Genomic DNA, 115087 nt, shown 5'->3' with positions numbered 1-115087 from the left:
ATCGCGGTCCGGGCGGCGTTCAAGGCGGTGCAGGACGGCAAGCAGGTCGCCATCCTGGTGCCGACGACGCTGCTCGCACAGCAGCACTTCAACACGTTCGCCGAGCGGATGAGTCAGTTCCCGGTGACGATCAAGCAGCTCTCCCGGTTCCAGACGCCGAAGGAGGCCGCGCAGACGCTCGAGGAGGCGGCCAGCGGGGCCGCCGACATCGTCATCGGCACACACCGGCTACTGGCCGCGGCGACCCGCTTCAAGAACCTCGGCATGGTCATCGTCGACGAGGAGCAGCGCTTCGGCGTCGAGCACAAGGAGCAGCTCAAGACCCTGCGGGCGTCCGTCGACGTGCTGACCATGTCGGCCACGCCGATCCCGCGCACGCTGGAGATGGCGATCACCGGCATCCGGGAGATGTCGACAATCGCCACCCCGCCCGAGGAACGGCACCCGGTGCTGACGTTCGTCGGCGCGTACGACGACAAGCAGGTGGCCGCGGCCATCCACCGCGAGCTGCTCCGCGACGGCCAGGTCTTCTTCCTGCACAACCGGGTCGAGTCGATCGACAAGGCGGCCCGGCGGCTGCGCGAGCTGGTGCCCGAGGCGCGGGTCGCGGTCGCGCACGGGCAGATGGGCGAGGAGGCGCTCGAGAAGGTGATGGTCGGCTTCTGGGAGAAGGAGTTCGACGTCCTGGTCTGCACGACCATCGTGGAGTCCGGCATCGACATCCCGAACGCCAACACCCTCATCGTCGAGCGCGCCGACCTGCTCGGCCTCTCCCAGCTGCACCAGATCCGCGGTCGGGTCGGCCGCGGCCGCGAGCGCGCGTACGCGTACTTCCTGTACCCGCGCGAAAAGCCGCTCACCGAGACGGCGCACGAGCGGCTCGCCACCATCGCACAGCACACCGAGCTCGGCGCGGGCATGTACGTGGCCATGAAGGACCTCGAGATCCGCGGCGCCGGCAACCTGCTCGGCGGCGAGCAGTCCGGACACATCGAGGGCGTCGGCTTCGACCTGTACGTGCGGATGGTCGGCGAGGCGGTCAGCGCCTTCAAGGGCGAGCGGCCCGAGGAGGAGCCGGAGGTCAAGGTCGACCTCCCGATCGACGCGCACCTGCCGACCGACTACATCGCGGTGGAGCGGCTGCGCCTGGAGATGTACCGCAAGCTGGCCGAGGCCCGCGACGACGCCCGCCTCGACGAGGTGGTGGCCGAGATGACGGACCGCTACGGCGCGCCGCCGGAGCAGGTCGCCAACCTGATCGCGGTGGCACGCTTCCGCCTGGTGGCCCGCGCGTACGGCCTCACCGACGTCTCCGTGCAGGGCCGGCACCTGCGCTTCTCGCCGCTGCCGCTGCCGGACTCGAAGCAGCTGCGGCTCAAGCGCTACCACCCGGACTCGGTCTACAAGCAGGCCAACGACCAGGTCAGCGTGCCGCGCCCGAACACCCGCCGGGTGGGCGGCGAGCCCCTGCGCGACCAGGCGTTGTTGCAGTGGTGCGCCCAGCTGCTCTCCGATGTGCTCGGCGCCGTCCCGGCCCCGGTGCGGACGTGATTCAATTTCCGGGGCCGGGCGGTACCGGGCATACGGGGCGTGAGAGAGTCATGACCATGCAGCGTGCCCGCCGACTCGCATCCACCGCCGTCGTCGCCGCCCTCGCCCTCGGCGGTCTGTCCGCCTGCCGGGCCGAGCCTGACGTGGCCGCCTATATCGGCAGCCTCGGCACGATCACCGCGGCCGAGGTCACGCAGGTCTTCGACCAGGCCGAGAACGAGCTGACCGTGTCGCGCGACCTGGTGCAGCAGAACCAGGCCGGTGCGTCCGCCGAGCCGGTGCCGCCGGTGCAGGTGCCCTTCAAGCAGCAGGACGTCCTCAACAGCATGCTCACCGTGGACATCCTCGGGCAGGTCGCCGCGGCGCACAACGTGAAGCCCGCCGCCGAGCCGACGGTCGACCAGGTCGCGAAGGCCACCAGCTACTCGCCGACCTGGGAGTACACCGACCTCTACACGCGCGCCTACCAGCTGCGCTCCGCGCTGCTGCCGGCGGTCGCCCCGGCCGAGCTCACCGACGCCGACCTGCGGGTCGTCTACGACCGGCTGAGCGCCGCCGCGCCGGACCAGGTGACGTCGTTCGAGCAGTTCAAGACCGAGCTCTCCGAGGAGAACAAGAAGGCGTTGCAGCAGAGCCTCGGCCTGCGCGACGAGGTCGAGAAGGTCGTCGCGGCCGAGAACGTCACGACGAACCCGCGCTACGGCCCCCAGGAGCTGGTCCTGCTGTCGGCGCAGACGGGCGACGCCCCGCTCCCGCTGGTCTCGGTGTCGCTCGGCGGCACCGACGCCTCTGAGGCACCGTTCGTCGCACCCGCAGCCTGATGTCCGCGGCCGGACGCATCGTCCTGCTGGTCACGTCGCCCCGGCTGCCGGCCGGTCTGCTCACGGCCACGGCCTGGGACCTGGTCCGCGCGCATCCCGTCTTCACGGCCGCCGACGGCGACCAGGTGCGGGCGCTGCGGTCCTCGGGCGTGACCGTCAGCGTGATCGAGCCCGACCCGGAGGCGCTGGTCGCGGCGCTGGCGTCACACGAAACGGTGATCTGGCTGGGCGGCGCGGCCGGCGACGAGGACTTCGCCCGGCGGCTCGGTCTGCGGCTCGCCCGGGAACCGTCGCTTGCCGAGCTCGAGCTCTGCTACGGCTCGTGGGACCCGCCCGGCGCCCGGCTGCTCGACGCGGTGGCCGTGATGGACCGGCTCGTGTCGCCCGGCGGCGACCCGTGGAAGCGGCAGCAGACGCATGCGACCCTGGCGCAGTACCTGCTGGAGGAGAGCTACGAGGCGTATGACGCGATCGTCTCCGGCGACCTCCCCGCGCTGCGCGAGGAGCTCGGCGACGTGCTCCTGCAGGTGGTGCTGCACGCCCGGCTCGCCGAGGACCTGGACCCCGACGAGCGCTGGAGCGTCGACGACGTCGCCGGGGGACTGGTCGACAAGATGGTGCGGCGCAACCCGCACGTCTTCGCCGGCGAGAGCGTCGGCAGCGTCGAGGACATCATCGACAACTGGGAACGCATCAAGAAGGCCGAGAAGTCGCGGGACTCGGTCCTCGAGGGGATCGCGCTGAGCCAGCCGGCGCTGGCCCTGGCGGCGAAGATCCTGCAGCGTGCGTCCCGGGCCGGGCTGGACGTGCCGCTGCCGCCGGGCTCCGACCTCGGTGCGACGCTGCTGCGCCTCGTCGCCGGCGCCCGGGCCGAGGGTCAGGATCCGGAGGCCGAGCTGCGGCAGACGGCGCTGGAGTTCGCCGAGGAGATCCGCAGAGCCGAGGGCTGAGGCTCGCGGCGGGGCGGAAGTGTCGCACCCGCCGAGTAGATTTCGCTCCATGCCGGAGTTCGTGCCGCTCGCCGAGCGCATCGTCGACGCCATGCTGGAAACCGACCCCGCGCTGGCGTCCAGCGCCGGTGATCACCGTTTCGACGATCGGTTGCCCGATCTGTCGCCCGGCGCGGTCGCCGACCGGGTGGCCATGCTGCGCGACGCCGCCGACGCGCTGTCGGGCATCGACCCCGACGCCTTCGGCGAGCAGGACAAGATCGACCACGCCATTCTGTCCGCAGTGGTCGAGCGCGGCATGTTCGAGCTCGGCGACATCCGCGAGCACGAGTGGAATCCGCTCGTGCACAATCCCGGCCCGCTCCTGCACACGCTGCTGGCCCGGCCGTTCGCACCGACCGAGGAGCGGCTGAGCAGCCTCGGCGGCCGGCTGGCCGCCATACCCGACGCGCTCGCCACCGCGCGGGCGGTCCTGCGCGACGTGCCGCGGCTGCACACCGAGACCGCCGTCGGCCAGTTCGCCGGTGCGGCGGCCCTGATCCGGGGCGAGCTGCCCGGCCTGCTCGCCGGGGCGCCGTCCCTGCGCGGCGCGATCGAGCCGGCGGCGGCCGCCGCGCTCGACGCGCTGGGCGAGTTCGACCGCTGGCTCAAGGCCGGCCTGGAGAGCGGCGATCCCGGCCGCGATCCGCGGCTCGGCCGGCCACTGTGGGAGGCCCGGCTCTGGCACACGCTCGACACCGAGCTGCCGGCCGCCGAGGTCCTGTCCCGGGCCGAGCGCAACCTCGACGAGGTCGGCGAGCGGCTCCGTGAGGCCGCCGCCGAGCTGGTCGGCGGCCCGCCGACCGACGAGACGGTGCGCCGGGCGCTGGACACCCTTGCCGAGCAGCATCCGGACGACGACACGATCGTCGACCTGGCCAAGGCGACGATGGCCGAGGCGACGGACTTCGTGCGCGGCAACGACCTGATGACGCTGATCGACGACCCCTGCGTCATCGAGGAGATGCCGGAGTTCGCCCGCGGTGTCGCGGTGGCCTACTGCGACCCGCCGGGCCCGCTGGAGACCGCGGACGTGCCCACGTTCTACTGCATCGCGCCGGCACCGGCCGACTGGCCGAAGGAGCGCGTGGAGTCGTTCTACCGCGAATACAACGACCACATGATGCGCAACCTGACGGTCCACGAGGCGATGCCGGGCCACTTCCTGCAGCTGGCGCACTCCCGCCGGTTCCGTGCCGGCACCCGGGTGCGTGCGCTGGGCTTCTCCGGCCCGTTCGTGGAGGGATGGGCGGTCTACGCCGAGGAGCTGATGGTCGGCCTGGGCTTCGGCGGCCTGCCGGTGCGCCTGCAGCAGCTCAAGATGCAGCTACGGATGTGCCTCAACGCGGTGATCGACCAGCTGGTGCACTGCGAGGGCCTCAGCGAGCGGGAGGCCATGGCGATGATGACGGGCCGGGGCTTCCAGGAGGTCGGCGAGGCGGCCGGCAAGTGGAGGCGGGCGCTGCTCACCTCGACCCAGCTCTCCACCTACTTCGTCGGCTACACGGAGATGTCGGCGATCGCGGCGGCCCGCCCCTTCGGCGCCACGCCGAAGGCCTGGCACGACGCCATGCTGGCGCACGGCTCCCCGCCGCCGCGCCACCTGCGCACGCTGCTCGGCGTCTAGCTCGCGGGCCGCTGGGCGGCCGGGCGGCCGCGGCGGTCCACCAGCTTCGCCGCCTTCGGCACCTCGAACATCTCGTCCGCGACCTTCTCCGCGTAGTGGGTCATCGCCACGTCCACCCGGATCGAGTTCAGGAAGCCGTTGAAGCTGCCGAGCGCGCCCTCGTTGGTGATGCAGGTGGTGAAGTCGCGGGTCGCCGCGTCGTCCACCCCGCTGAGCCGCACGCACGTGGCGTGCCTTCCCGCGATGGTCGTGTCGTGCTGCACCACTTCGACGTCGTTGTCCAGAACGGCCGCGTTGAGCAGCGCCAGCACGGTCGACGGCAGCACCATGCCGGCGCCGTCGGCGCCCTCGAACACCTTGGCCGGGGGCGGGCTCGTGGGCGTCGCCGGCGCCGTCATCGTGCATGTGGTCGCGTTCGTGGCGGTGCGGCACTGCGTCGTGGCGTCCGCCGTCACGGTGACCTTGCCGCCCGGATACACGTACGCCGAACGGGTGGGCCGCTGCGCCTGTGCGACCGTCGCCGTCCCGCCGCCGGACAGCTGGTAGCTCGCCTCGTAGGTCAGCCCGGCCGCGCCGGACATCTGCGCGGCCAGCTCCGACACCAGGTCGTTGCGGGCCAGGCCCTGGCCAGGCTCGTCCAGATCCGAGCAGCCCGCCGTGGCGGCGCACAGCACTAACACGGCCGCGAGGGCACGCCGGGGGGAGAGAAGCACCTGCCCACCTTTGCCGATGGCCGCAACCGCGCGCAAACCGGTATTCAGGGCGGAACCTACGCGCGGGTGCGGGACAGCAGCTGCTGCCGCATCACGTAGCGGCGGATTATCCGGGCCTGGGACTCGTCCAGGTCGAAGACGGCCACCATCTCCACCGACATCGGGCCCGGCGGCACCCGCTGCGGCAGCGCGGCGACCTTGGTCGCGACGGCGGCCAGTTCGACCACCTCGTTGCCGAGCTGGATCCGGAGCCGCAGGTCGTCGCCGCCGTTGACGACGGCGCCCGCGAAGTGGCCACGCATGCTGTGCTCGCTGATGTCGCGGATCCAGCCGTTCGCCTCCGGGTAGCCGGGGCGGCGCAGGAGGACCTGCTCGCCGCCGCCACCGCGGACGAAGTGCCGCTGCTGCTCGACGACGGGCTGTTGGTGCGCCTCGACCTCGACGAGGTTCGCGTCGACCTCGACCACGGTGCACGCCAGGACGTACCGGCCCCGGGGCGCGGCCGACCAGCGCAGGGAGACGGTCGCACCCACCGGGGGAACGGCGGCGAGCGGTGCCGACAGGATGACGCGCGCGCCCTCGGTGTCGACGACACGGACACGGGCGGCCTGCTCGTCGGAGGCGGTCATCTCGACGTACGAGCCGGCATCGGGGAGGAGCGGGAGTGTGGTCATGGCGATTCCCGAGATCGGCAGTTTCGCGACCCGCTTGAGGCATGTGGCGGCTGAAGTTCACCGGCCGCCGCCACGGCCGCCACCCCGAGTCGATACGCTCTAGCCCGTGGTGGGCCGCAGGGTCGCGGTCTGGAATCTATCCATACGAGCATGAGGAGCGACACGACACATGGCCACCATTGAAGCGATCGTCGCCCGGGAGATTCTCGACTCACGGGGCAACCCGACCGTCGAGGTCGAGGTGGGCCTGGACGACGGCACCATCGGGCGTGCCGCGGTGCCGTCCGGCGCCTCCACCGGCGCCTTCGAGGCGATCGAGCTGCGCGACGGCGACAAGGGCCGTTACCTGGGCAAGGGCGTCGAGAAGGCGGTCAGCAACGTCGAGGACAAGATCGCTGACGAGCTGGTCGGCTACGAGGCCAGCGAACAGCGCCTGATCGACGAGAAGATGCTCGCCATCGACGGCACCGCCGACAAGTCGGAGCTGGGCGCCAACGCCATCCTCGGCGTGTCCCTCGCGGTCGCAAAGGCCGCCGCGCTCTCCGCCGAGCTGCCGCTGTTCCGCTACGTCGGCGGACCCAACGCGCATGTGCTCCCGGTGCCGATGATGAACATCCTCAACGGTGGCGCACACGCCGACTCGAACGTCGACGTCCAGGAGTTCATGATCGCCCCGATCGGCGCGCCGTCCTTCCGCGAGGCGCTGCGCACCGGCGCGGAGGTCTACCACGCGCTCAAGTCCGTGCTGAAGAAGAAGGGCCTCTCGACCGGCCTGGGCGACGAGGGCGGCTTCGCGCCGAGCCTGCCGACCAACGCCGCCGCGCTGGACCTGATCGCCGAGGCCGTGCAGGCCGCCGGCTTCACCCTCGGCACCGACATCGTGCTGGCCATGGACGTCGCGGCCACCGAGTTCCACAAGGACGGCGCCTACGTCTTCGAGGGCTCGCCGAAGTCGACCGAAGAGATGATCAACTACTACGCCAAGCTGGCCGAGACCTACCCGATCGTCTCCATCGAGGACCCCCTCGACGAGGAGGACTGGGCCGGCTGGACCGCGCTGACCGCGCAGATCGGCGGCAAGGTGCAGATCGTCGGCGACGACCTGTTCGTGACCAACCCGACCCGCATCGGCCGGGGCATCGCCGAGGGCGCCGCGAACGCCGTCCTCGTCAAGGTCAACCAGATCGGCTCGCTGACCGAGACCCTGGACGCCGTCGACATGGCGCACCGGGCCGGCTTCAAGACGATGATGAGCCACCGCTCGGGTGAGACCGAGGACACCACGATCGCGGACCTGGCCGTCGCGGTCGGCAGCGGGCAGATCAAGACCGGCGCGCCGGCCCGTTCGGACCGGGTCGCCAAGTACAACCAGCTCCTGCGCATCGAGGAGGAGCTCGGCGATGCCGCGCGGTACGCCGGGGCGGGCGCGTTCCCCCGTTACCGCACCGTGTGACCCTGCGTCGATAGATCATGGAGTTGTGGCTCCGCGTTTCGTGGGCATAGTGTCCAGAGGCAGGTGCCGCAACTCCATGGTCGTGGCGAGCTCCCGGGGAGGGGCAGGGGATGACGCAGCGCCGCATGCCCAACTCCCATGGGCTGAGCGGGCAGGGGCCGTCGCGACGGCCCACCGGACACGCGGGACGTCCGGGTAGCCGGGCGACCGCCCGCCCCAGCCGTACCCGTGACACCGCGGCCACCCGGATGGAGCCGCGCCGGACCCCCGCCACCCGCACCACCAGCGGCATCCGGTCCGGCAGCCGGCCGGCCGCCGCGCGGCGCGCGGCCGCGACGGGAGCCACCAAGCGCACGGTCGCGACCCGGCCCCGGGCCTTCACCGGCCGGGCCACCGTCCTGATCGTCGTGCTGGTCGCCCTGGCCCTGGCCTACACGTACCCGGTCCGCGTCTACCTCGCGCAGGAGTCGCAGATCGCGCAGATGCAGGCCGATCAGGCCGCGCAGCAGGCCAAGATCAAGGGGCTGAGCGACGAGGTCGAGAAGTGGAAGGACAACGAGTACGTCCGCATCCAGGCCCGGGACCGGCTCTTCTACGTGCGCCCGGGTGAGGTCCCGCTCCTCGTCCTGCACGACCCCGAAGGCGCCGCCCGTGCCGCGGGCAGAACCTCGGCGTCGGACGCCCCCGACCGCTGGTACGACACGCTCTGGGGCAGCGTCGCCGCCGCCAACGCAGAATCCCGAAAGTAGATGACGACTCCTTCCGAGACCGATCTCGAGATCGTCGCCCAGCAGCTGGGCCGCAGCCCCCGTGGCACCCGCGCCGTCGCACACCGCTGCCCCTGCGGCAACCCGGACGTGGTGGAGACCTCGCCGCGGCTCGACGACGGCACACCCTTCCCCACGCTGTTCTACCTGACCTGTCCGCGCGCCACGGCTGCCTGCAGCCGGCTGGAGTCGGCCGGCGTCATGCGCGACATGCAGGACCGGCTCGCCACGGATCCGGTGCTCGCGAAGCAGTACGCCGAGGCGCACGAGGACTACCTGCGGCGCCGGGAGGCGGTGGAGCACGTCGAGGAGATCGGGAAGGTCTCCGCCGGCGGCATGCCCGACCGGGTGAAGTGCCTGCACGTGCACCTCGGTCACGCCCTGGCGGCGGGGCCGGGCGTGAACCCGTTCGGCGACGAGGTCCGCCGGGCGGTCGAGCCGTGGTGGACAGGCGGTCCGTGCGTGCGCCCTCAGGCTGAATAAACTCTTCTCTCATGCAGGTCGAGATCCGCCGGGCGCGGACGTCCGACGTCCGGGCGATTCGTGCGCTGGTGGACACCTACACGTCGGATCGCCGGCTGCTCAGCAAGGCCACCGTCACGCTCTACGAGTCGGTGCAGGAGTTCTGGGTCGCCGTGGACACCGAGGGCGACCGGGTGGTCGGCTGCGGCGCGCTGCACGTGATGTGGGAGGACCTGGCCGAGATCCGCACGGTCGCGGTCGACCCGGTCTGCCGCGGTCTCAAGATCGGCCACCGCCTGGTTTCGGAGCTGCTCGGGGTGGCCCGCGAACTGGGCGTGGCCCGGGTCTTCTGCCTGACGTTCGAGACCCGTTTCTTCGGCTCGTTCGGCTTCACCGAGATCGACGGCGCGCCCGTGCCGCACGGCGTCTACGAGCAGCTGCTGCGCTCCTACGACGAGGGCGTCGCCGAGTTCCTCGATCTTGAGCGGGTGAAGCCGAATACCCTCGGCAACACGAGAATGCTCCTCCATCTAGGGGAATCAACGTGAGAGTCGCCGCGATCGATTGTGGAACCAACTCGATACGCCTGCTCATAGCCGATGTCAGCGACGGGAGGCTCACCGACGTCGCGCGCCGGATGGAGATCGTCCGGTTGGGCGAGGGCGTGGACCGCACCGGCGAGCTCTCCGCCGAGGCGATCGAGCGCACCCGCCAGGCCCTGCTCGGCTACGCGGCGGAGATCGCCGAACTGGGCGTCGACCGGGTTCGCATGTGCGCGACGTCGGCCTCCCGGGACGCGGCGAACGCGGCGGACTTCACGGCGATGGTCCGCAACACCCTGGGCGTCGACCCGGAGGTGATCACCGGCGACGAGGAGGCCCGGCTCTCCTTCGCGGGCGCGGTGCACGGCCTGACGGCGGAGGCGCCGTACCTGGTCGTGGACATCGGCGGGGGCTCGACCGAGTTCGTGGTCGGCGGCGCCGAGGTCGAGCACGCGATCTCGGTGGACATCGGCTGCGTCCGGATGACCGAGCGGCACCTGCACAGCGACCCGCCGACGCCGGCAGAGATCGCGGCGGCGGAGGCGGACATCACCGGGGCGGTCGAGACCGCGCTGCGAGCCGTTCCGGGCCACGGGCCGGCGACGTTGGTCGGCCTCGCCGGTTCGGTCACGACGGTGGCGGCCCTGGCGATGCACCTGCCCGGGTACGACGCGGGGCGCATCCACCACTCCCGGATCAGCTACGACGACGTGGCGAACGTGACGTTCGACCTCCTCGGATCGACGGTCGCGGACCGCCTCGAACTGCCGGTGATGCACCGGGGCCGGGCCGATGTGATCGGCGGTGGCGCCCTGATCCTGCGCATCATCATGGAACGCGCGGGCATGAAGTCGGTGGTGGCGAGCGAGCACGACATCCTCGACGGCATCGCCTTCTCCCTGGCGGAGCCGCCGCCTCCGACGCTTCCGGGTAATCGCCGGTGGTGAATGCAGTCAGCTACTAGGGCTGGCCGGGGTATCGATCGTCATCCTCGGGGTCCCGGCCTTTGACACTACTTCGCACCGCGAAGTAGTGTGCACCGCGTGGATACCACACAGCTCCTCAAGGGAGTGCTGGATCTCGCCTGCCTCGCCGCCCTTCGCGAGGACGACGGCTACGGCTACGACATCCTGCGCCGCCTGCGGATCGCCGGCCTGACCGACGTCGGCGACGCCTCCGTCTACGGGACCCTGCGCCGGCTCTTCAACGCCGGCCTCCTCACCACGTACGTGGTGCCCAGCGACGAGGGCCCGCATCGCAAGTACTACGCGCTCAACGCCGCCGGCCGCGCCGAGTTGCAGCGGTCCGGCAAGATCTGGCTGGGCTTCGCATCCACGATGAACGATCTGCTTCGCGAGCGGGAGACGGCGTGACCACCACAGCTCAGGACGAGATCAATCTGTACGTGTTCGCCGTCCGCGCGGCGCTCGGCGACCTGCCGGAGTCCCTGCGGGACGAGCTGCTCGAGGACCTGCCCGAGCACCTGGCCGAGGTGCTCGCCGACGGCGGCGGCACGCTGACCGAGCGGCTCGGCAGCCCGGAGGCCTACGCCGCCGACCTGCGCGGCACCGCCGGTTTCGTCGGCGGCTTCCCCGATCCGCCGGGCCGCACCCACCAGCTCCTCGAGCTGCGTGACCAGGCGCTGGTCCGGCTGAACTCCGTCGACGCGCGGCTCGGGCCGCTGCTCGGCTACTCAAGGGTCAGCGAGTTCCTGGTCCTGCTCCGTCCGGCCTGGTGGGTCCTGCGGGGCTACCTCGCGGCGATGGTGCTGGCCTGGATGCTCGACGACAGCGGCCAGCCGATCGGCCTGCTGCCGCGCATCGGCGGCAGCGAGGTCGTCGCCCTGCTGCTGCTCGGCATCGGCGTCCTCGGCTCGATCTGGCTCGGCCGGCGCTCGCTGCGGCTCTCCAGGTGGCCGCGCATGTCGCTCTACGCCGCGTCGGTGATTCTCGTGCTCGTCGCGCTCGGCGGATTCACCTCCGCCGACAGCAGCACCCGCGACGCGAACTACACCGACGTCAACTACGACAACCCGTACAGCAACATCGAAGACCTCTTCGTGTACGACGAGCAGGGGCGCCTGATCACCAACGCGCGGATCTTCGACCAGAACGGCGAGCCGCTGCGCCTCGGCAACCCGTACTGCTACGACGACGCGGGCAACTACAACGAGGTGCAGACGCTCACCTATCCGTACTGTCCGAGCCGGGCGCCGTACCGGCTGCCGTCGCAGGCCGATCCCAGCAGGAGCGCCGCTCCCGCCGAGAGTGCCGATCCCGCCGACGAGGCGCCGGGTCGCACCGGGCCGGGGCCGGTTCCGGCGCCGCCCGGCAGCTCCCGGATCAGCCCTTCGGCCACCCCCGCACCGGGCCCTTCGGCCGGCGTCGCGGCTACTTCGGCCGCGCCCAGATGAACCTGGGGTGACGGGGTCGCGGGGCGGCCGGGCAATCGCTAGGTTGTGCTCCGACCGGCCGACCCCCTCGGCCGGACCCGAAAGGAACCATAGTGAGCAACCCGGTTGCGTCTCCGCCCCCAGCCGGCGACGGCTTCCCGCCGCCCGTCAACGAGGTCGGCAGCGCTCCCGCACCGAGCCAGCCGTACGGCGCCCCGCCGGCCGGGGGCCAGCCCCTCGGCGACCCGGCGCAGCAGGGCTTCGGCTCCGTGCCGCAGCAGGGTTTCGGCACCCCGGCCACCTTCCCGGTCGAGCCGGCGAAGAAGAAGAGCGCCGCCGCCAACCTCGCACTGCGCATCGTGGGCGGCATCGTCGTCTTCGTGATCATCGTGGTCGGCAAGTACTACGTCTTCGGCGACAAGGCGAAGGACGCGGCCGCCGGCGACTGCGTCGCGTCCTCGGAGAAGGTCAAGGTCGACGAGGAGACCGAGGCCCGTGCCGAGGTCGTCGACTGCGCCTCGAAGGACGCCGCGTACGTCGTGGTCGGCCGGGTCAACGGCGAGTCCGACACCAAGAGCAAGTCGTGCGAGAAGTACTTCAAGGAGAACGAGGAGTACTACGTCTACAGCAGCACCGCCGACGGCGGCTACCTGCTCTGCCTGCGGCCCAAGGCCTGAGTTTCATCCGTACGGCGGGAGCATCCACCCCGGGTGCTCCCGCCGTTGCGTGCGGTGCTGTGCTGGACCCCGTGCCCAGCCGAACCCCGCAGGAGGTCGCCGCCCACGCGGCCGCGGCGGCCGATCTACCCGCCGTCGACGCGGGCGTCGCCGACTGTTTCGCGTGCCCGCGCCTCGTCGCCTGGCGTGAGGAGGTCGCGCTCGTCAAGCGGGCCTCGTTCCGCGACCAGGACTACTGGGGCCGCCCGGTGCCGGGCTTCGGGCCGGCCGACGCCACCATCGCGATCCTCGGCCTCGCGCCGGCCGCGCACGGCGGCAACCGCACCGGCCGCATCTTCACCGGCGACCGCTCCGGCGACGTGCTCTTCGCTGCGCTGCACCGGGCCGGCCTGGCCAACCAGCCGACCAGCGTCGCGGCCGACGACGGCCTGACCCTGCACCACACCCGGATCTTCGCGGCGGTCCGCTGCGCACCACCGGACAACAAGCCGCTGCCCGTCGAGCGGGACACCTGTGCGCCCTGGCTGCACCGTGAGCTTGATCTCATCCGGCCGACGCTGCGGGTCGTGGTGGCGCTCGGCGCCTTCGCGTGGGCGGCCTGGTGGCCGGCGATGACCGCGGTCTACGGCGGCAGGCCGCCCGTACCGCGGCCGGCCTTCGGGCACGGCGCGCAGGTCAGCGTCGCCGGCGCGCCTGACCTGCTGGGCTGCTACCACGTCTCGCAGCAGAACACCTTCACCGGCCGGCTCACTCCGGCGATGCTCGACGATGTCTTCGCCGATGCGAAACGCCGGGCGGGCCTGGCATGATGCGTGGTCTGCCGAAATTTTCGGAGCATCGACACCTAGGGCCTCGAATTGGACCTCGCCGCACTCCGTCGCTGGTGGCCGCTGGCCGCCGTCCTCGGGCTGCTTTTTCTCGCCTCGCTGGCGGCCACCCACTCGGCGCCGCAGCTCGAGCGCTTCAACCCGGACGCCGCGCCGGTCACCGAGGCGCCGCCGCTGCTGCCGCCCTCGCCCGAGGCGGTCAGCCGGCCGTCCGCGGAGCCGGTGGCCGGCAGCGAGCTGCCCGACTGGATCGGCCGGGTCGCCCTCATCGTGCTCGGGGTTCTCGCCCTGCTGGTCCTCGCGCTGGTCGTCTGGGCGGTGCTGCGCCAGCAGCTGGGCCGCCGCGGCGCCCGTAAGGGCCGGCGCGATCCCCGCCGCCCGGAGCCGCGCACCGCGGAGGACCTGGTCGCCGCCCTGGACGCGGGCCTGCAGGAGCTCTCCGACACCGACCGGGACCCGCGCCGGGCCGTGATCGCCTGCTGGGTCCGGCTCGAGGACGCCGCGGCCGCGGCCGGCACACCGCGGCACGCGGGTGACAGCCCCACCGACCTGGTCGCCCGCCTGCTCGCCGAGCAGCGGGTCGACGCGGGGGTGCTCACCCCGTTCGCGGCCGTCTACCGGCAGGCCCGGTACGCGACGCACACCGTCGACGACCAGATGCGCCGCCAGGCCCGCTCGGCCCTGGAACGCCTGCGCTCCGACCTCGGCGCGGGAGCAAGGGCATGAGCGAGCTTGCGAGCGAATCATCGGCTCAGTGTCTTGCTCATGTCGTCGCCGGAGCGCCAGCGGAGGGGATGGCATGAGCGAGCTTGCGAGCGAATCATCAACTCAGTACCAGACTCATGTCGTCGCCGGAGCGCCAGCGGAGGGGATGGCATGAGTGAGCTTGCGAGCGAATCATCGGCTCAGTGTCTGACTCATGTCGTCGCCGGAGCGCCAGCGGAGGGGATGGCATGAGCGACGGGGGGCTTGAGGAGCTTTTTGGGAGTCGTGCCGACGAGGTTGTCGCCGAGGAGCCCGGGGAGATCGTCGAGAAGCCGCGCTCGCGGGCCGGCTGGATCTTCCGCAACGCGGCGCTGATCGCGGTGGCCACCGTCGTCACGGTCGCCGGGCTGCGCTCCCGGGGTATCAGCGTCTCGGTCCTGTTGATCGTGGCCGCGTTCGTGTCGTTGCGCCTGCTGATGCTCGCGGTGTCCGAAGTGGCCCCGCCGGCGCTGCCGCGCCGCGTGGCGGCGCGCGCCGAGCGGAACGCCGGCAACGGCTGGGCCGGCACCGATACGCTGCGCGTCGCGGTACGCCGCTGGGAGCAGCTCCTGGACTGGTCGCAGAACGACGCGGAGAAGTTCTCGCGTAACGTCCTGCCCGTGCTCGCCGAGCTCGTGGACGAGCGGCTGCGGCTCAAGCACGGCATCACCCGGTCGTCGGATCCGCGGCGCGCCCGGGAGCTGCTGGGCGAGCAGCTGTGCGGGTTCCTGGACGAGCCGAACCGGCGCCGGCCGAAGGCCCGCGAGCTCGCCGCCTACGTCGATGCACTAGAGAGAATCTGAGAGGGTGGTTCGGTGACGGACACGAGCGTGGAGGCCCTGCCGCCGTACGAGGTGGGCAGGCTGGCCGGCGCTGTCCTGGACTCCGTCGGCAGCGTCGTCGTCGGCAAGCGGGACTCCCTCGAACTGGTGCTTGCCGGAATCCTGGCCGGCGGTCATGTGCTGCTCGAGGACCTGCCCGGCCTCGGCAAGACGCTGACCGCCCGGTGCTTCGCCCAGGCGCTCGGGCTCGACTTCCGGCGGCTGCAGTTCACCCCCGACCTGCTGCCGGCCGACGTCACCGGCTCCTTCCTCTACGACCAGCGCAAGGGCGACTTCGCCTTCCGCGCCGGGCCGGTCTTCACGAACATGCTGCTCGCCGACGAGATCAACCGGACGCCGCCGAAGACACAGGCCGCCCTGCTCGAGGCCATGCAGGAGAAGCAGGTCTCGGTCGAGGGTGTCACCTACCGCCTCGACCCGCCGTTCCACGTCCTGGCCACCGCCAACCCGATCGAGTACGAGGGCACCTACCCGCTGCCGGAGGCACAGCTGGACCGCTTCATGCTGCGCGTCTCGTTCGGCTACCCGACCCGGGACGAGGAGTGGGAGGTGCTGCGCCGCCGGATGTCCCGGCGTCAGGAGGATGCGCAGCTCGCGCCCGTCGTCGACGCCCGGCGGCTGATGGCCATGCAGGCCGCGCTCGAGCACGTCGCCGTCGAGGACTCGATCGGCCGCTACATCGTGGCGCTGACCTCCGCGACCCGCGAGCACGCGTCGGCGCTTGTCGGTTCCTCGCCGCGTGGCTCGCTGGCGCTGCTGCTGCTCGCCCGGGCCCGGGCGGTCATGGCCGGCCGCGACTACGTGGTGCCCGAGGACGTCAAGGACGTGGCCGTGCCCGCGCTCGCGCACCGGATCACGCTGCGGCCGGAGATGTGGCTGCGCCGCGTCGATCCGTCGTTCGTGGTCCAGGAGGTGCTGCAGGCGGTGCCGGCGCCGGCCAGCGGTGCCCTGCCCACGTATGCGGGCGGGTACGCCGAACAGTGACCGTCATGGAGCCGCCGCCGCTGCGTGCCGCCGTACCCACCGGGGTTGCGGCGGAGGAGGCGTGGGCGGCGCCGGCCTGGGTGCCCACCCGGGCGCTGGGCCGCACGGTCCTGCTGACCGGCCTGCTGCTGGTGCTCGGGGTGGCGCTGGGCCGGGTCGACCTGGTGCTGCTCGCGGCGCCGTTCGCCGTCGGTGCGGCCATCGGCCTGCGCCGGATGCCGCGCTCCGCGCCCGAGCTGACCATCGAGGCGGCCGAGGAGCACATCGTCGAGGGCGGCCGGGTCGAGGCCGGGCTTACCGTCGCGAACCCGGACGTGATCACCTACGACCTGGTCGTGGTCCGTGCGCGCACGTCGCCGTGGCTGGAGCTGGAGAACGCCGACCGGCCGTTCGCGATCACCGTCGCGCCCGACGGCTGGACCGGCGTCGAGCTGCCCGGCCCGGCGCTGCGCTGGGGCCGGCACGACGTCGGTCCCGCCGCCGCCCGGGTCGCGGCCTGCGGCGGGCTGCTCGCCTGCCGGCCGGTCGTCACTCCCGCGCGGGCCGTGCGCATCTTCCCCGAGACCGAGCCGTTCGCGGCCACCGAGGCGATGCCCGCGGCGGCCGGCCTGGTCGGCAACCACCGGTCGCGGCGCCCCGGCGAGGGCGGGGAGCTCGCGGGGGTACGCCCGTTCGCGCCCGGCGACCGGCTGCGCCGCATCGACTGGCGGGTGTCCCTGCGCACGCGGGACCTGCACGTGGCCTCGACGCTCTCGGACCGCGACGCCGAGGTGCTGCTCCTGCTCGACGTGCTTGGCGAGGCCGGCGCGTCCGAGGGGGTCAGGGGCCGGGCGTCGGTGCTCGACACGACCGTGCGCGCGGCCGCCGCGATCGCGGAGCATTATCTGCAGCGCGGCGACCGGGTGTCGCTGCTGGAGTACGGCTCCTCCGCCCGCCGGCTGCGACCGGCGACCGGCCGCCGGCAATATCTGACGGTGCTCGAGTGGCTGCTCGACGTGCGGGCCGACACCAACGGCGGGCAGGGCCCGCACGAGCACGTCTTCGGCGCGCACCACGTGTCGCCGGACGCCCTCGTCGTGGTGCTGACGCCTCTTGTCGACCCGCGCTCGGCCGACATGCTGGCCGGGCTGACCCAGTCGGGGCGGTACACGGTGGCCGTCGACACGCTCCCGGCCGGTGCCGCGCCGCCCAGCCGCGGACCGTGGACGCCGCTGGCCACGCGGCTGTGGCGGATGGAGCGGGAGAACGTCCTCGGCCGGCTGCGCGAGCACGGCGTGCCCGTGGTGACCTGGGCCGGGACGGGAAGCCTCGACCTGGTGCTGCGCGACGTGTCCCGGCTCGCCTCCGCACCCCGGGGGCGCTGACATGCTGGACGGCGTCAACCGGCGGATCGAGCGGGCGCGCAGGGCGGTGGTCCGCGCCACGCTGCTGCCCCTGTTGGTCCGGTGCGGCATCGGCCTGGTCTTCTTCGCGGCGATGACCGTCGCCTGGCCCGCCGGCCTGGTGGTGAGCCGTTACCTGGTGCTGCTCGGCGTCGTCGCCGTCTATCCGGCCGTCGCGCCGCGCGGCCGCGGGGTCACCTTCGCGGTCCTGGTGGTGGTGTGCGGCTGGATCCTCGACACCACGTGGGGCGACGCCCGGGTCGCGCTCTGGCGGGTGCTGAGCATCGCGACCCTGCTGTATGTCGGGCACACCCTGGCCGCGCTCGCGGCCGTGCTGCCGTACGACGCGATCGTCAACCTCGACGTGGTCGCCACCTGGCTGGGGCGCGCCCTGCTGGTGGTCCTGATCTCCGCGGTGCTGACCGTGGTCGCGCTCGGCCTGACCGCCGAGCTGGCCGGGGGTGCGTTCGTGATCGCCACCCTGGTCGGGCTCGGCGCGGCCGTCGGCATGACCCTGCTGCTGGCCCGGATGCTGCGCCGAGCGTAGTCGTTAGGCCACCCTAAGTTCCCAGCGAAATGAAACCGAAACTTGCTTGTTACGGTGCTTGACCAACGGGTTTGTCATTGGTCACAGGGCGAGGCATCGGAGCGCCGTTCGCGGGAGAATAGATCCGTGAAACCGCAGCGGATCGTCGTCGTCGGGGCAGGTCACGTGGGGCTCTACGCCGCACTGCGCCTGTCGAGGAAGCTGAACGCGCGCCAGGCCGAAGTGATCGTCATCGACCCCCAGCCGCACATGACCTACCAGCCCTTCCTGCCGGAGGCCGCCGCGGGAAACATCTCCCCGCGCCACTCCGTGGTGCCGCTGCGCCGCGAGCTCAAGCGCTGCCGGATCGTGTCCGGCGAGGTCACCAAGATCGAGCACGCCCGCAAGACGGTCACCGTCCAGCCGATCGAGGGGCCGGTCAAGGAGATCGCCTACGACCACGTCGTCGTCGCGCCGGGCTCCGTGTCGCGCACCCTGCCGATCCCCGGCCTGCGCGAGAACGGCATCGGCTTCAAGACCATCGGCGAGGCCATCTACCTGCGCAACCACATCCTCGACCGGCTCGACATCGCCGCGGTCACCCCGGACCCCGAGGTGCGCAAGGCGTCGCTGACCTTCGTCTTCGTCGGCGGCGGCTACGCGGGCATCGAGGCGCTGGCCGAGATGGAGGACGTCGTCCGCGACGCCCTGAAGTACTACCCCGAGCTGCGCAAGGACGAGGTCCGATTCGTCCTGGTCGAGGCGACCAACCGGATCCTGCCCGAGGTCGGACCCGACATGGGCGCCTACGCGGCCCGGCAGCTCGACAAGCGCGGCATCGACCTGCGCCTCGAGACCCGGCTGGAGTCGTGCACCGACGGTGTGATCAAGCTTTCCGACGGCGAGACCTTCCGCGCCGAGACCCTGGTCTGGACGGCCGGCGTCAAGCCGTCGCCGATGCTCGACCACACCGACCTGCCGCGCGGCCCCCGCGGGCACCTGACCTGCATCCCCACCCTGCAGATCGTCGACGGCGACACGGTCCTCGAGGGCGCGTGGAGTGCGGGCGACTGCGCGCAGGTCCCCGACCTGGCCAACCCGGGCGCCTGGTGCTCGCCGAGCGCTCAGCACGCGGTCCGCCAGGCGTCGCAGCTGGCCGACAACATCCGCGCCGTGATCATCGGCGCCACCCCGAAGAACTACCGCCACAAGTACGCGGGCAGCGTCGCCAGCCTCGGCCTATACAAGGGCGTGGCGAAGATCTACGGCGTCAAGCTCAAGGGCTTCCCCGCCTGGCTCATGCACCGCACCTACCACATGAGCCGCATCCCGTCGTTCAACCGCAAGGTGCGCGTGCTGGCCGACTGGACGCTGGCGTTCGTGCTCAAGCGCGAGGTCATCTCGCTGGGCCAGCTGCACGCGCCCCGCGAGGAGTTCACCCACGTGACGCCGCCGCTGGGCGACGACCGCGCGGCCGAGCCGGTGGGGGCCGGCTCGCGCTGAGCGTGTCGGCATCGTCCGGCGTTCTGCCGGGCGGACCGCACCGGCTACGGTGAGCAGCAGAGCATCCCGCCCGGGTGGTGGAACGGCAGACACGGCCGCCTTAAAAGCGGCTGCCCAAAAGGCGTGCGGGTTCGAGACCCGCCCCGGGCACGCTCGTTGTTCGCGGTCAATTCACGTTTTCAGGCTGCTCACAGCGATCGCGGGCGCCATCGGGCCGCCAATGCGCTTACCCTGGAACTGCACGCCCCTACGTGCCTCAACCTCAAAGGGAGGCTGGACACAGTGAAGACTTCAAACCCGGTGCTCTCGCGCCTCGGTCAAGCGGCCGAGCGGGAGCGGTCGGCTGGGTACAGCCCGGCCGGGCCGTACGGACCGGCCGCCGGTCAGCCGGGTTACGGTCAGCCGTACCCGACGGCCGAGGGATATCCGGCGGCGCCGCCGGCGGTACAGCCGATGACGATCGACGACGTCGTCGTGAAGACGGTGGCCCTGCTGGGCATCACCGGCCTCTCGGCCGTCGCCGCCTGGAACCTGGTACCGGACTCGCTGCTCGGCGTCGCCTGGATCGGCGCGGCCGTGGTCGGCCTGGTCCTGGGCTTCATCATCTCGTTCTCCAGGATGGCGAACCCGGCGCTGGTCGTCGCGTACGCCGTGGTGGAGGGCGCCTTCGTCGGCCTGGTTAGCAAGACCTACCAGGAGATCATGGGCTTCGAGGGCATCGTCCTGCAGGCGGTGATCGCCACCTTCGGCGTCTTCTTCGTGATGGCCATGCTCTACCGCGTCAAGGCCATCCGGGCCACCCCGAAGTTCCGGCGCGGCATGATCGCGGTGATGGGCGGCCTCTTCGCCGTCATGCTGATCAACTTCGTCCTCGCCCTCTTCGGCGTGACCACGGGCCTGCGCAGCAACGGCACGGTCGGCATCATCTTCAGCCTGGTCTGCATCGTGGTGGCGTCGCTCAGCTTCATCCTCAGCTTCAACGAGGTCGAAGAGGGCGTCCGCCTGGGCCTGCCGCAGCGCTACTCCTGGACGGCGGCGTTCGGCATCCTCGTCAGCCTGATCTGGCTCTACATCGAGATGCTGCGTCTGCTGAGCTTCCTGCAAGGCGACGATTGACCGTCGCGCACAGCGTCTGACCCGGCAGCGCCCGGCCGCCTCCCCGCGGCCCGGGCGCTGCCCCTTTTCGCGCCCCGGTAGGGTCCCGTGCGTGGATGACTTCCAGGCGGCCGTGCAGCGGCTGCTGGCCCAGGTGAGCCACTGGGAGGCCGGCCGGTGGAGCGGGGCCGCCGGCTCCGCCGAGGGCACCCGCGGAGACCTGGTTCACGGCCTGGTGCAGCGCCTCGCCGACCTCGGCGCGGACGCGGAGAACCGGCACCGGCGGCCCGTGCCTCGGCTGGCGGACACGATCCTCGCGGACCAGGTCCGGGTCACGGCCGACGATCTTATGGCGGCCCACCCGACGGACGAGACGTTGGCCGCCGCCGCCGAGGCGATCTCCGCGACCCGCGCGGGCCTCTGAGCGGGGCGGCCGGCCGTAACAGCCGGAAATGAGATCCGCCGGATCCGACGCCGTCTACGGCAGTCGAACCCGGCGGAGGAATGAGAGAGCGTCAGCTCAGGCGCTCGAGCACCATCGCCATGCCCTGGCCGCCGCCGACGCACATCGTCTCGAGGCCGATGCTCTTGTCGTGCCACTCGAGCGAGTTCAGCAGCGTTCCGGTGATCCGGGCGCCGGTCATGCCGAACGGGTGGCCGACCGCGATCGCGCCGCCGTTCACGTTCAGCTTGTCCAGCGGGATGCCCAGCTCCCGGTAGGAGGGGATGACCTGGGCCGCGAAGGCCTCGTTGATCTCGACCAGGTCGATGTCGTCGATGGTCATGCCCGCGCGCTTGAGGGCCTGCTTCGACGCCTCCACCGGGCCGAGGCCCATGATCTCCGGCGACAGGGCGGTCACGCCCGTGGAGACGACGCGGGCCAGCGGCGTGATGCCCAGCTCGCGGGCCTTCGTGTCGCTCATGATGACCACGGCGGCCGCGCCGTCGTTCAGGGGGCAGCAGTTGCCGGCGGTGATGCGGCCGTCCGGGCGGAAGACCGGCTTCAGGCCCGTCACCGCGTCCATGGTCACGCCCGGGCGGGGCCCGTCGTCGGCCGAGACGACGCGGCCGTCCGGGGTGGTCACGGGGGTGATCTCGCGCTCCCAGAAGCCGTCCGCGATCGCCTTCTCCGCCAGGTTCTGGCTGCGGACGCCGAACTCGTCCATGTCCTCGCGGCTCACGTCGTAGGCCTGGGCGAGGTTCTCCGCCGTGTAGCCCATGCCCAGGTAGATGTCCGGGAGCAGGCCGTCCTCGCGGGGGTCGTGCCACACGCCGCCGTTCTTCGCCGCCTCCGTGTTGCGGATGCGGGCCTCGGCGAACTTCGGGTTCTCCCAGCCGCCGCCGACCAGGGCCTGCGCCTCCGGCGGGAGGCTGTCGGAGTTGCCCCGGGCGAAGCGGGAGACCGTCTCGACGCCGGCCGAGATGAAGACGTCGCCCTCACCGGCCTTGATCGCGTGGAAGGCCATCCGGGTGGTCTGCAGCGACGAGGAGCAGTAGCGCGTCACGGTCGCGCCCGGCAGGCCGTCGAGGCCCAGCAGGGTGGCGACCACGCGGGCCATGTTGAAGCCCTGCTCGCCGCCCGGCAGGCCGCAGCCCAGGTAGAGGTCCTCGACCAGGGTGCGGTCCAGCTGGGGCACCTTGCTCAGCGCGGCGTCGACGATCGTGGCGGCGAGGTCGTCGGGGCGCAGGTCCTTCAGTGAGCCCTTGAAGGCGCGACCGATGGGGGAGCGGGCAGTGGCGACGATGACAGCTTCCGGCATGTGACCAACGTTAACGCGCCGGTAACTTAACGGGGAAGCGCCACTTCGTCACACCGAAATGTCCGACTTATTCGAGTGAGGTGCGGCGGCCTGCGGCCTCGGCCGCGTCCAGCACCGCCGGGAAGAGGGCGTGTGCCCACACCCGGTAGCCGTCCGCGGAGGGGTGGAAGCCGTCGTAGCAGAGGGTCCCCGCGTCCGCCCGGAACACCGCGCCGGTCTCGCCGGCGAGATCGACCACGACGCCGCCCGCGGCGGTCACCGCGGCACCCTGCGCTCGGGCCACGCGGCGGCCCACCCAGCCCGTGATCTGACGCAGCGGCGGCGCGATCGAGCGGACGGCGCCCAGGTCGGGGCAGGTGCCGACGACGACCTGGACGCCCGCGTCGCGCAGGCGGCGCACGGCGTCGCCGAGGTGCGAACCGGACTCTTCGGGGCTGTGCAGGCCGGTCGCGTCGTTCGCGCCGATCAACACCACGGCCACGTCGGGCCGCTCGCCCAGCAGGGCCCGGGCCACCTGGGTCGCCAGGTCGGCCGACCGGGAGCCGGCCACGCCGACGCTGGAGAGCAGCACGTGCCGCTGGCCGGCCTCGGGGGTGCCCTCGGCGAGCAGCCGGGCGAGCTGACCGCCGACCGTCTCGGACAGCCACTCCACGCCGACACCGATCGCGGCGGAGTCGCCGAGCAGGACGAGCCGCAGCGGGGGTGCCGAGGACGGGCCCATCGACGTGCGCAGGGCCAGGCCCATGGTCGGCTTGGCGTACCGCCGGGTGCGGGCCGCGATCGCCTCGCCCGCCAGCAGCGCGACACCCCCGACGGCCCCGGCGAACAGTGTGGCCGCCGTCGCTCTGCCGATCCGTCCCGCCAGGCCCGTCATGTCGCCTCCCTGCCGCAGTAGAACCCGTCAGTCGACGGCTGCTTGATGATCCTCAGGTGTCCACCCTACGGCGCTCGCGGCCGACCGGCCGGACGCGCTCGCAACACGCCCCTTCTCCGGGGCCGGCCGGGCCGCGCGGTGGCCGAACCGCAGGCGGGGCTCGCCGAACCAGGGGTGCCGGCGCAGCTGCGCCCAGCGACCGGCGGGACCTCGTTCGTGGCCGTCGACCTTGACCGGGCTGACCTCGGTGCCCGCCGCGCGGACCGCCTCGTGTGCCGCCTGGGGCAGGCTGCGCACGCCGTCGGGGCCCGTCGCCGGTGCGCGGTCGTCCTCGCCGAGGGTCGCCATCAGGGTCGGCATCATGACCGCGGCGGCCCGGGCGTACCCCTCGACCGAGGGGTGGAAGCGGTCGGAGCCGAACATCCGGACCGGGTCGGCCTCGAATGCCGGGCCGAGCAGGTCGCCGATGGACACCGTCCGGCCGCCGGCCTCGACCACCGCGACGGTCTGCGCGGCCGCCAGCTGCCGGCTCCATCTGCGGGCCAGCCAGCGCAGCGGCGGCTTGATCGGCTGGATCGCGCCGATGTCGGGGCAGGTGCCGACGACCACCCGGCAGCCGACGGCGCGCAGCCGGCGGACGGTGTCGCTGAGGTGGCGGACGGCCGCGGTGCGCGCCGAGAAGTGGGTGACGTCGTTGCCGCCGACCAGGATGACGGCGAGCTCCGGCTCGTACTCCAGGGCGGCGTCCACCTGGTAGGGCAGGCCCGCGGAGACCGAGCCGACCACGGCGAGCCGGTGCAGCCGGACCGGCCGGCGCAGCCGCCGGGAGACGCCGGTGGCCAGCAGCGCGCCGGGAGTCTCCCGCGGGCGGTGCACGCCGTAGCCGGCCGCGGAGGAGTCGCCGAGGATGACCATGCTCAGCGGGCGGCCGGGGAACTTGGGGCCGTAGAGCCCGTCGCCGCGCGGCGGGGGAGCCTCGGCCATCGGAATGACCTTGCGAACGCCCGCCGCCTGCCGCAGCAGCACCCCGGCCGAAAGGACCGTCAGACCCGCGGCGGCGCCGGTGACGGCGCCCGCGATCCGGCCGGCCTGCCGGAGTCGCCGGCGGTCCGCCTCCGTCCAACTGCGCACCTGAGCCACGCTCTCCCTCGCTCTCGCTCGGTGGGAACTGCCCGTCAGCCGTGGGTGGAGGCCCGGCCGCCGGCGATGGTGGGGTCTTCGAGGCTAACGCGCACATGCGACAACCGTCTTAACCCCGCGCCGAGCGGGTATGTCTGGCGCGTAGTCGTCATGCTGGTGGTAGCGAAAGGGGACGACATGCCCAGGACACTGCACCGCACCGCCGCCTTCACGGCGCTGGCGAAGGCCCTGATGTCGGGGGCCCGCGGCGGCCCCTCGATCGGCAAGCGGCTCGCCGCGCTGCCCCGGATGTTGATGGCCACCGCCAAGGGCCAGTACGACGGCGGCATGCGGGTGGCGATGATGGCCGCCGCCACCGCGTACGTGGTGTCGCCGGTCGACCTGCTGCCCGAGATGGCGCTTTTCGTCTTCGGGCTGGCCGACGACGCCGTGATGATCACGTGGCTGGCGGGCGCGGTGCTCGCCGAGACCGCGCGCTTCATCGAGTGGGAGAAACAGCGTGATGCGGTCCTGCCCGGATCCGTGGTCGGCTGAGCCGTAGGCTGACGCGGTACAGGTCAGCACCCAGAAGGGCACAGCGACGTGCGGTACTACGACAATGTAGTCGAGATCATCGGGGACACCCCCCTCGTCCGGCTGCGCAACGTCACCGAGGGCATAGCGGCGACAGTGCTTGCCAAGGTCGAATACCTGAACCCGGGCGGCTCCGTGAAGGACCGCATCGCGCTGCGCATGATCGAGGACGCCGAGAAGGCGGGTCTGCTCCGAGAGGGCGGCACGATCGTCGAGCCGACCAGTGGCAACACCGGTGTCGGGCTGGCGCTGGTCGCGCAGCTGCGCGGGTACAGGTGCGTCTTCGTCTGCCCCGACAAGGTCAGCGAGGACAAGCAGAACGTGCTGCGGGCGTACGGCGCCGAGGTCGTGGTCTGTCCGACCGCGGTGGCGCCCGAGGACCCGCGCTCGTACTACAACGTCTCGGACCGGCTGGCCCGGGACATTCCCGGCGCCTGGAAGCCCGACCAGTACAGCAACCCGGCGAACCCGCGCTCGCACTACGAGGAGACTGGACCCGAGCTCTGGAAGCAGACCGAGGGACGGATCACCCACTTCGTCGCCGGTGTCGGCACCGGCGGCACGATCACCGGCGTCGGCAGGTACCTCAAGGAGCAGGGCGACGTGCGTGTCGTCGGCGCCGACCCCGAGGGCTCCGTCTACTCCGGCGGGACCGGCCGGCCGTACCTGGTCGAGGGCGTCGGTGAGGACTTCTGGCCCACGACCTACGACCGGAGCATCTGCGACGAGGTCATCGAGGTGTCCGACTCGGACTCCTTCGACATGACCCGCAGGCTGGCCCGCGAGGAGGGCCTGCTGGTCGGCGGCAGCTGCGGCATGGCCGTGGTCGCGGCCCTGGAGGTGGCCCGCAAGGCCGGCCCGGACGACGTGATCGTCGTGCTGCTGCCCGACGGCGGCCGCGGCTACCTGTCGAAGATCTTCAACGACACCTGGATGGCCCGCTACGGCTTCCTGACCACCGGCGACGGCGAGGCCACGGTGGCGGACGCGCTCGGCGCCAAGAGCGGCGCGATGCCGCCGCTGATCCACGTGCACCCGACCGAGACGGTCCGCGACGCGATCGACTACATGCGCGAGTACGGCGTCAGCCAGCTGCCCGTGCTCAAGGCCGAGCCGCCCGTCGTCACGGGCGAGGTGGCCGGCTCGATCGCGGAGAAGGCGCTGCTGGACGCGCTGTTCACCGGCGCGGCCCACCTGCACGACACGATCGAGCGCCACATGGGCGACCCGCTGCCGATGATCGGCGGCGGCCAGCCGGTGAGCGCCGCCGTCGCGCTGCTGGAGAACGCGGACGCGGCGATGGTGCTCGTCGACGGCAAGCCGGCCGGCGTCCTCACCCGGCAGGACCTCCTGGCGCACCTGTCCTGAAAATCAAGGCGGACCGGCCCGCTCGCGACGCGAGCGGGCCGGCGCTATGACAGCTCGGCGGGGACCGTCACCACGTCGACGAAGGCGTTCTTCCGCAGCACGGTGATGGGCAGGTCGGTGCCGATCGCCGGGCCCAGCATCAGCCGTTGCAGGGCCTGCACGGACTGCACCGGTTCGCCGCCCGCGGTGACCAGGATGTCGCCCAGGTAGATGCCCGCAATGCCGGCCGGGCTGCCCGGTACCACCTCGACGACCCGCAAGCCCAGCCTCTGGCCCAGCCGCCCGGCGATCGGCGGCGGCAGCGGCACGGGCACTCCCGCGACGCCCAGCCACGCCCGGCGGACCCGGCCCGAGGTCACAAGCTCGCCGATGATGTGCCGGGTGGTCCTGTTGACCGGCACGGCCAGGCCGAGGCCGTAGCCCGCGACCGCGGTGTTGATGCCGACAACGGTGCCGGTCGAGTCGGCCAGCGCACCGCCCGAGTTGCCCGGGTTGAGCGCCGCGTCCGTCTGGATGACGTTGTCGATGATGCGGATCCGGCGGCCGTCCCGGGCCGGGAGGGAGCGGCCGAGCCCCGAGACGACGCCGGCGGTGACGGACCCGGCCAGGCCCATCGGATTGCCCACCGCCACGACGAGCTGGCCGATGCGCAGGCCGTCGGCGTCGCCGAGCGGCGCGGAGGGCGCGCCCGGGTTGTGCACGCGGACGACGGCGAGGTCGGAGAGCGGATCGACGCCGACAACGTCGAACCTGGTCTCGGTGCCGTCGGCGAAGTCGGCGGTGCCGCCGCTCGCGCCGGCGACGACATGGGCGTTGGTGAGCAGGAACCCGTCGTCGGTGAAGGTGACCGCCGAGCCGGCTCCCTCACCGCGCGGGGTGCGGACCGCCAGCGCCGCGACGGACGGCAGCAGGTTGGCGGCGACGCCGGTCACGACACGGCTGTAGGCATCGAGTGCCCTGGCTTCGACATCCGTGTGTTCGGTATCCATGACCTCCAGAACGCCGGGCCGCCGCCATCGATGCCCGTGCTGCGTCCGCCCACGGCGAACAGTGACCGTCACGGATAGTTGCGAAGGTCGCACAGATAGTCCGACCGCTGGTGGGCGGCCAGGGGTTGTATGTGTAACGACAGAGTCAACCAGCCGGACGGGAGGGTGGGGTGAATGGTCATCGCCGACCAGGCCACACCGGCCGACATCGTGGACCGCTTGCTCTGGGACGACGCGCAGCGGATGCTCGGCCGGCACGCCGAGGCCGGCCACGACGGCAACTGTGTCTGGTGTGGATGGCGGTGGCCCTGTGCGCCCCGGCGCCTCGCCGAGCGCGCCGACCTCGCCGCCCGCCGGCCGTGGCGGGAAGCCTGGACGCTGCGCCACGACCTGAACAGCCTCCGCGGGATGCCGGGCGTCCGCCTCGGACTTGACGACAACCGGATCCGGCGGGCGACCCCGAAGACCGACGAACTGAACCGAGGCTATTTCGACTGAGCCAACAAGACCACGGACGTCGGCCGGTAGCTTGACCGTCCCCCGGCAAGAACCGAACCATCGGATCGGCCGACGTCTGACTGCGGTGATGTCGCTGTGCCCCGCCAGCACACCGGCGTCCCGCGCCCGGACCCGCCCAAGAACCGTTTCGACCGGCACGCCTCCGCCGGTCGGCGCCTCCGGCCAGGCGCTAATCCGGTTCGGGCGGGCGCGGTTGGCGGGAGTGCGTGACCACAGGTTCCCCCGCATTCACTCGGTCATGCACTCCCGCCCACCACCCCGGCGACCCGCCGTCCGTAGCGAAGCTGCAGGACCGGCTCGCCGCTGAACACCTCGGTACGCGTGACGCCGTCGGCGACCCAGCCGCCGCGCTCGTAGAAGCGCCGGGCGCGGGCGTTGGCGGCGAGCACCCAGAGCACCGCCCGGTCACCGATCAGGGCGAGCGCGGGCAGCGCGTCACGCATCAGCAGCCGCCCGACGCCGGTGCCGACGTAGGCCGGGTCGGCGTGGATCGCCGACAGCTCGGCGACGCCGTCCTGCTCGCTCGGGCCCAGGTAGGTGAAGCCCGCCAGGATCTCCCCGTCGACCGCGACCGTCAGCCGGTGCGTCTCCCGCTCCCACTTCCACCGCTCCGCCCACCATTCGCCCATCGCCTCGGGCGAGCCGTAGGCCAGCGCCGCGGGGGAGAGGATGCCGGCGTACGCGGTCGCGCGCGAGTGGAAGTGCAGGGCACCGACGGCGTACAGGTCGCCGTCAGCGGCGGGACGAAGACGCACGGTCATCCGACGAACCTAGCCTGGGTGGCACCGGCACCCGCAGCAGGTCCTCGGCCAGCACGATGTCCCCGTCGAACTCCGCCCGGGCCTCGTCGAGGAAGCGCGTGCTGTCCGCGTACCGCTGGGAGAAGTGGGTGAGCAGCAGCGTGCGTACGCCCGATTGCCGGGCCACCGACGCGGCCTGGCCGGCGGTCAGGTGGCCGACCTGCGCGGCCATCGCGGTGTCTTCCGCCAGGAAGGTCGACTCGATGACCAGCAGGTCCGCGCCCTCGGCCAGCCGGAACACGTTGTCGCACATGCCGGTGTCCATGACGAAGGCGAACCGCTGGCCCGGCCGCGGCGCGCTGACCTGGTCGAGGGTGACCCGGCCGACGACGCCGGTGCGCTGCAGCTCGCTGATCATCGGGCCGGTGATGCCGTGCGCGGCGAGCAGGGACGGGACCATGCGGCGGCCGTCCGGCTCGGCCAGGCGGTAGCCGTAGGTCTCGATCGAGTGGCGCAGCGGCAGGGCCGTGAGCCGGCCCGCGGAGGTCTCCGCCAGGAAGCCGTCGGACACCGGGGCCGGCTGGATGTCGGCGACGTCGTAGAAGCTGGTGGCGTGCCGCAGCCGGTCGAAGTACTCCCGTCCGCCGGCCGGGAAGTGCATGAAGACCGGGTGCCAGACCTTGTCGAGCGAGATCCGCTGGATGATCCCGGGCAGGCCGAGCGAGTGGTCGCCGTGGAAGTGGGTGATGCACACCCGGCGCAGCGGGGTGACGGCCAGCCCGGCCAGCAGCATCTGGCGCTGGGTGCCCTCGCCCGGGTCGAAGAGGATGACCTCGTCGTCCCAGCGCAGCAGGTAGCCGTTGTGGTTCCGGTGCCGGGTCGGCACCTGGCTCGCGGTGCCGAGGACGGTGAGCTCTCGCATGATCACCTTTGAACGTGAAGCGACCCCCGGGGAATTCCGCGCACAGCGCGGTCCGGTCGGACTGGGCCGGATCCCCGGGGGTCGGGTGGCTACCTGAATTTCGCCGCACCGCTGCCACACGGTCTCGACGCTCTTACGAAGCTGTCAAGGACAGCGGCTAGCGGACAGCCACCTCACGAGTCCCGTTGCTATACAACTTCGGACCACCTCCCTTCACGTGTACGGCCACGTTAACCACTCGGGAGGCGGCGCGACAACGATTTAATGGTCACTAGAGGCGGGGGAATACCCGCGGGGACATCTCGGTACCCTCCACCGCCAGCGAGGCGGGCCCCACGACCTGCGGGTCCGGGGTGCCGACGTTCTCCGTGTCCTTGTCGTCGTAGTCGAAGCGGTTGAGCACGAACCGGATCGCCTCCAGCCGGGCACGCTTCTTGTCGTTGCTCTTCACCACGGTCCACGGGGCGTCGGCGGTGTCCGTGTAGAAGAACATCGCCTCCTTGGCCTCCGTGTAGTCGCCCCACTTGTCCAGCGACTCGAGATCCATCTTCGAGAGCTTCCACTGCCGGACCGGGTCGACCTGGCGGATCGCGAAACGGGTGCGCTGCTCGCCCTGCGACACCGAGAACCAGAACTTGATCAGGTTGATGCCCGAGCGCACCAGCATCCGCTCGAGGTCCGGAGCCTGGCGCATGAACTCCAGGTACTCGACCCGGGTGCAGAAGCCCATGACCCGCTCGACGCCGGCCCGGTTGTACCAGGAGCGGTCGAAGAGCACGATCTCGCCGGCCGCCGGCAGGTGCTTGATGTAGCGCTGGAAGTACCACTGGCTGCTCTCGCGCTCGCTGGGCTTCTCCAGCGCCACGACGGACGCGCCGCGCGGGTTCAGGTGCTCCATGAACCGCTTGATCGTGCCGCCCTTGCCGGCGGCGTCGCGGCCCTCGAAGAGGAACACCATCCGCTCGCCGGTGCGCTTGCACCACTTCTGCAGCTTGAGCAGCTCGATCTGCAGCAGGCGCTTGTGACGGTCGTACTCTCCGCGGGGCATCCGGAAGTCGTACGGATAGTCCTCGCGCCACGTGTCGATCGGGCTGCCGTCGGCGTTGAGCAGCACCGGGTCGTCGTCATCGTCGTCCGCGACCCGGTAACCGGCCAGCTCGGCGATCGGGCCGTGGTAGGGGCGCGTGATCTGCTCCGCGTCCCACTGGTGCCCGTTCTGGTCGTGCTCCTGGTCGGCCTGCATGAGCCCCTGCTTACCCACTCACAGCGCGGTTGTACCGAGTGGCGCAACGTCAGCCTAGCCAGGCCCGTAGCTTCTTGCGGCGCGAAGCCTTGATCGCGGCCGGCAGCTCACGCAGGGTCGCCTCGCCGACCTGCTCCTGCCGGCCGTAGAGGACGCCGTAGCCGAAGGCGTCCGGCGCGGTCCGGGCCACGTCGCGCAGAACCTCCCGGGCGACCACCGAGTCCTGATGCCCGCCCAGCACGTCCTGCAGCCCGGTCAATGCCTTGACCAGGCGTTTGCCGGGCTTGCCGACGCCCGGTGCGAAGACCTCGACGCCATATCGGGCCTGTTTGTAGGCCTTGCGGGCCTCGTGCAGCTCGGCGTCCACCCCGTCGGCGGTGGCCTCGTCGAGCAGCCGGTCGGCCTTGCGCAGCGCCTTGCGGGCCCGGCGTGGCGCGTCCGCGTCGTCCGGCTCCGCGTCGTCGACCAGTTCGTCCATCGCGTCGAGCAGGGCCAGGTAGCGCTCGCTGTCCAGGGCCGCGACCAGTTCTTCCTTGCCGCGTGCGACGTCCGCGTCGAGTCGCTCGCGGATGCCGGCGGCCACCTCCGGGAACTCGCCCGCGACGGTCAGCAGCTTGTGGCCGAGCACCTGGCCGTCGCGGACGGCGCCGAGGCGGTCCGCCAGCCACTTCAGCTCGACCTTGAGCGCCGTCGCGCGATCGGGGTCGAACGAGCCCTTGAACGTCTTGAGGGTGCTGCGCAGGCGGCGGGTCGCCACCCGCATCTTGTGCACGGCCTCGGCGGCGCCCGCGCGTACCCCCGGGTCCTCGGCCTCGACGGCCTCGCGCTGCTCCCGGGCGTACCGGAGCACGGGGTTGATCTTCTTGCCGCTGCGCTCCGGCGGCGCGAGGCGGTCGCCGAGCGCGCGGGCCAGCTTCGACGGACCGGCCGCCGGGGTGGCGCCGGCGGCGCGGAGCAGACCCTCGACGGCGTCGAGCACCTCCGGGCCGCCGTCGACGAGCTCGACCTCGATCTCCTGCCAGCGCTGCTCCTCGCCGCCGGTCTCCGCGCAGACCTGGTCCTGCGCGACGAGCGCGAGGGTGCGGTCGTCGGCGTCGCGCAGCGGCGTCTCCACCCGGTGCGTCCGCAGCCGCGCGACGGGCAGCAGCCGCCGGGTCCGCACGATCGTGCGGACCTCCGCGACCAGTTCGGCCGGTACGTCGTCGCCGTCGGTCAGCGGCATCCGGTGCTCGGTGCGGCTCGAGCCGTCGCCCGGGGTCTTGAGATGCCAGCCGGCGTCCTCGCCGCCGGTGCGTCGTCGCAGGGTGCGCCGGTTGCGGGCCAGCCGCAGGTCCTCGGTGTCGAAGTAGGTCGCGTCGAGATCGTGGGTATCGGCCTCGCCGTGCCGGCTGACCCCGGCGGCGCCGGCGAGCGGCGGCAACGAGAAACCGGCGGGGACGTCGTACTTGCGTTCGGTTTCGGTCGCCGTCTGCATACCCTTCAATATGCCCGGTGGGGTGGTGACTCAGCCATCTCTCAGCGAAACGGGAAAGCGCGGTCCTTCCGCCCCCAGCCCGGGATTCCCAGCTCATTCGGTGCTTTGGTTCAGCGATTTCCCAGAAAGCGAACGCACACTAAACCGAGGCCCCTGCGGGATCCGGCGCTCGTCCCCCGTGCGGGCGCCGGGTCCCCCAGGCCTGACGAGAGCGCCGCTCCGACCGCCGCCCCGGTCGGGGTGGCGCTCTTTCCTTACCGGCACCCGGGGGATTCCCGCAGGCCGGAGCGTCAGGCCGCCGCCTCGTCGCAGTTGCGGAGATACTGCGCCCGCGAGTAGTGCGCGGCGGCGGCGCCGTAGTACATCGTCGCGAGCGTGACGTGGAAGCTGTTGTCGGTCAGGGCGTTCTTCGCGTTGGCGGTCTCCGACCAGCGGATCTCCGCGTCCGAGGCGCTGATCCCCCGCCGGGCGCAGCGCTGGCGGTAGAGCTCCTTGCCGAGCCGCCAGGTCTCGAGCGCGCTCTCGGCCTGCTTCATCATCGCCCGGGCGGTCTCGATGAGGGCCTCGGCAAGGGCCCAGGCGGCCCGCTCCTCCTCGTTGTTGAAGTCGGGCATGGTGTACCTCCCCTGCCGGCCCTCCTGATTTGTCCTCTTGTTCAGTGTGTGATCAACGTCGGCGCCTGTCGATCTTTTACACCCGCAAGAAGGACGGGCGCCTCACCCGAGAGCGGCGGCGATCCGGCCGGCGTACGACCGGGCCTCGTCGTCGGAGGCGTAGGTGTGCCGGGGCCAGAAGAAGCCGCGCAGGCCGTCGCCCTTGGTCCGGGGCACGACGTGCGCGTGCAGGTGCGGCACCGACTGCGACACGACGTTGTTCATCGCCACGAAGGTGCCCTGCGAACCGAGCGCCGCGGGCACCGCCGCCGCCACCCGCTGCACCAGAGCGAAGAACCCCGGCAGCAGCTCGGCGGGCAGGTCGGTCAGTTGCGCGACGTGCGGGCGCGGAACCACCAGCACGTGGCCCTTGAAGACCGGGCGGATGTCGAGGAAGCCGATGCCGTCCGGGGAGTCGACGACCTTGAACGCGGGAACCGTGTCCGCCACGATCGGGCAGAAGAGGCAGCCGGGCATCAGGGCAGACTAGCCTTGCGATTCATGACGGGTAACACGTACGGCTTCGACACCCTTGCCATCCACGCCGGGCAGGATCCCGACCCACGGACCGGGGCTGTCGTGCCCCCGATCTACCAGACCAGCACCTACGCGCAGGACGCCGTCGGCTCGCCCCGGCTCGGCTACGAGTACAGCCGCTCGGGCAACCCGACCCGCGACGCCCTGCAGGAGTGCCTCGCCGCGATCGAGGGCGGCCGTCGCGGCCTGGCCTTCGCCAGCGGCCTCGCGGCCGAGGACACGCTGCTGCGTACCGTGTGCCGGCCCGGGGACCACGTGGTGATCCCGGACGACGCGTACGGCGGCACCTACCGGCTCTTCGCGAAGGTCGCCGAGAACTGGGGTCTGGACTGGACCGCGGTGCCGCTGGGCGACCTGGACAAGGTCCGGGCCGCGTTCCGCCCCGGGCACACCCGGCTGATCTGGGCCGAGACCCCCACCAACCCGCTGCTGAACATCGCCGACGTACCCGCCCTCGCCGGGCTCGCACACGAGTACGACGCGCTGCTGGCCGTCGACAACACGTTCGCCTCGCCGTACCTGCAGCAGCCGATCGGCCTCGGCGCCGACGTCGTCATCCACTCGACGACCAAGTACCTCGGCGGGCACTCTGACGTGGTCGGCGGCGCGCTGATCGCGGCCGACGACGGCCTCGGCGATGAACTGGCCTTCCACCAGAACGCGATGGGCGCGGTCAACGGCCCGTTCGACGCCTGGCTGACGCTGCGCGGCATCAAGACCCTCGGCGTACGCATGGACCGGCACTGCGACAACGCCGAGCGCATCGTCGCGTACCTGCAGGACCACCGGGCGGTCGGCCAGGTGCTCTACCCGGGGCTCGAGTCGCATCCCGGACATGAGACCGCCGCGAAGCAGATGTCGCGCTTCGGCGGCATGATCTCGTTCCGCGCGGCCGGCGGCCCTGAGCAGGCGATCAACATCTGCAACCGGACAAAGCTCTTCGTGCTCGCCGAGTCGCTGGGCGGTGTCGAGTCGCTCATCGAGCACCCGGGACAGATGACACACCTGTCCACGGCGGGTTCACCGCTTGAAGTCCCCGCCGATCTCGTGCGACTGTCTGTCGGCATCGAAACCGTTGACGATCTGCTCGCGGATCTGGAGCAGGCGCTCGGCTAGGTCCTACAGACGGAGCGGGCCATGGACAACCTGGCGACCACTTGGGTGGGTGCCACGGCGAAGCAGATCTCGCGCGCGGTCCGGCGCGGTGACACGACCGCGACTCAGGTCGTCGCCGATCACCTCGAGCAGATCGCGATCTCCGACCCCGCGCTCGCGGCGTTCCGGGTGGTGCGCGGCGGCGAGGCGATCGCCGAGGCCGAGAAGGTGGACGACCAGGAGGACCTGGCCAATCTGCCCCTCGCCGGCGTGCCGGTCGCGGTGAAGGAGAACACGCCGGTCGCGGGCCTGCCGACCTGGCACGGCTCGGCGGCGGCCCGCTCGGCCGTCGCCGAGGACGACCACGAGGTGGTGCGCCGGCTGCGCGGCGCCGGAGCGGTGGTCGTCGGGGTCACCCGGATGCCCGAGATGGGCCTCTGGGCGACCACCGACGGCGCGGACGGGCCCACCCGCAACCCCTGGTCGCTCGACCGGACGCCCGGCGGCTCGTCGGGCGGCTCGGCCGCGGCGGTCGCCGCCGGCCTGGTGCCCATCGCGCACGGCAACGACGGCCTCGGGTCGGTGCGCATCCCGGCGGCGTGCTGCGGCCTGGTCGGGCTCAAGCCCGGCCGCGGGGTGGTCCCGTGCGACCTCGGCGTCGACGGCTGGCTCGGCCTGGTGGAGAACGGCATCCTGGCCACCACGGTGGCCGATGCCACGCTCGGCTTCAGCGTGATGGCCGGGCGGGCCCCGGCGAAGCTCGTGCAGCCGCAACGGCTGCGGGTCGGCGTCTCGTTGCGCTCACCGGTGGCCGGCGTACGCCCGGACGAGCCCAACCGCGAGGCCGTCGCCACCGCGGCGAAGCTGCTCGTCGGCGCCGGGCACGACACGGTGACCGCCGATCCCGCCTACTCGACCGGCACCGGGCTGGCCGGGCTGGCCACGTGGTTCGCCTGCGCCTTCCTCGAGGCGCAGTCGGCGGGGCTGGACGTGCGGACGCTGCAGCCGCGCACCCGGCGGCACGTCCGGCTGGGCCGGCTCATGTGGAAGCGGGGCTGGGCGAGGCAGGCGGCGCGCGACGACTGGCGCGAGAAGAGCATCCGGTTCTTCGCCGACCACAACATCGACGTGCTGCTCACCCCCGCGCTTGCGGCCACGCCGCCGCCCGCCGAGGGGCACTCAACCGGAAGCTGGCAGCGCAACATGCGGGTCAACATGCGGTACGCCCCGTACGCCGCGCCCTGGAACATCGCCGGCCTGCCCGCGATCGTGGTCCCGGTCGGCCTGCGCCCGGACGGGCTGCCGGTCGGCGTGCAACTGGTCGGCCCGCCCGACTCCGAGTTGCTGCTGCTCGCGATCGCCGGGCAGTTCGAGGTGGCGAACCCGTGGCCTCGCCACGCCTTCGTCTGACGGGGGTGGCACGATCAGAGGCATGAGCGACCGCACCGCAGCGAAGCAAGGGCCGGGTGGGTCGGCATGAACGAGTTGTTGGAGCTTGCCGACATCGAGGCCGCCAGGGAACTGCTCACCGGGATCGTGAAGACCACCCCGCTGGAGTACTCCCTGCCGCTCACCCGGACCCTGGGCGTGCCGATCTGGCTCAAGTGCGAGAACCAGCAGCGCGCCGGTTCCTACAAGGTGCGCGGCGCATACACGCGGATCTCCCGGCTCACCGACGCCGAGCGCGCCCGCGGCGTCGTCGCCGCGAGCGCGGGCAACCACGCGCAGGGCGTGGCCCTGGCGGCGGGCATCCTGGGCGCGAAGTCCACGGTCTTCATGCCGGAGGGCGCGCCGCTGCCGAAGGTCTCGGCCACCAAGGGCTACGGCGCCTCGATCGAGTACGCGGGCAACACCGTCGACGACGCGCTCACCGCGGCCCGGGAGTTCGCCGCGGCGACCGGCGCGATCCTGATCCACCCGTTCGACCACCCGGACGTCATCGCCGGGCAGGGCACCGTCGGGCTGGAGATCCTCGAGCAGTGCCCCGAGGTGGGCACGATCGTGACCGCCGTCGGCGGCGGCGGGCTGATCTCCGGGGTCGCGGTCGCGGCCCGGGCGCTCCGGCCGGACATCCGCATCATCGGCGTGCAGGCCGTCGGCGCCGCCGCCTATCCGCCCTCGCTGGCGGCGGGGGAGCCGCGGACGCTCGAACGGTCCGCGACGATCGCCGACGGCATCGCCGTCATGCGCCCGGGTGTGCTGAACTTCGCCCACGTCAGCAAGCTCGTCGACGACGTGGTCACGGTCACCGACGAGGACCTGTCGGCGGCCCTGCTGGTGCTGCTGGAGCGGCACAAGATGGTGGTCGAGCCGGCCGGCGGCGCGGCGGTTGCCGCCCTGCTCACCGGCAAGGTCGACCTGAAGCCGCCGGTCGTGGCGATCCTCTCCGGTGGCAACATCGACCCGATGCTGCTGCTGCGGGTGATCGAGCACGGCCTGGTCTCGGCGGGCCGCTTCCTGCGGCTCTCGGTACGCACCGGCGACCAGCCCGGCGAGCTGGCCCGGCTGCTCGCGGAGATCGCGGAGCAGCGGGCCAACATCGTCGACGTGGCGCACTCGCGGCAGAACCCGCGGCTGAGCTTCGGCGAGGTCGAGGTGCAGCTGTCGGTGGAGACCCGGGGGCCGGACCACTCGGCGGCGCTGATCGGCGCCCTGCACGGCTCGGGTTACACGGTCACGCTGCTGTCCGGCACGCTCTGACCCACAAGCGCGATCCCCGGACCGCGACGCGGCCCGGGGATCGGATTTGCGCTGGTCAGGCTCCGAACGGGGCGAATTCGACCACGGTGACCTTGATGTCCGCACCGCTGGGCGCGGTGTAGGTGACGGTCTGGCCGGGGCCGGCACCGAGGATCGCCTTGCCGAGCGCCGACTCGGGGCTGTACACCGTGTAGTCGGTGGTGGCGGCGATCTCGCGGGAGCCGAGCAGGAACGTCTCGGTGTCGGACTTGTCGTCGTCGAAGTAGATCGTGACGACGGTCCCCGGAGCGACGGCGTCGGCGCTGGGCGCGTCGCCGACCTCGGCCTTGCGCAGGAACTCCTTCAAGTAGAGGATCCGGCCCTCCTGCTTGCCCTGCTCCTCGCGGGCGGCGTGGTATCCGCCGTTCTCACGGAGGTCGCCCTCCTCACGGCGGGCGTTGATCTCGGCGGCGACGGCCGGCCGGGCTGCGATCAACTCGTCGAGCTCGGCCTGCAGCCGGTCGTAAGCGTCCTGGGAGAGCCAGGTCTTCGACGCCTCTGAACTGCTCACAGACTCTTCTCCTTGGGGCGAACAGGCGTACGGAGCGAATCACTTAGCTTACCAGCGGTGCGCACGGCGCCTGGAGAGGCGAATATCGCCCATGTTCGGGTGGGTTGCTCAGCGGGCGGCCGCGCAGCGCAGTACCTCGCCGACGGCGGCTCTGGCGGTGGTCGGCACGGTCTCCCGCGCCTCGATGTTCCGTGCCGAGCCCTCGGCGGTGACCGTCACAGTGGCGCGGCCCACCTCGGCGCCGTCGAAATTGCGCGCCCGCAGGCCGCACGTCGCCGAGCCGCCGGGCGGGACCCGGACGGTGAACTCGACTGTGATCCGCGACTCGGTCACGTCGGACCAGCCGACGATCTGGGCGTTGTAGTCCGGGTCGCCGTACCGCCCGTACAGGCGGACGGCGAGGAATCCGACCGCCACCGCGACGACCACGGCGAGGGCGATGGGCGCGAACAACCGGCGGCGCCCGTCGCGGCGCCACCCGTAGCGGCCCGGCGGGAATACCGGGTGTGTGGCGCGCGCCTCGCTCACCAGGGGCCCCTCTCCTGCGAAAGTTGTCGGTGCGATCGGCCAGAATGGCGTGGTCCATCTTCGCAGCCGGCACCGGGGCCCACCACGAGGCCCGGTCGAGGGAGACAGCAGTGGCTGAGCAGTTGCGTCTCATGGCGGTGCACGCGCACCCCGATGACGAGTCCAGCAAGGGCGCGGCCACCATGGCCCGCTATGTCGCCGAGGGCGTCGAGGTGCTGGTCGCGACGTGTACGGGTGGGGAGCGCGGCAGCGTGCTCAACCCGAAGATGGACCGGCCCGAGGTGCTCGCCGACATCACCAACATCCGCCGCGCCGAGATGGAACGGGCGCGGGAGATCCTCGGTGTCGAGCAGGCCTGGCTGGGCTTCGTCGACTCGGGCCTGCCCGAGGGCGACCCGTTGCCGCCGCTGCCGGAGGGCTGCTTCGGCCTGGTCGACCCGGCCGAGGGCGCGATCCCGCTGATCAAGCTCATCCGCGAGTTCAGGCCGCACGTCATGACGACCTACGACGAGAACGGCGGCTATCCGCACCCCGACCACATCATGTGCCACAACATCTCCGTGGTGGCCTTCGACGCGGCCGGTGACCCCGAGCGGCACCCCGAGCTGGGCGAGCCGTGGCAGCCGTTGAAGCTCTACTACAACTCGGGCTGGACCCGGGCGCGGATGTTGGCGCTGCACGAGGCCATGCTCGCGGCCGGTCTCGAGTCGCCCTACACGGAGTGGCTGGACAAGTGGGAGGACCGCCAGGACCGCGGCGACAAGATCACTACCAGGGTCGAGTGCGGTGAGTATTTCGAGGTGCGCGACGACGCGCTGCGCGCACACGCCACCCAGGTCGACCCCGACGGCTTCTGGTTCCACGTGCCGATGGATCTCCAGCAGAAGGTGTGGCCGACGGAGGACTTCGAGCTGGCCCGCTCGCTGGTCGACAGCCCGATCCCGGAGTCCGACCTGTTCGCGGGCATCCGGGAGCCGGCCGAGACGAGGTAGGGCGTACCGTGAGTGATGTGAACTTCGTGGTGGCGGTCAACAACTTCGGTGACACCCGATCGGGCGGCCTGGCCGGCCCGATGGGGCTGTTCATCATCCTGCTGATGGCCATCGGCACAGTTCTGTTGATCCGCAACATGAACAAACGCCTGCGTCGGCTTCCCGACAGTTTTCCGGATCCGGAGGCCGACCGGCGTGCGGCCGAGATCGCCCGGCTCGACGCCGATCTTGAAGGCCCCGACGCCGCTCCGCGCGACGCCGCTCCGGATCGGGATGCCTCCGATGTGGAGAATGACCCGACGGATGCCGAGGTCAAGGGCGCGGAATCGGGCGATTCACCGAGTGTGAACGGCGGCCGCGGCGAGCGCGCCTGATCGCATCGGGCTGGATTCCACTTTGTCAAGAGCCGGGTCCGGCCGGGGTGGCCGGGCCGTCCCGGATGGAGCATTGACTGTGCTCATCCGTCAACCCCTGTTGCGTTCTGCCGGATTGGCTTAGCCTTCCGCCGGGGGGGCTTTCACGTCCCTCCACCCTGCGCGGAAAGGGGGCTGACGGTGACCATTCTCCGCCCCCAACTTCCTCCACTGCAGATGCACGTGCATTCGCCTGTGCCGCTGGTCAGCGGGGGGCCGGCATGACAAACCAGCCCGCCCCCGGCGTCGAACAGCGGCGCGAGCGACCCCCCGCCAAGCCCGGCCCGGTGTCTCGACCCAAGGCCGGTCGGGTCCTTACCCAGATCATCGTCGCCGCGGCCGTCGTCGCCGCGGTGCTAGGGATGATCATCCCCCTGCCGCGACCCGCGATCGTGTCGCTCTCGCCCGCCGGCGGGGTCGGCGTCGCCGTCCTGCTGGTCGCCGCCGCCCAACTCGCGCGGCTCCGCGTCCGGATCGGCCGGGGCACCGTCAGCATCTCCTGGGGCGAGACCGCGTTCATCATCGGTTTCGCCCTCGCGCCACCCGGCTGGCTGCCGGCCGCGACCCTGCTCGGGGCGGCCGGTGCCTGGTTGCTCATCACCTGGCTCAACGACCAGCGGGTCGTCGCCGACCTCGCGCACCTGGCGGCGTCCGTGAGCCTCGGCGCCGCCGGGGCCACCGCGGTCACCTATGCGATCGCCGGGCCCACGGCACCGGTCGAGAGCGCCCGGACGCAGGTCGGGCTCATCGCCGGCGCGGCCGTCTACCTCGTGATCACGCTCGGCCTGGCCGTGCTGAGCCTCTCGCTGCACCGCGACGCCCCACCCACGCAGATCGCCGTCCGTGCCCTGCACGCGAAGCTGCCCATGTTCGTCGGCAACGTGCTGGTCGGCCTCCTGACGCTTTTCGCACTGGTCAACGCGCCGATCTGGCTGCTCGCCCTGCCGCCCGCGCTGTGGCTGCTCCAGCGCACCTACCGCTACCACCTGCGCGCCGAGGAGGAGCGCCGGATCTGGGAGGCGTTCGCCCGCGCCACCTCGACCCTCGGCGGCTCCTCCGAGCGCGCGGTCGCCGCGGCGGGCCTGCGGGGCGCCCTCGACGTCTTCGGCGCCCACCGCGTCGAGATCGAGGTGCTCCAGCCGCGCGGCGCGAGCCCCCGCCGGTACGCGGCCGACGGCGCGCCGCAGGAACAGGCGCCGGGCGCGCTGCCGGGAGCCGTGATCACCCGCACGATGACCGTCGGTGGCGCCCCGGTGGGCGAGCTGACCGTGTGGCTCGCCGAGCCGACCCTGCCCGCGGCCCGCGACGAGCTCGCCGTTTCCGCGTACGGTGACGCGCTCGCCGGGGCGCTGCACGACGCCGCCGCGCACGAGCGGCTGGCCCGGCTGGAGGCCAAGGTGGCGCACGACGGCGTGCACGACCCGCTGACCGGCCTCGCGAACAGGTCCGCGCTGATCGCGGACGGCGATGCGATGCTGCAGTCGTTCCACCGCGAGAGGCAGGTGGCGCTGCTGCTGCTGGACCTCAACGAGTTCCGCGAGGTCAACGGCACCCTCGGCCACCAGGCCGGCGACGCCATGCTGTGCACCGTCGCCGAACGTCTCGTGGACCTGGCCCGCGAGCACGAGGTGGTGGCGCGCCTGGGCGACGACGAGTTCGCGATCCTGCTGCCCACCGTCGCCACGCTCGCCGACTCGGCGACGCCGCTGCACGAGGTGCCCAACCCGCTGCCCCGCGCCGTACGCCGGGCGAGCGAGGTGGTCGACCGGCTCGGCCTGCCGATGGAGGTCGGCGGCGTCCGGCTGGTCACCGAGGTCGCGGTCGGCGTCGCCGTGTCCCAGGCGGGCTCCACGGACCTGGCCGAGCTGATCCGGCGCGCCGGCATCGCCCTCGACCAGGCCAAGGAGCTGCAGGTCGGCGTGGCCGCCTACGACAGCGCCCGCGACGCCAGCAGCACCGACCACCTGGCGCTGACCGCCGAGCTGCACGACGCCCTGACCGCGGACGACCAGCTCGTGCTCGTACTCCAGCCCGAGGTCGACCTGGCGACCGGCGCGCCGACCGGCGTCGAGGCGCTGATCCGCTGGCGGCATCCGCGGCGGGGTGCGCTGAGCCCGAACGACTTCATCGACACGGCCGAGCACGGCGAGCTGCTCGGCCCGTTCACCCGCTACGTGCTCGACCGCGCGCTGGCCGCGGCCGCCGACTGGACCGGACAGGGCCTGGACCTCCCGGTCTCGGTCAACATCTCGGCGCGCAGCCTGCTCGACGCGACGTTCCCGGCCCAGGTCGCGGACGCGCTGCGCCGGCACCGGCTGGGCGCGGGCCAGCTGGTTCTGGAGATCACCGAGTCGGTGGCGGTCAGCGACCAGGAGGTCGTCGACGAGGTGATCGCCGCGCTACGCGACCTGGGCGTACAGATCTCGGTCGACGACTTCGGCACCGGCTTCTCGTCGCTGTCCTTCGTGACCCGGGTGACCGTCGACGAGCTGAAGGTCGACCGCTCCTTCGTGACCTCCATGATCGACTCGGCGGCGGCCGCCGCCGTGGTCCGCGGCGCGGTCGAGCTGGGCGCCCGGCTGGGCGCGCGGGTCGTGGCCGAGGGCGTGGAGACGACGGACCAGCGTGCGGCGCTCCTGGCGCTCGGTTGCACCTCGGCGCAGGGCTACCACTTCAGCCGGCCACTCCCGGCGGACAAGATCGTCGCCGCGCTGCACCAGCTGGCGCAGGCCGCCCCGCCGAAGATCGTCCCGCTGCGCGCCGACGGAGCTTCCTGACCTGCCCCGGGGTTAGGTTGGGTCATGGCCAACCGTCTTGCCGGCGCGACCTCGCCCTACCTGCTCCAGCACAAGGACAACCCCGTCGACTGGTGGCCCTGGTCCGACGAGGCCTTCGCCGAGGCGCGCAAGCGCGACGTGCCCGTGCTGATCTCGGTCGGCTACGCCGCCTGCCACTGGTGCCACGTGATGGCGCACGAGTCCTTCGAGGATGAGGCCGTCGCCCGGCTGGTCAACGACGGCTTCGTCGCCGTCAAGGTCGACCGCGAGGAACGGCCCGACGTCGACGCCGTCTACATGACCGCCACCCAGGCCATGACCGGCCAGGGCGGCTGGCCGATGACCGTCTTCGCCACCCCCGAGGGCGAACCGTTCTTCTGCGGCACCTACTTCCCGAAGGCCGGCTTCACGGCGCTGCTCGGGTCCGTCACGACCGCGTGGCGTGACCAGCGGGAAGCGGTGATCACCCAGGGCTCCGCGGTGGTACAGGCGATCGGCGGCGCCCAACTCGTCGACGGCCCGACCGCCCCGATCTCGGCGCAGCTGCTCGACGCCGCGGCGGCCCGGCTCGCCGAGGAGCACGACCCGGCGTACGGCGGCTTCGGCGGCGCCCCCAAATTCCCACCCCACATGGACCTGCTGTTCCTCCTGCGCCACCACCAGCGCACCGGCGCGGAGAACGACCTGGAGATCGTCCGGCACACCGCGGAGCAGATGGCCCGCGGCGGCATCTACGACCAGCTGGCCGGCGGCTTCGCGCGCTACGCGGTCGACAACACCTGGACCGTGCCGCACTTCGAGAAGATGCTCTACGACAACGCCCTGCTGCTGCGCGTCTACACCCAGCTGTGGCGGCTCACCGGCGACGAACTCGCCCGCCGCATCGCCGACGAGACGGCGGCGTTCCTGCTCCGCGACCTGGCAACCCCGGCGGGCGGCCTCGCGTCGGCCCTGGACGCCGACACCGAGGGCGCCGAAGGCCTGACCTACGCGTGGACGCCGGCACAGCTGAACGAGGCGCTGGGCGATCCGGACGGCACCTGGGCGGCCGACCTGTTCCGGGTGACCACCAAGGGCACGTTCGAGCACGGCAGCAGCGTCCTGGTGCTGGCCCGCGACATCGACGCCGCCGATCCGGAGCTGGTCGCCCGCTGGCGGGACGTCCGGGCCCGGCTGCTGGCGGCCCGGGCCGCCCGGCCCCAGCCGGCCCGCGACGACAAGGTCGTAGCCTCCTGGAACGGCATGGCGGTCACCGCGCTGGCGGAGTACGCCCAGCTCACCGGCGGCTCAGGCGCCGAGGCCGTCGAGCTGGCAACGGTGCTGGCCGAACGGCACATCGTGGACGGCCGCCTGCGCCGGGTCTCCCGCGACGGCCTGGTCGGCGCGCCGGTGGGGGTGCTGGAGGACTACGGCTGCGTGGCCGAGGCGTTCTGCGCGGTGCACCAGCTGACCGGCGACGGGCGGTGGCTGACCCGGGCGGGTGAGCTGCTCGACGTGGCACTCACGCACTTCGCGACGGGGTCGGGCGGCTTCTACGACACGGCCGACGATGCGGAACGGCTCGTGGCCCGGCCCGCCGACCCGACCGACAACGCGACACCCTCCGGGGTAGCCGCGCTGTGCGCCGGGCTGGTCGGCTACGCCGCGCTCAGCGGTGAGACCCGGTACCGGGAGGCCGCGGACGCGGCGCTCGAGACCGCGGGGCCGCTGATCGCGGGCCATCCGCGGTTCGCGGGCTACTCGGCGACGGTGGCGGAGGCGATGCTCGCGGGCCCGTACGAGATCGCCGTCGCCACGCCGGACCCGGCGGGGGACCCGCTGGTCGCGGCCGCGCACCGGCACGCGCCACCGGGGACGGTCGTGGTGGCGGGGGAGCCCGGCCGCCCCGGCGTCCCCCTGCTGGCGGACCGGCCACTGATCGACGGCGCCGCGGCGGCCTACGTCTGCCGGGGTTTCGTGTGCGACCGCCCGGTGACCTCGGTGGCGGAGCTGGTGGCCCGCCTGTCCGCCTGATCACCCGGCCGGCGTCGGTCCGCCGGTCGCGGCCGCCTTCCCGCCTGCCGGCTGACCCGCTTGTCGACCTGCCGCCTGTTGCCTGCTGGCCTGCCCGCCTGTCTGCCTATCTGCCGCCCCTGCCCGCCCGCCTGCCCGCCCGCCTGCCCGCCCGCCTGCCCGCCCGCTGGTCGGCCCGCCGGCCCGCCTGCCTGCCGGCCCGCCTGTCTGCCGGCCTGCCGGCCCGCCTGTCTGCCGGCCCGCCTGCTTGTCTGTCCGCTTGCCTGACGCCGGCCCTCTGCCCGCCGGCCTGTCGGCTGTGCGCTTGCCGGCCGACCGGTCCGCTGAGCGGCGGGGGCAGCTCAGGCCGCTTCGTTCGGTGGTCCGGGGGCTCGTTAGGCTGGCGGCGAGATGGATACCCGAACCGGTCTGCCCGTAGTCGGCATGGTGGGCGGTGGCCAACTGGCCCGGATGACCCACCAGGCCGCGATCGCCCTTGGCCAGTCACTGCGCGTGCTCTCCGAGTCGCCCGACGACAGCGCCTCGCTCGTGGCCGCCGATGTGCGCATCGGCACCCACACCGACCTGGCCGCGCTGCGCGAGTTCGCCAAGGGGTGTGACGCGGTCACGTTCGACCATGAGCACGTGCCCACCGGGCACATCGCAGCGCTCGCCGCCGAGGGCGTCAAGATCTACCCCGGCGCCACCGCGATCCTTTACGCACAGGACAAGCGCCAGATGCGCGAACGCCTGAGCGGGCTCGGCGCCCCGGTGCCGCGCTGGCGGCCGGTGACCTCGGCACAGGACATCGCGGACTTCGCCGCCGACCTCGCCGGCGCCGACGGCACCGCGGACGCCCCGGCCGGAACGGCCGGCTGGCCGGTCGTCGCCAAGGCGGTGCGCGGCGGATACGACGGTCGTGGCGTGTGGGTGCTCGATGATCTCGCCGCCGCGGAGGCGCTCGTCGCCACCGGCACCGACCTGATCGTCGAGGAGCGGGTGCCGCTGCGGCGTGAGCTGGCCGTGCTGGTCGCCCGGTCGCCGTTCGGGCAGGTTGCCGCCTATCCCGTCGTCGAGACCGTGCAGCGCGACGGCATCTGCGTCGAGGTGCTGGCGCCGGCGCCGGACCTGCCTGAGGCCCTGGCCGTCGGGGCGCAGCAGCTCGCCATCGACCTGGCCAACGCGCTCGGCGTCGTCGGGCTGCTGGCCGTCGAACTCTTCGACACCGGCACCGGTGTCCTCGTCAACGAGCTGGCCATGCGCCCGCACAACTCCGGGCACTGGACGATCGAGGGCGCCCGCACGTCGCAGTTCGAGCAGCATCTGCGCGCCGTGCTCGACTATCCGATGGGCGAGACGTCGCTGACCGCGCCTGCCGTGGTGATGGCCAACGTGCTCGGCGGGGAGCCCGGCGGCATGTCGGTCGACGAGCGGCTGCATCACCTCTTCGCCGCGGACCCGGGCGCCCGCGTGCATCTCTACGGCAAGCAGGTCCGGCCCGGCCGCAAGATCGGGCACGTCACCGTGCTCGGTGACGATATGGCGCAGGTGCGCGCACGGGCCGTGCGCGCCGCCCGCTGGCTGCAGGAAGGCAGGCAATGACACCGGTAGTCGGCGTGATCATGGGCAGCGATTCGGACTGGTCCACGATGGAGGCGGCGGCGGTCGCCCTCGCCGAGTTCGACGTGCCGTTCGAGGTCGGCGTGGTCTCGGCCCATCGCACGGTCAAGAAGATGGTCGACTACGCGACGTCCGCGGCCGACCGCGGACTCAAGGTCATCATCACCGGCGCGGGCGGCGCGGCCCACCTGCCGGGCATGGTCGCCTCGATGACGCCGCTGCCGGTCATCGGCGTGCCGGTTCCGTTGAAGTACCTGGACGGCATGGACTCGCTGCTGTCCATCGTGCAGATGCCCGCCGGCGTGCCGGTGGCGACGGTCTCGATCGGTGGCGCGCGCAACGCGGGCCTGCTGGCAGTCCGAATTCTGGCCGCCTCGGATCCGGTCCTGCTCAAGCGGATGCAGGCCTTCCAGTCCAGTCTCGAGCAGGTGGTCGCGGAAAAGGACGAAGCCCTGCGGGCCCGCCTCCTCCCGGACACGCAATAGACATCCTTCGTAGTCAAGATCTGTGTCTGAGTCCGCTCAACGCCTGGGGTGACCGCCGCCGGCGGATGCCGGCATCTTTCCTCAGCTGGTTTGGCCCAGTGCAGGTTTGCCGGGGTCGGCCGTTGAGTTCGTGGGCGACGGGGTCCAGGCGGGGTTGGTCGATGGTGGTGAAGTCCAACCTGCCCTTCGGGAAGTACTGCTCGAACCGGGCGTCCTCCTGGCTGACCGTGGACGGTGCCCGGCCCAGACACCAGGCGATCTGCCCGATCTAGTGACCCTGCGCCCGACCAACCCGATCCGTTCGTTGCAACCACCGGTCGAGCCAAGGTCTCCGCACCCTTGACCTTCAATGTCCAGGCGATGGTGGTTGTTGTGGGGACGGCGGCGGAGTGGGGGGAGCGGCAACGGATCCGGCTACGCGACGCCGGCTACCTGGCCGGAATTTGGTCCTCCTACTTGCCCCGATCAGACCCTGACCTGTTTGGAGACCGCCGCCGCCACGTAGCCGGTGGCCTCGGCCCGGAACGTGGCCAGCGCGAACGGGTCATGTCGGTGGATCTCGGGGAGGGCTGCGGCTAGCGCATTCTGACCAGGGCGCCGCGGAGGCGTTCCTGGGTACGGCGGCGGTTCTCGTTGGTCGCGCCCAGGAAGAGCAGGATCACGCCCACCGGCACCAGGACCAGCCACGGACCGACAAGGGTCGCCGCGAAGTGGATCGTCGCGATCGCCGTGGCCACCGCGCCGACCACCACCGGCGCCTGCTGCCGCTGCCGGGAGCCCACGATCAGGGTGGCCACCGCGCCGAGGAGCAGCAGCAGCTCGCGCAGGTCGCCGGCGTCGGTGGCGATCACGATTCCGATCGTCGGGACGAACGCCGCCAGCAGGGCGGGCCCGTACGCCGCCCAGCTGCTCAGGTCCGGCCGCTGGCGGGACTCCAGGATGCCGACCAGCAGGGCAAGGGCCGCGAAGGGCAGCGTGTACGCCTCCGGCAGCGCCACCTCGGCGATCGCGATGAACAGCCAGATGCCGATGATCTCGAAGCCGACGGAGAGCCAGAACAGGTTGCGTCGCTGGTTCGGTGCGCGGCCCGGGCGGATGGCCGCCAGGCCGAGCACCGCGCCCCACGCGGCCAGCAGCGCCGCGAGGTGGGCCGGGGAGTTGTAGGCGAGGGCGCCGGCGAGCAGGGCCGACGCGTAGCCGCTCCACTCGACGGTGGTGGCCTCGCGGCGGTATTCGGGCAGGCCCAGCGCCGGCAGCGCGGCCTCCAGCGCCAGCAGCACCGCGCCGACGGCGAGCACCCCGAACGCGGCCCATTCCGGGGCCAGACCGGCCACCAGCGCGACCGTCAGCACGAAGAACTGGCCCATTATCGCGGCGAAGAGCCAGCCGAGGATGCGGGCGTGCCGGCTGCGGCCGACCAGGGCACCCACCAGGCCGACGCCGATCGCCGCGCCCAGCGTGAACAGGGTGAGCTGCTCGGTGGCGAGGCTGCCGGCCAGCCCGGCGCCGCCGGCGAGCAGGCCGATCACGAAGACGATGTTGCGGGTCGTGCGCAGCAGCGTGGCGCGGGTGGCGACCGGTGGCGGGGTCAGCGCCAGCCCCAGCATGGAGATGGTGAAGACCACCAGCGCCGTGGACGTCGAGGCCGGCCACTGCGCGTTCATGGCGATCGGCGCGATCAGCAGGGTGATCGCGAGGCCGGGCAGGATCACCGGTACGGCCTCGGCCGGCTTGGCGCCGAAGCCCAGGGCGGCGAGCGCCGCGGCGATGGTCAGCAGCACCGCGGCGAGCACGCTGGTGCCGTCGACGCTGCCGGACGAGGGGTTGGCCAGCGCGTCGACCGGACCCTCCCAGATCGCGCCGAGCTGCGCCATCGGGTCGAGGAGGGCCGCGCGGAGCGCCGGCGCGATGGAGAGCAGCGCCAGGACGGTCGGCAGCGCGGCGACTAGCACCGCGCCGGTGGCCGGGTCGACCAGCCAGCGGCCGCGGAGCCCGCTCGGCCGCATCTCGGTCCAGCGGGGGCGCACGTAGCCGCTCTCGCTCCGGTAGCGGTTCGGCGCGACGGTGAGCCCGGGCGCCGGTACGGCGCCGCGGAGCAGCTCCGCCACGACGCCGAGCAGGGCTGCCGTTGCGGCGTACAGGGCCGTGGGGTAGTCGCTCGGCACCGAGGCCAGCGCCGTGATGGTGGCGCCGCCGACGAGCCCGATCGTCGCCCAGGGCAGGTACTGCGGCACCCAGCGGGCCACGAGGGCCAGCAGGGCCAGCGCGAGGCTGGATCCGGCGAGCGCCGCGGTGAGGACCACCTGCGCCGAGTTGCCCTGGTCGGCCGCGACGGCCGCGAGCAGGCCGGGAGCCGCGAGCAGGGCGCCCGCGGTGGCGGCGCCGCCGATCTGGGCCCGGTGCCGGGGCATGCCGGTGTCGTCGAGGGCGAGGTCGGCCACCTCGGCCCTGGTCGCGGTCTCGGCCCAGGCGCTGTTCGCCCCGGGCGTCAGGTCGGCCCGCGACATCCAGGCCACCAGGATCCCGGCGAACGTGATCAGGCCGAGCGCGATCGCCGTCGACCAGGGGCGGACCAGGCCCGCGCCGACGGCGTGCAGCGACACGACCGCGGCGACCCCGGCCCGGGTGAGCGCGGCGCGGGGGGCGGTCGCGGCGACGGCGGCGATTCCGTACCCGAGGGTGACGGCGCCGCCGATCAGCAGCGGCGACCACCAGGGCAGGCCGAAGGCGGCGGGCGCGCCGATCGCGGCCAGGGCGGCGCAGACCGCCTCGACGTCGTACCGGGTCGGGCGCGGCAGCGCCACGGCGGCGGCCAGCGCGATGATCACCAGCGCGACCGGCGCCTGCCAGGCGCCGGCTGGCGGGGTCGTGGAGTACGCGTTGACGTCGGAGGCCCAGATCGGGCCCGGCGCCGCGATGATGCGCAGGCCGCCGGCGATCGCCTGCCAGCCGGCGATGACCACGACGACGAGGCCCGCGGCGCCCAGGCCGCGCACCGGCCCGCGGCTCCACTCCTCGGGCAGCGCGCGGACGCCGAAGGCCACGATCAGCACCACGATCGCGGCGACCGCGAGCGGCGCGTCGGGGAAGGCCAGCGCGGCGACCCGGGCGAGCGCACCGCAGACGGCCACGGTGGCCGCGGCGGCGGCGATGTCGGGGCCGTCGACCATCCGGTCGGCGCGCCGGCCGGAGTCGAGCGACTTGGCGAAGAACAGCAGGCCCGCGGCGGCCAGCAGCAGCGCGCCGACCCAGATGTCGGGTGCGGTGGCGCCGGGTGCGAACAGCGCGGCGAGCGCCATCGCGACGGCACCCGCCCCGGCGCCGCAGGTCATCGGCAGGCTGACCACGCGGCGGGCCACCTGGAACACCGCGGCGTAGGTGAGCGTGCCGGCAACGGCGAGGAAGCCGAGCGCCAGCGCGGGCACGGTGACGGCCTCGGTGGGCGGCGGGCCGCCGCCGGGGTCCTTGGTCGCCAGCACGGCGGTCACCACGGCACCCGGTATCGCCATCGCGGCGGCGCCGGAGGCCCAGTCACCGACCAGCCAGGCGTACAGGCGTACCGGAATCTGACCGGCCGCGACCGCGACCATCACGCCCGCGCCGGCCAGCGCGGTCAGCACCGCGGCGGTGAGCCACGACGCGCTCAGCGCGGCGCCCGCGCCGAAGAGGCCGACCACCCCGGCGGCCGCGATGTGGGCGATGGCGGTCCGCCGGGTCGGCGCGAGCAGGCCCGTGCCGCCGAGGCCGATCGCGGCGAGCACCAGCGGCCAGGGCGCCTCCGACCACGGCAGGCCCAGCGAGGCCGGCACGGCGAGGGCGGTCATCGCGACGCCGGCGACGGCGCCCTCGTGCCGGTACTCGGCGGGCAGGGCGAGCGCGGCGGCGACGGTCAGCAGCAGGGCGCTGAGGGCGAGCAGCCAGCCGGACTGGCCCGCGGCCTCCGCGATGCGCCCGGCGTAGGCGGCCGTGTCGGCGTTCCAGACCGGCCGGGCGGCCTCGACGGGGGCGATCGCGGCGCGCAGGGCATCCACGGCGACGAATAGGCCGATCAGCGTGAGCGCGCCCGCCGAGGCGTACTGCGGGCCGCGGCGGACCTCGTCGGGCACCGTCCGGACGACGGCGCCGGTGACCGCGACCGCGGCGGCGGCCGCGGCCAGGGTCCAGGCCGGCGACGCGACGGTGGCGATCCGGGCGACGGCGGCGATGACGGCCAGGGCCAGCACGCCGCCGGCGATGTTGCGGGCCATGGTCCGCTGCACCAGGCGGGCGGCCGCCGAGATGGTCAGCGCGGCCAGCACCAGGATCAGGCCGGAGCGCACCGCGTCCGGCACGGCGTCCGCGGTGAGCAGGGCGGCACCCGCGTAGACGAGGGCGCCGGCGGCGGCGATGCAGAGCAGGGCGAACGTCAGGCCGCGCAGCAGGCCCGCCGACGGCGGCGTGGCGGGCGGGGCGAGCGGCACGGTGCCGGCGGCCGGGGCGCCGGTGGGGCGCGGGCCGGGGAAGATCCTGGTCGGCAGCCACCGCCAGCGGCGGCGGCCGGTCAGCCCGTCGATGATCAGGTCGGGCTCTTCCGGCAGGGACTCGGGCCGGGCCGGCGCGTCCTCGTAGGCGGCCGGATCGGCCGGGTCGGCGCCCCGGGCGGCGTAGTCGGCCGCGCCGAACCGCCAAGCGTCGGCCGCGGTGAGGGTCTCGCGGTCGGCCGCGACGGGCCGGCCGAACGGCCAGCGCGGCACCAGCCGGCCGTGGCGGATGACCGTGGTGAGCAGCAGCAGGTCGATAAGCGCGACCACGGTCAGGGCCAGCGCCCAGCCGGCCGCGCTCTCGATCGCCGGGTACGCCAGCAGCGGCGGCACGGGCTGCACGGCGACGACGGTGGCGTAGCGGGGTGCGGCGAGCCGGGTGACGCCCGCGTAGAGGAACGACACGACCGCGGTGATCAGCAGCGTCGCGCCGAGGAAGACGGTCGCCGGTACCGCGGCGCCGCCGAACAGGCTGCTGCCGTGCAGCGCGAACATGGTCAGCGGCAGCAGCACGAGGCCGACACCCGCCAGGGTCTCCGCGGTCGAGGTCAGCCCGCGGCGCGAGATCGCGGGCGCGACTCCGAGCGCGATGCCGGTCGCGATGGCGAGGATGAACACGCGGCCGAACGCGTTGCTCGTGGCGCCGGCGAAGACGATGGCGGCGACGCCCAGCACGAGGGCGCTGAGGCCGAGCAGGATGTTCTGCACCGACTGCGAGGAGGTCTCGGGCCCGTGCGCCAGATGGACCTCCGGCTCGGGCGGCGGGGCGACCCGGGGGCGGCGGGGCGGAGGCGGCGGCGGTGCCGGCCGCTCGGTCGGCGGCGGATCGTCGACCAGGGTGGTGACGCCGTCGGTGGCCTCACCGGGCGGGCCGGTGTGCGGGGTGCCCGGCTCGGACCAGGCCGGCGCTCCGGCGGCGTCGCCGGGCCGCCGCCGCGCCTTGCGGGCGGTCTTGGCGGCCCGCTTCTTCTGCTGGTTGGCGTGCGCCAGGATGTCGCGCTGGAACTGCGCCGCCTGGATCTTGCCGGCGATCTGGGTGCGCTCTTTGGCCGCGGCCATGTCGCGGATCTTCAGGTCCGCGATCGACGCGTCGATGCGGGCGAGCTCCTCGTCGTAGCCGTCCTGCGCCACGGCACCTCCTCGACCCGTCACCACCGAAGCAACCGACACCTCATTAGAACAGTCTCAGGCGGGGCGAGATCAATGGAAACGGCCGCGAACCCGGCAGGTTCGCGGCCGCGGCCGTTGTCAATACGCCGTCAGAGTGTCGGTGCCGGCCGGCCCATGCCCCGGTACTGCCAGCCCGCGCGCGCCCAGAGCACGGCGTCGAGGCAGTTCCGGCCGTCGATGACGCGGCGGTCGGCGACGAGTTCGCCGAGCACCTGCGGGTCGGCGTTGCGGAACTCGGCCCACTCGGTGAGCACGCAGACCAGCTCGGCGCCGGTGACGGCGTCGGCCATCGAGCTCTCGTAGTGCAGGCCCGGCTGGGCCGCGCGGGCGTTCTCCATGCCCTGCGGGTCGTACACCCGGACGTCCGCACCGGCCTTGGCGAGCCCGGCCGCGACGGCCAGCGAGGGCGCGTCGCGTACGTCGTCGGAGTTGGGTTTGAAGGCCGCGCCGAGCACGGCGATCCGGGTGCCGGAGAGGTCCGGGCCGGCCGGGCCCGAGCGGCGGCCGAGCAGCTCCGCGGCGAGCTGCAGGACCTTGCTGCGGCGGCGCAGGTTGATCAGGTCGACCTCGTGCAGGAACCGGAGCGCCTCGCCGGCGCCGAGCTCCTGCGCGCGGGCCTGGAACGCGCGGATGTCCTTGGGCAGGCAGCCGCCGCCGAAGCCGACGCCCGCCTGCAGGAAGCGGTTGCCGATGCGCGGGTCGTAGCCGATCGCCCTGGCCAGCTGGGTGACGTCGCCGCCGGCCACCTCGCACACCTCGGCCATGGCGTTGATGAAGCTGATCTTGGTGGCGAGGAACGCGTTCGCGGCGACCTTGACGAGCTCCGCCGTGGCGAAGTCGGTGACCACCAGCGGCACCTCGCGGTCCTCGGTCGCGGCCAGGTCGAAGACGCCCTTGTGCGCGGCGTACAGCATGCCGTTGGCCCAGTCGGACTTCACGCCGACCACGATCCGGTTGGGCCGCAGCACGTCCTCGACGGCGAAGCCCTCCTGCAGGAACTCCGGCGACCAGGCCACCTCGATGCCCAGCTCGGGGTCGGTGTGCTTGGCGACGAGCTGCTCGATCCACTCGGCGGTGCCGACGGGAACGGTCGACTTGCCGACGATCAGGGCGCGGCGGGTGAGGTGCCGGGCGAGCCGGGTGACGGATGTCTCAACGTACGAGAGATCGGCGCCCAGCCCGTCCGCGCGCTGTGGCGTGCCGACGCAGATGAAGTGCACGTCGGCGAACTCGGCGACCTCCTCGTACGAGGTGGTGAAGCGCAGCCGGCCCGCGGCGAGGTTGGACCGCAGCAGATCGTCGAGCCCGGCCTCGTGGAACGGCACCTGCCCGGCGGACAGCTTGGCGATCTTGGCCTCGTCGACGTCGAACCCGAGCACCTCGTAGCCGAGCTCGGCGAAGCAGATGGCGTACGTGGCGCCCAGGTAGCCCGTGCCGAGGAAGGCCAGGCGCGGCCGGGCGGCCCCGGACGGCGGCTCGACCTCGGGGAAGGCCGGCACGCTCTGATGGGTCGGGTACGGGATGGTCACGAGGAGAAACTCCACTCACATGGGGCGCCGGAGGGGGGCCTGCGCCGAAACGTGGCATTCACCTTCTCATGGCGGTGCACGCTCGATCCGCGCACCATCCGCGGCGAAGGATAGTGCGCGTACCCTACGCGTCGGTAACATAGGGCGGGAGCCGTAGAGGAAGGGCCACAGCCATGTCTGATTTCGACGTTTACCAGCTGCCGGAGGACCACGAAACCATCCGCGCGGCCGTACGCGAGGTCTGCGACGCGCGCGTGGCGCCGAACGCGGCCGAGGCGGACGAGAGCGCCGAGTTCCCCAAGGCGTCCTACGACGCCCTGCGCTCCTCCGACTTCCACGCACCGCACATCCCCGCCGAGTACGGCGGCGCCGGTGCGGACGCGCTGGCCACCGCCATCGTGATCGAGGAGGTCGCCCGCGCCTGCGCCAGCTCGTCGCTGATCCCGGCGGTCAACAAGCTCGGCACGCTGCCCCTGATCCTGGCGGGCTCGCCGGAGCTCAAGGAGCGCTACCTCACGCCGGTCGCGGCGGGCGACGCGATGTTCTCGTACTGCCTGTCGGAGCCGGAGGCCGGCAGCGACGCGGCCTCGATGACCACCCGCGCGGTCCGCGAGGGCGACTACTGGGTGCTCAACGGCGTCAAGCGCTGGATCACCAACGCCGGCGTCTCGGAGTACTACACGGTCTTCGCGACCACCGACCCGAGCTCCCGTTCACGGGGCATCTCGGCGTTCGTGGTGGAGAAGTCCGACGGCGGCGTCAGCTTCGGCGCGCCGGAGAAGAAGCTGGGCATCAAGGGCAGCCCGACCTGCGAGGTCTACTTCGACAACGTCCGGATCCCGCTGGACCGGATGATCGGCGCCGAGGGCACCGGCTTCGCCACCGCGATGAAGACCCTGGACCACACCCGGGTAACGATCGCGGCGCAGGCGGTCGGCATCGCGCAGGGCGCGCTCGACTTCGCCAAGGGCTACGTCAAGGAGCGCAAGCAGTTCGGCAAGCCGATCGCGGACTTCCAGGGCGTGCAGTTCATGCTCGCCGACATGGGCATGAAGCTCGAGGCCGCCCGGCAGCTGACCTACGTGGCGGCGGGCAAGAGCGAGCGCGGCGACGCGGACCTGACCTACTTCGGCGCGGCCGCGAAGTGCTTCGCGTCGGACGCCGCGATGGAGATCACCACTGACGCGGTCCAGCTGCTCGGCGGCTACGGCTACACCCGCGACTACCCGGTCGAGCGGATGATGCGCGACGCCAAGATCACCCAGATCTACGAGGGCACCAACCAGGTCCAGCGCATCGTCATGGCCCGCAACCTGCTCAAGGACTGACGGTTCATGGCCGACACCGGGGTTGACTCAATGTGGTCGACCCCGGTTCGGTTCTGTCCGGAGGTCGGCTTTCCGGATGTGCGGCTGAGGCTCGGTCGGTAGCTAGGATGGCGGCCGATCACCATCTCGGCGTCGTCCGCTAGCGGCAGTCCTGGCCGGCGTCGCTCACGAAGCCTGCCGAGGCGGCGCGGTGGTGTCGTCGGGTGTGGGTCGGTCCGGGGTGTCCAGGACCGTCGGGAGGGTGTCGTCGGCGGCCTCGTCGGCGGGACGTTCGAGGTTGGTCACGGTCATCGCACGCCGGTCCTGGCTGGGGCCGGTCGCGGCCGCTGCCGGCACGCCCAGCGGGGTCGTCGGATCCGCGCCGGGATCGGGACGCTCCGAGCCGGCGATCGACATCGCCCGGGTGGTCTCCTCCGTCTTCTCCCCGGCCGGGTTCGCGACGGTGGCCTCACCGGGTGCCGGTAGCGTCAGCACCTCTGTGCGGTCCGCGGGCGGCTCGACGGTGCCGACCCGGATGACCTGCGTCTTCTCGCCGGAGTCGGCGGCGTCGAGGGCCGGCGTCGGCAAGCCGTCCGCCGTGGGCACGCGCAGTACCTGTGTCTGCTCGCCCGAGTCGGTGGCGTCGGTCGGCGGCGCCGGCTCGGCGGGCAGGCGCAGCACCTGCGTCTTCTCGCCGGAATCGCTGCCGTCCGGATCCGGCGGCACCAGCCGGGTGGTCGCCTCGCCATCCGACCCGGCGGAGTCGCTGGTGGTCTCTTCCGCCGGGTGCGCCTCGCCGGCCGTCGGCACCTCGACCTCCGACACGACCTCGGTCGGATCGTCGGCCCCGGTGAGGTCCCCAGTGACGGCTTCGGTCGGTTCCTCGGTCCCGGTGACGGCTTCGGTCGGTTCCTCGGCCTCAGCGACGGTCTCGGTCGGTTCCTCGGTCCCGGTGACGGCTTCGGTCGGCCCCTCGGCCTCCGCGACGTCCTCGGTCGGCCCGTCCCCGGCTCCGAGGATCGTGGTCGCCTCCTCGGCCGGCGCGGGTGCGGCACCCGTCGTGATGACGGTGGTCGGCAGCTCCGGCGGGGCGCCGAGGCGCATGACCGTCGTCTTCTCGTCGCCGTCGTCGTCCACCGGCAGCACCGTCGTCTGTGGGCCGCCACCCGCAGGGATCGTCACCGTCGGCTCCGCGTGCACCACGATCTGGGTGGTGTCCGCCACCGGCGCCAACGGCGGCTGGGGAAGCGGCGGCTGGGCGAGCGGCGGCTGGGCGAGCGGCGGCTGGGCGAGCGGCGGGCGGGCGAGCGGCGGCTGGGCGAGCGGCGGCTGGGGATACGGCGGCTGGGGCAGCGGTGGCGGCATGCGCGGCGCCTGGCGCTGCTGGGGGATCACCGACGTCGGTTCCGCGGCCATCGGCGTGCCCGCCACCCGGGCCGCGCCGCGCGCCCCGCCGATCGTGCCGATCAGCAGGATCTGCGGCGGCTCGAACGCCCGCCAGCGCCGTGCGCTCAGCGCCGTGCACAGCAGCGGCACGGCCAGCAGGACCGCGAGCCCGTAACCGGGGGTGCTGACGTCGAAGCCCTCCTTGGCGATGTTCGCCGGCCAGACTCCCGCGTAGGACTCCGGCGCTATCCGGGCCCAGGCGCCGACGACCGCGAAGACCAGGCCCGCCAGCGCCGGGCCGGCCGGGGAGATCGGGGCGAAGAGCAGGATCGCGTACGCCGCACCCGCGAGCAGGAGCAGCAGCACGCCGGAGAGCGACTCGATGCCGCCGTTGTCGCGCGCCCGGCCCGTGAGGTCCTGGTCGAAGCCGACACCGCACAAGATCCAGACCGCCGGGGCAAGCACGAGGGCGTACATGATCGACCGTAGATGGCGCACGCCCGGCACCGTACCCGCCTGCGGCAATGCTCAGAAAGGGCCGCCGTAACGTAGCGGCCATGAGTGACCATCTCGTGGGACGGCAGACCTCGCATTCGCGGGTCACGCTCAGCCGGATCATGACCGCGACCGACGTCAACCTCTACGGCACGGTGCACGGCGGAGTCCTGATGAAGTTCGTCGACGACGTCGCCGGTGCCGCCGCGGCGCGGCACAGCGGCGGCACCGCGGTCACCGCCGCGATCGACGAGATCCTGTTCATGGAGCCGGTGCGGGTCGGCGACCTCGTGCACGCGTACGCGCAGGTGAACTGGACCGGGAGCACCTCGATGGAGGCCGGCGTGAAGCTGACCGCCGAGCGCTGGGACACCGCCGGCGGCGAACCGCTCAAGGTGGCCACGGCGTACCTGGTCTTCGTCGGGGTGGACGTCTCCGGGCACCCGCGGCCGATCCCGCCCGTGCTGCCCGAGTCGCCGGACGACGAGCGCCGCTTCCGCGAGGCGATCATCCGCCGGGAGCACCGGCTGGCCCGCCGCAAGGCGATCCAGGAGGCGAGGGCAACCCCGTCTGAATAGACGTTAGGGTGTCGGCATGACGACGGGCACGGTGCTGTGGACCCCGCCGGCGGACGTTCTCGAGACGTCCCGGATGGGGCGGTTCCTGACCTGGTTACGGGCCGAGCGCGGCGTGGACGCGGCGGACTACGCCGAGCTGTGGCAGTGGTCCGTGACCGACCTCGAGGGCTTCTGGCGGGCGGTCTGGGACTACTTCGACGTCATCGCGCACGCCGAGCCGACGGCGACGCTGCCCGACGCCACGATGCCGGGCGCCCGGTGGTTCCCCGGTGCCACGCTCAACTACGCCGAGCACGTGCTGCGGATGCCGGGGCTGGGCGACGACGATCCGGTCGTCATCGCGTACTCGCAGACCCGCGAGCAGGTCACGCTCACCGCGCGGCAGCTTCGTGAGCAGGTCCGGCGGGTCGCCGCCGGCCTGCGCCGGCTCGGCGTCGGGCCGGGCGACCGGGTCGCGGCCTACGCGCCCAACATCCCCGAGACGTACGTGCTCATGCTGGCGACGGCGAGCCTCGGCGCGGTGTTCTCGTCGTGTGCGCCGGAGTTCGGCTCGCGCAGTGTCATCGACCGCTGGACCCAGATCGAGCCCAAGGTCCTGGTCGCGGTCGATGGCTACCGCTACGGCGACAAGGCGGTCGACCGCCGCGAGGAGGTCGCCGCGATCCGGGCGGCCCTGCCCAGCGTCGAGCACCTGATCACGATCGGCTACCTGAACGGCGGCGGTGACTGGGACGGCCTCGACGGCGACGAGCCGCTGTCCTTCGCGCCGGTCCCGTTCGACCACCCGCTCTACGTGCTCTACTCGTCCGGCACGACCGGGCTGCCGAAGCCGATCGTGCACGGGCACGGCGGCATCCTGCTCGAGCACCTGAAGATGCTGGCGCTGCACCACGACCTCGGCCCGGGCGACCGGTTCTTCTGGTTCACCACCACCGGGTGGATGATGTGGAACTTCCTGGCCTCCGGCCCGGCGGTCGGCGCGGCGATCGTGCTCTTCGACGGCCACCCCGGTCACCCAGGCCTGGACGCGACGTGGCGGCTCGCCGCGGACGCGGGGGTCACCTACTTCGGCACGTCGGCGCCGTTCCTGATGGCCTGCCGCAAGGCCGGGGTGGTCCCGCCGGCGTCGGCGATCCGCGCGGTCGGCTCGACCGGCGCGCCGCTGCCGCCCGAGGGCTTCCGCTGGGTCTACGAGGTTCTCGGCGACACCCCGCAGCTGCAGTCGCTGTCCGGCGGCACCGATGTCTGCACCGGCTTCGTCGGCGGTACCCCGCTGCTGCCGGTGGTCGAGGGCGTCATCTCGTGCCGGGCGCTGGGCTCGCGGGTCGAGGCGTACGACCCCGAGGGCAAGCCCGTCATCGGCGAGCTCGGCGAGCTGGTCATCACCGCGCCGATGCCGAGCATGCCGGTCGGCTTCTGGAACGACCCGGACGGCCGGCGCTACTTCGAGGCCTACTTCGACGTGTACCCGGGCGTGTGGCGGCACGGCGACTGGATCACCATCGGCGAGGACGGCAGTTGCGTCATCACCGGCCGCTCCGACGCCACCCTGAACCGGGGTGGCGTGCGGCTGGGCACCGCCGAGTTCTACTCGGTGGTCGAGGGCGTCGCCGGTGTCGCCGACTCCGTCGTGGTGCACCTCGACGCAGACGGCCAGGACGAGCTGCTGCTCTTCGTGGTCCTGGCCGAGGGCGTCGAGCTCGACGACGAGCTGCGCGGCCGGATCCGCGGAGAGCTGCGTGCCGCGCTCTCCCCGCGGCACGTCCCCGACGAGATCCACCAGGTACGCGCGGTGCCGCGCACCCTCTCGGCCAAGAAGCTGGAGGTACCGGTGAAGCGGATCCTCACCGGCACCCCCGCGGACCGGGCCGCCGCCCGGGGCGCCCTGGCCAATCCGGAGTCGCTGACCGCGTTCGAGGAGCTCGCGGCGTCACGTCAGGCGGAGCGTGACCCGCTCTGATTCGGTGCGACCCTCCACCTTGGCCGGATCGAGGTTGCCGCAGAGCACGATGCTCGCGCCGGCGACCAGCGGCGCCAGCAGCCAGTCCGCCGGGTCCGGGTAGGCGCGTGCGTCCACGAGCACCCGGTCGCCGGGCTTGATGCCCAGCTCGGTGGCGCGCTCGGCCGCGGTCCGGCACACCGAGAGGTGGCTCTCCTCGACCGGGCCGGCCAGCGCCCGGTCGTTGGGGTCGACGGGACCGGAGGAGACGAACCGGTCGCCGAAGCCGCGCACCTCGACCGTGTAGTCGAGGAAGCCGGGCGGCACCTCGCGCAGCGGCGCGGCGAGCGGCAGCAGCCCGGTCGCGTACCGGTCGCCGGTGGTCCAGGCGGCCGCCGTCCCGGCCAGTTCCGGGCTGGTGAAGAGCACCTCGACCGGCTGCGGGTCCGGGCCGAGGTCCGCGGCGAGGCCGGCCGCCCAGGCGCCGAGCAGCACGGCCGCGGTCTGCCAGTGCGGCGGCAGCAGGACCGCCACCGAATCGCCGGAGCCAAGGCCGACTCCGTCGACGAGCAGGTTGGCGGTCTTGGCGACCCAGTTGTCCATGGTCGCGCCGGACAGCTCGGTGCGGTCGCCGCTCGCATCGTCGTACCAGGTCAGCAGGGGGGTGGTCGGGTCGCGGCGCACGGCTGCCGCGAGGGCCACCGGAATCGTCTCAATCATCGCTGCCGACGATAGTCCGTTGACTGTCCGTAACGAGATGATCTCGGGTCGGCGTGGCCGCGCGAAGAGCTGGTAACGGCGCGATGTCTTGCGGTGTCGCGGTTCACACGGGTCCCATCGAGCGGCGTACCCTTGCCAGTGGTCTGGCCCACTGCCCCCGAGGAGTTGCTACGTGACCGCCGGTCGTCCGCCCCGAGTCCTCGTCGACGCCACTAGCGTCCCCGCCGACCGGGGTGGTGTCGGCAGATACGTCGACGGGCTCCTCGGCGCCCTCGGCGCCATCGGGCCCGACCGCCTGGACCTCGCGGTGGTGACCCAGCGTTCGGATGCGGAGCGTTACTCCCGGATGCTGACCGACGCCGAGGTGATCGCCGGCCCGTCGGCCGTCGCGCACCGGCCGGCGCGGCTGGCCTGGGAGCAGACCGGCCTGCCGCTGCTGGCCCAGCAGGTCGGCGCCAAGGTGCTGCATTCGCCGTTCTACACGTGCCCGCTGCGGGCGGGATGCCCGGTCACGGTGACGGTGCACGATGCGACCTTCTTCACCGAGCCGGAGCATTACGACAACACGAAGCGCACCTTCTTCCGCAGCGCGATCAAGACCTCGCTGCGCCGGGCCGCCCGGGTCATCGTGCCGAGCAAGGCGACCCGCGACGAGCTGATCCGGCTGCTCGACGCCGACCCCACGCACATCGACGTGGCCTACCACGGCGTCGACCACACGGCGTTCCACGCGCCGACCGAGGAGGAGAAGGCGAGGGTGCGGGCCCGGCTCGGCCTCACCGACGCCGGCTACGTCGCCTTCCTCGGCGCGAAGGAACCCCGCAAGAACGTCCCCAACCTGATCCGCGGCTGGGCCCGCGCGGTGGCCGACTGGCCGCACCCGCCGGCGCTCGTCATCGCCGGCGGCCAGGGCCACGACGACGACATCGACCGGGCGGTGGCCGAGGTGCCGTCGCACCTGCGCCTGCTGCGGCCCGGCTACCTGCGCTACGCGGACCTGCCCGGCTTCCTCGGCGGCGCGCTGGTGGCCTGCTATCCGTCCTTCGGCGAGGGCTTCGGCCTGCCCATCCTCGAGGCGATGGCGTGCGCCACGCCGGTGCTGACCACGCCGCGGCTGTCGCTGCCGGAGGTGGGTGGCGACGCGGTGGCGTACACCACCGAGGACCCGGACCGCATCGCCGAGGACCTCGCCGACCTGCTGCACGACGAGCCCCGCCGGCTCACGCTGGCGAAGGCGGGCTTCGACCGCGCCAAGGAATTCAGCTGGTCCACCAGCGCCGAGATGCACGTCGCGACCTGGAACAGGGTGGCACCGTGAGGGGTTCGGCTTCCGAACCCGTAATTGATCGTTACACTGCGTGCGCATGAGTGAGAACCCGGGAGCCCTGTACGCCGTCATTCCCGCAGGTGGCAGTGGTACCCGTCTATGGCCGCTGTCCCGGGCCGGTCACCCGAAGTTCCTGCATCCGCTGACCGGCACCGACGCGTCGCTGCTGCAGGCGACCGTGGCCCGGCTCGCCCCGCTGACCGAGCCGAGCCGCGTCCTGATCGTCACCGGGGTCGCGCACGCGGCCGCGGTGGCCCGTCAGCTGACCGAGCTCCCCGAGGAGAACATCCTCGTCGAGCCGTCGCCGCGCGACTCCTGCGCGGCGATCGCCCTTGCCGCCGCGGTGATCGCCCGACGCGAGCCCGAGGCGGTCATGGGCGCGTTCGCGGCCGACCACCTCATCGCCGACGGCAACCGCTTCCTCGGCGTGATCCAGCAGGCCATGGCCGGAGCCCGGCAGGGCCTGCTGATGACGCTGGGCATCACCCCGACCCGCCCGGAGACCGGCTACGGCTACCTGCAGTGCGGCGGCCCGGTCGTCGACGCGGACGGGGTGATCGCGGTCGAGGAGTTCAAGGAGAAGCCGTCGTACGACGTGGCGGAAAGCTACGTGAAGTCCGGCAACTACCTGTGGAACGCGGGGATGTTCGTCTGGCGGGTCGACGTCTTCCTGGCGGAGCTGGCCCGTCAGCAGCCGCAGCTGCACGCGGGCATCGCCCGGATCGCACAGGCCTGGGACTCCCCGTCCTGCGAGGAGGTGCTCGGCGAGGTCTGGCAGACCCTGCCCCGCATCTCGGTGGACTACGCGGTGATGGAGGGCGCGGCCGCGGTCGGCCGGGTCGGCACGGTTCCGGGCGACTTCGGCTGGAACGACGTCGGCGACTTCCACACCCTCGGCGAGGTGCTGGCCGCGGACCACGCGGGCAACGTGGTGGTCGGCCACGACGTGTCGGCCAGCCCGGACGTGCTGCTCCGCGAGACGGAGAACCTGGTCGTGGTCCCGAACTCCGGCCGCCTGGTGGCGGCGCTGGGCGTCCGCGACCTGATCATCGTGGACACCCCGGACGCGGTCCTGGTCTGCCCGCGCGACCGTGCCCAGGAGGTCAAGTCCCTGGTGGACGAGCTCAAGGACAAGGGCGACCTGCACTACATTTGACGGGGCCCGGTCACAGCCGGGCGAAGGCGGGCGCCAGCTGCTGCACCACGCCGCCGGCCAGCGGCGTGGGCAGCGCGTCCGCCGTGAACCACGCCAGGTCCGCCGATTCGTCGCTGATCTGCTCGACCGCGCCGGCCGGGCAGACGGCGAGGAAACGCACGTCGAAGTGGTGCGACGGCCCGGCCGGCGCGCCCTGCGCCGGTGCGCAGCGCACGGCGTGGATGTCGACGTCGATCGGATCCGGATCGAGCCGCAGGCCGGCGATGCCGGACTCCTCGGTGGCCTCGCGCAGCGCGGCGCGCGCGAGGGTGCCGTCGGCGGGCTCGCAGTGCCCGCCCACCTGCATCCACATCCCGAGCCGCCCGTGCAGGCACAGCAGCACCCGGCGCCGCTCGTCGACGATGAGGGCGCTGGCGGTGACGTGCCCGGCCCGATGCGCGCGGGTCAGTGCGACCGGCCCGGCACCCAGCAGTTCGAGGGTCCGCTTCCGCGCCAGGTCGGCCGCCTCCGAAGTGGCCTGCCACCGGCCCAGCGTCTCCACGGCGTCCCGGAGCAGGATCACCTCGGCGTCCCCGGCGCCGGGCCCTCGGCGACGGTGACGGTGGCACCGGCGTCCGAATAGGCGACGGCCGACGACAGGCCCTCGGCGGCCATGGCCGCGCGCAGCCGGTGCAGGTCGGCGCCGAAGCGCATGAGCGCCGCCGCCGTCACCTCCGGGGGAGCGCACCTCAGCACGCCCGGCGTGCCGGCGTCGATCAGGGTCCCCTCGGCGATCACGTCCGCCACCAGGGCACGCGCCCGGGCCACCGCGGCCGGGAGGCCGCCGGTCGCGCCGGCGCCCGGTGCGGCGGGCAGCGTCGCCGCCGCGCGCAGCCCGTCGGCCCGCGCTTCGGCGGTGCCCAGGGAGAACATGTCACTGGCCGCGTCCCGCAGCAGGGCGACGGCGCCGGGGGTCTCGGCCGTCCCCGCGCCCGGGTAGCCGCGGACCACCGCAACCGGCACCTGGTCGCACTTGCCCTTGACCAGCTCGCCCGCCGCCGCCAGTTCGTCGATCACGGCCATCTGGGTGAGCTCGAGCTCGTTGCCGTACGGGTCGATCTCGCCGCGGTGGTCGCGGAACGGCTCGATGCCCGCCGCGCCCAGCGCGACGTCCGTCAGGCCGTTGCGCCACGCCCGGCCCATCGTGTCCGACACGATCACGCCGACCCGCAGGCCCCGGGCCGCGAGGGCCGCGTGCAGCGCCCGGGCCGAGGCGTCCGGGTCGGCCGGGAGCAGCACCAGGTGGGTCTTGTCGACGTTCGACGCGTCGATTCCCGCCGCCGCCATCACGAAGCCCTGGTGGGTCTGTACGATCGCCGTCGGCCCGCGGCGGGCCACCACGCGCCGGGTCTGCGATGCCAGGGCCGCCTCGCGGGCCGCCTCGCGTTCCGGGCCGTCCGCGGGGACCTCGACGAGCCGGCCCTCGGCCTTCGACACGATCTTGCTGGTGACGACCAGTACGTCGCCGTCGCGCAGCCAGGGCGCGTTCGTGGTGATCAGAGCGGCCAGGTCGTCGCCAGCGGTCACGTCGCCGATGCCGCGCACCGGCAGGATCTCGAGGCCGTCGATCAACGCGCCACCTCCGCGAGGTCCAGCGCGCGGGCGACCATCTCCGCCGTCGTGTCCTCGTCGGTCATCCAGAGCGGCACGGCCCTGGTCGTCACCCCGGGCACGTCGGTCGCACCGTCCGCGGTGTCGACCAGCCAGCCGTCCAGCAGGCCGCCGTCGCCGCGGGCCCCGTAAAGCTCGGCCACCCCTGCCGCGCTCACCTCGGCGCCGAGCGTCGCCAGGCAGCGGTCGGCCATCCCGCGCACCGCGGCGCCACCGATGATCGGCGAGACCCCGACGACCGGCGCCGGGCCGCTCACGACGGCCTCCTTGAGCTGCTGTACGGCCAGGATCGGCGCGATGCTCACCACGGGGTTGCTCGGGGCCACCAGCACCACATCGGCGGCGGCGATCGCCTCGAGGACGCCCGCGGCCGGCTTGGCGGTCTCGGCGCCCACGAAGACGAACCGGTGCGTGGGCACCTCGCCGCGGTAGCGCACCCACCACTCCTGGAAGTGGATCGCCTTGCGCTCGCCCTCGACGTCCGCCACCACGTGGGTCTCCAGGCGGTCGTCGGTGGCCGGGAGCATGGTGATGCCCGGCTGCCACCGGTCGCACAGCGCGGCGGTGACCGCCGAGAGCGGGTAGCCCGCGTTCAGCATCGTCGTGCGTACGAGATGGGTGGCCGTGTCCTTGTCGCCCAGGCCGAACCAGGACGGTTCGGCACCGTATTTCGCCAGCTCCTCCTTGACCACCCAGGTCTCGCCGACGCGGCCCCAGCCGCGTTCCGGGTCGGCCGCGCCGCCCAGCGTGTACATGACGCTGTCGAGGTCGGGGCAGATCCGCAGGCCGTGCATCCGCACGTCGTCGCCGACATTCACCACCGCCGTCACCTCGGCGCCGATGCGCCGCGCATGTGCGCGCACGCCCACCAGGAACCGGGCGCCGCCGATCCCCCCGGTCAGGACCACGATCCGCATTCGGCCATCCTTGCGCACCGCGCCCCGATTCGTGGCCTGCGGGTGCCGGGTGTGACGTGGGTATCGGGTCTAGGCTGAGCCGACCCGCCCCACATCCGATCTGTCAGGAGTTCAGCTGTGACCAGCACACCGTCGCCGCAGCCGCCGGGGCGACCGGTCCTCGAGGCGATCCGGCCGCTGCGTGACCTCGCCGCGTTCGCCCTGGTGGGCGCCCCCGCCGTCTGGCTCTTCGTGGCGGTGATCCGCCTCATCCCGTCCGGGGTCGGCCAGGACTTCCTCACCCGGACGCAGGACAGCTTCTACCGCTTCGTCAACGTCGAACAGATCGTGCTGCCGCTCGTGGCGGTGCTGCTGGCGACAATGGTTCTGCCGGCGCACAAGCACGCCAGGCTGATCACGATCGTCGCGCTTGTCGAGTACGCGGTGGCCGGCTTCTTCGGGATCCTCTTCGGCTTCCTGATCGCCCTGGTGCGGCTCGTGGACTGGAGCGTCCGGGTGGCGTTCGAGGAGTTCCTGGTCCGCGCGGCCTGGCTGGCGGTCTTCGCCGCGGCGGCGTACGCGGTGTTCCTGATCTGGCGCAGCCTCTACTACACGCCCAAGCCCAAGGCGCCGCCCGGCGTCTACGGCCAGCCACCGCAGAACTGGCAGCCGCAGCACCAGCCGTACGGCCAGCCCGGCTACCCCCAGCCCGGTCAGCACCAGGGCGGTCAGCACCAGGCCGCACCGACCCAGCCCGTGCAGACCCAGCCGGTGCAGCCCGGCTACGGTCAGCCGCACCCGGGTCAGCCGCAGCCCGGTCAGTGGGGTCACGCGCAGACCCAGCCGGCGCAGCCGCCCGGCCAGCCCTACGGCCAGCCGGCCTGGGGAGCCCCGAACGCCGTACCCACGCCGTCCTCGGCCCCGCCGACCCAGCCCGTCTCGGGGCAGCCGGCCTCCGGCGGTGCCCCGCCCGGACCGTTCGCCCCGCAGCCGGGCCACCCGCAGGCGCCCGGCGCCTACGGCCCGCCGTCCTACCCGCCGGCCGGCCCCGCCGACCCGACGCAGGCGATGCCGCACCGCGACCCGGACGACGACCGCACCCAGATCGTGGGCGAGGAGTACCCGCCCCGCCAGTGACCGACCGGCGGCGGCGCTCCCGATCAGGGCGCGCCGCCGGCCCGGGTTCCCGCCGACCGTGTCTCACGCCACTGCGGCTACGAGGTCGCCTCGAGCGCGGCCGAACTCATTCCGGCCTAGGCTGCACGGGTGGCAGACGTGACTGAGGCCAGCATCCGACGCGCGCTCAAGCGCGCCTCCGACGGCAAGGCGGTCGATGCCGACGAGGCGACCGCCCTGCTGGCGGCCGAGGGGCCGCTCCTCGACGACCTGCTCGCGATCGCCGGCGGGGTGCGGGACGCGGGCCTGCGGGAGGCCGGCCGGCCCGGCGTCGTCACGTACTCGAAGAAGGTCTTCATCCCGCTGACCCGGCTCTGCCGGGACCGTTGCCACTACTGCACGTTCGCGACCGTGCCGCACCGCCTGCCGGCGGCCTTCCTGGAGCGCGACGAGGTGCTGGCGATCGCCCGGGAGGGCGCCGCACAGGGCTGCAAGGAGGCCCTGTTCACGCTCGGGGACCGGCCCGAGGAGCGCTGGCCGGCCGCCCGGCAGTGGCTGGACGAGCGCGGCTACGACTCGACCCTGGACTACGTGCGGGCCTGCGCGATCGCCGTCCTCGAGGAGACGGGCCTGCTGCCGCACCTGAACCCGGGAGTGCTCAGCTGGGCCGAGCTGCAGCGGCTCAAGCCGGTGGCGCCGAGCATGGGCATGATGCTCGAGACGACGGCGACCCGGCTCTGGTCGGAGCCCGGCGGACCGCACTACGGCTCGCCCGACAAGGAGCCCGCGGTCCGGCTGCGGGTGCTGGACGACGCCGGCCGCGTCGGCGTCCCGTTCACCACCGGCATCCTGATCGGCATCGGCGAGACGCCCGCCGAGCGGGTCGAGGCGATCTTCGCGATGCGCCACACGGCCCGCGAGTTCGGCCACATCCAGGAAGTCATCATCCAGAACTTCCGCGCCAAGCCGGACACGGCGATGCGCGGCATGCCGGACGCCGAGCTCCGCGAGCTCGCCGCCACGGTCGCGGTCGCCCGGGTCATCCTGGGACCGCGGGCCCGGATCCAGGCCCCGCCGAACCTGATCGCGGGGGAATACTCCCTGCTGCTGCGCGCGGGCATCGACGACTGGGGTGGCGTCTCTCCGGTGACGCCCGACCACGTCAACCCCGAGCGCCCGTGGCCGCTGATCGAGGCGCTGCGGCAGCACTCGCGGGAGGCCGGATTCGAGCTCCGCGAGCGCCTGACCATCTACCCCGAGTACGTCCGCCGCGGCGAGAACTGGCTCGACCCGCGGCTGGCCGCGCACGTGGCCGCCCTCGCCGACCCGGCGACCGGCCTCGCCCGCGAGGAGGCCATGCCCGCGGGGCAGCCGTGGCAGGAGCCGGACGACGCGTACGCGGCCGGCGGCCGGACCGACCTGTTCGCCTCCATCGACACCGAGGGCCGCACCGGTGACCGCCGCGGCGACTTCGACAGCGTCTACGGCGACTGGGACGAGGTGGCGTCGCACGTCTCCGCGGAGGCGGTCGCCGCCGGGGCCGGCAAGGTGGTGCCGCGCATCGAGTCCGACGTGCTGGCGGGCCTGAAGCTGGCCGCCGAGGATCCGGGCGCGCTGCTCGATCCGGCGCACGAGGACAAGGCCATGGCCCTGTTCAACGCCGACGGCTCCGCGCTGGACGAGCTCGCCCGCCTCGCCGACGACCTGCGCCGGGAGGTCAACGGCGACGACGTCACCTACGTGGTGAACCGCAACATCAACTTCTCGAACGTCTGCTACGTGGGCTGCCGGTTCTGCGCGTTCGCCCAGCGCGAGAAGGACGCCGACGCGTACCGGCTGTCGGTCGAGCAGGTGGCCGACCGGGCCGAGGAGGCGTGGCGGGACGGCGCCACCGAGGTCTGCATGCAGGGCGGCATCGACCCGAAGCTGCCGGTCACCGCCTACGCGGACCTGGTACGCGCCGTGAAGCGCCGGGTGCCCGGCATGCACGTGCACGCCTTCTCGCCGATGGAGATCGTCACCGGCTCGGCCAAGGCGGGCGTCTCCGTGCGCGACTGGCTCACCGAGCTGCGCGAGGCCGGCCTCGACACGATCCCCGGCACCGCCGCCGAGATCCTCGACGACGACGTGCGCTGGGTGCTCACCAAGGGCAAGCTGCCCGCGTCGGCGTGGATCGACGTGGTGACCACGGCGCATCAGGTGGGCATCCGTTCCAGCTCGACGATGATGTACGGCCACGTGGACCACCCGCGCCAGTGGCTGGGCCACTTCCGGGTGCTGGCCGGGATCCAGGACGTGACCGGCGGCTTCACCGAGTTCGTCGCGCTGCCGTTCATCCACACCAACGCGCCGATCTATCTGGCCGGGATCGCCCGGCCGGGTCCGACCTGGCGGGAGAACCGGGTCGTGCACGCGATGGCGCGGATCCTGTTGCACGGCCGGATCGGCAACATCCAGTGCTCCTGGGTGAAGCTCGGCGACGCGGGCACGACCGCGATGCTCAACGGCGGCTGCAACGACCTCGGCGGCACGCTGATGGAGGAGACGATCTCGCGGATGGCCGGGTCCGAGCACGGCTCCGCCCGTACGGTCGCGCAGTTGAAGGAGTTGGCCGCCGCCGCGGGCCGTCCCGCCGCCGAGCGCACGACCGTGTATGGCCGCCGGTAGTCACAAGGTCACAAAATGGGGTAATTTGGACTCGACGCGCCGACCTCGCGTTACCTTCCGGTGGCCCTGAGAGATAGGGCTGGAACGGGACCACGAGGCGGCGACGGAGCCTCGGGGAAACGGGCCTATTTATCAGGTTCGGCTTGACGACGCACGTCTTACACGCGTGTAATTTCGGTGGGGTTGTGGGAAAGACGGGTCGCGAACCGTCATTTCCGCAAGAAACACGCCGCGTGCGTGGGGGGTCAGCGCAGGCATCGCTGCCGGCGCGGAAAAGGAGGCACGCCGATGGAAGCGCAGGTTGAAGGGGTAGACCTGCTCGGGGATGCGCCCGAGTGGCAGGAACGGGCACTGTGCTCGCAGACCGATCCAGAGGCTTTCTTCCCGGAGAAGGGCGGTTCGACGCGCGAGGCGAAGCGGATCTGTGGCCGCTGCGACGTCAAGGCCGAGTGTCTGGAATACGCGCTGGGGCACGACGAGCGCTTCGGTATCTGGGGCGGGCTCAGCGAACGCGAGCGACGCAAGCTAAAGCGGCGGGTCGCCTGATCGGAGACTTCCTGTCGACGCCGGGGGGCCGTCTCAGGAAAGCTCGTCAGGATCCACGCCGAGCAGGTTGGCTACCTGCTCGATGATCACATCGTGAACGAGGTCGGCGAGGTCCTCGCGGTCCATCGCCCGGAACTCCAGCGGCCGCCGGTAGAGCACGATCCGCGGCGGCAGCTCCTGGCGACCCGGGCGACCCGGCAGCAGCCGGGCCAGGGGCACCTCGCCGTCCTCGAGCACATCCGAGTCGTAGACGTTCAGGTCCGGCGGCACGTCCTCCACGGCGAACTCGACGCCCGCCAGCTCCTTGGCGTAGCGCCGCTCGAGGCTCTCGACGGTGTCCAGGACCAGGTCGTCGAAGATCTCGGCCTTGGTGCGTGCGAGGGGGACGGTCGCCGGCACGAGCCGGCCGCGGAGCCCACGTCCGTGCCGGTCCCGGCGAGCGGGCCGCCCGGGTCCGGCGGCGCGGGCGGATCGGCCGGGATCCGAGCCGGACCGGCGGCGGTCGGGGCTGGTAGTCACGACCGTCAGCCTAGCCCGCGCGGGGCGTCGTAGGTGGTCAGGCCGTGCCGGGCGCGTTTCCTCCAGGGAATTCGTCCCATTGGGACGGCGTGTCGGTGCGCCATGTCAAAATCGTGATGCATGGTGGATCGGCGTGTCGTGGCTGCGCGCCCCCGCGGAGAGATAACGTGCCGCCGTGAGGTCACCACGGCGTTGCTCCCGGAACGGCTGTCCACGACAGGCGGTCGCCACGCTGACCTACGTCTACAGCGATTCGACCGCCGTGGTCGGCCCGCTGGCCGCCTTCGCGGAGCCGCACACGTACGACCTCTGCGAGCCGCACGCCCGCAGCCTGACCGCGCCCCGCGGCTGGGAGCTGGTGCGCCACGACGGCGACTTCGCGCCGCCCCCGCCCACCACGGACGACCTGGTCGCCCTGGCCGACGCGGTCCGCGAGGCGGCCCGCCCGGCGCCGCCGCCGCGCCCGGAGGGGCACGACAACCTGCCGGGCCACCAGACCGGCCGCCGCGGACACCTGCGCGTCATCCCGCCCTCACACTGAGCCTCAGGGCAGGGCGACGAGGGTGTAGCGGTCCTTGAGCCAGGGGAGCAGCTGCTCGTAGGCGGCGATCGTCTCCGGCTGCCCGTAGTCGTGTGAGAGCACGATCGCGCCCTCGTGCACGTGCTTCTTCACCGCGCGGACGACCTTCGCCCGGTGCGCCGCGCCCGACTCGCCGCCCGAGTGCTCCCAGTCCCGCGGATCGACCTGCCAGTAGATCGACTTCATGCCGAGGCTCGCGCCGGCCGCCACGAAGGCGCCGGTGAAGTTCCCGCCGGGCGCCCGCACGTACCTGATCTCCGCGCCGGGCACGGCCGCGCGGATGGCGTCGTTGGTGCGCCGCAGGTCCGCCTCGATCGCGGCCGGCTTGCGCTTACCGAGCGTCAGGCTGTGCCGCCACGTGTGGTTGCAGAGGGTGTGTCCCTCGGCGGCGATCCGCCGGACCAGGTCGGGGTGCGCCGCGGCGTTCCGCCCCACCAGGCAGAAGGTCGCCTTGACCTGCTGGCGGCGCAGCAGGTCGAGCATCCGGGGCGTCTGCACGGGGTCGGGGCCGTCGTCGAAGGTCAGCGCGACCCCGGCGTCGCCGGTGCGCATCAGGCTGTCGGCCGGCCCGCGGACGGCGCTCGCGGGCCTGGGCTTCCCGGTCGGCTTGTCCTGCGCCGCATCGGCCCGCCGGGGATCAACGGTGGGCTGGTGCCGGCGGGGGGTCGCGGCGGGGGAGTCCGAGGGCGAGGCGGAGGGCGAGGCGGAGGGCGAGGCGGTGGTCGAGGCGGTGGTCGAGGCGGACGCCGTCGGCGAGGCGGACGCGGCCGGCGAATCGGAAGCCGTCGGCGAGGCGGACGCCGTGGGTGAGGTGGCCGTCGCGGAGCCGACCCAGCTCGGGGCGCTCTGGTCGGCCACGGCCCCGCCGCAACCGGCCAGGGCGGCCAGCGCGAGCCCGATCATCAACACCTTGGGGGTACGCATATCAGACGAACTCCGTCCGAGGGGCACAAACGAGGACGGGAGAAATATGGTCCCGCGGACCCCCGGAAAGATCGATCACCCGTAGGCATGGCACTGATCGGGGAGATGAAAAGCGGCGGTCCCCCGGTCGGGAACCGCCGCGCCTGTCTCGCTTCTATAGATCCACGCTGGTCAGCACCATGACGCGAGGCTCCGTGTAGTCGTCCATCGCGCTCGCCAGGCCCTCGCGGCCGACGCCGCTGCCCTTCACCCCGCCGTACGGCATCTGATCCGCCCGGTACGACGGCACGTCGCCCACGATCACGCCGCCGACCTTCAGCTCCCGGTGCGCCGAGAACGCCGTCTGGATGTTGTGGGTGAAGACCCCGGCCTGCAGCCCGTACGCGGAATCGTTGATCGCCGCGAAGCCCGCCGCGTCGTCGGCGACCTCCGAGACCACGAGCACCGGGCCGAAGACCTCCTCGGCGACCACCTTGGAGCCGGTCGGCACGTCCGTGAGGACCGTCGGCGGGTAGGTCGCGCCCTCGCGCTTGCCGCCGACGACCACGGTGGCGCCGGCCGCCACGGCCTCCTGCACCCAATCCTCGACCCGCCGGGCCGCGTCCTCGCTGATCATCGGGCCGACCTCGACCTCGGGGTCGGTCGGGTCGCCGGTGTGCAGCGCCGAGACCGCGTCGATCAGGCGGGGCAGGAAGCCGGTCAGCCCGGCGTGCACGTAGACCCGTTGGACCGCGATGCAACTCTGCCCGGCCTGGTACGTGCCGAAGCTCGCCACCCGCTGCGCCGCCCAGTCCAGGTCGGCGTCGCCGCCGTAGTCCGCGCAGAGCAGCACCGCCGCGTTGCCGCCGAGTTCGAGCGTCACGTGCTTCTCCGGCGCCGCCCGGCGGATCTGCGCGCCGACCGGCCCGGATCCGGTGAACGACACGATCGGCAGCCGCGGGTCCGCGACCAGGGCCGCCGCCCGATCGTTCGGGACCGGCAGTACCGAGAACATGCCGGCCGGCAGGTCGGTCTCGGCCAGGAGCTCGCCGAGCAGCAGGGCGGTCAGCGGGGTCGCGGGCGCGGGCTTGAGCACGATCGGCGCGCCGACCGCGATCGCCGGGGCGATCTTGTGCGCGACCAGGTTCAGCGGGAAGTTGAACGGCGAGATGCCCAGCACCGGGCCGCGCGGCACGCGCTTGATGACCGCGATCCGCCCGGTGCCGCCCGGGTCGGTGTCGAGCCGCTGCAGGGCGCCGGCGAACCGGCGGGCCTCCTCGGCCGCCCAGCGGAACACCGACCGGGCCCGGTCGGCCTCGATCCGCGCCCACTTCAGCGGCTTGCCGTTCTCGGCGGTGATCAGCGCGGCGATCTCCTCGCGGCGCTCGGCGAGGCGGGCCGACACGTGGTCGAGTGCCGCCGCGCGGACGTGCGCGGGCAGGGCCGCGGCCCGGTCCGCGACCTCGGCCGCCGCGGCGACGGCGGCCTCGACCTGCTCCTCGCCGGCCCACGTGGTACGCCCGACCACGCGGCCGTCGTACGGGTGCGTGACCGTCACCTCTTCGTCGCCGCGCGCCGCGACGCCGGCGACATAGAACGCTGTCGTGTCCTCCACCACCGCAGCCTATGCCGCCGGCGGGCCGATGTGGTCCGGCGCCACCGGCGAACGGACGGTTGTCGCCGGGCGTGATGCGGGACACGATGGACGGGACTGGAGGTGCGCATGTCGAACCCGTGGCTCGCACTCGCCCTCGGCGCCGACCCCACCGAACACATCAGCCAGGTGGGCCGGGCCCACGAACGTTTCGTGACGGGTGAGCAGACCGTGACGCAGGTGCGGCCCGTGGTGGCCGACTCCTGGCGGCGCTCCGCGGGCGCGCTGGTCAGCCCGGACGGCACCGCACCCATCGAGCTCAGCGACGGCGAGCTCGAGGCGTACCGCGCGGCGCATCCGCTGGCCCGGGTGCTGCCGATCTTCCGGGACCTGCTCGGCGGGCTCGCCGACGACGGCGGGCACCTGATGGCGGTCTGCGACGCGCACGGCCGGCTGCTCTGGGTCGAGGGCACCGCCTCGGTCCTGCGCGGCGCCGAGTCGATGAACTTCGTGCCGGGCGCCCGCTGGGACGAGGCGCACGCCGGCACCAACGCACCCGGCACGGCGCTGGCCGTCGACCACCCGTTGCAGATCTTCGCCACCGAGCACTTCACCCGCGGCGTGCAGCGCTGGACCTGCGCGGCCGCGCCGATCCACGATCCCGCGACCGGCCGGCTGCTCGGCGCCATCGACGTCACCGGCGGCGACCACCTGGCCAACCCGCACAGCCTCGCGCTGGTCCGGGCCACCGCGCTCGCGGCCGAGGCCTACCTGAGCGCACACCTGCACCAGCCGGCGGCGGACACCGCCACGGTGTCGGTGTCCGGGCGCGAGGACGCCGTGCTGTCCGTCGGCGGGAGACGGATCCGGCTCGGGCGCCGCCACTCGGAGCTCCTGGTCCTGCTTCTGGTGCACCCCGAGGGCCGGACCGGCGACCAGCTCGGCTTCGACCTGTACGCCGACGACCTCAATCCGGTGACCGTCCGCGCGGAGCTCTCCCGGCTGCGCCGGATCCTCGGGCCCGACCTGCTGGACTCGCGGCCCTACCGGCTGCGCGCCGACATCGAGGCGGACTTCCTGACCGTGACGCGGCTGCTCGAGCGCGGCCGGGTCGCCGAGGCGCTCGCCGCGTACGCGGGTCCGCTGCTGCCCTCCTCGGACGCGCCGGGCATCGTCCGGCTGCGCCGGCTGATCGATTCCCGGCTGCGGGCCGCGGTGCTGGCCGGCGGCGACCCGCGGCTGATCCTGACCTTCCTCGGCGCGCCCTGGGGCGCCGACGACCTGGAGATGTGGGAGGCGTACGCGGCCGCGCTTCCGCCCGGCTCGCCGGCGCGCCCGCCGGCGATGAAGAGGGTCGCCGACCTGGCCGCCGAGTACGGACTGTCCCCGGCTCGGGGACTGCTGCCCGGCCTGCCGCGGCAGCGCCGCCGGTAGCCTCCTGCAACGTCTGTGCAACGTCCGCGTATCTACCGTCGCCCATATCCGCGTCGCCCAACGTCGGGCGGCGACCCAGGTATGGAGGACCCCCCATGACCATCTACTCCCCGCCCGGATCAGACGGCGCGATCGTCAGCTACGAATCCCGGTACGACCACTGGATCGGCGGCGAGTACGTGCCACCCGCCGAGGGCGGGTACTTCGAGAACCCCTCGCCGGTCAACGGCCGGAACTTCTGCGAGATCGCCCGCGGCACCGCCGCCGACGTCGAGCGCGCCCTGGACGCGGCGCACGCCGCCGCCGGCGCCTGGGGCCGCACCTCGGTGGCCGAGCGCGCCAACATCCTCAACCGGATCGCCGACCGGATGGAGGCGAACCTCGAGAAGCTCGCCGTGGCCGAGACCTGGGAGAACGGCAAGCCGGTCCGCGAGACGATGGCCGCCGACCTCCCGCTGGCGATCGATCACTTCCGATACTTCGCCGGCGCGCTGCGTGCGCAGGAGGGCACCCTCGGCGAGATCGACGACGACACCATCGCGTACCACTTCCACGAGCCGCTCGGCGTCGTCGCCCAGATCATCCCGTGGAACTTCCCGATCCTGATGGCGGTCTGGAAGCTCGCGCCCGCGCTCGCCGCCGGCAACGCCGTCGTGCTCAAGCCGGCCGAGCAGACCCCGGCGTCGATCCACTACTGGCTGTCGCTGGTCGCCGATCTCCTGCCGCCGGGCGTCCTCAACATCGTGAACGGCTTCGGCGTCGAGGCCGGCAAGCCGCTCGCGTCGTCGAAGCGGGTGGCCAAGGTGGCGTTCACCGGCGAGACCACCACCGGCCGGCTGATCATGCAGTACGCCTCCGAGAACATCATCCCGGTGACGCTGGAGCTCGGCGGCAAGAGCCCGAACATCTTCTTCGACGACGTCAGCGCCGCCGACGACGACTTCATGGACAAGGCGCTCGAGGGCTTCGCGATGTTCGCCCTCAACCAGGGCGAGGTCTGCACCTGCCCGTCCCGGGCGCTGATCCAGCGGGGCCACTACTCCGACTTCCTGGCCGCGGGCGTCAAGCGCGTGGAGAACATGAAGCAGGGCAACCCGCTGGACACCGACACCCAGGTCGGTGCGCAGGCCTCCAACGACCAGCTCGAGAAGATCCTGTCGTACTTCGACATCGGCCGGCAGGAGGGCGCCAAGGTCCTCATCGGTGGATCCCGGGCCGACCTCGGCGGCGACCTGTCCGGCGGCTACTACGTGCAGCCGACCGTCTTCGAGGGATCCAACTCGATGCGGATCTTCCAGGAGGAGATCTTCGGCCCGGTGGTCTCGGTGACGCCCTTCTCCGACTACGACGACGCGATCAAGACCGCCAACGACACCCTGTACGGCCTCGGCGCCGGCCTGTGGACGCGCGACATGAACACGGCGTACCGGGCGGGCCGGGCGATCAAGGCCGGCCGGGTCTGGACGAACTGCTACCACCTGTACCCGGCACACGCCGCGTTCGGCGGTTACAAGCAGTCCGGCATCGGCCGGGAGAACCACAAGATGATGCTGGACCACTACCAGCAGACGAAGAACCTGCTGGTCAGCTACGCGCCCAAGGCCATGGGCTTCTTCTAGGCCATGGGCGCCCGAGTAGACGTGACCCCCGCCGCGGCCGACCTGATGCGGTCGCTGCGGGGCAGACACGGCCCGCTGATGTTCCACCAGTCCGGCGGCTGCTGCGACGGCAGCTCCCCGATGTGCTACCTCGAGGGGGAGTTCCGCACCGGGGCGAGCGACGTGCTGCTCGAGGAGCTGCGTATCGACGGCGTGGACGAGCCGATCTCCTTCTGGATGAGCACCTCGCAGTTCGAGGCCTGGAAGCACACCCACCTCACGGTGGACGTGGTGCCGGGCCGGGGCGGCGGCTTCAGCCTGGAGGCGCCCGAGGGGGTGCGCTTCCTGATCCGCAGCCGCGTGCTCACACCCGAGGAGCTGGCCGCGCTCGCGTCGTGAGCCCGGACCGGCCGCGTGGCGGATAACCGCACCGCGGCCGGTCCGCCGCTGCGCTAGCGTCTGCGCCCGTGACCGGTTCCCCGCGTACGGAAGAAGAGGCCCTGGCCGTGCAGGACGCCCTGCGTCCACAGGTGATCGGCGGGCCCGGCCCGGCCGATCCGGCGACCGTCGCGGGGCTTGACGTGGCCTACCACCCCGACGGCGAGCGGCTCGCCGCCGCGATCGTCGTGCTCGACGCGCGGACCCACGCGGTCCGCGACAGCGCGGTGGTCCGCGGCCGGCCGGCGTTCCCGTACGTGCCGGGCCTGTTCGCTTCGTCTCGGTGGGGCACCGGATGGACCTCGACACCGCGTGTGAGCTGACGCTCGGGCTGACGCCGCGGTTCCGGCTGCCGGAGACGACCCGGGCGGCGGATCGGGCCTGCCGGGACGGGCTGGTCGGCGGGCACGGGATGTAACAGTCCCGAGACGGTGACGCCACGTCGTTGGGACCTTTTGGTTACCACTGCTCCGTTACTCTCGGCGAGTCTGAATTGCCGTGCCGAGGAGTGAGCGTTGACTGATCTGTCCCAGCTGGTCAAGGCGTACGACGTCCGTGGCGTCGTGCCGGACCAGCTCAACGAGACGGTGGCCCGCGCGCTGGGCACGGCGTTCGTGGAGATGCTTCGGGAGTCCGGCGACGAGGCGGAACGGATGGTGATCGCCCACGACATGCGCGAGACCGGCCCCGCGCTGGCCGCCGCGTTCGCCGCGGGCGCCAACTCGGCCGGCTCGGTCGTCGTGCACATCGGCCTCGGCTCCACCGACCAGCTCTACTACGCCTCGGGCGTGCTGGGGCTGCCCGGCGCGATGTTCACCGCCAGTCACAACCCGGCGCAGTACAACGGCATCAAGCTGTGCCGCGCGGGCGCCCGGCCGGTCGGCCAGGACAGCGGCCTGGTCATCGTCCGCCAGCGCGCCGAGGAGCTGCTGAACGACCTCGACGCGGTCGGCGAGGTGCCGACGGCCATCGAGCGCCGCGACCTGCTGGCCGACTACGCCGGGCACCTGCGCTCGCTTGTCGACCTCTCGGGCATCCGCCCGCTCAAGGTCGTCGTCGACGCCGGCAACGGCATGGGCGGCTTCACCGTGCCGGCCGTGCTCGGCGACCAGGTGCTGCCGGCGCTGCCGCTGGAGATCGTGCCGCTCTACTTCGAGCTCGACGGCTCGTTCCCGAACCACGAGGCCAACCCGCTCGACCCGGCCAACCTGGTCGACCTGCAGGCCGCGGTCCGCGAGCACGGTGCCGACCTGGGCCTCGCGTTCGACGGCGACGCCGACCGCTGCTTCGTCGTGGACGAGAACGGTGACCCGGTCTCGCCGTCGGCGGTCACCGCGCTGGTGGCCAAGCGGGAGCTGGCCAAGTTCCCCGGCAGCACGATCATCCACAACCTGATCACCTCCGCCGCCGTGCCCGAGATCATCAAGGAGAACGGCGGCGTGCCCGTGCGCAGCCGGGTCGGCCACTCCTTCATCAAGGCCGAGATGGCCCGGACGAACGCGGTCTTCGGCGGCGAGCACTCGGCGCACTACTACTTCCGCGACTTCTGGTTCGCCGACACCGGCATGCTCGCCGCGCTGCACGTGCTGGCGGCGCTCGGCGGGCAGGAGCGGCCGCTGTCGGCGTTCGCGGCCGAGTTCGAGCGCTACTGCGCGTCGGGTGAGATCAACTCCACGGTCGCCGACGCGGCCGCGAAGGTGGCCGAGGTGCGGGCCGCGTTCCCGGACGCCACATTCGACGACCTGGACGGCATGACCGCGCACCTCGCCGACGGTTCCTGGTTCAACCTGCGCGCGTCGAACACCGAGCCCCTGCTGCGCCTGAACGTCGAGGCGGGCAAGCCGGACCGCATGGCGGCCCTCCGTGACGAGGTGCTCTCCATCGTTCGCGGCTAGGATCATCTGGATCCACGACACTGCCCGCGTACGCTTTAAGGAGCCGTTCGGTGGCCCTCGACCCGCAGTTGCTGGAGATTCTGGCCTGCCCGGACACACACCACGCGCCACTCGACTACGACGCCGGGGCGCAGACCCTGACGTGCACGCAGTGCGGCCGCGTCTTCGAGGTGCGTGACGACATCCCGGTGCTGCTGCTGGACGAGGCGACCACACCCGGAAAGGCCTCTTGATGGCGGGCGCATTCGAGGGAGCGGCCGGTCTCACCGGCCGCAGGGTGGCCGACGAGGCGCTGCTCGAGGACGAGAAGTCGATGGCCGAGAACGACCCGGGCGGCATGCTGCGGGCCACGGCGTCCGCGGGCGCACAGGTCCGCGAGTCGGCGGCGCTGGCCGCCGAGGCCAACCTGAGCGTGCTGGCCGACGAGGGCCGCCCGCGCGCGGTCGTCGTCGCCGGCATCGGCACCGCCGGACTGACCGGCAGCATCCTCGCCACCGTCGCGGGTCCGCGCTGTCCGGTGCCGGTCATCGGGCACCGCAGCGCGGGCGTGCCCGGCTGGGTCGGCGCGGCCGACGTGGTCATCGCCGTCTCCGCCAGCGGTCGCAGCCCCGAGGCGCTGGCCGCCGCGGACGCCGCCGCCCGCCGCGGCGCGCGGCTCGTGGCGATCGGCAATCCCGACTCCGAGCTGCAGGCGATGGCCGAGCGGGCCCGGGCGCCGTTCATCCCGGTGCCGCGCCGCGCCCCGGCCCGGGCCAGCCTCTGGGGCCTGGCCGTGCCGGTCCTGCTGGCGGCCCGCAGCCTGGGCCTGGTCAAGGTCAACGAGGCCGACCTCGCGGAGACCGCGGCGCGCCTCGACGCGGACGCCGAGCGCTGCCGCGCGGGCGCCGAGTCCTTCGTGAACCCGGCGAAGGCCCTGGCCCTCGGCCTGGCCGGCTCGATCCCGATCGTCTGGGGCTCGTCCCCGCTCGCGACGGTCGCCGCCCGCCGCTTCGCCGACACGCTTGCCGCGAACGCCCGCTACCCGGTGATGGCCGGCGCGCTTGGCGAGGCCGGCCGCGGCCGCGTCGGCCTGCTCGACGGTCCGTTCGGCGGCCTGGCCGAGACGGCGCACGACATCTTCGCCGACCCGGACGCCGACGCCGAGGTGGCCACCCGGCTGCGGCTGGTGGTGCTGCGCGACGGCGGCCTCAACCCGGAGGAGGAGGCCGACGAGCCGGTGGCCGTCGAGGAGCGCCGCGCGGACGCGGTGCAGACCCTCGCGGAACGCCGGGGCGTGCGCTGCGACGTGGTCACCGCCGAGGGTGGCTCCGCGCTGGAGCGGCTGGCGTCGCTCGTGGCGGTACCCGACTTCGCCTCGATCTACCTGGCACTCGCACACGGCCTTGACCCGATGGCGGTCCCGGCGATAAACGAGATGAAGGAACTGAGCAACCCGATGCCAGAGGGGCTTCAGTGAGCGCAGGCGGTGGCACCAAGGCGATCGTCGCGGCGCTGGGCGCCAACCTGGGCATCGCGGTCACCAAGTTCATCGCGTGGGCGCTGACCGGCTCCTCCTCGATGCTGGCCGAGGCCATCCACTCGGTCGCCGACTCCGGCAACCAGGCGCTGCTGCTGCTCGGCGGCAAGCGGTCGACCCGCGAGGCCACCCCGCAGCACCCCTTCGGGTACGGCCGTGAGCGCTACGTCTACGCGTTCATCGTCTCGATCGTGCTGTTCAGCGTCGGTGGCCTCTTCGCGCTCTACGAGGCGTGGCACAAGCTCGACCACCGCGGGGGCATCGACTCGTTTCAGTGGGTGCCGGTGACGGTGCTGGTCATCGCCATCGGCCTGGAGACCTTCTCGTTCCGGACGGCGATCCACGAGTCGAACCTGGTCCGCGGCAAGGCCACGTGGGTCTCCTTCGTCCGCCGGGCAAAGGCCCCCGAGCTGCCCGTCGTGCTGCTCGAGGACGCCGGCGCGCTGCTCGGCCTGGTCTTCGCCCTCTTCGGTGTCGTGCTGACCCTGATCACCGGCGACGGCCTCTGGGACGCCATCGGGACCGCGGCCATCGGCTTCCTGCTGGTGACCATCGCGATCGTGCTCGCGATCGAGACCAAGAGCCTGCTGCTGGGCGAGGGCGCGAACCCCGAGGACGTCACGAAGATCGAGCAGGCGGTGCTGGCCGGCGCCGGCATCGAGCGCATCATCCACATGAAGACGCTCTACCTGGGCCCCGACGAGCTGCTGGTGGCCGCGAAGATCGCGGTGCCGCCGACGGAGAGCGCGGCCGAGGTGGCCCAGCACATCAACGAGTGCGAGGCCCGGATCCGGGCGGCCCTGGAGGTCGCCCAGGTGATCTACCTGGAGCCGGACATCTACCAACCCGGTGCGGCGGCCTCGTCGTCGGAGACCGCCGCGGAACCCGCGACGGCGTAACTGCTCAGGAACGGGGCCGTTGTGGCTGCTGTCTTCCCCCTGCGGGGCGTCATCCGGCCGTACGCCTGGGGCTCGCGCACGTCGATCGCCGAACTCCAGGGCCGGCCGTCGCCGAGCGAGACCCCCGAGGCCGAGCTGTGGCTGGGCGCCCACCCGGGCGACCCGTCGACGGTCACCGGCCCGGTCGGCCCGGTCAGCCTGGCCACGCTGATCGAGGACGACCCGAAGGGCCAGCTCGGCGCGGAGGTCGTGGACGAGTTCGGCGCGCGCCTGCCGTACCTGATGAAGGTCCTGGCCGCGGCGGCGCCGCTGTCGCTGCAGGCCCACCCGGACGCGGAGTACGCGAAGCGGGCGTACGCGGCCCAGGAGGCGGATCCGGGCGCGCCGCGTAACTACACGGACGCGCACCACAAGCCGGAGATGCTGGTGGCGCTGACGCCGTTCGACGCGCTCTGCGGTTTCCGCGCACCGGACGTCTCGGCGGCGGTGATCGAGGGCCTGAACATCCCGCGCCTGGCGCCGGTGGTCGCGGCGCTGCGGGCGGGCCCGGCCGGCCTGCGTGACGCGGTCCGTGAGCTGCTGACGTGGCCGGCGGGCGACCGCCCGGCGCTGATCGACGACGTGGTCACGGCGGCCCGGGTCGCCACCTCGTTCGAGCGGGGCTACGAGCTGGCGATCGATCTGGCCGGCCACTACCCCGGCGACCCGGGCGTGCTGGTGGCGCTTCTGCTCAACCACGTTCGCCTGGCGCCCGGCGAGGCGATCTGGATGCCGGCGGGGAACCTGCACGCGTACCTGGGCGGTACGGGCGTCGAGATCATGGCGGCCAGCGACAACGTCCTGCGCGGGGGCCTGACCCCGAAGCGCGTCGACGTGGAGGAGTTGCTGCGGGTGCTGCGCTTCGAGGTTCTCGCCGACCCGATCCTGCCGGCGACGGAGGTGGCTCCGGGCGTGCAGACCTGGACGGTTCCGGTGCGCGAGTTCGCCCTGTACCGGATGGCCCTGACGTCGACCACGCCGCCGCTGCGGCTGCCCGGCGCGGGTCCCCGCATCGTCCTGGGCGCCAGCGGCGACGTGTATGTGGCGGAGGCGGTCGACGGGACGCCGGTGGAGGTCACGCCGGGTACCGCGGCCTACGTCCCGGCGGAGACCGGGCCAGCCACGGTGGCCGGGGTCGGCGAGGTCTTCGTGGCCTCGGTGGCCGCTCCGGGCTGCTGATCCGGCCCGCGGCGACGGGCGTCGTTTCTAGGCCGTAACCCGCACCCTGGCGACCCCGAAGGGTACAAAACAGGAAATTTCCGGATTTGCTTGACAGCGCCATGTGCGGAGTGTGAATCTATAAACACGCAGCGTCATTGGTGATCGGGGGGTCCCACGGACGCGCGCGGTACCAAACCGGGGGGATGAACGGGGCGACGGGTCTTTGACCCGCCGCCCCGTTCGCTGTCTGGACGATCTTCGCCGGCGGCCGGTCCCCCGTGGCGCGACGCCACGCCCACCGGCCCGGTGTGCCGGTCGGCCCCGGTTTCGCGGCTGTCGGCCGCGTGCCCGTACCAAAGGTGGCGGTCCGATGTCCGACAAGCCGCCGCCGTCCGACGGCCTGCGTTTCTCCGAGGTGGACGCTCGCGGCGCGTATCGTTAACGGCTGTTTTGACCCCCGTATCTCAGGAGCATGGATGACCAGCACACTCCCCGCAGGAGCCGGCCCGGAGCGGCCGAGGACGGTTGCCGAGGGCGACTTCAGGGTCGCCGACCTCTCGCTCGCCGGGTTCGGCCGCAAGGAGATCGAGCTGGCCGAGCACGAGATGCCCGGCCTGATGTCGCTGCGCAAGGAGTACGGCCCGAGCCAGCCGCTGCGTGGCGCGCGGGTGACCGGTTCGCTGCACATGACCATTCAGACCGCGGTCCTGATCGAGACGCTGACCGCGCTCGGCGCGGAGGTCCGCTGGGCCTCCTGCAACATCTTCTCCACTCAGGACCACGCCGCCGCCGCGATCGTCGTCGGCCGGGACGGCACCCCCGACGCGCCCGCCGGCGTGCCCGTCTACGCCTGGAAGGGCGAGACGCTCGAGGAGTACTGGTGGTGCACCGAGCAGGTGCTGCTCTGGCCCGACGGCGAGGGCCCCAACATGATTCTGGACGACGGCGGCGACGCCACCCTGCTCGTCCACAAGGGTGCCGAGTTCGAGAAGATCGGCGCCGTCCCGGCCGTGGACACCGCCGACTCCGAGGAGTACGCGGTGATCCTCGGCGTGCTGCACCGCAGCCTCGCCGAGGACGACCGCCGCTGGACCCGGGTGGCCGCCGGCATCAAGGGCGTCACCGAGGAGACCACCACCGGTGTGCACCGCCTCTACGAGATGCAGCAGGAGGGCACGCTGCTCTTCCCGGCGATCAACGTCAACGACTCGGTCACCAAGAGCAAGTTCGACAACAAGTACGGCTGCCGGCACTCGCTGATCGACGGCATCAACCGCGCGACCGACGTCCTCATCGGCGGCAAGGTGGCCGTGGTCTTCGGCTACGGCGACGTCGGCAAGGGCTGCGCCGAGTCGCTGCGTGGCCAGGGCGCCCGGGTCATCATCACCGAGGTCGACCCGATCTGCGCGCTGCAGGCCGCGATGGACGGCTACCAGGTCGCCACGATGGACGACGTGGTCGAGACCGCGGACATCTTCATCACCGCGACCGGCTGCTACGACGTCATCACCAACGAGCACATGGCCCGGATGAAGCACCAGGCCATCGTCGGGAACATCGGCCACTTCGACAACGAGATCGACATGGCCGGCCTGGCGAAGCGCCCGGACGTCAAGCGGATCACCATCAAGCCGCAGGTCGACGAGTGGAAGTTCGACGACGGCCACGCCGTGATCGTGCTCTCCGAGGGCCGCCTGCTGAACCTGGGCAACGCGACCGGGCACCCGTCGTTCGTGATGAGCAACAGCTTCTCGAACCAGACGATCGCCCAGATCGAGCTCTTCACCAAGACCGACGAGTACCCGGTCGGCGTCCACGTGCTGCCCAAGCACCTGGACGAGAAGGTCGCCCGGCTGCACCTCGGCGCGCTCGGCGTCAGGCTCACCGAGCTGACCAAGGAACAGGCGTCCTACCTCGGCGTCGCGGTCGAGGGTCCGTACAAACCAGACCATTACCGCTACTGATCTCCGTGGCCGAACGGCCCCCGCCCGTGTGACGGGAGGGGGCCGTCACATCGGCCGGGCTTGACTGAATGGCCACTGCGGTGACTAAGGTGTGCCAAGCCTTACTTAGGGATGCCTTAGCAACGGAGTACCATGCTCGCCACCTACCTCATCGGCCTGCGTGAGGGGTTGGAAGCCACCCTGGTGGTGAGCATTCTGATCGCCTTCCTGGTGAAGTCCGACCGCAAGGACCGGCTCGTACAGGTCTGGGCCGGCGTCGCGCTCGCCGTCGCGCTCTCCGTCTTCTTCGGCTGGCTGCTCAGCTACACCTCGACCACGCTGCTGCAGAAGTACGAGCACCGCGAGCTCTTCGAGGCGATCACCTCGATCCTCGCCGTGGCGTTCGTGACCTGGATGATCTTCTGGATGCGCCGGGCGGCCCGCGGCATCGCGGGTGAGCTGCGCGGCAAGCTCCAGGAGGCGCTGGCGGTCGGCTCGGTCGCGGTCGCCGTGATGGCCTTCCTCGCGGTCGTCCGCGAGGGCCTCGAGACCTCGCTGATCTTCTACTCCGCCGTGCAGGGCGCCGCCGACAACAGCCGCCCGCTCTACGCGCTGCTGGCCGGCATCGCGTCCGCGGTCGCCATCGGATACCTGATGTACGCCACCGCGGTGCGGATCAACCTCTCGGTCTTCTTCACCTTCACCGGTGCGCTGCTCATCCTGGTCGCCGCCGGCATCGGGAAGTACGGCGTGCACGACTTCCAGGAGGCCGGCTTCCTGCCGGGGCTCAACAACCTGGCGTACGACATCAGCGGCGTGCTCGACCCGTCGGCCTGGTACACCGCGCTGCTGACCGGGATGTTCAACGTCACCCCGACCGCCTCCGTGCTCGAGACCGTCGCCTGGCTGGCGTACGGCATCCCGGTGCTCGTCATCTTCCTCTGGCCGGCCCGCCGGCTGGCCGCCGTCACCCCCGAAAAGACCACCCCGGCGCCCGCGCCGCAGCAGTAGGAGAAGCCTGCCCATGCGTACCACCAGAATCCTCGCCCTCGCCACGATCGGCGTCCTCGGCGGCGCCCTGGCCAGGTGCGACGGCGACGGCGCCGACGAGAGCTCCGCCGGCGCCACGGGCGGGCCGATCACGGTCAAGGCCTCCGACACGGCCTGCGAGGTCGCCAGGAACACGATCGACGCCGGCACCAGCGTCTTCTCGATCACCAACGGCGGCAGCAAGGTCACCGAGTTCTACGTCTACGCGCCGGGCGACCGGGTGATGGGTGAGGTCGAGAACATCGCGCCGGGCCTCTCCCGGGAGCTGCACGTCGAGCTGCCGGCCGGCTCGTACGAGACCGCCTGCAAGCCCGGCATGATCGGTAAGGGCATCCGGGCCGCGCTGACCGTCTCCGGCTCGGCCGCGCCGCTGACCGACGACGCCAAGCTCGCCGACGCCACGGCCAGCTACTCGCGGTACGTGAAGAGCCAGACCGCCGCGCTGCTGCCCAAGACCGAGGAGTTCGTGGCCGCGGTCAAGGCCGGCGACGTCCAGAAGGCCAGGGCGCTGTTCCCGATCGCCCGGACCTACTGGGAGCGCATCGAGCCCGTCGCGGAGATCTTCGGCGACCTCGACCCCAAGATCGACGGCCGCGAGGAGGTCATCGAGGAGGGCATGGAGTTCACCGGCTTCCACCGCCTCGAGAAGGACCTCTGGGCCGCGAAGCCGGACGTGTCCAAGGACGGCCCGATCGCCGACAAGCTGCTGACCGACGTCAAGGAGATCGTGGCGCTGGCCAACGCCGAGAAGCTCTCCCCGCTGCAGCTCGCCAACGGCGCCAAGGAACTGCTCGACGAGGTCGCCACCGGCAAGATCACCGGCGAGGAGGACCGCTACTCGCACACCGACCTGTGGGACTTCAACGCCAACCTCGAGGGCTCCAAGGCCGCGATCGCCGCGCTGCGCCCGGTGCTCGAGGAGCGCGACCCCGAGCTGGTCAAGACCCTCGACGCCGAGTTCGCGAACGTCGACACCGCGCTGGCCAAGTACCGCGACGGTGACGGCTGGAAGCTGCACAACACCCTGACCGAGGCCGACCTGAAGGGCCTCTCGGACGCGATCAACGCGCTCGCCGAGCCGGTCAGCAAAATCGCCGCGGTCATCTCGAAGCAGTAGGGAAGTACACATGTCCGACAGTACGATGTCGCGCCGGCGGGCCATCGCGCTCGCCGGCGCCGGCGTGGCCGGGGTCGCCGGCGCGGCCGCCGCCGGCGGTGCCCTCGTCAACGGCGCGTCCACCGACGACACGCCGGATCCGGCCGAGGGCGCCGTCGCGTTCGCCGGCGAGCACCAGGCGGGCATCGCCACGCCCGCTCAGGACCGGCTGCACTTCGTGGCGTTCGACGTCATCACCAAGGACCGCGACCGGCTGATCGGCATGCTGAAGGACTGGACCGCCGCGGCCGCGCGGATGACCGCCGGGCGCGACGCCGGCGAGGTCGGCGCGGTCGGCGGCGTGCCGGAGGCGCCGCCGGACGACACCGGCGAGGCGCTGGGGCTGCCGCCGTCGGGGCTGACCGTCACGGTCGGCTTCGGCCCGACGCTGTTCCGCGACGCGACCGGCAAGGACCGCTTCGGCCTCGCCGCCCGGCGCCCGGAGGCGCTCGCCGACCTGCCGCACTTCGCGGGCGACGTGCTCGACGACGCCATCTCGGGCGGCGACATCTGCCTGCAGGCCTGCGCCAACGACCCGCAGGTCGCGGTGCACGCGATCCGCAACCTGGCCCGGATCGGCATGGGCGTGGTCAGCGTGCGCTGGTCGCAGCTGGGCTTCGGGCGTACCTCGTCGACGTCGAACACGCAGGCGACGCCGCGCAACCTGTTCGGCTTCAAGGACGGCACCGCCAACCTCAAGCTCGAGGAGACGGACCTGCTGCGCGACCACCTCTGGGTGCGCCAGGGCGACGGGCCGGACTGGATGACGGGCGGGGCGTACCTCGTGACCCGCAAGATCCGGATGCTCGTGGAGACGTGGGACCGCACGTCACTGGCCGAGCAGGAGATGATCGTCGGCCGGAGCAAGGGCTCGGGCGCGCCGCTCGGGAGGTCCGGCGAGTTCGAGGAGCCGGACCTGAACGCCAAGGGCGCCGACGGCGAGCCGCTGATCGCGCTCACCTCACACGTCCGGCTGGTGCACCCCACGACCAACGGCGGCGCCCGGCTGCTGCGCCGAGGCTACAACTACGTCGACGGCTCCGACGGTCTCGGAAGGCTGAACGCGGGACTTTTCTTCATGGCGTACCAGCGCGACCCCCGCAAGCAGTTCGTGCCGGTCCAGCGCAGTATGGCGCGCCAGGACGACATGAACGAGTACCTCAAGCCGGTCTCCATCGGCCTGTTCGCCTGCCCGCCGGGGGTAACCGGTCCGGACGACTTCTGGGGCCGTGCGCTCTTCTCCTAGCCTGGCTTTTTACCGCCCGCCGGTCCATGATCAGCAACGGCGCCGCCAGATGATCGCCGGGCGGTCACACGGGCCGAAAGGGGACAGTGCAATATTGGATCGCATGAGAGCCCGGGTACTCGTCGTCGATGACGACCCAGCGCTGGCCGAGATGCTCGGCATCGTCCTGCGCAGCGAAGGTTTCCTGCCGTCCTTCGTCGCCGATGGCGAGCGCGCCCTCGCCGCGTTCCGGGAGAGCCGGCCCGACATCGTCCTGCTGGACCTGATGCTGCCCGGCATGAGCGGCATCGACGTGGCCCGGGCCATCCGGACCGAGTCGGGCATCCCGATCGTCATGCTGACGGCCAAGAGCGACACGGTCGACGTGGTGCTCGGGCTGGAGTCCGGCGCCGACGACTACGTGGTCAAGCCCTTCAAGCCGAAGGAGCTGGTCGCGCGGATGCGCGCCCGGCTGCGCCGGGGCGAGGACGCCGCGCCCGAGCTGCTCACCATCGGGCCGCCCGGCAACCAGATCACCATCGACGTGCCCGCGCACACCGTCGCCCGCGACGGCGAGGAGGTGAAGCTGACGCCGCTCGAGTTCGACCTGCTGGTCGCGCTCGCCCGCAAGCCGCGCCAGGTCTTCACCCGCGAGGTGCTGCTCGAGCAGGTCTGGGGCTACCGGCACGCCGCGGACACCCGGCTGGTGAACGTGCACGTCCAGCGGCTGCGCGCGAAGATCGAGCCGGACCCCGAGCGGCCCGAGATCATCCTCACGGTGCGCGGGGTCGGCTACAAGGCGGGGACCGGATAGCGGCGCCGACGGGCTAACCTTGCCCCCGACATGCATGCTCCCCCATGGCTTCCGATGCCCGTCCGCCGCACCCTCCGAGTGGTGCGGCGGCAGTGGCGCATCGGCGTGCGCCGGGGCCGGCAGGTGGCCGCGCCGGCGCGCCGGGCCTGGCGCCGCTCGCTGCACCTGCGGGTCGTCACCCTGACGCTGGTGGCGTCCAGCCTGCTGGTCGGCGGCTTCGGGTGGTTCATCGCGGACCGCAGCACGCAGATCTTGCTCGACCGCGCCGAGGACGAGGTGCATGCCCAGATGCTGGGCAAGGTGGAGTACGCCTACCAGCAGCTCACGGTGCACCGGCAGGTGTTCGACCGGACGCTGCCGGCGACGATCATCGACACGGTCAACCGGCTCGCCGACGGCGACTCGGCGGAGAGCGGCGGCGCGATCGTCTCGCTGCGTGCCGACAACTTCCCCGAGCTCAAGCCGGTCACCTCGGTGAAGGTCGACACCACCTCGCTGATCACCCCGGAGATGGTGCACGCGGTCGCCGACTCCGGCCAGGTCGCACAGCAGATCCGGACCGCGACCATCGGCGGCGTCCAGACCAAGTACCTCGTGTACGGGTCACCGGTGCCGACCAGCTTCGGCCACGTCGAGCTCTACTACCTCGCCCCGCTGACCACCGAGGACCGGGCGGCCAACCAGATCCGGACCACCGTGCTGGTCACCGGGATGGCCCTGGTCATCCTGCTCGGGGTCGTCGCCGGCCTGGTCACCCGCATGGTGGTGACGCCGGTGCGCGTCGCCGCGCGCACGGCACAGCGGCTCTCGGCCGGCCTGCTCGACCAGCGCATGAAGGTCGACGGCGAGGACGACCTGGCCCTGCTGGCGGCCTCGTTCAACCAGATGGCGGCCAACCTGCAGCGGCAGATCGTGCGCCTGGAGGAGATGTCCCGGCTGCAGCGGCGCTTCACCTCCGACGTGTCGCACGAGCTGCGCACCCCGCTGACCACCGTACGGATGGCGGCCGACCTGCTCTTCTCCGAGCGCGAGGACTTCGACCCGGCCGTGGCGCGCAGCGCCGAGCTGCTCCAGGCCGAGCTGGACCGCTTCGAGAGCCTGCTGACCGACCTGCTGGAGATCAGCCGCTTCGACGCGGGCTTCGCCGCGCTGGACGCCGAGTACACCGACCTGGTGCCGATCGTCGAGCGCGTCGCGGAGCGCCTGGCCGGGCTGGGCGAGCGGGTCGGCGTCACCATCGAGCTGCGGCTGCCGGACGCGCCGGTCATCGCGGAGGTCGATCCCCGCCGCATCGAGCGGGTGCTGCGCAACCTGGTCGGCAACGCCGTCGAGCACGGCGAGGGCCGGCCGGTCGAGGTCACCCTGGCCACCGACGAGGCCGCCGTCGCGGTCACCGTCCGGGATCACGGCGTCGGGCTCAAGCCGGGCGAGGAACGGCTGGTGTTCAACCGGTTCTGGCGTGCCGACCCGTCCCGGGCCCGGCAGACCGGCGGCACCGGGCTGGGCCTGTCGATCTCGGTCGAGGACGCCCGGCTGCACGGCGGCTGGCTGGAGGCGTGGGGCGAGCCCGGCGGCGGCGCGCAGTTCCGGCTGACCGTTCCGGTGCGTTCGGGCGACCGGCTGGTCGCGGCGCCGCTGCCGCTGATACCCCGCGACCGCGCCATCGACGTGCGGCCCCTGGCCGTCGAGGCGGCGCCCGTCGCGGACGACGACGTCGCCGGCGAGCCCGCCGAGGTGTCCCGGTGAGCCCGCGGCTGCGGGCCGTGCTGGCCGCGTCGCTGCTGGCCGCGCTCCTGCTCGGCGGCTGCGGCATCCCGGACGGCACGGACGTGCGGCGCGTCGGCCCGGGCCCGTCGACCGGAACGGCCGCCGGCGAGGACATCGCGCCGACCCGGCACGGCCGGGAGAACACCCTGGATCCGAAGACCTTCGTCCAGTACTACCTCGAGGCCGCCGCCGGGGATCCGAACGGCGCGATGGAGCGGGTCAAGGAGTTCCTCTCGCCCTCGGCCGCCGCCAAGTTCCGGGCGCCGTTGCCCCCGGACATCCGGGTGGTGCACCTGGTCGAGGACGCGCTGGTCAACCCGGGCAGCGACGCGGTGACCCTGCGCGCACAGACGATCGGCGTGCTGGGCCACAACGGCATCCTGGACCCGGTCTCGGACGTCTCCAAGATCGAATACAAGCTCAGCGTCGGATACATCAGCGGCAAGAACGGGCTGTTCGTGACGAACGCGCCGCCGGTGCTGCTGGTCAGCGACAGCGCGCTCAACGCCTTCTACGAGCGCCGCAACCTCTACTTCTGGAACCTCGAGCACACCGGCCTGGTGCCCGACGTGCGGTACCTGTCCAAGGACGTGCCGTCGGAGCAGGCGCCCAACGAGATCATCAAGTGGCTGATCGACGGCCCGTCGCAGTGGCTGGAGGACACCGTCGAGCCGCTGCCGGAGGGCACCGCGCTGGACGGCAACGTGCCCGCGGTGAGCGACGGCACGCTGCAGATCAACCTCAGCGGCCAGTCGGTGCAGCCCCCCGACGATCCGGACGCGCTGGACCGGCTCCGGCGCCAGCTCATGTGGTCGCTGCGGCCCAACCTGCCCCGCACGCTCAAGCTGCGGGTCGGCAGCCAGGACCAGCACAGCTACGACGGCAACGAGTACCTCACCAGCAACCTGGCGTACGGGCTCATGACGACGCCGGAGCGCTTCCTGATCTACAACGGCCAGGTACGCCGGATGTCGCGCTTCGCGAACCCCACCGACGCCGTGCCGGTGCTGCGCCCGGAGGCCAACCGCAACGTCCGGGCCGCGGCGCTGGCCGCCGCGGGCGACCGCCGGTTCGCCGCCCTCGTGGTCGACGCGGGCGGGCGGCAGGAGCTGCGCGTCGCCGCGTCGCCGGCGGGGGAGCAGGCCGAGCCGGCCCGGGTGAGGCTGCCCGGCGGCACGACCGGCCAGCCGGTCTGGGCGATCACCTCGGAGGACCCGCACATCCCCGCGATCGGACTGATCACGGTCGGCGGGCGGCTCTACAGCTTCGCCTCGGACGGCTCGCCGGTCGCGGCGGTGGCCGTGCCGGGCGCGTCCTCGGGCATCACCGCCGTGGCGGTCGCGCCGGACGGCCGGCGTATCGCGCTCGCGGCGGGCGGAAGGGCGTTCATCGCCTCGCTGGCGACCAACGGGGACGGGGTGCAGGTGCGCCAGTCGCGGCACATCCTGACGTCTCCGCTGCGCCAGGTGACCGCGCTCGACTGGAGCAGCGAGACCTGGCTCACCGTCGCCGGCGCCCGCGCGGACCGCAACCGCGTGGCGATCTTCGAGGTGACGATCGACGGCACGCAGGTGTCGGCCCGGCTCGACGACATCGGCACGGCGAACGTCAGCTACCTGACGGCGTACCCGGTGGGTCCCACCGCGGGCAAGGACAGCTCGGACAACGTGGCGTACGTGGCCAACGGCGCCGCCTTCGACGTGCTCTACGGACCGGTCCGGATCGCCGTCGGTGATCTCGCCGAGCCGGTGGCGAACCCGCCGTCCGGTGTGGCACCCACCGCGCCGTTCTTCCTGCGCTGAGCGTGGCGCGTGGTCTCGTCGCGGTTGTCCGTTCTGGGCGCCGACCTCGCCGACCTGATCCTGCCGGCCGCCTGCGCCGGCTGCGGCGCCGAACGGGTGCCGCTGCGCTTCGGGACGTGTGCCGCCTGCGCGGCCGCGCTGGAGGCCCTGACGCCCTTTCCGACGGCCCCGGTGCCCCCGCCGCCCGGCATGCCCGCCTGCACGGCCGTCGGGGCGTACGAGGGCGCGCTGCGGGGCGTGCTGCTGGCGTACAAGGAACGGGGCCGGCACCGGCTCGCCGGGCCGCTGGGCGCGCTGCTCGCCGTGGCGGTCGCCCGGATCGCGCCCCGGGGTGTGCCCGTGTGGCTGCTGCCGGTGCCGTCGACGGCGAGCGCGGTCCGCGAGCGGCACGGCGACCACATGGCGCGGCTCGCCACACACGCCGTGCGACGGCTGCGCGCGGCGGGCTGGAACGCTGGTGTCGGCTGGCCGCTGCGGGCGCTGCCGCGACCTGACTCCACGTCACTGGATGTAGCGGCCCGCGCCACCGCGGCTGAGAATTCGCTGCGAATCAGGGGTACTCGGATCCGCGTTTTGCGACGCCGACCGACGATGAGAGGCACCCTGATAGTGGTTGACGACATCGTCACGACCGGGGCCACACTGGCAGCGGTCACAAGTCGTCTCCGGGAGGCGAATATGCAGGTCACGGGTGCTGCGGTGCTGGCGGCGACGAGGCTGCGAAGCGGCCGGGTGCCCTCCGGGGTCCGGGCTGTCGCCGGGGCACCACCAGGGCCGAAAGTCCTCGGGTCCGTTCCCCGAACGAGGGGTGACGGGCGGCCTTCGGCAGGTTAGCGTCTTGGTGACGAGGGTAAGCGTCCGCACTTACCCGCCACCGGCGCGAAACCGGCGTTCCCCTACAAAAGGGTCCGGCCCGCCGCACCGGAAAGGAGTGTCCTCGTAAGCCGATTCGGTCTGATGCGTGGCTCGCTCCATGATCCGGGCATCGCCGAAACCAGCACACCGCGTCGTAGTACGGCGCCCGCGGCACCCCGTCGTGAGGGCGCCCGCATGAACGAAACGTTGGGGGAGGTCACGAGTGGACATTGTCGTCAAGGGCCGCAACGTAGAGGTTCCCGACCATTATCGGGAACATGTCGCCGACAAACTGGCTAAGGTCGAACGCTACGACCAGAAGCTGATCAGAGTCGACGTGGAACTCTTCCACGAACGCAATCCCCGGCAGTCCGACAACTGCCAACGCGTGGAGATCACCGTCGTGACGCGCGGACCGGTGATCCGCGCGGAGGCCACCGCCAAGGACTTCTATGCGGCGCTCGACGTCGCCATCAACAAGCTTGACGGACGCCTGCGGCGCGCGGCAGACCGGCGCCGCGTACACCGTGGACGGCACGCGCCGGTATCCGTCGCGGCCGCCACCGCCGGACTCCCCACCGACCTGCCGAGCCTGAACTCGGACGGGGATTCGCACCTGGCGACCGACCTGATGGAACACGACGACAGCCAGCCCTGGCGCATCGTGCGGGAGAAGGAACACTCCGCCGACCCGATGACCGTCGACGACGCCCTCTTTCAGATGGAGCTCGTCGGCCACGATTTCTACCTGTTCCATGACAAGGAGAGCGGCCGGCCCAGCGTCGTCTACCGGCGTCGCGGGTACGACTACGGCATTCTCAGCCTCGAGAGCACGGGATAGCTGAGAAGAAGCCCTCTGGCTGGCGTGCGGCAATCCCGCGCGTCAGCCGTCGAGGCGCGCACCGTCCCGCAGCAGATCCTCTGCCAGCAGCGCGAACTGCACGTCGTCGTTGCGCCGGCCGTCGTTGCCCGGCAGCCGCGACCGCAGGTACGCCTCGCGCTTGAAGCCCGCCTTCTCCAGTACCCGCTGCGAGCCCAGGTTCGTGGGCAGCGCGCCGGCGATCAGCCGCGCGATGCCCGTCTCGGCGAACGCCCACAACGAGACGAGCTGGGCCGCCCGGGTGGGGTAGCCGCGCCCGCGCCAGGCCGGCATCATGCTGTAGCCGATCATCGCCTGCCCGGTGCGCGCCTCCTGGTAGTACAGCCCGATCTCGCCGGCTGGCGTGCCGGTGGCGGTGTCGACGATGATCAGGTCGGCGCGGTCGCCGGCCAGCCAGTGCGACTGTGCCCAGTCGCAGCGCCGGCGCATCTCCTCGCGGCTGGGCGCCACCGGCGGCACGGTCGTCGCCACGACGTCCGCCAGGCTGTGCAGCTCGGTGTAGAAGTCCACATCGCCCGGGACCAGCGGCCGCAGCGTCACCACGCCGTCGGTCAGCTCGCCGCCGGGCAGGTCGGGCAGCAGCCGCGTGACGGGCCCGGGCTCGTCGCCGGCCAGCCGTGCGTAGGCCAGCAGGTCGTCACGCCCGCCGTCGCGGTTGGGCAGCACGCCGCGGCGCAGGCCCTCGGGCCGGAAGCCGTTGGCGAGCGCGACCCGCTGGCTGGGCACGTTCTCCCGGTGGGTCAGCAGCTCGATGCGCTCCATGCCGGTGTGGAACGAGTGCTCGGTGAGCGCCCGCACGGCCGCGGTCGCCACGCCGTGCCCGCGCGCCCACGGGCCGACCCAGTAGCCGAGCTCCGCCTGGCCCCGGTTCGGCACCACCTTGTCCAGGCCGACGCCGCCGAGCAGGCGGTCGGTGGCTGGGTCGGCGATCGCGTAGAGCCCGCCGCCGTGTGTGAACATGCCGGGCGCGACGTCGCTGACGTAGGACTCCGCCTGTGCGCGCGTGAACGGCACCGGCAGCGGCGGCAGGAAGCGCCGCACCGCCGGGTCGCCGTACCCGGCCAGCAGGTCGTCGACGTCGCGTTGCGCGAAGCCGCGCAGGCGCACGCCCTCGCCCCGGATAGTGGGAACGATCATGTCGACTCACCCTTCAACAGCGAACCGACCCAGCAGTCCCGCCGTAGCCCGTTGATCTCCAGGGCCTGCCGCAGCACGCCCTCCACGGTGAAGCCTGCCTTCTCCGCGGCCCTTCTCGATGCATGGTTGCCCACCTCGGCGCGCCACTGGATGCGGGCCAGCCCCAGCGCCTCGAAACCCCAGCCGCAGACGGCCCGGATCGCGGCGGGCGCGTAGCCGCGGCCCCGGGCCCACGGCGAGACCAGGAAACCGACCTCGCCGACCGACGGATCCTCCGGACGGATCCGGAGGTCGACCGAGCCCGCGTACGCGTCGGCCTCGTCCGCGATCGCGAATACCGCCTCCGCGCCCCGGGCCCACCTGCCGGGCACGTTACGGCCGACGTGCTCGCCGGCGTCGGCCTCCGTGTACGGCTGCGGCACCGCGAACCAGCGGACGACGTCGGGGTCGCTGCGGGACGCCACGATGCGGGACAGGTCGCGGTGGTCCGGCGGCCGCAGGGTCAGGCCGCCGGCGGACAGCCTCGGGTGCGCCGCGCCGAACGTGTGCGCCGCCCGGCGTACGTGATCGGGAACGTCCGTGCCCGCGGCGGTGAGGTCGCCGGGCAGCAGGGCCGCCAGCCACCTGTCCCGGCCGGCGCCGCCGGCGGGCCGCTCGCCGATCATCCGGAAGCCGAGCCGGAGCGCGGTCAGCCGGGAGGCGTGGTTGCCGATCGTGGCACGCCAGTCGACGCGGGCCAGGCCCAGCCCGTCGCCGAAGGCCCACTCCAGCAGCGCCCGGGCGGCGCGCTCGGTGACCCGGTGGCCACGCGCCCAGGGCGCGGACCAGTAGCCGAGCTCGGCCGTTGCGGCGTCGCGGTCGACGGCGTTCAGCGCGACGCTGCCGGCCAGCCCGTGTTCGCCGCCGGTCGCCGGGGAGGATTCGCCGGCCTCCGGGGAGAAGATTCCGAGGTGCAGGGCGGTGCCCGCGGCCAGCAGGCGCGGCGCGAGGTCGCCGACGAAGCTCGCGGCGTGTTCCGCCTCGTACGGCCAGGGCAGCCCGGAGACCCTGCGGTGCAGCTCGGGGTCCTGACACGCGCGGTGCACGGCCCGGGCGTCCTCCGGCCGCCAGGGCCGCAGGAGCAGTTCGCCGGCGCGGATCTGGACCGTCTCCACGCGGTCATCCTGCCCCGACACGCCCCGGGCCGCCAAAAGGTTGCAGCGGTCCCGATGATGCGCTCTCAGCGAACTTCTTGCCCCTTTTAGACCCCTTTGTGAGTTTAGTAGGAGGCTCGGGTCACGGTCGCCCAGAGAAGACGCCTACGATGGTTCGGCAGACCGTCTAGGGGAGCGTTGACCCGTGTCGATTTTGGAAAAATTCCTACGCGCCGGCGAAGGCCGCATGGTGCGACGGCTCAAGGCGATCGCTAACGCGGTCAACTCGATCGAGGACGAGTACACCGAGCTCAGTGATGACGAGCTGCGGGAGTGGACCCAGCAGTTCAAGGAGCGGTACGCCGACGGCGAATCGCTCGACTCGCTGCTCGTCGAGGCGTTCGCGGTGGCCCGCGAGGGTGCCCGGCGGGTGCTCGGCCAGCGGGCGTACGACGTCCAGCTGATGGGCGGTGCCGCCCTGCACTTCGGCAACATCCCCGAGATGAAGACCGGTGAGGGCAAGACCCTGACCGGCGTGTTCCCCGCCTACCTCAACGCATTGAGCGGCGACGGGGTGCACATCATCACGGTCAACGACTACCTCGCGCAGCGCGACGCCGAGTGGGTCGGCCGGGTGCACGTCTTCCTCGGCCTGACCGTCGGCGTGATCCTGCCGAACCGGCCGGCCGCCGAGCACCGCGCGGCCTACGAGTGCGACATCACGTACGGCACCAACAACGAGTTCGGCTTCGACTACCTGCGCGACAACATGGCGTGGTCGGCGAGCGAGCTGGTTCAGCGTGGCCACAACTACGCCATCGTCGACGAGGTCGACTCGATCCTCATCGACGAGGCCCGTACCCCGCTGATCATCTCCGGACCGGGCGAGCACTCCGCCCGCTGGTACGGCGAGTTCGCGGCCCTGGTCGGCCGCCTGCAGAAGGGCACGGACGGCGAGGGCGACTACGAGGTCGACCAGGCCAAGCGCACGGTCGCGATCACCGAGCGCGGCGTCGCCCGGGTCGAGGACCGGCTCGGCATCGACAACCTGTACGAGTCGGTGAACACGCCGCTGGTGGGCTACCTGAACAACGCCATCAAGGCCAAGGAGCTCTACCGCAAGGACAAGGACTACATCGTCGACGAGAACGGCGAGGTCCTGATCGTCGACGAGTTCACCGGCCGCATCCTGCACGGCCGGCGCTACAACGAGGGCATGCACCAGGCCATCGAGGCGAAGGAGGGCGTGGAGGTCAAGCAGGAGAACCAGACCCTGGCGACCGTCACGCTGCAGAACTACTTCCGGCTCTACGACAAGCTCGGCGGCATGACCGGTACGGCGCAGACCGAGGCCGGCGAGTTCAACCAGGTCTACAAGGTCGGCGTCGTCTCCATCCCGACCCACCGCCCGATGATCCGCATCGATCACCCGGACGTCATCTACAAGACCGAGAAGGCCAAGTTCAACGCGGTCATCGAGGACATCGCCGAGCGGCACGCGACGGGCCAGCCGGTCCTCGTCGGCACGGTCTCGGTGGAGAACTCCGAGATCCTCTCGACGCTGCTGCGCAAGCGCGGCATCCCGCACAGCGTGCTGAACGCGAAGTTCCACGCGCAGGAGGCGACGATCATCGCCCAGGCGGGCCGCAAGGGCGGGGTCACGGTCGCCACCAACATGGCGGGCCGCGGCACCGACATCCTGCTCGGCGGCAACCCCGAGTTCCTCGCGGCGAGCGAGCTGCACCAGCGCGGCCTCGACCCGGTCGAGGACCCGGAGGAGTACGCGAAGGTGCTCGAGGAGATCCTTCCGGGCTGGAAGGAGGCCTGCGAGGCCGAGGCCGCCGAGGTCATCGCGGCCGGCGGGCTGTACGTGCTCGGCACCGAGCGGCACGACTCCCGCCGCATCGACAACCAGCTTCGCGGCCGCTCCGGCCGGCAGGGCGACCCGGGTGAGTCCCGGTTCTACCTGTCGCTGCAGGACGACCTGATGAAGCGGTTCCGCGCCGGCGCGGTCGAGGCGGTCATGGACCGCTTCAACATCCCGGAGGACGTGCCCATCGAGTCGAAGATGGTCACCCGCCAGATCCGCAGCGCGCAGACCCAGATCGAGGGCCAGAACGCGGAGATCCGCAAGAACGTCCTCAAGTACGACGAGGTGCTGAACAAGCAGCGCATGGTCATCTACGCCGAGCGCAAGCGGGTGCTCGACGGCGAGGACATGCACGACCAGGCCCAGCACATGATCAACGACGTGGTCGCGGACTACGTCACGGCGGCCACCTCCGAGGGCTACGCGGAGGACTGGGACCTGGACCAGCTCTGGGTCAGCCTCAAGCGCCTCTACCCGGTCGGCGTCACGGTCGACGAGCTCGTCGAGGAGTCCGGCGGCGAGCGCGGCACCCTCGACCAGGAGTTCGTGATCGAGGAGCTGAAGAAGGACGCGCAGGCGGCCTACGAGGCCCGCGAGGAGGAACTCGGCGAGGAGGCGGTCCGCGAGCTCGAGCGGCAGGTGCTGCTCGCGGTGATCGACCGCAAGTGGCGCGAGCACCTCTACGAGATGGACTACCTGCAGGAAGGCATCAGCCTGCGGGCGTACGCCCAGCGCGACCCGGTGGTCGAGTACCAGCGCGAGGGCTTCGACATGTTCAACCAGATGATGGAGGGCATCAAGGAGGAGGCCGTCGGCTTCCTCTTCAACCTCGAGGTGCAGGTCGAGGAGGCGCCCACCGTCACGGTCGACCCGTCGCAGGCGGTTCCGCTGCCGGGCTCGCAGTCGGCCGACGAGTCCCGCGTCGAGGTACGCGCCAAGGGGCTGGGCGGCAACCGCCGTCCGCAGGCGCTGCAGTACACGGCTCCCACGATCGACGGTGCGGCGGGAGCGGGCGCTCCGCAGGTCCAGCAGGAGCAGCAGGCTCCGGCCCTCGGCATCGGCGGTTCTCCGATCGTGCCGGCCGGGCCCGCGCACACCTCCGCCAGCCGGGCCGCCCGGACGTCCTCGGGTCAGGCCGAGGCGAGCAACGGCCCCTCGCGGAACGCGCCCTGCTACTGCGGCTCGGGCAAGAAGTACAAGCGCTGCCACGGCGCTCCCGGCGCCGTCTGATCCTCGATCGCTCGACCGGCCCGCAGGCGCGTCTCGCCTGCGGGCCGTTCTGTCGCCGCCATCGCGGCGCGAGGGGTGAGTCCCAGGGCGGCCGCCGCCTGCCGTGCTCGGCGGACGCCCCGGGGGCTCTCAGAGCAGGCGGAGCGTCGTCGCCACCCAGGACGCCTCGTGCAGCTCCAGGCGCAGGGCCATGGCCCAGGTCCGGTCGCCGATCATCAGGACCACCGCCGCCTCCACCGCGCCCGCGCGGGGCTCGCAGAGCCGCAGCCTCAGGACGGCCACCGGGGCCGGGCGACGGGGCCGGGTCCGGCCGGGGGACGCCCGCCTGACCCCGGCCACCCGCTGTGCGCCCGAGAGGCCCTCCGCCACCACCGTGGCGGCCTCGCGGGGCTGGGAGAGCCGGCGGAGGTGGGCCGGCGGACGGTAGCCGTTGAACACCTCGACGCACATCTTGACGAAGCGGCGGACCGCCAGCTTGGCGTCAGCGGAGACGCCGGAGACGACGGTGCGGATCACCGGGGGCGGGGGCGCCGCGGTCCCGGCCGGGCGGGCGTCGCCCGCGATCAGGTGGGCCCAGTCGAGGGCGAGTTGGTCCGGCGACGTCCAGCTCGCCGGGTCCCGCTCGTCGTCGAAGAGCGGCTCGCGGCGGGGCGCCGGGCGGAGTCTGATCGCCGGTCTGGGGCCCTGCCTCGTCACCTCGACCGTCGACATGCGCCCGCCAATCCTTGCGTTTGCTTTCGTTTGCCTGTGATAGCGAGTCTGACGCGGCGGGTCGAGGCGCGTCAATGCCAGGTTCTGGGGCTGTGGACAACCGCCCGCTCAGTCGGGGTCGCGCTCGGTGAGCGGATTGTTCTCGACCCAGGAGGCGGTCTCGGCGTATTTCTGCTCGATGTACTGTTCGAGCCGGGCGCGCTCCACCCGCCACTGGCCGCGCCCGCCGATCTTGATCGCGGGGAGTTCGCCGCTGCGGACCATGTGGTAGACCTGCGAGTCCGAGACGTTCAGTTCGGCTGCTACGTCGGACAGCAGCATGAACCTGGACTCCACGCCTGATCTCCCTAATCCTGGGTTGACAGTAGTTTGCCACCGTTTGCCTGCGACGGCTGTCCTGGTTCGCCGGCCGCCAGCGCGCGGCCGGGCAGCGGGCTCGAGTAGACGACGCTTGTCGTCACCGCACCGAGGCCCGAGATGCGGCCGGTGACCTCCTCGAGGTGGCGCATCGAGCGGGCCAGCACCTTCAGGACGAAGCAGTCCTCGCCGGTCACGTGGTGCGCCTCGATGATCTCCGGCGTGGTCTCCAGGAGGGCGTTGAACGGCCGGTAGTTGCCGGTCGGATAGCGCAGCCGGACGAAGGCCATCACGTGCAGTCCGACGCGTTCGGGGTCCACCGCGGCGCGGTAGCCGGCGATGACCCCGGCCTCCTCGAGGCGGCGGACCCGCTCGGCCACGGCGCTGGGGGACATCGCCACGACCCGGGCGAGGTCGGCGTACGAGGCCCGGCCGTCGCGCTGGAGCTCCTCCAGGAGACGCCAGTCCGTACGGTCGAGCGTGGGATCCACGGGCATGGCGGGAAACTACCGTTGATTCGAGCGCGGGAGCAATCCATCGCAGTGGTCAGGCCGTGCCCCGGAGGCCGCCGCGTCAATAGCGTTTGGGTCATGAAGATGACCCCCGAGCGGGCCGCCGAGCTCTTCGCCGAGCGGCTCGCCACGCAGACCGATGTGACGGACGTGCACGCCGCGATGGCGACACCGGCGCCCGGCTTCGTTCTCGTCGACTCCCGATCGGCCGCCGCATGGGCGCAGGGGCACGTGCCCGGCGCGGTGCACCTGCCGGTCGCCGACATCGACGGGCGGGCCGCCGAGCTGCTCGATCCGACGGTCCCGGTGGTGACGTACTGCTGGGGGCCCGGGTGCAACGGGGCCACCCGGGCCGCGCTCGCGCTCTCGCTGCGGGGCTACCAGGTCCGGGAGATGATCGGCGGCACCGAGTACTGGGTCCGCGAGGGGTTCTCGTTGCGCACGCCGGCCGGTGACGTGGCGCGGGAGGCCGACCCGCTGGTCATCGCCTGCGGATGCTGAAAAACACCGAAAGGGACACGACCCGGGAAACGTGCCTCCGGTAGCCTCCCCGGCGATGTACTACGGGGACGGGCGATTGCAGGGGGAATAGTGCCGATCACCGATCTGGTCCGGGTCTACGTGCCGGCCACCGTGCCGATGCTGGCCGACATGCGGGTTTCCGGGCAGCTCGGCGCGGGACCGGCGGTGGCGCACGCGGTCACCCCCGCGCTGCGCGAGTGGTACGCGGAGGGCGACGAGGAGGAGCTGGAGTACGTGGCGTTCACCCGCGCCGCGCAGGCCGCCCTGCAGCTCCTGCGGCACGACCCCGGTGCGCCGCGCCGCCGGGTGGTCGTCTCGGCCGACGTCGCCGCGACCGCACTGGTGCGCGAGGACGTCGAGCTGGGGTCCAGCACGGTCCGGCTGCCGCAGGCGATCTCGCTGAAGGAGGTCGCGTCGATACACGTCGACGGCGTGGGCGCCGCGGAGGAGGTCGGCGCGGCCGCCGACGTGGTCGAGGAGGCCCTGGCCGGCGATCCCGACGCCCAGTTCACCGTTGACGGGGCCGAGGACCACGAGCTCGAGTGGTACGCCGTCAGCGAGCTCGACGAGCTGCTCTGACCCTGTCAGTCGTCCTTGCCCGAGGGCACCGTCTGCGGTTCGTCGGCGCGGGCGGCCCGCTCGATCTCGTCGGGGTCGCCCACGGCGCCGGGCGCCGCCGGGTCGTCCTCGGGCGCCGCCGTCGCGTCGTCCGCCTCCGCCGCGGTGCCCATGGTCCGGCCCACCGCGATGATCGCCGTGAACGCGCCGACGAAGGTGACGATCAGGGCGCTGTTGAGGCGCGAGACGCTCAGCATCTGCTGCACGGTCAGCTCCAGCTCGCTGACCTTGCCGGCCAGCTCGAGCACGCGGGAACCGGCCGTGCGGGTGAGCACCTCGCCGGCCACCAGCAGCAGGCCCGGGCCCGCGCCGGCGAGGGCGTACAGCGGCCAGCCGACGTCGGCCCCGCCGCTGCGGCGCCGGGCGCGGCGCAGCACGCGATAGGCCACCACGGCGCCCGCCAGGCCGCCGATGACGGACTGGACGAGGGTGAACCAGCCGGCCGCGCCGGCCTGTGACTCGGCGGTGTCGCCGGAGCCCAGCACCGGCAGCAGCGCGTCCTGCACGTAGCTGAGCACGAAGCCGACGACGAAGACGGCCACCGCGCCCCAGCACGCCGCTGCGGTCACCCGGGGGTAGCGCAGGCCGCCGAGGGCCCCGCCGATCGTGGCCGCGGCCGCGACGGTGCCGCCGACCACCGCGTACAGCCAGCCCTCGGTGTTGATCGTGATGATCGACAGCGCGCCCAGCGCGCCGATGGCCAGCCCGGTACCGGTCGCGATGACGAAGCGGACGGTGACGCTCCGGGCGCGGCCCGAGCGGGTCACTAAGGCGAGGACGGCGAGCGCGACGGCCGCGCCCGCGACGAGGCTCGCGGAGACCGCGCCGGGCATCGCGTACGCGGTGGAGGTCACCTCCATCTCGGCGTCCGCGCGGCTGGTGATCGTCGCCCTCGCGGACCACAGCATCGCGATCATCCAGACGGCGCCGACGGCCGCCAGCAGCACGCCGTTCGAGGGCGCCCGTTCCGCTCCTTCCTGAGCGTTTCCGGCCGCCTTGACCTCGCTGTCCGCCTCATTCATGGGCCTCAGGGTACGCGGCCCGCGGTGCGCCCTGAGGCCCCGGCCAGGGCGTTCGCTGCGTGCGAGGATGGAGCACGACACACGATGTCAGCACCAGCGAGAACCCACGAGGTCGAGGAGTACGTGATGGATGCCCTGCTTGCCGTGCCGGAGCCGAGGAACGAACCGGTTCGCAGCTATGCACCCGGCAGCCCCGAGCGGGCCTCGCTGCGCTCGCGTCTGGACGCGATGGCCGGCGAGCGGCTGGACCTGACCATGACGATCGACGGCGCCCGCACGATGGGCGGCGGCGACAGGATCGACGTCGTCCAGCCGCACAAGCACAGCCACGTGCTCGGCGTGACCGGCAACGCCACCCACGCGGACGCCACCGCGGCCGTGGCGGCCGCCAAGCGCGCGGCGCCGGGCTGGCGTGCCCTGCCGTTCAGCGAGCGCGCCGCGGTCTTCCTGCGCGCCGCCGAGCTGCTGGCCGGCGGCTGGCGCGACACGCTCAACGCCGCGACGATCCTGGGCCAGTCGAAGTCCGTGCACCAGGCGGAGATCGACGCCGCCTGCGAGCTGATCGACTTCCTGCGCTTCAACGCCGCGTTCGGCGAGCGGATCCTCGGCGAGCAGCCGCAGTCGTCGCCCGGCGTCTGGAACCGCTTCGACCACCGCCCGCTCGAGGGCTTCGTCTACGCGATCACCCCGTTCAACTTCACCGCGATCGCGGGCAACCTGCCCTCGGCGCCCGCGCTGATGGGCAACACGGTCGTCTGGAAGCCGTCGCCGACCCAGCAGCTCTCGGCGCACTTCACCATGCGGCTCTTCGAGGCGGCAGGCCTGCCGCCCGGCGTCATCAACATGGTCACCGGCGACGGGCTCGCCGTCTCCGACGTCGTGCTGACCGACCCGGACCTGGCCGGCATCCATTTCACCGGCTCGACGGCCACCTTCCGGCACCTGTGGCGCGAGGTCGGGTCGAACATCGACCGTTACAAGACGTACCCGCGGCTGGTCGGCGAGACCGGCGGCAAGGACTTCGTCTTCGCGCACGCCAGCGCCGACGCCGACATGCTGCACACCGCGCTGATCCGCGGCGCGTACGAGTACCAGGGCCAGAAGTGCTCCGCCGCCTCGCGGGCCTATGTGCCCCGCTCCATCTGGGAGGGCGGCCTGCGCGACCGGCTCGCGGCCTCCGTCGCGTCCATCCGGTACGGCGACGTCACCGACCTGTCCACCTTCGGCGGAGCGGTGATCGACGGCCGGGCGTTCGCCAAGCACGCCGCCGCCCTCGACCGGATCAAGAACAGCTCCTCCTGCACCGTGCTGGCGGGCGGCACGGCCGACGACAGCGAGGGCTTCTTCGTCGCGCCCACGCTGGTGGAGTCCTCCGACCCGGCGCACGAGCTGTTCACGACGGAGTACTTCGGGCCGATCCTCGGCGTGCACGTCTACGACGACGGCGGCTTCGAGAGTGCGGTCGCGCAGGCCGAGGCCGTGTCCCCGTACGCGCTGACGGGCTCCATCTTCGCCACCGACCGCACCGTGGTCGACTGGGCCGCCGGCGCGCTGCGCAACGCGGCGGGCAACTTCTACATCAACGACAAGCCGACCGGGGCGGTCGTCGGGCAGCAGCCCTTCGGCGGAGCCCGGGGCAGCGGCACGAACGACAAGGCCGGCTCGGTGCTGAACCTGCACCGATGGGTCTCGCCCCGGACGATCAAGGAAACCTTCGAGGCGCCGACCGACTGGCGTTATCCCCATATGGGTTGATTGTCGCGTTTATGGGCCGCTGCGTGTTCTTCACGTGGCGGCCCGCCGCGATCCGGCCCAAGTTCCGAGGCCTTTGTGGTGGTTATCGCCCTGCAGCGCCGTCTGACCGTTTTCGTGAACCATTGTACCGCGCGACAGTGCTCCACACCGGAAAAACGCCCGGTCCCGACACTCGTGGTCGGACTGTCTGTGCGGGACAGTCGCTTGTGGAGACGCAAATTGGACGGATCGGGCGAAATCCTGGACGCCGAGACGACAAAGTGGCAGCTTAGAAGGCATGCCCGACTCTCAAATCAATCCCACGGCTGCCGCCCTACTGGGCCTGCTCCACGAGGGCCCGATGACCGGTGGACAGCTCATGGCGGCTGCCGAACGCCGCCTCGGGCCGTACTGGTCGATGACGCGGAGCCAGGTCTACCGCGAATTGCCGGTGCTCGCCGAGATGGGCTTCGTCCGCCTCGGCAAGCCGGGACCACGGTCCAGTCAGCCCTATGCAATCACCGCCGCCGGCAAGCGTGCCTTCAGCCGGTGGCTCGCCGAGGCCCCGGGCCGCGACGCGATCCGGAATCCGGTCGCACTGCGGGTCGCCTTCGGCCAGCAACACTCCGGCAACCAGCTCAAGACGCTCTACACGGGCGCCAACGAGTACCACTCCGAGGCCCTCGTGATGGCGCGGGAGCAGGCCAAGGAGGCCAAGAAGGCGGGCGACGCGTACGGCGCGGCCGCCCTCGAGTTCGCGGTCGCGTACCACAAGGCGGCCCTGAGCTGGCTCAAGGTTGCTCCTGCCGAGTAAACCGGATTCACGAACTACCGGCCGCCCGGCCGGTCAACCGGCCGGGCGGCGTATTCTCGACAGTCGTGAGTGCAGCCGACTTTCCTGAACAGCTCAAAGCCCTCGACGCCACCCTGCGCAACATCGAGAACGTCCTTGATGTGGACAAGCTGCGCCGTGACCGGGTGGAGCTCGAGGAGCAGGCCTCCGCCCCCGACCTGTGGGACGACCAGGCGCGCGCCCAGGAGGTCAACTCCCGGCTCTCGTACCTGACCGGTGAGATCTCCCGGATGGAGCGCCTGCGGCAGCGCATCGACGACGCGGAGCTGCTGCTCGAGATGGCGCAGGACGCGGGCGACGAGGACTCGATCGCCGAGGTCGGCCAGGAGCTCGTGTCGCTGACCAAGGCCGTCGAGGAGATGGAGGTCCGCACCCTGCTCTCCGGCGAGTACGACTCCCGCGAGGCCGTCGTGGCCATCCGCGCGGGCGCCGGGGGCGTTGACGCCGCCGACTTCGCCGAGATGCTCATGCGGATGTACCTGCGCTGGGCCGAGCGCCACGGGTACCCGACGGAGGTCTACGAGACGTCCTACGCCGAGGAGGCGGGCCTCAAGTCGGCCACCTTCGCCGTCAAGGTCCCGTACGCGTACGGGACGCTCAGCGTGGAGTCGGGCACCCACCGGCTGGTCCGGATCAGCCCGTTCGACAACCAGGGCCGCCGGCAGACCAGTTTCGCCGGCGTCGAGGTCATGCCGGTGGTCGAGCAGACCGACCACATCGACATTCCGGACAACGAGATGCGGGTCGACGTCTACCGTTCGTCGGGGCCTGGTGGACAGAGCGTTAACACCACCGACTCGGCTGTTCGTCTCACGCACATTCCGACGGGCATCGTCGTGACGTGTCAGAACGAGAAATCACAGCTTCAGAACAAGGCCTCCGCCATGCGCGTGCTTCAGGCTCGGCTGCTCGAGCGCAAGCGCCAGGAGGAGGAGGCGAAGATGGCCGGCCTCAAGCAGGACACCACCGGATCTTGGGGCGACCAGATGCGCAGCTACGTCCTGCACCCGTACCAGATGGTCAAGGATCTGCGCACTGAGCAGGAGACGGGCAACCCATCGTCGGTCTTCGACGGTGAGCTCGACGAGTTCATCGAGGCCGGCATCCGGTGGCGCAAGCAGACCCAGATCAAGGGCTGATGCGCGGGCGACACGCCGCCTGAACGAACGGTCAGGCGGCGCCCGCCGGGACGGTGGACCGGACTGTCCGCACGGGGGACTGTCGCCACGTCGGCATCATCCGCACGAAAATCCAGTGACCGCCGGGGTTGGAGTTTTCGTTACACCGCGTAGACTCACGACCCGTGATTCAGCTCGAGAACGTGACGAAGACGTATCCGAAGGCGTCTCGGCCGTCGTTGGACGATGTCAGCGTCGGTATCGAGAAGGGTGAGTTCGTCTTCTTCATCGGCCCCTCCGGTTCCGGCAAGTCGACGATCATCAAGCTCCTGCTGCACGAGGTGGCACCCTCGCGCGGCAGAGTCGTGGTGAACGCGAAGGATGTCACCACGATGCGGTCGTGGAAGATCCCGCACTTCAGGCGCTCGATCGGCTGTGTGTTCCAGGACTTCCGCCTGCTGCCCAACCGCACCGCGTACGAGAACGTGGCGTTCGCCCTCGAGGTGATCGGCAAGACCAAGGCCGTCGCCCGCCGGGTGGTGCCAGAGGTTCTCGAACTCGTCGGACTGGGCGGCAAGGAGCACCGCTACCCGCACGAATTGTCGGGTGGTGAGCAGCAGCGCGTCGCCGTGGCGCGGGCGTTCGTGAACCGGCCGCTGATCCTGCTGGCCGACGAGCCCACCGGTAACCTCGACCCCGACACCTCCATCGAGATCATGCGACTGCTGGACCGGATCAACCGGACCGGCACGACGGTCGTGATGGTCACCCACGACTCCAATATCGTCAACCAGATGCGCCGCCGGGTCATCGAGATCGAGAGCGGCCGGATCGTTCGCGACCAGGCTCGCGGCGTGTACGGCTGACAGCCGGGCCCCGCCCCCCATTGCTTTTTGATGTAAGCCGCGGAGTCCCGGAAGGAACCCCCGATGCGTTTCAAGTACGTCCTCAACGAGGTGCTGGTCGGCCTGTGGCGCAACGTCACGATGACCATCGCCATGATCATCACCATGTCGGTCTCCCTGACCATGCTCGGCGCCAGCGTGCTGATGTACATGCAGGTCGACCAGATGAAGACTTACTACTACGGTGAGATCGAGGTCTCGATCTTCCTGCGTGAGGACGTCACCGAAGCGCAGCGCACCGCGATCAACCAGGCGATCGACGCCGACCCCCTGGTGCTCAAGAAGACCTACGAGACGCGGGCGCAGGCGTTCGAGAAGTTCAAGGTGCTCTGGCGCGACTCGCCCGACTTCGTGAAGTCGGTCGGCCCGGACAGCCTGCCGGAGTCGTTCCGGGTCAAGCTGAAGGATCCGGAGCAGTTCCGGGTGTTCTCGGAGCAGATCAAGAATCTTCCGGGCATCCAGGACATCGTCGATCAGCGTGAGTTGCTGGACAAGGTCTTCAAGATCTTCAACGCGATCCAGGTGATGGCCCTGGTGGTGGCCGGCTTCATGGCGCTGGCGGCGCTGCTGCTGGTCGGAAACACCATCCAGGTGGCGGCATACAGCAAGCGGCGCGAAGTCGCGGTCATGAAGCTCGTGGGTGCCTCTAACTGGTTCATCCAGGCGCCGTTCGTGCTCGAGGCGGTGGTGGCAGGCCTGATCGGCGCGGTCCTGGGCTTCGTGTTCATCTTCGTCGGCAAGGTCGTGCTGCTGGACGGCAGGCTGCAGGCGCTGACGAACGTGCTCACGCCGATCCCGAACGGCAACGTGTGGCTGATGTTGCCGCTGCTGGCGGGGGTCGGCGCCGGCGTAAGCGCGATCACCGCCTGGATCACCCTGCGGTTCTATCTGAAGGTCTGAGGCCTTCGGCTCGCTGATCGCCGCGCGTCCCCTCCGGGGGATGCGCGGCGATTGTGGTTTTTCGGCGTTTAACGGCATGAACTCTTAAATTGTCACTAATAGTCGGAGTACGGTGACTCTTCGTGGAGTCCTCTCACCGTCGACATCGCCGGTTCACCGCCGCCCTGGCCGCCTGTCTGAGCGCGCTCTGCACCGCCGGGCTGGCGCTCGCCGCACCCGCGCCCGCCGCCGCCGACCCGAACGACGACGCCAGACGCGCCGCGCGCGCCGTGAACCGCGCGGAGGCGATCCTCGAGGCCGCCACCGTCACCGCCCGCAGCGCCGCCCGGCGCCTCGAGGCCGTGACCGCCGCGCTGCCCGCGGCCCGCAACAAGGTCGCCGTCTCCCGCGGCATCGTCGTCGCCGCCTCGGTCGAGGCCGGTACCGCCCGCCGCCGCGCCGACGTCGCCCGCGCCACCTACGGCCGGGCCGCCGGACGCTTCGAGCAGGCGCAGAAACGCTTCGACGAGGCACACGACCGGGTCGGCGAGATCGCCGCCGCGTCGTACATGGGCGGCAACTTCGCCGCCATCAACGTCCTCGTCGGCGCCCGCGGCCCGCAGGACGCCATGGACCGCCTCGGCATGATCGACCAGGTCATGCGGAAGCAGCAGGAGAGCGTCGACCAGTTCCTTGCGGCGCGCCGGGAGGCCCGTACCGAACAGGACAAGGCCGGGCTCGCCAAGCGGGCGGCCGAGGAGACCGAGCAGCGGGCCGCCGAGCGGCTCGCGGCCGCCAAAACCGCCCAGGTCGCCGCCCAGCAGGCCCGCGCCGCCGTCATCAGGCTGGCGCAGAGCCGCCGCGCGGCGCTGACCACCGCCCGGTCCCAGCGCGCCGCCGTCCTCGCCCGGTACGAGGCCGCCCAGGCCGAGGAGGCCCGCATCCAGGACGCGCTGCGTGACTGGGACAAGAAGACCGGTCACGGTGCGTACCTCGGCGGCAAGCTGCTGATGCCCGTCCACGGGTGGAAGTCCAGCGACTTCGGCACCCGCTTCGACCCGTACTACCGGGTCTGGCAACTGCACGCCGGCACGGACTTCGCCGCCGGCGGCGGCACCCCGATCCACGCGGCGGCGAGCGGCCGGGTCGTGCAGGCCGGCTGGAACGGCGGGTACGGCAACTACACGTGCATCAACCACGGCAGGAAGCAAGGCAGGGGCTTCTCCACCTGCTACGGCCACCAGTCCAAGATCCTCGTGCACGTCGGCGAGTTCGTCCGGCGCGGCGAGGTCATCGGCCGGGTCGGCACCACCGGCGCCTCCACGGGCTTCCACCTGCACTTCGAGACGCGCCTCGGCGGCACGCCCAAGAACCCGCTCAACTTTTTACCCGGATGCCTCTGCTGAGGGTCCGCGGGTAACATTCGGGAGGTCCGGCCGATCGGCCGGACCTTTCGTTTGATACCCGCAGGGAGCACCGATGCCACGCGAACAGGGGCGCAAGGTCGTGGCCTCGAACCGCAAGGCACGGCACGACTACGCCATCCTCGACACCTACGAGGCCGGCATGGTGCTGACCGGCACCGAGGTCAAGTCGCTGCGCGCCGGCCGGTCGTCGCTGGTCGACGCGTTCGGCCACGAGAACCACGGCGAGATCTTCCTGCACGGGATGCACATCCCGGAGTACACCCAGGGCACCTGGACCAACCACGAGCCCCGCCGCGTGCGCAAGCTGCTGCTCAAGCGCGCCGAGATCCACAAGCTGCTGGGCAAACTCCGCGAGGAGGGCCTCACGCTCGTGCCGCTCTCGGTCTACTTCAACAACGGGTACGCGAAGGTCGAGCTCGGCCTGGCCAAGGGCAAGAAGTCGTACGACAAGCGCCAGGACCTCGCCAGCCGGGACGCCCAGCGCGAGATCAACAAGGCGATGGGCCGCCGTAGCAAAGGCATGGACTGACGGGTAATGTCGCCGCGGCCCACCCGTCGCGCGAAGGGACCGCAGTTTGTCCGCCAAGCACTCCACCCCCTATCCCCTGCGGCGGTACGGCTTCATCGGCGGGGCGTCGACACTCCTCGTGGTCATGGTCGCGTGGGTGGCCGTGCGGGCGGTCGGCCCGATCCAGGAAGAGAACCGGACGCCGCTGATGGTGCAGCCCACCATCGCCGTCGCGGACAACGGCCCCTCGGTGATCCCCCTGAGCTCGCACGCGGCGTCGAAATCCGCCGCGCCCGCCCGCTCCGCGGGCAAGAGCACCTCGCCGACCCCGTCCAGGTCCCCGGTTCGCACGACGGCCGCGCCGAAGCCGACCGAGAAGGCGACGACCAAGCCGCCGGTGAAGTCGCCGCCGGCCGCGTCCTTCACCGCCCGGTACTCGGTGGGTGCCAGCTGGGAGCGGGGCTTCGTCGCCTGGGTGCGCGTGACGAACACAGGCAAGACGGCCCGCAACTGGACCGTGACCATCACCCACGACTCGCGGGCCGAGGTCCGGATCACCAACGCCTGGAACGCCCAGCTCGACCGCCGCGGCGACACCAACGTGCTGACCGGCGGCCCGCTGGCGCCAGGCGCCTCCTTCAGCTTCGGCTTCGAGGCGACCAAGCAGGTCAGAAGCAGGATCCAGCCCACCGGATGCACGGTCGACGGCACGCCGTGCCGGCTGGACTGATACCGGAGTGAACCCTCGGCCCGGACGCGTTAGAGTTGTGCGGGTACACAACTGGGGGGTGACTGGTTTCGACTTCGTACGTGGAGACAGGGGAAGCGAGCCGAGGAAGCCGACGTCGTCTCGAGAATCGGTCGTCGGAAATTTATAAGCGCCAAGCAGAATAGCGCTGACTCGTACGCTCTCGCCGCCTGAGGCGAGTAGCGGAGTCTGTCGGTCTGGGAGTACCTCCGGCCCAGTAACCGGCATCAGCTAGGAGGTTGGCCAACCGGACCCGGTCGCGGGGTCCGTGCGGCGAGATTAATCAGCGACTGGGCCCGTCACGGCAACTTGCTCACGTGATCGCCGGGGTCGAGTAGAGGCATAGTGAGCTGCGCTCGGAGAAGCCCTGACAAAACAGCGAAGGACCCGGGTTCGATTCCCGGCACCTCCACGAGGTCCTGAGGCCCTCCTGTCCGCGGAAAGCGCGGACCGGGGGGCCTCGTCATGTCTGCTCCGGGGGCCGAGCCCCCGGAAACCCCGCGGTGTGGGTGGGGTGCTGGTTGCTGGCCCTTTGCGCCGGGTGTGGGTGTGGGTGGGGTGCTGGTTGCTGGCCCTTTGCGCCGGGTGTGGGTGTGGGTGGGGTGCTGGTTGCTGACCTTTCGCACCGGGTGCGGTGGTGGTGGTGCCGGCCGCCGGGGTGACCCGGTTCTCCGGCCTGGCAGCGCGAGCCCACGCGGCATCGAAGACGCGGCACCGAAACTGGAAACGCGTCCATGATCGGCGTCATCACACGACCATCGCGGCGGCGGGTCTGCTCAGCAGTTCCTCGAAGGCGTCCGGCGGCATCGGCTTCGCGAAGAAGTACCCCTGGCCGTAACGGCAGCCGAAGTCCCGGACCCGGCGCGCCTGCTCCGCGGTCTCGATTCCCTCCGCGATGGTCTCCAGGCCGAGTAGTTCACCGAAGCGCAGTACCGCCTCGCAGACGCCGTCGTTCGCGGCCACGAACGAGCGGTCGACCTTGAGCTGGTCGACGCAGAACCGCTGCAGGTGGGTGAAGGAGGAGTAGCCCGTACCGAAGTCGTCGAGGGCCACCCCGACGCCGAGGGCGCGCAGGCGCTCCACCTGCGTCGCGACCAGCTCACCGTCGTGCATGATCGCCGACTCGGTGATCTCCAGCATCAGTGCCGACGGCGGCAGCCCGGCGGCCTCGATCGCGGAACGGACCTCCTCGACGATCGCCCGATGGTGCAGCTGGTGCACGGACAGGTTGACGCTGATCACGAAGTCGGCGACGGAACGGTCGGCGATCCACCGGGCCGCCTGCGCGCAGGCCTGGGTGAGCACCAGCCGGCCCAGAGGCAGGATCAGACCGCTCGCCTCGGCGACCGGCAGGAACGCCGCAGGGGACATGATTCCCTGGGTCGGGTGGGCCCAGCGGACGAGCGCCTCCGCGCCGACGATCGCGCCGCTGTCGAGGCTGACGATGGGCTGGTAGGCGAGATGGATCTCGTCGGTCTCCAGTGCCCGCCGCAGATCGACGTCCAGGCCGGCCCGGCTGCCCGCCTGGTCCTGCATGGACTCATCGAAAACGACGAACTGGCCCTTACCGCGCTTCTTGGCCGCGTACATGGCGACGTCGGCCTGGCGCAGCAGATCCGTCGGGTCCCGGTCCGGTCCCGCGACCGCGATCCCGACGCTGCCGCGGGTGAGTACCTGGGTGCCGCCGGTGTCGACCGGTTCGGCGAGTGCGTCGATGATCCGCTGGGCGGCGGTGATAGCCGAGTCCACGTCACCGTTCTCGATCAGGATCGCGAACTCGTCGCCGCCAAGCCGCGCCGCCGTGTCGTCGTCCCGTACCGAAACGCGCAGCCGGCGGGCCACCTCGACGAGCAGTGCATCACCTGCGGCGTGGCCGAGGCTGTCGTTGATCCGCTTGAAGTCGTCGAGGTCGACGAACATGACGACCGGTTCCCCGGTGTGCACGGCCCGCCGCATGCGCTCGATGAAGAGCACCCGATTGGGCAGCCCGGTAAGCGCATCGTGCTCCGCCTGATGCCGGATGATCTCGGCGTTCTCATTGGACAACTGCAGCGCAGCCCGCTCCTGCCGCAGTAGCTCCTCGGCGGCCGAGGCGGCGGCCCGGTGGGCCCGGTCGAATCGGCGCAGCAGGGCTCCGATCATCGCGGCGGTGATGATCATCGCGACGATCAAAACATAGTTGGCCGTGGCGGACGCCTTGCGGGCTTCGGCGGCGGCAGCCGCGGCCTGCCCGGCGATGTGCTCGCTGAGGGCCTTGAGCTGCGGGCCGGTCTTGCTGCGCTCGACCTCGACGGCCTGATCGGTGTTGTCCACGATCAGCAGGTCCTGCCGCTCGTCGAGCACGACGTGGTAGTCGCTGACCAGGCGGCCCAGCTCACGGCTGGTGGCGGCGGGCATGGTCGAGGCCAGTCGGGCCAGGATCTGGCTCTCCCGGCCCCGGATTGCTCCCGTGTCCCGGGCAACCCGTGCTCGGATGCTTGGATCGGCCAGCGTCTTCCACTGCAGGGAGCTCTCCTCGTTGAGCAGCAGCACGAGGTTCTGCAGTCCTGCCGAGGTCTGGTTCTCCGCGACGCCACGCCGGTGGAGGACGATGTTGACGTAGGTGACGAGGGCCAGCAGCACCACCACGACCGCGAGGACGTTCGCCCAACGAGGGTGCCGCCAACGGTGCAGGAGTTTGTGGATCATGACGCTTGCTGGATTGCGTGGCGGACGTCGCCGTCCGCCGTGCGGAGCAGCGCGCGAAGGCGGTCCGCGGGCAGCGGAGCCCCGGACTCGGTGATGGACTCCCAAAGCGTGCTGAAGTCCTTGGTCAGGGCCGCCTCGATGTCCACCCACGCCGCGACCGCGGGGTACTGCCTACCGTCCAGTTGCGCCTGCGCGAACGCCCGGTAGACGGGGTCGGCGTCCAGGCGGGTGCTGCGGGTCACCTCCGTGCGGGCCGGCCAGATTCCCCCCTTGCGGACGACGTACCGCTCCTGGCTGGCGGCTCCGGTGAGGAACCGCACCCATTCGAGGGCCGCTGGGCGGTGTGCCGAGGCCTTGAAGATCGTCAGGTCGCTTCCGCCGAGGAAGGTGAAACGGCCTTTGGGCCCGGCGGGCATCGGTGCGGTCGACCAGCCGGCCCGCAGGCCCGGCCGGTTCGGGTCCCTGCGGAACGTCATCACCGCGTCTGGGCCGTGTGCCATGACGGCGGTCTGTCCATCGGCGAACGCGGAGAGGGCGGCGTCGGAGTTCTTCGCCAGCAGCTCCCGCTTGTTGTAACGGCCCATCAGGCGCTGGTAGTAGTCGATGCCCGCGAACGACTCCGGCGTGGAGAGCAACGGCGTCACGCCGTCCGCGGCCAGCAGATCCCCGCCGGCGCCCCAGATGAACGGGGCCACGTTGTGCACCACGTTCCAGTCGTTCTTCCCAGGCTGGCCGAGCGGGTTGATCCGCCCTTGGCGCTTGATCGCGGCAAGTGTTCGCTCCATCGAGTCCCAGGTGGCGAACGCCTCCGCCGGGTCCAGGCCGAGGCGGCGCAGCACGTCGGTCCGGTAGAACAGCGCCCGGACGTCGACGAACCACGGCACCGCGGTCACCGCATCGCTGCCGACCAGCTTGGTCGCGGTCCAGCTCGCCGGCACGAAAGCCGACCGGCCGCCGAACGAATCCAGCTCCGCCCCGGAGTACGGGGCCAACGCGCCGCTCTGGGACAGTCCGCCCACCCACGTGGTGCCGATCTGCGCGACGTCGGGCGTGTCGCCCCCGGCCGCGGCGGCGCTGATCCGCGTCAGCGCCGCAGCCCAGTCGAGCATGGTCAAATGCACCGTGATGTTGGGGTGCAGGCGGTGGAACTCGTCCGCTTCGGCCTGCATCGACCTCTGGGCCTCGTACCCATTCGGCATGAACCAGAACTTGATGGTCACCGGGGGCGCCGAGGCGGGGTACCCGGTCGCCGCGGTCTCGGGCGCGGCCTCCGTGCGCCGCGCACACGCAGCCGTGCCGAGCAGCAGCACCGGCAACGCGAGCAGCACGGCCGACCGGAGTCGCACGCGTCGGATCAAGTCCCTGGTCTTCACATCTCACCCGTCCCGCTAACCATCCGGCCGGAAAGCTCATCGGCCGCGGCGTTCCGGGCTTTAGGGCGTGTCTCATTTGGATGGTCATGGATCTGCGGCATGATCTCTGATTCGTGATCGAAGACATGGTCCGTACCTGGGCGCCGGACGACCTGTG

The 115087-nt window shown here is 72.0% G+C and carries 102 protein-coding genes, 1 tRNA gene, 1 other RNA gene and 1 pseudogene (1 of these 105 cut by a window edge); 73 read left to right on the top strand and 32 right to left on the bottom strand.

The window, feature by feature from the left end:
* The 4 genes in view from mfd to AB0B58_RS34125 are tightly spaced (at most 50 nt apart) and all read left to right on the top strand, a layout consistent with a single transcriptional unit that may run on beyond the window.
* Window positions 1-1551: the end of a transcription-repair coupling factor gene (gene mfd, locus AB0B58_RS34140; protein WP_360232413.1), read on the top strand. The gene continues 2070 nt to the left of window position 1, outside the view; the window shows 1551 of its 3621 coding nt (coding positions 2071-3621); its start codon lies off the left edge, out of view; the stop codon is at window positions 1549-1551.
* 50 nt (window positions 1552-1601) lie between these two features.
* Window positions 1602-2372, top strand: a complete 771-nt coding sequence (locus AB0B58_RS34135) for a hypothetical protein (protein ID WP_360232410.1) — start codon at window positions 1602-1604, stop codon at window positions 2370-2372.
* On the top strand, window positions 2372-3322 hold the full coding sequence (locus AB0B58_RS34130) for a MazG family protein (protein ID WP_360232407.1): 951 nt from the start codon (window positions 2372-2374) through the stop codon (window positions 3320-3322). Before AB0B58_RS34135 ends, AB0B58_RS34130 begins: the two co-directional genes overlap by 1 nt.
* A 49-nt stretch (window positions 3323-3371) precedes the next feature.
* On the top strand, window positions 3372-4988 hold the full coding sequence (locus AB0B58_RS34125) for a DUF885 domain-containing protein (RefSeq protein WP_360232404.1): 1617 nt from the start codon (window positions 3372-3374) through the stop codon (window positions 4986-4988).
* Here the strand turns inward: AB0B58_RS34125 and AB0B58_RS34120 are convergent.
* Both AB0B58_RS34120 and AB0B58_RS34115 read right to left on the bottom strand, forming a co-directional pair.
* Window positions 4985-5701, bottom strand: a complete 717-nt coding sequence (locus AB0B58_RS34120) for a hypothetical protein (RefSeq protein ID WP_360232401.1) — start codon at window positions 5699-5701, stop codon at window positions 4985-4987. The two genes, AB0B58_RS34125 and AB0B58_RS34120, sit on opposite strands and share 4 nt — an antisense overlap.
* Before the next feature lie 56 nt (window positions 5702-5757).
* On the bottom strand, window positions 5758-6375 hold the full coding sequence (locus AB0B58_RS34115) for a hypothetical protein (protein WP_360232398.1): 618 nt from the start codon (window positions 6373-6375) through the stop codon (window positions 5758-5760).
* 169 nt (window positions 6376-6544) lie between these two features.
* Between AB0B58_RS34115 and eno the strand changes: the two genes are divergently transcribed.
* The 18 genes from eno to AB0B58_RS34025 all read left to right on the top strand — a co-directional run bounded on the left by eno (window position 6545) and on the right by AB0B58_RS34025 (window position 20995).
* Window positions 6545-7828, top strand: coding sequence for a phosphopyruvate hydratase (eno, locus tag AB0B58_RS34110; protein ID WP_360232395.1), 1284 nt, complete (start codon window positions 6545-6547; stop codon window positions 7826-7828).
* Window positions 7829-7953: 125 nt separating this feature from the next.
* Window positions 7954-8577, top strand: coding sequence for a septum formation initiator family protein (locus AB0B58_RS34105; protein ID WP_360232393.1), 624 nt, complete (start codon window positions 7954-7956; stop codon window positions 8575-8577).
* Entirely contained in the window at window positions 8578-9078 is a 501-nt protein-coding gene (locus AB0B58_RS34100) for a DUF501 domain-containing protein (protein WP_360232390.1), read from the top strand. It abuts the gene before it with no gap.
* A gap of 11 nt (window positions 9079-9089) precedes the next feature.
* The gene (locus AB0B58_RS34095) at window positions 9090-9605 is read left to right on the top strand and encodes an amino-acid N-acetyltransferase (RefSeq protein ID WP_360232387.1); all 516 of its coding nucleotides are present in this window, start codon (window positions 9090-9092) and stop codon (window positions 9603-9605) included.
* Window positions 9596-10546: a Ppx/GppA phosphatase family protein gene (locus AB0B58_RS34090; protein ID WP_360232438.1), complete on the top strand. Its 951-nt coding sequence runs from the start codon at window positions 9596-9598 to the stop codon at window positions 10544-10546. The genes AB0B58_RS34095 and AB0B58_RS34090 overlap by 10 nt, the downstream gene beginning before the upstream one ends.
* A gap of 96 nt (window positions 10547-10642) precedes the next feature.
* Window positions 10643-10972: a PadR family transcriptional regulator gene (locus AB0B58_RS34085; protein ID WP_360232384.1), complete on the top strand. Its 330-nt coding sequence runs from the start codon at window positions 10643-10645 to the stop codon at window positions 10970-10972.
* Window positions 10969-12012: an HAAS signaling domain-containing protein gene (locus tag AB0B58_RS34080; protein ID WP_360232381.1), complete on the top strand. Its 1044-nt coding sequence runs from the start codon at window positions 10969-10971 to the stop codon at window positions 12010-12012. The genes AB0B58_RS34085 and AB0B58_RS34080 overlap by 4 nt, the downstream gene beginning before the upstream one ends.
* A gap of 92 nt (window positions 12013-12104) precedes the next feature.
* Window positions 12105-12668 carry a hypothetical protein gene (locus tag AB0B58_RS34075; protein WP_360232379.1) on the top strand — a complete coding sequence of 188 codons (564 nt, stop codon included), beginning with the start codon at window positions 12105-12107 and terminating at the stop codon, window positions 12666-12668.
* 71 nt (window positions 12669-12739) lie between these two features.
* On the top strand, window positions 12740-13477 hold the full coding sequence (locus tag AB0B58_RS34070) for a uracil-DNA glycosylase (RefSeq protein ID WP_360232376.1): 738 nt from the start codon (window positions 12740-12742) through the stop codon (window positions 13475-13477).
* Between the two features lie 48 nt (window positions 13478-13525).
* Entirely contained in the window at window positions 13526-14221 is a 696-nt protein-coding gene (locus AB0B58_RS34065) for a DUF4129 domain-containing protein (protein ID WP_360232374.1), read from the top strand.
* A 227-nt stretch (window positions 14222-14448) separates the two neighbouring features.
* Window positions 14449-15042, top strand: a complete 594-nt coding sequence (locus AB0B58_RS34060) for a hypothetical protein (RefSeq protein WP_360232371.1) — start codon at window positions 14449-14451, stop codon at window positions 15040-15042.
* A 12-nt stretch (window positions 15043-15054) separates the two neighbouring features.
* Window positions 15055-16065: a MoxR family ATPase gene (locus AB0B58_RS34055; RefSeq protein WP_360232368.1), complete on the top strand. Its 1011-nt coding sequence runs from the start codon at window positions 15055-15057 to the stop codon at window positions 16063-16065.
* Window positions 16066-16070: 5 nt separating this feature from the next.
* Window positions 16071-17429, top strand: coding sequence for a DUF58 domain-containing protein (locus tag AB0B58_RS34050; RefSeq protein WP_360232365.1), 1359 nt, complete (start codon window positions 16071-16073; stop codon window positions 17427-17429).
* 1 nt (window position 17430) lies between these two features.
* A complete protein-coding gene (locus AB0B58_RS34045; protein WP_360232362.1) occupies window positions 17431-17994 on the top strand; it encodes a hypothetical protein in 564 nt (187 codons plus the stop codon).
* Window positions 17995-18120: 126 nt separating this feature from the next.
* Entirely contained in the window at window positions 18121-19476 is a 1356-nt protein-coding gene (locus AB0B58_RS34040) for an NAD(P)/FAD-dependent oxidoreductase (protein WP_360232359.1), read from the top strand.
* 68 nt (window positions 19477-19544) lie between these two features.
* A tRNA-Leu gene (locus tag AB0B58_RS34035) sits at window positions 19545-19626 on the top strand.
* Window positions 19627-19758: 132 nt separating this feature from the next.
* Window positions 19759-20592 carry a Bax inhibitor-1/YccA family protein gene (locus AB0B58_RS34030; protein WP_360232356.1) on the top strand — a complete coding sequence of 278 codons (834 nt, stop codon included), beginning with the start codon at window positions 19759-19761 and terminating at the stop codon, window positions 20590-20592.
* 91 nt (window positions 20593-20683) lie between these two features.
* Window positions 20684-20995 carry a hypothetical protein gene (locus AB0B58_RS34025; protein WP_360232353.1) on the top strand — a complete coding sequence of 104 codons (312 nt, stop codon included), beginning with the start codon at window positions 20684-20686 and terminating at the stop codon, window positions 20993-20995.
* Window positions 20996-21086: 91 nt separating this feature from the next.
* On the opposite strand, the gene AB0B58_RS34020 is transcribed toward AB0B58_RS34025, so the two are convergent.
* From AB0B58_RS34020 to AB0B58_RS34010, 3 genes are all read right to left on the bottom strand, one after another.
* A complete protein-coding gene (locus tag AB0B58_RS34020; protein ID WP_360232350.1) occupies window positions 21087-22331 on the bottom strand; it encodes an acetyl-CoA C-acetyltransferase in 1245 nt (414 codons plus the stop codon).
* 67 nt (window positions 22332-22398) lie between these two features.
* Window positions 22399-23205: an SGNH/GDSL hydrolase family protein gene (locus AB0B58_RS34015; RefSeq protein WP_360232342.1), complete on the bottom strand. Its 807-nt coding sequence runs from the start codon at window positions 23203-23205 to the stop codon at window positions 22399-22401.
* A gap of 27 nt (window positions 23206-23232) precedes the next feature.
* Window positions 23233-24336 (bottom strand): SGNH/GDSL hydrolase family protein, encoded by a 1104-nt coding sequence (locus AB0B58_RS34010; RefSeq protein ID WP_360232339.1) that lies wholly within the window; start codon window positions 24334-24336, stop codon window positions 23233-23235.
* Between the two features lie 186 nt (window positions 24337-24522).
* Here AB0B58_RS34010 and AB0B58_RS34005 point away from each other — a divergent pair, with 186 nt between their 5' ends.
* Both AB0B58_RS34005 and AB0B58_RS34000 read left to right on the top strand, forming a co-directional pair.
* Entirely contained in the window at window positions 24523-24879 is a 357-nt protein-coding gene (locus AB0B58_RS34005) for a YkvA family protein (protein ID WP_360232336.1), read from the top strand.
* Between the two features lie 48 nt (window positions 24880-24927).
* A complete protein-coding gene (locus tag AB0B58_RS34000) occupies window positions 24928-26286 on the top strand; it encodes a cystathionine beta-synthase (RefSeq protein WP_360232333.1) in 1359 nt (452 codons plus the stop codon).
* Between the two features lie 44 nt (window positions 26287-26330).
* Here the strand turns inward: AB0B58_RS34000 and AB0B58_RS33995 are convergent, their stop codons facing one another.
* Window positions 26331-27218: a trypsin-like peptidase domain-containing protein gene (locus AB0B58_RS33995; protein ID WP_360232330.1), complete on the bottom strand. Its 888-nt coding sequence runs from the start codon at window positions 27216-27218 to the stop codon at window positions 26331-26333.
* 231 nt (window positions 27219-27449) lie between these two features.
* Here AB0B58_RS33995 and AB0B58_RS33990 point away from each other — a divergent pair, with 231 nt between their 5' ends.
* The gene (locus AB0B58_RS33990) at window positions 27450-27773 is read left to right on the top strand and encodes a hypothetical protein (RefSeq protein WP_360232327.1); all 324 of its coding nucleotides are present in this window, start codon (window positions 27450-27452) and stop codon (window positions 27771-27773) included.
* Window positions 27774-28030: 257 nt separating this feature from the next.
* Here AB0B58_RS33990 and AB0B58_RS33985 read toward each other — a convergent pair whose 3' ends face one another.
* From AB0B58_RS33985 to AB0B58_RS33960, 6 genes are all read right to left on the bottom strand, one after another.
* Window positions 28031-28555, bottom strand: coding sequence for a GNAT family N-acetyltransferase (locus tag AB0B58_RS33985; RefSeq protein ID WP_360232324.1), 525 nt, complete (start codon window positions 28553-28555; stop codon window positions 28031-28033).
* A complete protein-coding gene (locus AB0B58_RS33980; RefSeq protein WP_360232321.1) occupies window positions 28527-29462 on the bottom strand; it encodes a ribonuclease Z in 936 nt (311 codons plus the stop codon). The genes AB0B58_RS33985 and AB0B58_RS33980 overlap by 29 nt, the downstream gene beginning before the upstream one ends.
* A 265-nt stretch (window positions 29463-29727) precedes the next feature.
* Complete coding sequence (gene ppk2, locus AB0B58_RS33975) at window positions 29728-30699, bottom strand: polyphosphate kinase 2 (protein ID WP_360232318.1); 972 nt, start codon at window positions 30697-30699, stop codon at window positions 29728-29730.
* A 49-nt stretch (window positions 30700-30748) separates the two neighbouring features.
* Window positions 30749-32173 carry a CYTH and CHAD domain-containing protein gene (locus AB0B58_RS33970; protein WP_360232315.1) on the bottom strand — a complete coding sequence of 475 codons (1425 nt, stop codon included), beginning with the start codon at window positions 32171-32173 and terminating at the stop codon, window positions 30749-30751.
* A gap of 290 nt (window positions 32174-32463) precedes the next feature.
* Window positions 32464-32787, bottom strand: coding sequence for a hypothetical protein (locus AB0B58_RS33965; RefSeq protein WP_360232312.1), 324 nt, complete (start codon window positions 32785-32787; stop codon window positions 32464-32466).
* A 102-nt stretch (window positions 32788-32889) separates the two neighbouring features.
* Window positions 32890-33303 carry an HIT family protein gene (locus AB0B58_RS33960; protein ID WP_360232309.1) on the bottom strand — a complete coding sequence of 138 codons (414 nt, stop codon included), beginning with the start codon at window positions 33301-33303 and terminating at the stop codon, window positions 32890-32892.
* A gap of 24 nt (window positions 33304-33327) precedes the next feature.
* On the opposite strand from AB0B58_RS33960, the gene AB0B58_RS33955 reads away from it, so the two are divergent.
* The 3 genes from AB0B58_RS33955 (at window position 33328) to ilvA (ending at window position 37158) form a co-directional block, all read left to right on the top strand.
* The gene (locus AB0B58_RS33955) at window positions 33328-34479 is read left to right on the top strand and encodes a cystathionine gamma-synthase (protein WP_360232306.1); all 1152 of its coding nucleotides are present in this window, start codon (window positions 33328-33330) and stop codon (window positions 34477-34479) included.
* Between the two features lie 21 nt (window positions 34480-34500).
* The gene (locus AB0B58_RS33950) at window positions 34501-35868 is read left to right on the top strand and encodes an amidase family protein (protein ID WP_360232303.1); all 1368 of its coding nucleotides are present in this window, start codon (window positions 34501-34503) and stop codon (window positions 35866-35868) included.
* 66 nt (window positions 35869-35934) lie between these two features.
* Complete coding sequence (gene ilvA, locus AB0B58_RS33945) at window positions 35935-37158, top strand: threonine ammonia-lyase (protein ID WP_360232300.1); 1224 nt, start codon at window positions 35935-35937, stop codon at window positions 37156-37158.
* A gap of 55 nt (window positions 37159-37213) precedes the next feature.
* On the opposite strand, the gene greA is transcribed toward ilvA, so the two are convergent.
* Window positions 37214-37708: a transcription elongation factor GreA gene (gene greA / locus AB0B58_RS33940; RefSeq protein WP_360232297.1), complete on the bottom strand. Its 495-nt coding sequence runs from the start codon at window positions 37706-37708 to the stop codon at window positions 37214-37216.
* A 108-nt stretch (window positions 37709-37816) separates the two neighbouring features.
* Entirely contained in the window at window positions 37817-38236 is a 420-nt protein-coding gene (locus AB0B58_RS33935; protein ID WP_360232294.1) for a DUF4307 domain-containing protein, read from the bottom strand.
* A 131-nt stretch (window positions 38237-38367) separates the two neighbouring features.
* Between AB0B58_RS33935 and mca the strand changes: the two genes are divergently transcribed.
* The 6 genes from mca (at window position 38368) to purE (ending at window position 46515) form a co-directional block, all read left to right on the top strand.
* Window positions 38368-39228, top strand: a complete 861-nt coding sequence (mca, locus tag AB0B58_RS33930; protein ID WP_360232435.1) for a mycothiol conjugate amidase Mca — start codon at window positions 38368-38370, stop codon at window positions 39226-39228.
* Window positions 39229-39308: 80 nt separating this feature from the next.
* The gene (locus AB0B58_RS33925) at window positions 39309-39602 is read left to right on the top strand and encodes a hypothetical protein (RefSeq protein WP_360232432.1); all 294 of its coding nucleotides are present in this window, start codon (window positions 39309-39311) and stop codon (window positions 39600-39602) included.
* Between the two features lie 260 nt (window positions 39603-39862).
* On the top strand, window positions 39863-42418 hold the full coding sequence (locus AB0B58_RS33920) for a bifunctional diguanylate cyclase/phosphodiesterase (RefSeq protein ID WP_360232291.1): 2556 nt from the start codon (window positions 39863-39865) through the stop codon (window positions 42416-42418).
* A gap of 24 nt (window positions 42419-42442) precedes the next feature.
* On the top strand, window positions 42443-44431 hold the full coding sequence (locus AB0B58_RS33915; RefSeq protein WP_360232288.1) for a thioredoxin domain-containing protein: 1989 nt from the start codon (window positions 42443-42445) through the stop codon (window positions 44429-44431).
* 390 nt (window positions 44432-44821) lie between these two features.
* Window positions 44822-46012, top strand: a complete 1191-nt coding sequence (locus AB0B58_RS33910; RefSeq protein ID WP_360232285.1) for a 5-(carboxyamino)imidazole ribonucleotide synthase — start codon at window positions 44822-44824, stop codon at window positions 46010-46012.
* Window positions 46009-46515: a 5-(carboxyamino)imidazole ribonucleotide mutase gene (purE, locus tag AB0B58_RS33905; protein WP_360232282.1), complete on the top strand. Its 507-nt coding sequence runs from the start codon at window positions 46009-46011 to the stop codon at window positions 46513-46515. Before AB0B58_RS33910 ends, purE begins: the two co-directional genes overlap by 4 nt.
* Before the next feature lie 575 nt (window positions 46516-47090).
* On the opposite strand, the gene AB0B58_RS33900 is transcribed toward purE, so the two are convergent.
* Complete coding sequence (locus AB0B58_RS33900; protein WP_360232279.1) at window positions 47091-52166, bottom strand: SCO7613 C-terminal domain-containing membrane protein; 5076 nt, start codon at window positions 52164-52166, stop codon at window positions 47091-47093.
* Between the two features lie 128 nt (window positions 52167-52294).
* Window positions 52295-53734 carry a UDP-glucose/GDP-mannose dehydrogenase family protein gene (locus AB0B58_RS33895; RefSeq protein WP_360232276.1) on the bottom strand — a complete coding sequence of 480 codons (1440 nt, stop codon included), beginning with the start codon at window positions 53732-53734 and terminating at the stop codon, window positions 52295-52297.
* Window positions 53735-53907: 173 nt separating this feature from the next.
* Between AB0B58_RS33895 and AB0B58_RS33890 the strand changes: the two genes are divergently transcribed.
* Entirely contained in the window at window positions 53908-55062 is a 1155-nt protein-coding gene (locus AB0B58_RS33890; RefSeq protein ID WP_360232273.1) for an acyl-CoA dehydrogenase family protein, read from the top strand.
* Between the two features lie 165 nt (window positions 55063-55227).
* Here the strand turns inward: AB0B58_RS33890 and AB0B58_RS33885 are convergent, their stop codons facing one another.
* The gene (locus AB0B58_RS33885) at window positions 55228-56925 is read right to left on the bottom strand and encodes a hypothetical protein (protein ID WP_360232270.1); all 1698 of its coding nucleotides are present in this window, start codon (window positions 56923-56925) and stop codon (window positions 55228-55230) included.
* A gap of 59 nt (window positions 56926-56984) precedes the next feature.
* Between AB0B58_RS33885 and AB0B58_RS33880 the strand changes: the two genes are divergently transcribed.
* Together AB0B58_RS33880 and AB0B58_RS33875 are read left to right on the top strand one after the other, a co-directional pair.
* A complete protein-coding gene (locus tag AB0B58_RS33880; RefSeq protein WP_360232267.1) occupies window positions 56985-57500 on the top strand; it encodes an acyl-CoA thioesterase in 516 nt (171 codons plus the stop codon).
* 16 nt (window positions 57501-57516) lie between these two features.
* Entirely contained in the window at window positions 57517-59460 is a 1944-nt protein-coding gene (locus AB0B58_RS33875) for an acetoacetate--CoA ligase (RefSeq protein WP_360232263.1), read from the top strand.
* Here AB0B58_RS33875 and AB0B58_RS33870 read toward each other — a convergent pair.
* Window positions 59431-60159 (bottom strand): TIGR03089 family protein, encoded by a 729-nt coding sequence (locus AB0B58_RS33870; protein ID WP_360232260.1) that lies wholly within the window; start codon window positions 60157-60159, stop codon window positions 59431-59433. The genes AB0B58_RS33875 and AB0B58_RS33870 overlap by 30 nt on opposite strands.
* Before the next feature lie 172 nt (window positions 60160-60331).
* Between AB0B58_RS33870 and AB0B58_RS33865 the strand changes: the two genes are divergently transcribed.
* Window positions 60332-61477, top strand: coding sequence for a glycosyltransferase family 1 protein (locus tag AB0B58_RS33865; RefSeq protein ID WP_360232257.1), 1146 nt, complete (start codon window positions 60332-60334; stop codon window positions 61475-61477).
* Window positions 61478-61523: 46 nt separating this feature from the next.
* On the top strand, window positions 61524-62642 hold the full coding sequence (locus AB0B58_RS33860) for a sugar phosphate nucleotidyltransferase (protein WP_360232254.1): 1119 nt from the start codon (window positions 61524-61526) through the stop codon (window positions 62640-62642).
* A gap of 10 nt (window positions 62643-62652) precedes the next feature.
* Here AB0B58_RS33860 and AB0B58_RS33855 read toward each other — a convergent pair whose 3' ends face one another.
* From AB0B58_RS33855 to cofD, 3 genes are read right to left on the bottom strand one after another with little or no spacing between them, the layout of a single operon-like run.
* Window positions 62653-63204 (bottom strand): NUDIX hydrolase, encoded by a 552-nt coding sequence (locus AB0B58_RS33855; RefSeq protein ID WP_360232251.1) that lies wholly within the window; start codon window positions 63202-63204, stop codon window positions 62653-62655.
* A complete protein-coding gene (locus tag AB0B58_RS33850) occupies window positions 63201-64253 on the bottom strand; it encodes a coenzyme F420-0:L-glutamate ligase (RefSeq protein WP_360232248.1) in 1053 nt (350 codons plus the stop codon). The genes AB0B58_RS33855 and AB0B58_RS33850 overlap by 4 nt, the downstream gene beginning before the upstream one ends.
* The gene (cofD, locus tag AB0B58_RS33845) at window positions 64250-65209 is read right to left on the bottom strand and encodes a 2-phospho-L-lactate transferase (protein ID WP_360232245.1); all 960 of its coding nucleotides are present in this window, start codon (window positions 65207-65209) and stop codon (window positions 64250-64252) included. The genes AB0B58_RS33850 and cofD overlap by 4 nt, the downstream gene beginning before the upstream one ends.
* A gap of 117 nt (window positions 65210-65326) precedes the next feature.
* Between cofD and AB0B58_RS33840 the strand changes: the two genes are divergently transcribed.
* The 3 genes from AB0B58_RS33840 to AB0B58_RS33830 all read left to right on the top strand — a co-directional run bounded on the left by AB0B58_RS33840 (window position 65327) and on the right by AB0B58_RS33830 (window position 69517).
* Entirely contained in the window at window positions 65327-66325 is a 999-nt protein-coding gene (locus tag AB0B58_RS33840; RefSeq protein WP_360232242.1) for a hypothetical protein, read from the top strand.
* 129 nt (window positions 66326-66454) lie between these two features.
* A complete protein-coding gene (locus AB0B58_RS33835; RefSeq protein WP_360232239.1) occupies window positions 66455-68971 on the top strand; it encodes a bifunctional FO biosynthesis protein CofGH in 2517 nt (838 codons plus the stop codon).
* A 288-nt stretch (window positions 68972-69259) separates the two neighbouring features.
* Complete coding sequence (locus AB0B58_RS33830; protein ID WP_015619224.1) at window positions 69260-69517, top strand: WhiB family transcriptional regulator; 258 nt, start codon at window positions 69260-69262, stop codon at window positions 69515-69517.
* Window positions 69518-69550: 33 nt separating this feature from the next.
* On the opposite strand, the gene AB0B58_RS33825 is transcribed toward AB0B58_RS33830, so the two are convergent.
* Window positions 69551-69916 (bottom strand): metallopeptidase family protein, encoded by a 366-nt coding sequence (locus tag AB0B58_RS33825; protein WP_184999260.1) that lies wholly within the window; start codon window positions 69914-69916, stop codon window positions 69551-69553.
* Between the two features lie 295 nt (window positions 69917-70211).
* Here AB0B58_RS33825 and AB0B58_RS33820 point away from each other — a divergent pair, with 295 nt between their 5' ends.
* Complete coding sequence (locus AB0B58_RS33820; RefSeq protein WP_360232234.1) at window positions 70212-70577, top strand: DUF3499 domain-containing protein; 366 nt, start codon at window positions 70212-70214, stop codon at window positions 70575-70577.
* Window positions 70578-70580: 3 nt separating this feature from the next.
* Here the strand turns inward: AB0B58_RS33820 and AB0B58_RS33815 are convergent, their stop codons facing one another.
* Window positions 70581-71540, bottom strand: a complete 960-nt coding sequence (locus AB0B58_RS33815; protein ID WP_360232231.1) for a polysaccharide deacetylase family protein — start codon at window positions 71538-71540, stop codon at window positions 70581-70583.
* 154 nt (window positions 71541-71694) lie between these two features.
* The gene (locus AB0B58_RS33810; RefSeq protein WP_360232228.1) at window positions 71695-73134 is read right to left on the bottom strand and encodes an aldehyde dehydrogenase family protein; all 1440 of its coding nucleotides are present in this window, start codon (window positions 73132-73134) and stop codon (window positions 71695-71697) included.
* Between the two features lie 108 nt (window positions 73135-73242).
* Here AB0B58_RS33810 and AB0B58_RS33805 point away from each other — a divergent pair, with 108 nt between their 5' ends.
* From AB0B58_RS33805 to raiA, 18 genes and pseudogenes are all read left to right on the top strand, one after another.
* Window positions 73243-74547, top strand: coding sequence for a GAF domain-containing protein (locus tag AB0B58_RS33805; RefSeq protein WP_360232225.1), 1305 nt, complete (start codon window positions 73243-73245; stop codon window positions 74545-74547).
* 95 nt (window positions 74548-74642) lie between these two features.
* Window positions 74643-76166: an aldehyde dehydrogenase gene (gene adh / locus AB0B58_RS33800; RefSeq protein ID WP_360232222.1), complete on the top strand. Its 1524-nt coding sequence runs from the start codon at window positions 74643-74645 to the stop codon at window positions 76164-76166.
* 3 nt (window positions 76167-76169) lie between these two features.
* Window positions 76170-76544, top strand: a complete 375-nt coding sequence (locus AB0B58_RS33795; protein WP_360232219.1) for a DUF779 domain-containing protein — start codon at window positions 76170-76172, stop codon at window positions 76542-76544.
* 68 nt (window positions 76545-76612) lie between these two features.
* A pseudogene (locus AB0B58_RS33790) lies at window positions 76613-77001 on the top strand (endonuclease V).
* A gap of 97 nt (window positions 77002-77098) precedes the next feature.
* Window positions 77099-78478 carry a phosphomannomutase/phosphoglucomutase gene (locus tag AB0B58_RS33785; protein ID WP_360232216.1) on the top strand — a complete coding sequence of 460 codons (1380 nt, stop codon included), beginning with the start codon at window positions 77099-77101 and terminating at the stop codon, window positions 78476-78478.
* A 50-nt stretch (window positions 78479-78528) separates the two neighbouring features.
* Window positions 78529-78711: a Trm112 family protein gene (locus AB0B58_RS33780; protein WP_360232213.1), complete on the top strand. Its 183-nt coding sequence runs from the start codon at window positions 78529-78531 to the stop codon at window positions 78709-78711.
* Entirely contained in the window at window positions 78711-79934 is a 1224-nt protein-coding gene (locus tag AB0B58_RS33775; protein ID WP_360232210.1) for an SIS domain-containing protein, read from the top strand. Before AB0B58_RS33780 ends, AB0B58_RS33775 begins: the two co-directional genes overlap by 1 nt.
* Window positions 79931-80893, top strand: coding sequence for a cation diffusion facilitator family transporter (locus AB0B58_RS33770; RefSeq protein WP_360232207.1), 963 nt, complete (start codon window positions 79931-79933; stop codon window positions 80891-80893). The genes AB0B58_RS33775 and AB0B58_RS33770 overlap by 4 nt, the downstream gene beginning before the upstream one ends.
* A 21-nt stretch (window positions 80894-80914) precedes the next feature.
* On the top strand, window positions 80915-82111 hold the full coding sequence (gene manA / locus AB0B58_RS33765; protein WP_360232204.1) for a mannose-6-phosphate isomerase, class I: 1197 nt from the start codon (window positions 80915-80917) through the stop codon (window positions 82109-82111).
* Between the two features lie 458 nt (window positions 82112-82569).
* Complete coding sequence (gene ahcY / locus AB0B58_RS33760; protein ID WP_360232201.1) at window positions 82570-84057, top strand: adenosylhomocysteinase; 1488 nt, start codon at window positions 82570-82572, stop codon at window positions 84055-84057.
* Window positions 84058-84189: 132 nt separating this feature from the next.
* Window positions 84190-85047: an iron uptake transporter permease EfeU gene (gene efeU / locus AB0B58_RS33755; protein ID WP_360232198.1), complete on the top strand. Its 858-nt coding sequence runs from the start codon at window positions 84190-84192 to the stop codon at window positions 85045-85047.
* A gap of 13 nt (window positions 85048-85060) precedes the next feature.
* Window positions 85061-86203, top strand: a complete 1143-nt coding sequence (gene efeO, locus AB0B58_RS33750) for an iron uptake system protein EfeO (RefSeq protein ID WP_360232195.1) — start codon at window positions 85061-85063, stop codon at window positions 86201-86203.
* A gap of 10 nt (window positions 86204-86213) precedes the next feature.
* Window positions 86214-87488: an iron uptake transporter deferrochelatase/peroxidase subunit gene (gene efeB / locus AB0B58_RS33745; protein ID WP_360232192.1), complete on the top strand. Its 1275-nt coding sequence runs from the start codon at window positions 86214-86216 to the stop codon at window positions 87486-87488.
* A gap of 103 nt (window positions 87489-87591) precedes the next feature.
* Window positions 87592-88281, top strand: a complete 690-nt coding sequence (mtrA, locus tag AB0B58_RS33740) for an MtrAB system response regulator MtrA (RefSeq protein ID WP_360232189.1) — start codon at window positions 87592-87594, stop codon at window positions 88279-88281.
* Between the two features lie 54 nt (window positions 88282-88335).
* Window positions 88336-90027: an MtrAB system histidine kinase MtrB gene (gene mtrB / locus AB0B58_RS33735; RefSeq protein ID WP_360232428.1), complete on the top strand. Its 1692-nt coding sequence runs from the start codon at window positions 88336-88338 to the stop codon at window positions 90025-90027.
* The gene (locus tag AB0B58_RS33730) at window positions 90024-91850 is read left to right on the top strand and encodes an LpqB family beta-propeller domain-containing protein (protein WP_360232185.1); all 1827 of its coding nucleotides are present in this window, start codon (window positions 90024-90026) and stop codon (window positions 91848-91850) included. Before mtrB ends, AB0B58_RS33730 begins: the two co-directional genes overlap by 4 nt.
* Before the next feature lie 24 nt (window positions 91851-91874).
* Window positions 91875-92684: a phosphoribosyltransferase family protein gene (locus AB0B58_RS33725; protein WP_360232182.1), complete on the top strand. Its 810-nt coding sequence runs from the start codon at window positions 91875-91877 to the stop codon at window positions 92682-92684.
* A 244-nt stretch (window positions 92685-92928) separates the two neighbouring features.
* Entirely contained in the window at window positions 92929-93546 is a 618-nt protein-coding gene (gene raiA, locus AB0B58_RS33720; RefSeq protein ID WP_360232179.1) for a ribosome hibernation-promoting factor, HPF/YfiA family, read from the top strand.
* A 42-nt stretch (window positions 93547-93588) separates the two neighbouring features.
* On the opposite strand, the gene AB0B58_RS33715 is transcribed toward raiA, so the two are convergent.
* On the bottom strand, window positions 93589-94722 hold the full coding sequence (locus AB0B58_RS33715; protein ID WP_360232176.1) for a GNAT family N-acetyltransferase: 1134 nt from the start codon (window positions 94720-94722) through the stop codon (window positions 93589-93591).
* Window positions 94719-95876, bottom strand: a complete 1158-nt coding sequence (locus AB0B58_RS33710) for a GNAT family N-acetyltransferase (protein WP_360232173.1) — start codon at window positions 95874-95876, stop codon at window positions 94719-94721. The genes AB0B58_RS33715 and AB0B58_RS33710 overlap by 4 nt, the downstream gene beginning before the upstream one ends.
* Window positions 95877-96060: 184 nt before the next feature.
* Between AB0B58_RS33710 and secA the strand changes: the two genes are divergently transcribed.
* On the top strand, window positions 96061-98955 hold the full coding sequence (gene secA / locus AB0B58_RS33705) for a preprotein translocase subunit SecA (RefSeq protein ID WP_360232170.1): 2895 nt from the start codon (window positions 96061-96063) through the stop codon (window positions 98953-98955).
* A 129-nt stretch (window positions 98956-99084) separates the two neighbouring features.
* On the opposite strand, the gene AB0B58_RS33700 is transcribed toward secA, so the two are convergent.
* The 3 genes from AB0B58_RS33700 to AB0B58_RS33690 all read right to left on the bottom strand — a co-directional run bounded on the left by AB0B58_RS33700 (window position 99085) and on the right by AB0B58_RS33690 (window position 100520).
* Window positions 99085-99666 carry an Rv3235 family protein gene (locus AB0B58_RS33700; protein WP_360232167.1) on the bottom strand — a complete coding sequence of 194 codons (582 nt, stop codon included), beginning with the start codon at window positions 99664-99666 and terminating at the stop codon, window positions 99085-99087.
* Between the two features lie 108 nt (window positions 99667-99774).
* Window positions 99775-99987 (bottom strand): helix-turn-helix domain-containing protein, encoded by a 213-nt coding sequence (locus tag AB0B58_RS33695; protein WP_360232425.1) that lies wholly within the window; start codon window positions 99985-99987, stop codon window positions 99775-99777.
* A 26-nt stretch (window positions 99988-100013) separates the two neighbouring features.
* Entirely contained in the window at window positions 100014-100520 is a 507-nt protein-coding gene (locus AB0B58_RS33690) for an Lrp/AsnC family transcriptional regulator (protein WP_360232164.1), read from the bottom strand.
* Window positions 100521-100613: 93 nt separating this feature from the next.
* Between AB0B58_RS33690 and AB0B58_RS33685 the strand changes: the two genes are divergently transcribed.
* Both AB0B58_RS33685 and AB0B58_RS33680 read left to right on the top strand, forming a co-directional pair.
* Entirely contained in the window at window positions 100614-101036 is a 423-nt protein-coding gene (locus AB0B58_RS33685; protein ID WP_360232161.1) for a rhodanese-like domain-containing protein, read from the top strand.
* A gap of 138 nt (window positions 101037-101174) precedes the next feature.
* Window positions 101175-101636: a DUF6912 family protein gene (locus AB0B58_RS33680; protein WP_360232422.1), complete on the top strand. Its 462-nt coding sequence runs from the start codon at window positions 101175-101177 to the stop codon at window positions 101634-101636.
* Window positions 101637-101641: 5 nt separating this feature from the next.
* Here the strand turns inward: AB0B58_RS33680 and AB0B58_RS33675 are convergent, their stop codons facing one another.
* Complete coding sequence (locus tag AB0B58_RS33675) at window positions 101642-102697, bottom strand: hypothetical protein (protein WP_360232158.1); 1056 nt, start codon at window positions 102695-102697, stop codon at window positions 101642-101644.
* A gap of 126 nt (window positions 102698-102823) precedes the next feature.
* Between AB0B58_RS33675 and pruA the strand changes: the two genes are divergently transcribed.
* The 9 genes from pruA (at window position 102824) to ssrA (ending at window position 111284) form a co-directional block, all read left to right on the top strand.
* Complete coding sequence (pruA, locus tag AB0B58_RS33670; RefSeq protein ID WP_360232419.1) at window positions 102824-104452, top strand: L-glutamate gamma-semialdehyde dehydrogenase; 1629 nt, start codon at window positions 102824-102826, stop codon at window positions 104450-104452.
* Between the two features lie 277 nt (window positions 104453-104729).
* Window positions 104730-105245, top strand: coding sequence for a PadR family transcriptional regulator (locus AB0B58_RS33665; RefSeq protein WP_360232155.1), 516 nt, complete (start codon window positions 104730-104732; stop codon window positions 105243-105245).
* A gap of 65 nt (window positions 105246-105310) precedes the next feature.
* On the top strand, window positions 105311-106423 hold the full coding sequence (gene prfB / locus AB0B58_RS33660) for a peptide chain release factor 2 (RefSeq protein WP_360232152.1): 1113 nt from the start codon (window positions 105311-105313) through the stop codon (window positions 106421-106423).
* A 164-nt stretch (window positions 106424-106587) separates the two neighbouring features.
* Complete coding sequence (gene ftsE / locus AB0B58_RS33655) at window positions 106588-107268, top strand: cell division ATP-binding protein FtsE (protein ID WP_184997442.1); 681 nt, start codon at window positions 106588-106590, stop codon at window positions 107266-107268.
* A 63-nt stretch (window positions 107269-107331) separates the two neighbouring features.
* Window positions 107332-108207 (top strand): permease-like cell division protein FtsX, encoded by an 876-nt coding sequence (ftsX, locus tag AB0B58_RS33650; protein WP_360232148.1) that lies wholly within the window; start codon window positions 107332-107334, stop codon window positions 108205-108207.
* A gap of 122 nt (window positions 108208-108329) precedes the next feature.
* The gene (locus tag AB0B58_RS33645; protein ID WP_360232146.1) at window positions 108330-109592 is read left to right on the top strand and encodes a M23 family metallopeptidase; all 1263 of its coding nucleotides are present in this window, start codon (window positions 108330-108332) and stop codon (window positions 109590-109592) included.
* 73 nt (window positions 109593-109665) lie between these two features.
* Window positions 109666-110142, top strand: coding sequence for an SsrA-binding protein SmpB (smpB, locus tag AB0B58_RS33640; RefSeq protein ID WP_360232143.1), 477 nt, complete (start codon window positions 109666-109668; stop codon window positions 110140-110142).
* Between the two features lie 46 nt (window positions 110143-110188).
* Entirely contained in the window at window positions 110189-110851 is a 663-nt protein-coding gene (locus AB0B58_RS33635; RefSeq protein WP_360232140.1) for a cellulose binding domain-containing protein, read from the top strand.
* A 54-nt stretch (window positions 110852-110905) separates the two neighbouring features.
* Window positions 110906-111284, top strand: a transfer-messenger RNA (tmRNA) gene (gene ssrA / locus AB0B58_RS33630).
* Between the two features lie 332 nt (window positions 111285-111616).
* Here the strand turns inward: ssrA and AB0B58_RS33625 are convergent.
* Complete coding sequence (locus tag AB0B58_RS33625) at window positions 111617-113557, bottom strand: EAL domain-containing protein (protein ID WP_360232137.1); 1941 nt, start codon at window positions 113555-113557, stop codon at window positions 111617-111619.
* The gene (locus AB0B58_RS33620; RefSeq protein ID WP_360232134.1) at window positions 113554-114903 is read right to left on the bottom strand and encodes an extracellular solute-binding protein; all 1350 of its coding nucleotides are present in this window, start codon (window positions 114901-114903) and stop codon (window positions 113554-113556) included. Before AB0B58_RS33620 ends, AB0B58_RS33625 begins: the two co-directional genes overlap by 4 nt.
* Window positions 114904-115087: the final 184 nt, after the last annotated feature.

The sequence above is a fragment of the Actinoplanes sp. NPDC049118 genome, assembly GCF_040648555.1.
In the GTDB taxonomy this organism is placed as follows: domain Bacteria; phylum Actinomycetota; class Actinomycetes; order Mycobacteriales; family Micromonosporaceae; genus Actinoplanes.
This window is presented reverse-complemented; position numbering and strand designations above follow the sequence as displayed.

Excerpts from the sequence above, each read along its gene's own strand:
- AB0B58_RS34095 (WP_360232387.1), top strand. The coding sequence starts at position 9,090 with ATGCAGGTCGAGATCCGCCGGGCGCGGACGTCCGACGTCCGGGCGATT.
- AB0B58_RS33860 (WP_360232254.1), top strand. The coding sequence starts at position 61,524 with ATGAGTGAGAACCCGGGAGCCCTGTACGCCGTCATTCCCGCAGGTGGC.
- AB0B58_RS34050 (WP_360232365.1), top strand. The coding sequence starts at position 16,071 with ATGGAGCCGCCGCCGCTGCGTGCCGCCGTACCCACCGGGGTTGCGGCG.
- AB0B58_RS34105 (WP_360232393.1), top strand. The coding sequence starts at position 7,954 with ATGCCCAACTCCCATGGGCTGAGCGGGCAGGGGCCGTCGCGACGGCCC.
- AB0B58_RS33775 (WP_360232210.1), top strand. The coding sequence starts at position 78,711 with ATGGCGGGCGCATTCGAGGGAGCGGCCGGTCTCACCGGCCGCAGGGTG.
- AB0B58_RS33920 (WP_360232291.1), top strand. The coding sequence starts at position 39,863 with ATGACAAACCAGCCCGCCCCCGGCGTCGAACAGCGGCGCGAGCGACCC.
- AB0B58_RS33715 (WP_360232176.1), bottom strand. The coding sequence starts at position 94,722 with ATGATCGTTCCCACTATCCGGGGCGAGGGCGTGCGCCTGCGCGGCTTC.
- AB0B58_RS34045 (WP_360232362.1), top strand. The coding sequence starts at position 17,431 with ATGCTGGACGGCGTCAACCGGCGGATCGAGCGGGCGCGCAGGGCGGTG.
- ahcY (WP_360232201.1), top strand. The coding sequence starts at position 82,570 with ATGACCAGCACACTCCCCGCAGGAGCCGGCCCGGAGCGGCCGAGGACG.
- AB0B58_RS33910 (WP_360232285.1), top strand. The coding sequence starts at position 44,822 with ATGGATACCCGAACCGGTCTGCCCGTAGTCGGCATGGTGGGCGGTGGC.
- AB0B58_RS33925 (WP_360232432.1), top strand. The coding sequence starts at position 39,309 with ATGGGGCTGTTCATCATCCTGCTGATGGCCATCGGCACAGTTCTGTTG.
- AB0B58_RS34060 (WP_360232371.1), top strand. The coding sequence starts at position 14,449 with ATGAGCGACGGGGGGCTTGAGGAGCTTTTTGGGAGTCGTGCCGACGAG.
- AB0B58_RS34020 (WP_360232350.1), bottom strand. The coding sequence starts at position 22,331 with ATGCCGGAAGCTGTCATCGTCGCCACTGCCCGCTCCCCCATCGGTCGC.
- AB0B58_RS33880 (WP_360232267.1), top strand. The coding sequence starts at position 56,985 with ATGAGTGACCATCTCGTGGGACGGCAGACCTCGCATTCGCGGGTCACG.
- eno (WP_360232395.1), top strand. The coding sequence starts at position 6,545 with ATGGCCACCATTGAAGCGATCGTCGCCCGGGAGATTCTCGACTCACGG.
- ftsX (WP_360232148.1), top strand. The coding sequence starts at position 107,332 with ATGCGTTTCAAGTACGTCCTCAACGAGGTGCTGGTCGGCCTGTGGCGC.
- AB0B58_RS34100 (WP_360232390.1), top strand. The coding sequence starts at position 8,578 with ATGACGACTCCTTCCGAGACCGATCTCGAGATCGTCGCCCAGCAGCTG.
- purE (WP_360232282.1), top strand. The coding sequence starts at position 46,009 with ATGACACCGGTAGTCGGCGTGATCATGGGCAGCGATTCGGACTGGTCC.
- AB0B58_RS34005 (WP_360232336.1), top strand. The coding sequence starts at position 24,523 with ATGCCCAGGACACTGCACCGCACCGCCGCCTTCACGGCGCTGGCGAAG.
- ilvA (WP_360232300.1), top strand. The coding sequence starts at position 35,935 with ATGAACGAGTTGTTGGAGCTTGCCGACATCGAGGCCGCCAGGGAACTG.
- AB0B58_RS33815 (WP_360232231.1), bottom strand. The coding sequence starts at position 71,540 with ATGCGTACCCCCAAGGTGTTGATGATCGGGCTCGCGCTGGCCGCCCTG.
- AB0B58_RS33830 (WP_015619224.1), top strand. The coding sequence starts at position 69,260 with ATGGAAGCGCAGGTTGAAGGGGTAGACCTGCTCGGGGATGCGCCCGAG.
- AB0B58_RS33875 (WP_360232263.1), top strand. The coding sequence starts at position 57,517 with ATGACGACGGGCACGGTGCTGTGGACCCCGCCGGCGGACGTTCTCGAG.
- AB0B58_RS33955 (WP_360232306.1), top strand. The coding sequence starts at position 33,328 with ATGACGGGTAACACGTACGGCTTCGACACCCTTGCCATCCACGCCGGG.
- AB0B58_RS33870 (WP_360232260.1), bottom strand. The coding sequence starts at position 60,159 with ATGATTGAGACGATTCCGGTGGCCCTCGCGGCAGCCGTGCGCCGCGAC.
- AB0B58_RS34015 (WP_360232342.1), bottom strand. The coding sequence starts at position 23,205 with ATGACGGGCCTGGCGGGACGGATCGGCAGAGCGACGGCGGCCACACTG.
- AB0B58_RS34125 (WP_360232404.1), top strand. The coding sequence starts at position 3,372 with ATGCCGGAGTTCGTGCCGCTCGCCGAGCGCATCGTCGACGCCATGCTG.
- AB0B58_RS33795 (WP_360232219.1), top strand. The coding sequence starts at position 76,170 with ATGGGCGCCCGAGTAGACGTGACCCCCGCCGCGGCCGACCTGATGCGG.
- efeB (WP_360232192.1), top strand. The coding sequence starts at position 86,214 with ATGTCCGACAGTACGATGTCGCGCCGGCGGGCCATCGCGCTCGCCGGC.
- smpB (WP_360232143.1), top strand. The coding sequence starts at position 109,666 with ATGCCACGCGAACAGGGGCGCAAGGTCGTGGCCTCGAACCGCAAGGCA.
- efeU (WP_360232198.1), top strand. The coding sequence starts at position 84,190 with ATGCTCGCCACCTACCTCATCGGCCTGCGTGAGGGGTTGGAAGCCACC.
- mtrA (WP_360232189.1), top strand. The coding sequence starts at position 87,592 with ATGAGAGCCCGGGTACTCGTCGTCGATGACGACCCAGCGCTGGCCGAG.
- AB0B58_RS33985 (WP_360232324.1), bottom strand. The coding sequence starts at position 28,555 with ATGACCGTGCGTCTTCGTCCCGCCGCTGACGGCGACCTGTACGCCGTC.
- AB0B58_RS34130 (WP_360232407.1), top strand. The coding sequence starts at position 2,372 with ATGTCCGCGGCCGGACGCATCGTCCTGCTGGTCACGTCGCCCCGGCTG.
- AB0B58_RS33890 (WP_360232273.1), top strand. The coding sequence starts at position 53,908 with ATGTCTGATTTCGACGTTTACCAGCTGCCGGAGGACCACGAAACCATC.
- AB0B58_RS33685 (WP_360232161.1), top strand. The coding sequence starts at position 100,614 with ATGAAGATGACCCCCGAGCGGGCCGCCGAGCTCTTCGCCGAGCGGCTC.
- AB0B58_RS33695 (WP_360232425.1), bottom strand. The coding sequence starts at position 99,987 with ATGCTGCTGTCCGACGTAGCAGCCGAACTGAACGTCTCGGACTCGCAG.
- efeO (WP_360232195.1), top strand. The coding sequence starts at position 85,061 with ATGCGTACCACCAGAATCCTCGCCCTCGCCACGATCGGCGTCCTCGGC.
- AB0B58_RS34115 (WP_360232398.1), bottom strand. The coding sequence starts at position 6,375 with ATGACCACACTCCCGCTCCTCCCCGATGCCGGCTCGTACGTCGAGATG.
- AB0B58_RS33700 (WP_360232167.1), bottom strand. The coding sequence starts at position 99,666 with ATGTCGACGGTCGAGGTGACGAGGCAGGGCCCCAGACCGGCGATCAGA.
- AB0B58_RS33690 (WP_360232164.1), bottom strand. The coding sequence starts at position 100,520 with ATGCCCGTGGATCCCACGCTCGACCGTACGGACTGGCGTCTCCTGGAG.
- mca (WP_360232435.1), top strand. The coding sequence starts at position 38,368 with ATGGCGGTGCACGCGCACCCCGATGACGAGTCCAGCAAGGGCGCGGCC.
- pruA (WP_360232419.1), top strand. The coding sequence starts at position 102,824 with ATGGATGCCCTGCTTGCCGTGCCGGAGCCGAGGAACGAACCGGTTCGC.
- AB0B58_RS33805 (WP_360232225.1), top strand. The coding sequence starts at position 73,243 with ATGTCGAACCCGTGGCTCGCACTCGCCCTCGGCGCCGACCCCACCGAA.
- cofD (WP_360232245.1), bottom strand. The coding sequence starts at position 65,209 with ATGCGGATCGTGGTCCTGACCGGGGGGATCGGCGGCGCCCGGTTCCTG.
- AB0B58_RS33915 (WP_360232288.1), top strand. The coding sequence starts at position 42,443 with ATGGCCAACCGTCTTGCCGGCGCGACCTCGCCCTACCTGCTCCAGCAC.
- AB0B58_RS33970 (WP_360232315.1), bottom strand. The coding sequence starts at position 32,173 with ATGCAGACGGCGACCGAAACCGAACGCAAGTACGACGTCCCCGCCGGT.
- AB0B58_RS33675 (WP_360232158.1), bottom strand. The coding sequence starts at position 102,697 with ATGAATGAGGCGGACAGCGAGGTCAAGGCGGCCGGAAACGCTCAGGAA.
- ppk2 (WP_360232318.1), bottom strand. The coding sequence starts at position 30,699 with ATGCAGGCCGACCAGGAGCACGACCAGAACGGGCACCAGTGGGACGCG.
- adh (WP_360232222.1), top strand. The coding sequence starts at position 74,643 with ATGACCATCTACTCCCCGCCCGGATCAGACGGCGCGATCGTCAGCTAC.
- AB0B58_RS33665 (WP_360232155.1), top strand. The coding sequence starts at position 104,730 with ATGCCCGACTCTCAAATCAATCCCACGGCTGCCGCCCTACTGGGCCTG.
- AB0B58_RS33680 (WP_360232422.1), top strand. The coding sequence starts at position 101,175 with ATGCTGGCCGACATGCGGGTTTCCGGGCAGCTCGGCGCGGGACCGGCG.
- AB0B58_RS33960 (WP_360232309.1), bottom strand. The coding sequence starts at position 33,303 with ATGCCCGGCTGCCTCTTCTGCCCGATCGTGGCGGACACGGTTCCCGCG.
- AB0B58_RS33950 (WP_360232303.1), top strand. The coding sequence starts at position 34,501 with ATGGACAACCTGGCGACCACTTGGGTGGGTGCCACGGCGAAGCAGATC.
- AB0B58_RS33625 (WP_360232137.1), bottom strand. The coding sequence starts at position 113,557 with ATGATCCACAAACTCCTGCACCGTTGGCGGCACCCTCGTTGGGCGAAC.
- mtrB (WP_360232428.1), top strand. The coding sequence starts at position 88,336 with ATGCCCGTCCGCCGCACCCTCCGAGTGGTGCGGCGGCAGTGGCGCATC.
- AB0B58_RS33965 (WP_360232312.1), bottom strand. The coding sequence starts at position 32,787 with ATGCCCGACTTCAACAACGAGGAGGAGCGGGCCGCCTGGGCCCTTGCC.
- AB0B58_RS33990 (WP_360232327.1), top strand. The coding sequence starts at position 27,450 with ATGGTCATCGCCGACCAGGCCACACCGGCCGACATCGTGGACCGCTTG.
- AB0B58_RS34135 (WP_360232410.1), top strand. The coding sequence starts at position 1,602 with ATGACCATGCAGCGTGCCCGCCGACTCGCATCCACCGCCGTCGTCGCC.